99 protein-coding genes, 5 pseudogenes and 1 riboswitch (2 of these 105 cut by a window edge) are annotated in these 115343 nt (G+C 35.9%); of the genes and pseudogenes, 85 read left to right on the top strand and 19 right to left on the bottom strand.

Annotation, left to right across the window (positions count from 1 at the left end; genetic code table 11):
* From ACQV2S_RS01050 to ACQV2S_RS01035, 4 genes and pseudogenes are all read left to right on the top strand, one after another.
* A protein-coding gene (locus ACQV2S_RS01050) for a cupin domain-containing protein (protein WP_428884853.1) crosses the window boundary here: on the top strand, window positions 1-109 show its end. The gene continues 371 nt to the left of window position 1, outside the view; 109 of the gene's 480 nt are visible here — the last part of the coding sequence; its start codon lies beyond the left edge, outside the window; it ends in the stop codon at window positions 107-109.
* Between the two features lie 408 nt (window positions 110-517).
* A complete protein-coding gene (locus ACQV2S_RS01045; RefSeq protein WP_428874236.1) occupies window positions 518-898 on the top strand; it encodes a helix-turn-helix domain-containing protein in 381 nt (126 codons plus the stop codon).
* A gap of 260 nt (window positions 899-1158) precedes the next feature.
* Window positions 1159-1305 (top strand): annotated as a pseudogene (locus ACQV2S_RS01040) (transposase); the annotation flags it as partial.
* Window positions 1306-1688: 383 nt separating this feature from the next.
* Window positions 1689-1898, top strand: a complete 210-nt coding sequence (locus ACQV2S_RS01035; RefSeq protein WP_428874235.1) for a hypothetical protein — start codon at window positions 1689-1691, stop codon at window positions 1896-1898.
* An 848-nt stretch (window positions 1899-2746) separates the two neighbouring features.
* On the opposite strand, the gene ACQV2S_RS01030 is transcribed toward ACQV2S_RS01035, so the two are convergent.
* The 3 genes from ACQV2S_RS01030 to ACQV2S_RS01020 all read right to left on the bottom strand — a co-directional run bounded on the left by ACQV2S_RS01030 (window position 2747) and on the right by ACQV2S_RS01020 (window position 6561).
* On the bottom strand, window positions 2747-3976 hold the full coding sequence (locus ACQV2S_RS01030; RefSeq protein WP_428884852.1) for an MFS transporter: 1230 nt from the start codon (window positions 3974-3976) through the stop codon (window positions 2747-2749).
* Window positions 3977-4013: 37 nt separating this feature from the next.
* On the bottom strand, window positions 4014-6374 hold the full coding sequence (locus tag ACQV2S_RS01025; protein WP_428874233.1) for a ThiF family adenylyltransferase: 2361 nt from the start codon (window positions 6372-6374) through the stop codon (window positions 4014-4016).
* Window positions 6375-6438: 64 nt separating this feature from the next.
* Window positions 6439-6561, bottom strand: a complete 123-nt coding sequence (locus tag ACQV2S_RS01020) for a hypothetical protein (RefSeq protein WP_428874231.1) — start codon at window positions 6559-6561, stop codon at window positions 6439-6441.
* Window positions 6562-7748: 1187 nt separating this feature from the next.
* Between ACQV2S_RS01020 and ACQV2S_RS01015 the strand changes: the two genes are divergently transcribed.
* From ACQV2S_RS01015 to ACQV2S_RS00930, 18 genes and pseudogenes are all read left to right on the top strand, one after another.
* Window positions 7749-9080: a sodium-dependent transporter gene (locus ACQV2S_RS01015; protein WP_428874580.1), complete on the top strand. Its 1332-nt coding sequence runs from the start codon at window positions 7749-7751 to the stop codon at window positions 9078-9080.
* A 478-nt stretch (window positions 9081-9558) separates the two neighbouring features.
* On the top strand, window positions 9559-9882 hold the full coding sequence (locus ACQV2S_RS01010; RefSeq protein WP_428874579.1) for a hypothetical protein: 324 nt from the start codon (window positions 9559-9561) through the stop codon (window positions 9880-9882).
* Between the two features lie 289 nt (window positions 9883-10171).
* Window positions 10172-10696, top strand: coding sequence for a helix-turn-helix domain-containing protein (locus ACQV2S_RS01005; protein ID WP_428874578.1), 525 nt, complete (start codon window positions 10172-10174; stop codon window positions 10694-10696).
* 409 nt (window positions 10697-11105) lie between these two features.
* A complete protein-coding gene (locus ACQV2S_RS01000; protein WP_428874577.1) occupies window positions 11106-11378 on the top strand; it encodes a CD3324 family protein in 273 nt (90 codons plus the stop codon).
* Between the two features lie 150 nt (window positions 11379-11528).
* The gene (locus tag ACQV2S_RS00995) at window positions 11529-13124 is read left to right on the top strand and encodes an ATP-binding cassette domain-containing protein (RefSeq protein ID WP_428874562.1); all 1596 of its coding nucleotides are present in this window, start codon (window positions 11529-11531) and stop codon (window positions 13122-13124) included.
* 66 nt (window positions 13125-13190) lie between these two features.
* Window positions 13191-13355, top strand: a pseudogene (locus tag ACQV2S_RS00990) (N-6 DNA methylase); the annotation flags it as partial.
* 32 nt (window positions 13356-13387) lie between these two features.
* On the top strand, window positions 13388-13504 hold the full coding sequence (locus tag ACQV2S_RS00985; protein ID WP_428874563.1) for a hypothetical protein: 117 nt from the start codon (window positions 13388-13390) through the stop codon (window positions 13502-13504).
* A gap of 139 nt (window positions 13505-13643) precedes the next feature.
* A pseudogene (locus ACQV2S_RS00980) lies at window positions 13644-14261 on the top strand (DNA-binding protein).
* Window positions 14262-14420: 159 nt separating this feature from the next.
* A complete protein-coding gene (locus tag ACQV2S_RS00975; RefSeq protein WP_428884851.1) occupies window positions 14421-14648 on the top strand; it encodes a helix-turn-helix domain-containing protein in 228 nt (75 codons plus the stop codon).
* Window positions 14649-14667: 19 nt separating this feature from the next.
* Entirely contained in the window at window positions 14668-17907 is a 3240-nt protein-coding gene (locus ACQV2S_RS00970) for a helicase-related protein (protein ID WP_428884850.1), read from the top strand.
* A gap of 4 nt (window positions 17908-17911) precedes the next feature.
* A complete protein-coding gene (locus ACQV2S_RS00965) occupies window positions 17912-18523 on the top strand; it encodes a DUF4391 domain-containing protein (protein WP_428884849.1) in 612 nt (203 codons plus the stop codon).
* Window positions 18524-18898 (top strand): hypothetical protein, encoded by a 375-nt coding sequence (locus ACQV2S_RS00960; RefSeq protein ID WP_428884848.1) that lies wholly within the window; start codon window positions 18524-18526, stop codon window positions 18896-18898. It begins immediately after the preceding gene.
* A 12-nt stretch (window positions 18899-18910) separates the two neighbouring features.
* Window positions 18911-20671 (top strand): site-specific DNA-methyltransferase, encoded by a 1761-nt coding sequence (locus ACQV2S_RS00955; protein WP_428884847.1) that lies wholly within the window; start codon window positions 18911-18913, stop codon window positions 20669-20671.
* 1 nt (window position 20672) lies between these two features.
* Entirely contained in the window at window positions 20673-23819 is a 3147-nt protein-coding gene (locus ACQV2S_RS00950; protein ID WP_428884846.1) for a type III restriction-modification system endonuclease, read from the top strand.
* 103 nt (window positions 23820-23922) lie between these two features.
* Window positions 23923-24564 carry a hypothetical protein gene (locus ACQV2S_RS00945; RefSeq protein WP_428884907.1) on the top strand — a complete coding sequence of 214 codons (642 nt, stop codon included), beginning with the start codon at window positions 23923-23925 and terminating at the stop codon, window positions 24562-24564.
* Between the two features lie 12 nt (window positions 24565-24576).
* A complete protein-coding gene (locus tag ACQV2S_RS00940; protein WP_428884845.1) occupies window positions 24577-25215 on the top strand; it encodes a nucleotidyltransferase domain-containing protein in 639 nt (212 codons plus the stop codon).
* A gap of 29 nt (window positions 25216-25244) precedes the next feature.
* Entirely contained in the window at window positions 25245-25496 is a 252-nt protein-coding gene (locus ACQV2S_RS00935) for a hypothetical protein (RefSeq protein WP_428884844.1), read from the top strand.
* A 9-nt stretch (window positions 25497-25505) separates the two neighbouring features.
* Complete coding sequence (locus ACQV2S_RS00930) at window positions 25506-26033, top strand: nucleotide-binding domain-containing protein (protein ID WP_428884843.1); 528 nt, start codon at window positions 25506-25508, stop codon at window positions 26031-26033.
* Window positions 26034-26453: 420 nt separating this feature from the next.
* Here ACQV2S_RS00930 and ACQV2S_RS00925 read toward each other — a convergent pair whose 3' ends face one another.
* On the bottom strand, window positions 26454-26846 hold the full coding sequence (locus tag ACQV2S_RS00925) for a hypothetical protein (RefSeq protein ID WP_428884842.1): 393 nt from the start codon (window positions 26844-26846) through the stop codon (window positions 26454-26456).
* Window positions 26847-26956: 110 nt separating this feature from the next.
* Between ACQV2S_RS00925 and ACQV2S_RS00920 the strand changes: the two are divergent.
* A pseudogene (locus tag ACQV2S_RS00920) lies at window positions 26957-28003 on the top strand (IS3 family transposase); the annotation flags it as partial.
* A gap of 674 nt (window positions 28004-28677) precedes the next feature.
* On the opposite strand, the gene ACQV2S_RS00915 reads toward ACQV2S_RS00920, so the two are convergent.
* The 3 genes from ACQV2S_RS00915 to ACQV2S_RS00905 all read right to left on the bottom strand — a co-directional run bounded on the left by ACQV2S_RS00915 (window position 28678) and on the right by ACQV2S_RS00905 (window position 30935).
* Window positions 28678-28866 (bottom strand): hypothetical protein, encoded by a 189-nt coding sequence (locus ACQV2S_RS00915; RefSeq protein ID WP_428874381.1) that lies wholly within the window; start codon window positions 28864-28866, stop codon window positions 28678-28680.
* Between the two features lie 20 nt (window positions 28867-28886).
* Entirely contained in the window at window positions 28887-29450 is a 564-nt protein-coding gene (locus ACQV2S_RS00910) for a hypothetical protein (RefSeq protein ID WP_428884841.1), read from the bottom strand.
* Between the two features lie 1209 nt (window positions 29451-30659).
* Complete coding sequence (locus tag ACQV2S_RS00905) at window positions 30660-30935, bottom strand: hypothetical protein (RefSeq protein ID WP_428884839.1); 276 nt, start codon at window positions 30933-30935, stop codon at window positions 30660-30662.
* Between the two features lie 426 nt (window positions 30936-31361).
* Here ACQV2S_RS00905 and ACQV2S_RS00900 point away from each other — a divergent pair, with 426 nt between their 5' ends.
* From ACQV2S_RS00900 to ACQV2S_RS00880, 5 genes are all read left to right on the top strand, one after another.
* Entirely contained in the window at window positions 31362-32408 is a 1047-nt protein-coding gene (locus tag ACQV2S_RS00900; RefSeq protein WP_428884838.1) for an extracellular solute-binding protein, read from the top strand.
* Window positions 32409-32484: 76 nt separating this feature from the next.
* Window positions 32485-33507 carry an ABC transporter ATP-binding protein gene (locus ACQV2S_RS00895; RefSeq protein ID WP_428884837.1) on the top strand — a complete coding sequence of 341 codons (1023 nt, stop codon included), beginning with the start codon at window positions 32485-32487 and terminating at the stop codon, window positions 33505-33507.
* Window positions 33507-35222: an ABC transporter permease gene (locus ACQV2S_RS00890; RefSeq protein WP_428884836.1), complete on the top strand. Its 1716-nt coding sequence runs from the start codon at window positions 33507-33509 to the stop codon at window positions 35220-35222. Before ACQV2S_RS00895 ends, ACQV2S_RS00890 begins: the two co-directional genes overlap by 1 nt.
* Window positions 35223-35476: 254 nt before the next feature.
* Window positions 35477-35707 (top strand): PF20097 family protein, encoded by a 231-nt coding sequence (locus ACQV2S_RS00885; RefSeq protein ID WP_428874374.1) that lies wholly within the window; start codon window positions 35477-35479, stop codon window positions 35705-35707.
* Window positions 35708-36136: 429 nt separating this feature from the next.
* Window positions 36137-36598, top strand: a complete 462-nt coding sequence (locus tag ACQV2S_RS00880; protein WP_428874373.1) for a Dps family protein — start codon at window positions 36137-36139, stop codon at window positions 36596-36598.
* Window positions 36599-36774: 176 nt separating this feature from the next.
* On the opposite strand, the gene ACQV2S_RS00875 is transcribed toward ACQV2S_RS00880, so the two are convergent.
* Complete coding sequence (locus tag ACQV2S_RS00875; protein WP_428874372.1) at window positions 36775-37395, bottom strand: nitroreductase family protein; 621 nt, start codon at window positions 37393-37395, stop codon at window positions 36775-36777.
* A gap of 371 nt (window positions 37396-37766) precedes the next feature.
* Between ACQV2S_RS00875 and ACQV2S_RS00870 the strand changes: the two genes are divergently transcribed.
* The 11 genes from ACQV2S_RS00870 (at window position 37767) to ACQV2S_RS00820 (ending at window position 49121) form a co-directional block, all read left to right on the top strand.
* Window positions 37767-38501: a MurR/RpiR family transcriptional regulator gene (locus tag ACQV2S_RS00870; RefSeq protein ID WP_428874160.1), complete on the top strand. Its 735-nt coding sequence runs from the start codon at window positions 37767-37769 to the stop codon at window positions 38499-38501.
* 203 nt (window positions 38502-38704) lie between these two features.
* Entirely contained in the window at window positions 38705-40360 is a 1656-nt protein-coding gene (locus tag ACQV2S_RS00865; RefSeq protein ID WP_428884835.1) for a PTS transporter subunit EIIC, read from the top strand.
* Window positions 40347-41669: a 6-phospho-alpha-glucosidase gene (locus tag ACQV2S_RS00860; RefSeq protein ID WP_428874158.1), complete on the top strand. Its 1323-nt coding sequence runs from the start codon at window positions 40347-40349 to the stop codon at window positions 41667-41669. Before ACQV2S_RS00865 ends, ACQV2S_RS00860 begins: the two co-directional genes overlap by 14 nt.
* Window positions 41670-41730: 61 nt before the next feature.
* Window positions 41731-42873 (top strand): glycerate kinase family protein, encoded by a 1143-nt coding sequence (locus ACQV2S_RS00855; RefSeq protein WP_428884834.1) that lies wholly within the window; start codon window positions 41731-41733, stop codon window positions 42871-42873.
* A 697-nt stretch (window positions 42874-43570) separates the two neighbouring features.
* Window positions 43571-43816 (top strand): hypothetical protein, encoded by a 246-nt coding sequence (locus ACQV2S_RS00850; protein WP_428874155.1) that lies wholly within the window; start codon window positions 43571-43573, stop codon window positions 43814-43816.
* A gap of 324 nt (window positions 43817-44140) precedes the next feature.
* The gene (locus ACQV2S_RS00845; protein WP_428884833.1) at window positions 44141-45073 is read left to right on the top strand and encodes an NADP-dependent oxidoreductase; all 933 of its coding nucleotides are present in this window, start codon (window positions 44141-44143) and stop codon (window positions 45071-45073) included.
* 305 nt (window positions 45074-45378) lie between these two features.
* A complete protein-coding gene (locus ACQV2S_RS00840; protein ID WP_428874153.1) occupies window positions 45379-46101 on the top strand; it encodes a DUF5058 family protein in 723 nt (240 codons plus the stop codon).
* A 10-nt stretch (window positions 46102-46111) separates the two neighbouring features.
* Window positions 46112-46828 (top strand): hypothetical protein, encoded by a 717-nt coding sequence (locus tag ACQV2S_RS00835; protein ID WP_428874151.1) that lies wholly within the window; start codon window positions 46112-46114, stop codon window positions 46826-46828.
* 52 nt (window positions 46829-46880) lie between these two features.
* Complete coding sequence (locus tag ACQV2S_RS00830; protein ID WP_428874150.1) at window positions 46881-48047, top strand: amidohydrolase; 1167 nt, start codon at window positions 46881-46883, stop codon at window positions 48045-48047.
* A gap of 198 nt (window positions 48048-48245) precedes the next feature.
* On the top strand, window positions 48246-48446 hold the full coding sequence (locus ACQV2S_RS00825; protein WP_428876328.1) for a hypothetical protein: 201 nt from the start codon (window positions 48246-48248) through the stop codon (window positions 48444-48446).
* A gap of 342 nt (window positions 48447-48788) precedes the next feature.
* The gene (locus tag ACQV2S_RS00820; RefSeq protein ID WP_428874148.1) at window positions 48789-49121 is read left to right on the top strand and encodes a hypothetical protein; all 333 of its coding nucleotides are present in this window, start codon (window positions 48789-48791) and stop codon (window positions 49119-49121) included.
* Between the two features lie 420 nt (window positions 49122-49541).
* On the opposite strand, the gene ACQV2S_RS00815 is transcribed toward ACQV2S_RS00820, so the two are convergent.
* Genes ACQV2S_RS00815 through ACQV2S_RS00800 form a run of 4 tightly spaced genes read right to left on the bottom strand, consistent with a single transcriptional unit; the run spans window position 49542 to window position 54915 of the window.
* A complete protein-coding gene (locus tag ACQV2S_RS00815) occupies window positions 49542-51284 on the bottom strand; it encodes an ABC transporter ATP-binding protein (protein WP_428874146.1) in 1743 nt (580 codons plus the stop codon).
* Window positions 51274-53037, bottom strand: a complete 1764-nt coding sequence (locus tag ACQV2S_RS00810; protein ID WP_428881910.1) for an ABC transporter ATP-binding protein — start codon at window positions 53035-53037, stop codon at window positions 51274-51276. The genes ACQV2S_RS00815 and ACQV2S_RS00810 overlap by 11 nt, the downstream gene beginning before the upstream one ends.
* Window positions 53030-53488, bottom strand: coding sequence for a MarR family winged helix-turn-helix transcriptional regulator (locus ACQV2S_RS00805; RefSeq protein ID WP_428884832.1), 459 nt, complete (start codon window positions 53486-53488; stop codon window positions 53030-53032). The genes ACQV2S_RS00810 and ACQV2S_RS00805 overlap by 8 nt, the downstream gene beginning before the upstream one ends.
* 59 nt (window positions 53489-53547) lie before the next feature.
* Entirely contained in the window at window positions 53548-54915 is a 1368-nt protein-coding gene (locus ACQV2S_RS00800; protein ID WP_428875373.1) for a PLP-dependent aminotransferase family protein, read from the bottom strand.
* 84 nt (window positions 54916-54999) lie between these two features.
* Here ACQV2S_RS00800 and pdxS point away from each other — a divergent pair, with 84 nt between their 5' ends.
* On the top strand, window positions 55000-55860 hold the full coding sequence (pdxS, locus tag ACQV2S_RS00795) for a pyridoxal 5'-phosphate synthase lyase subunit PdxS (protein ID WP_428874142.1): 861 nt from the start codon (window positions 55000-55002) through the stop codon (window positions 55858-55860).
* 73 nt (window positions 55861-55933) lie between these two features.
* On the opposite strand, the gene ACQV2S_RS00790 is transcribed toward pdxS, so the two are convergent.
* Complete coding sequence (locus ACQV2S_RS00790) at window positions 55934-56275, bottom strand: phage holin family protein (protein WP_428874141.1); 342 nt, start codon at window positions 56273-56275, stop codon at window positions 55934-55936.
* A 122-nt stretch (window positions 56276-56397) separates the two neighbouring features.
* On the opposite strand from ACQV2S_RS00790, the gene ACQV2S_RS00785 reads away from it, so the two are divergent.
* Window positions 56398-59292, top strand: a complete 2895-nt coding sequence (locus ACQV2S_RS00785; protein WP_428884831.1) for an insulinase family protein — start codon at window positions 56398-56400, stop codon at window positions 59290-59292.
* A gap of 71 nt (window positions 59293-59363) precedes the next feature.
* On the opposite strand, the gene ACQV2S_RS00780 is transcribed toward ACQV2S_RS00785, so the two are convergent.
* A complete protein-coding gene (locus ACQV2S_RS00780) occupies window positions 59364-60317 on the bottom strand; it encodes an NAD(P)-dependent oxidoreductase (protein WP_428884830.1) in 954 nt (317 codons plus the stop codon).
* 333 nt (window positions 60318-60650) lie between these two features.
* On the opposite strand from ACQV2S_RS00780, the gene ACQV2S_RS00775 reads away from it, so the two are divergent.
* Together ACQV2S_RS00775 and ACQV2S_RS00770 are read left to right on the top strand one after the other, a co-directional pair.
* Window positions 60651-62393 carry an ABC transporter ATP-binding protein gene (locus ACQV2S_RS00775; RefSeq protein WP_428881909.1) on the top strand — a complete coding sequence of 581 codons (1743 nt, stop codon included), beginning with the start codon at window positions 60651-60653 and terminating at the stop codon, window positions 62391-62393.
* Window positions 62380-64125 carry an ABC transporter ATP-binding protein gene (locus ACQV2S_RS00770; RefSeq protein WP_428874137.1) on the top strand — a complete coding sequence of 582 codons (1746 nt, stop codon included), beginning with the start codon at window positions 62380-62382 and terminating at the stop codon, window positions 64123-64125. The genes ACQV2S_RS00775 and ACQV2S_RS00770 overlap by 14 nt, the downstream gene beginning before the upstream one ends.
* 81 nt (window positions 64126-64206) lie before the next feature.
* Here the strand turns inward: ACQV2S_RS00770 and ACQV2S_RS00765 are convergent, their stop codons facing one another.
* Window positions 64207-64890, bottom strand: a complete 684-nt coding sequence (locus ACQV2S_RS00765; RefSeq protein ID WP_428874135.1) for a histidine phosphatase family protein — start codon at window positions 64888-64890, stop codon at window positions 64207-64209.
* A 158-nt stretch (window positions 64891-65048) separates the two neighbouring features.
* On the opposite strand from ACQV2S_RS00765, the gene ACQV2S_RS00760 reads away from it, so the two are divergent.
* Complete coding sequence (locus tag ACQV2S_RS00760) at window positions 65049-65900, top strand: YihY/virulence factor BrkB family protein (RefSeq protein ID WP_428875498.1); 852 nt, start codon at window positions 65049-65051, stop codon at window positions 65898-65900.
* Window positions 65901-65963: 63 nt separating this feature from the next.
* The gene (locus ACQV2S_RS00755) at window positions 65964-67175 is read left to right on the top strand and encodes an FtsW/RodA/SpoVE family cell cycle protein (protein WP_428874133.1); all 1212 of its coding nucleotides are present in this window, start codon (window positions 65964-65966) and stop codon (window positions 67173-67175) included.
* A 50-nt stretch (window positions 67176-67225) separates the two neighbouring features.
* On the opposite strand, the gene ACQV2S_RS00750 is transcribed toward ACQV2S_RS00755, so the two are convergent.
* Window positions 67226-67957: a gamma-glutamyl-gamma-aminobutyrate hydrolase family protein gene (locus ACQV2S_RS00750; RefSeq protein ID WP_428874132.1), complete on the bottom strand. Its 732-nt coding sequence runs from the start codon at window positions 67955-67957 to the stop codon at window positions 67226-67228.
* Window positions 67958-68087: 130 nt separating this feature from the next.
* Here ACQV2S_RS00750 and holA point away from each other — a divergent pair, with 130 nt between their 5' ends.
* Window positions 68088-69107 (top strand): DNA polymerase III subunit delta, encoded by a 1020-nt coding sequence (holA, locus tag ACQV2S_RS00745; protein WP_428884829.1) that lies wholly within the window; start codon window positions 68088-68090, stop codon window positions 69105-69107.
* 15 nt (window positions 69108-69122) lie between these two features.
* On the top strand, window positions 69123-70100 hold the full coding sequence (locus ACQV2S_RS00740) for a diaminopimelate dehydrogenase (protein WP_428884828.1): 978 nt from the start codon (window positions 69123-69125) through the stop codon (window positions 70098-70100).
* Between the two features lie 163 nt (window positions 70101-70263).
* Here the strand turns inward: ACQV2S_RS00740 and rpsT are convergent, their stop codons facing one another.
* On the bottom strand, window positions 70264-70524 hold the full coding sequence (rpsT, locus tag ACQV2S_RS00735) for a 30S ribosomal protein S20 (RefSeq protein WP_428874128.1): 261 nt from the start codon (window positions 70522-70524) through the stop codon (window positions 70264-70266).
* Window positions 70525-70710: 186 nt separating this feature from the next.
* Here rpsT and uvrB point away from each other — a divergent pair, with 186 nt between their 5' ends.
* The 10 genes and pseudogenes from uvrB (at window position 70711) to ACQV2S_RS00685 (ending at window position 82341) form a co-directional block, all read left to right on the top strand.
* The gene (uvrB, locus tag ACQV2S_RS00730) at window positions 70711-72708 is read left to right on the top strand and encodes an excinuclease ABC subunit UvrB (protein WP_428884827.1); all 1998 of its coding nucleotides are present in this window, start codon (window positions 70711-70713) and stop codon (window positions 72706-72708) included.
* 61 nt (window positions 72709-72769) lie between these two features.
* Window positions 72770-72862: riboswitch (THF riboswitch) on the top strand.
* Window positions 72863-72936: 74 nt separating this feature from the next.
* Window positions 72937-73929, top strand: a complete 993-nt coding sequence (gene folP / locus ACQV2S_RS00725) for a dihydropteroate synthase (RefSeq protein ID WP_428884826.1) — start codon at window positions 72937-72939, stop codon at window positions 73927-73929.
* 8 nt (window positions 73930-73937) lie between these two features.
* Window positions 73938-74288 (top strand): dihydroneopterin aldolase, encoded by a 351-nt coding sequence (gene folB / locus ACQV2S_RS00720; RefSeq protein WP_428874125.1) that lies wholly within the window; start codon window positions 73938-73940, stop codon window positions 74286-74288.
* A 3-nt stretch (window positions 74289-74291) separates the two neighbouring features.
* Window positions 74292-75363 (top strand): annotated as a pseudogene (gene folE / locus ACQV2S_RS00715) (GTP cyclohydrolase I FolE).
* Complete coding sequence (locus ACQV2S_RS00710) at window positions 75360-76634, top strand: bifunctional folylpolyglutamate synthase/dihydrofolate synthase (protein ID WP_428874124.1); 1275 nt, start codon at window positions 75360-75362, stop codon at window positions 76632-76634. Before folE ends, ACQV2S_RS00710 begins: the two are co-directional and overlap by 4 nt.
* Entirely contained in the window at window positions 76621-77154 is a 534-nt protein-coding gene (locus ACQV2S_RS00705) for an NUDIX hydrolase (protein WP_428874123.1), read from the top strand. The genes ACQV2S_RS00710 and ACQV2S_RS00705 overlap by 14 nt, the downstream gene beginning before the upstream one ends.
* 131 nt (window positions 77155-77285) lie before the next feature.
* The gene (gene rpsO / locus ACQV2S_RS00700) at window positions 77286-77555 is read left to right on the top strand and encodes a 30S ribosomal protein S15 (RefSeq protein WP_428874122.1); all 270 of its coding nucleotides are present in this window, start codon (window positions 77286-77288) and stop codon (window positions 77553-77555) included.
* Between the two features lie 161 nt (window positions 77556-77716).
* Entirely contained in the window at window positions 77717-79822 is a 2106-nt protein-coding gene (gene pnp, locus ACQV2S_RS00695; RefSeq protein WP_428874121.1) for a polyribonucleotide nucleotidyltransferase, read from the top strand.
* 228 nt (window positions 79823-80050) lie between these two features.
* Complete coding sequence (locus ACQV2S_RS00690; RefSeq protein ID WP_428873766.1) at window positions 80051-81739, top strand: ribonuclease J; 1689 nt, start codon at window positions 80051-80053, stop codon at window positions 81737-81739.
* 2 nt (window positions 81740-81741) lie between these two features.
* The gene (locus tag ACQV2S_RS00685) at window positions 81742-82341 is read left to right on the top strand and encodes an energy-coupled thiamine transporter ThiT (protein WP_428884825.1); all 600 of its coding nucleotides are present in this window, start codon (window positions 81742-81744) and stop codon (window positions 82339-82341) included.
* 95 nt (window positions 82342-82436) lie between these two features.
* On the opposite strand, the gene ACQV2S_RS00680 is transcribed toward ACQV2S_RS00685, so the two are convergent.
* Window positions 82437-82787, bottom strand: coding sequence for a hypothetical protein (locus ACQV2S_RS00680; protein WP_428873764.1), 351 nt, complete (start codon window positions 82785-82787; stop codon window positions 82437-82439).
* A gap of 190 nt (window positions 82788-82977) precedes the next feature.
* On the opposite strand from ACQV2S_RS00680, the gene gmk reads away from it, so the two are divergent.
* From gmk to ACQV2S_RS00625, 11 genes are all read left to right on the top strand, one after another.
* A complete protein-coding gene (gene gmk / locus ACQV2S_RS00675) occupies window positions 82978-83619 on the top strand; it encodes a guanylate kinase (RefSeq protein WP_428873763.1) in 642 nt (213 codons plus the stop codon).
* Window positions 83616-83810, top strand: coding sequence for a DNA-directed RNA polymerase subunit omega (rpoZ, locus tag ACQV2S_RS00670; protein ID WP_428884824.1), 195 nt, complete (start codon window positions 83616-83618; stop codon window positions 83808-83810). The genes gmk and rpoZ overlap by 4 nt, the downstream gene beginning before the upstream one ends.
* 75 nt (window positions 83811-83885) lie before the next feature.
* Window positions 83886-86300, top strand: a complete 2415-nt coding sequence (priA, locus tag ACQV2S_RS00665) for a primosomal protein N' (RefSeq protein WP_428873761.1) — start codon at window positions 83886-83888, stop codon at window positions 86298-86300.
* A 14-nt stretch (window positions 86301-86314) separates the two neighbouring features.
* Window positions 86315-87295, top strand: coding sequence for a methionyl-tRNA formyltransferase (gene fmt, locus ACQV2S_RS00660; RefSeq protein ID WP_428873760.1), 981 nt, complete (start codon window positions 86315-86317; stop codon window positions 87293-87295).
* A 6-nt stretch (window positions 87296-87301) separates the two neighbouring features.
* Window positions 87302-88663, top strand: a complete 1362-nt coding sequence (gene rsmB / locus ACQV2S_RS00655) for a 16S rRNA (cytosine(967)-C(5))-methyltransferase RsmB (RefSeq protein WP_428884823.1) — start codon at window positions 87302-87304, stop codon at window positions 88661-88663.
* 8 nt (window positions 88664-88671) lie between these two features.
* Window positions 88672-89448: a Stp1/IreP family PP2C-type Ser/Thr phosphatase gene (locus ACQV2S_RS00650; protein WP_428873758.1), complete on the top strand. Its 777-nt coding sequence runs from the start codon at window positions 88672-88674 to the stop codon at window positions 89446-89448.
* Window positions 89432-91411 carry a Stk1 family PASTA domain-containing Ser/Thr kinase gene (gene pknB, locus ACQV2S_RS00645; protein WP_428873757.1) on the top strand — a complete coding sequence of 660 codons (1980 nt, stop codon included), beginning with the start codon at window positions 89432-89434 and terminating at the stop codon, window positions 91409-91411. The genes ACQV2S_RS00650 and pknB overlap by 17 nt, the downstream gene beginning before the upstream one ends.
* A gap of 78 nt (window positions 91412-91489) precedes the next feature.
* Window positions 91490-92410 carry a ribosome small subunit-dependent GTPase A gene (gene rsgA / locus ACQV2S_RS00640; protein ID WP_428876399.1) on the top strand — a complete coding sequence of 307 codons (921 nt, stop codon included), beginning with the start codon at window positions 91490-91492 and terminating at the stop codon, window positions 92408-92410.
* Window positions 92411-92422: 12 nt separating this feature from the next.
* Window positions 92423-93067 carry a ribulose-phosphate 3-epimerase gene (gene rpe / locus ACQV2S_RS00635; RefSeq protein ID WP_428884822.1) on the top strand — a complete coding sequence of 215 codons (645 nt, stop codon included), beginning with the start codon at window positions 92423-92425 and terminating at the stop codon, window positions 93065-93067.
* An 11-nt stretch (window positions 93068-93078) separates the two neighbouring features.
* On the top strand, window positions 93079-93741 hold the full coding sequence (locus tag ACQV2S_RS00630) for a thiamine diphosphokinase (protein ID WP_428876397.1): 663 nt from the start codon (window positions 93079-93081) through the stop codon (window positions 93739-93741).
* 131 nt (window positions 93742-93872) lie between these two features.
* Complete coding sequence (locus ACQV2S_RS00625; RefSeq protein ID WP_428884821.1) at window positions 93873-94373, top strand: hypothetical protein; 501 nt, start codon at window positions 93873-93875, stop codon at window positions 94371-94373.
* A 67-nt stretch (window positions 94374-94440) separates the two neighbouring features.
* On the opposite strand, the gene rpmB is transcribed toward ACQV2S_RS00625, so the two are convergent.
* Window positions 94441-94629 (bottom strand): 50S ribosomal protein L28, encoded by a 189-nt coding sequence (gene rpmB, locus ACQV2S_RS00620; RefSeq protein ID WP_258436016.1) that lies wholly within the window; start codon window positions 94627-94629, stop codon window positions 94441-94443.
* Between the two features lie 202 nt (window positions 94630-94831).
* Here rpmB and ACQV2S_RS00615 point away from each other — a divergent pair, with 202 nt between their 5' ends.
* The 17 genes from ACQV2S_RS00615 to ACQV2S_RS00535 all read left to right on the top strand — a co-directional run.
* Window positions 94832-95188, top strand: coding sequence for an Asp23/Gls24 family envelope stress response protein (locus tag ACQV2S_RS00615; RefSeq protein ID WP_428873752.1), 357 nt, complete (start codon window positions 94832-94834; stop codon window positions 95186-95188).
* Between the two features lie 20 nt (window positions 95189-95208).
* Entirely contained in the window at window positions 95209-96876 is a 1668-nt protein-coding gene (locus ACQV2S_RS00610) for a DAK2 domain-containing protein (protein WP_428873751.1), read from the top strand.
* Between the two features lie 75 nt (window positions 96877-96951).
* On the top strand, window positions 96952-98988 hold the full coding sequence (recG, locus tag ACQV2S_RS00605; RefSeq protein ID WP_428884820.1) for an ATP-dependent DNA helicase RecG: 2037 nt from the start codon (window positions 96952-96954) through the stop codon (window positions 98986-98988).
* 14 nt (window positions 98989-99002) lie between these two features.
* Window positions 99003-100028, top strand: a complete 1026-nt coding sequence (gene plsX, locus ACQV2S_RS00600) for a phosphate acyltransferase PlsX (protein WP_428873768.1) — start codon at window positions 99003-99005, stop codon at window positions 100026-100028.
* Between the two features lie 58 nt (window positions 100029-100086).
* A complete protein-coding gene (acpP, locus tag ACQV2S_RS00595; protein WP_428874816.1) occupies window positions 100087-100329 on the top strand; it encodes an acyl carrier protein in 243 nt (80 codons plus the stop codon).
* A gap of 35 nt (window positions 100330-100364) precedes the next feature.
* Window positions 100365-101375, top strand: a complete 1011-nt coding sequence (locus ACQV2S_RS00590) for an ABC transporter ATP-binding protein (protein WP_428873748.1) — start codon at window positions 100365-100367, stop codon at window positions 101373-101375.
* Complete coding sequence (locus ACQV2S_RS00585; RefSeq protein ID WP_428873747.1) at window positions 101375-102337, top strand: ATP-binding cassette domain-containing protein; 963 nt, start codon at window positions 101375-101377, stop codon at window positions 102335-102337. Before ACQV2S_RS00590 ends, ACQV2S_RS00585 begins: the two co-directional genes overlap by 1 nt.
* On the top strand, window positions 102338-103300 hold the full coding sequence (gene opp4B, locus ACQV2S_RS00580; protein ID WP_428873745.1) for an oligopeptide ABC transporter permease: 963 nt from the start codon (window positions 102338-102340) through the stop codon (window positions 103298-103300).
* Between the two features lie 11 nt (window positions 103301-103311).
* Window positions 103312-104235 carry an ABC transporter permease gene (locus ACQV2S_RS00575; protein ID WP_428873744.1) on the top strand — a complete coding sequence of 308 codons (924 nt, stop codon included), beginning with the start codon at window positions 103312-103314 and terminating at the stop codon, window positions 104233-104235.
* 381 nt (window positions 104236-104616) lie between these two features.
* Window positions 104617-106401: an oligopeptide ABC transporter substrate-binding protein gene (locus ACQV2S_RS00570; protein ID WP_428874813.1), complete on the top strand. Its 1785-nt coding sequence runs from the start codon at window positions 104617-104619 to the stop codon at window positions 106399-106401.
* Between the two features lie 147 nt (window positions 106402-106548).
* On the top strand, window positions 106549-107244 hold the full coding sequence (gene rnc / locus ACQV2S_RS00565; protein WP_428876370.1) for a ribonuclease III: 696 nt from the start codon (window positions 106549-106551) through the stop codon (window positions 107242-107244).
* 4 nt (window positions 107245-107248) lie between these two features.
* Window positions 107249-110815: a chromosome segregation protein SMC gene (smc, locus tag ACQV2S_RS00560; RefSeq protein WP_428884819.1), complete on the top strand. Its 3567-nt coding sequence runs from the start codon at window positions 107249-107251 to the stop codon at window positions 110813-110815.
* A 5-nt stretch (window positions 110816-110820) separates the two neighbouring features.
* Window positions 110821-111630 carry a Cof-type HAD-IIB family hydrolase gene (locus ACQV2S_RS00555; RefSeq protein WP_428884817.1) on the top strand — a complete coding sequence of 270 codons (810 nt, stop codon included), beginning with the start codon at window positions 110821-110823 and terminating at the stop codon, window positions 111628-111630.
* A gap of 15 nt (window positions 111631-111645) precedes the next feature.
* Complete coding sequence (gene ftsY, locus ACQV2S_RS00550; protein WP_428881882.1) at window positions 111646-112671, top strand: signal recognition particle-docking protein FtsY; 1026 nt, start codon at window positions 111646-111648, stop codon at window positions 112669-112671.
* 81 nt (window positions 112672-112752) lie between these two features.
* Window positions 112753-113754, top strand: coding sequence for a helix-turn-helix domain-containing protein (locus ACQV2S_RS00545; RefSeq protein WP_428876367.1), 1002 nt, complete (start codon window positions 112753-112755; stop codon window positions 113752-113754).
* 3 nt (window positions 113755-113757) lie between these two features.
* Window positions 113758-114339, top strand: a complete 582-nt coding sequence (pgsA, locus tag ACQV2S_RS00540) for a CDP-diacylglycerol--glycerol-3-phosphate 3-phosphatidyltransferase (RefSeq protein WP_428876366.1) — start codon at window positions 113758-113760, stop codon at window positions 114337-114339.
* A gap of 95 nt (window positions 114340-114434) precedes the next feature.
* On the top strand, window positions 114435-115343 hold the 5' portion of the coding sequence (locus ACQV2S_RS00535) for a competence/damage-inducible protein A (RefSeq protein ID WP_428874805.1). The gene runs 369 nt beyond the window's last position; only the first 909 of its 1278 coding nucleotides appear in the window; it begins with the start codon at window positions 114435-114437; the stop codon falls past the right edge of the window.

The raw sequence follows: 115343 nt of genomic DNA, 5'->3' as shown, positions 1-115343 counted from the left end.
TATGGTTTCACCAGGATTTGAGTTTGAGGATTTTGAGTTGTTTCGTTACCATGAACTGATCGAACAGTACCCAGAGTATGAAGAAATGATCCAATTATTGAGTAAATAATGAAAGGGGGAGAAACTTAGCGTTTCTTCCCCTTTTTTAATACCATTCTTTTTTATTTGAATTAGCTTTTTGAAATAAAAATTAGGCTTTCTATCTTTTGAGTACTTTCAAAAATTAGAGTTACATGACGGATTCTTGGTATCATTTCACGGGTGGTAGTTTTATGTATAGAATAATTTTCGTATAATTATTTTTAAGAAAAGAGGAAAGGAGTTCGTATTTTATCACAGGCTCCTTCTTAGCTAAAAACAACTTCCAAGAAATGCTGATATACTGAAGAGTTATACTATATCTTAATAAGTATAAGGACTTGTTACTCAAAGTAACACTAAAGTTCTTGATAGTATATTTGATAATGCGAGTTTTTATGATTGACTATAACTATAAAAGATCAATAGGAGTGATAAGATGCAACTAGGCGATAAAATAAAAGAATTACGAAGAAAAAAAGAATACAGTCAGGAGGAATTGGCTGAAAAAATAAATGTTTCACGTTCAGCAGTAGCTAAGTGGGAAAGTAATAATGGCATACCGGATATTACAAATCTTAAAAAGCTTTCTGAACTTTTTGCAATGAGTGTGGATACATTAATAGACTATACAAACGAATTAGAAGATATTTCCCTTGATCAAAATAAACCAGAGCTTGATTCTTCTTATATAGGTGGTTTTTATGATATTGATTTAGTGGGTTGGAATGATGGTGTATTTAACGCTTATATTTTAAATGAAGATGAAAACTTTATTTTTTATTTGCTTAAAGACAAAACATTAAAACACACGGTCTAATAGGCAAGAAACATATAGTGGATATTAGCCAAACTTCAAAACAGTTTGAGCTAGAAAAGGAAGATCTCATTCAAAAGAGATTAGGAGATTTTTATAGAAAGCCCGTTTCAATTAAAGTCACCATGAAACGTAGTTTACTAGGTTTTGTTGATTTTAGAAATGAGGATTTTCTTAAAACCTCTATTGAGTCATCTGATCAAAAGAAGATCGTTCTAGAATTTGGAAGAGAAATATTGTTATCTGATATTTGTAAGATTGAAGAACGATTGAATCAAGAAGTACGTCGTAGAAAGAAAGTGGTACGAATCTTTCCAAATGTCGACTCAGCTAATCGATTAATTGGCTCTGTATTAATGCACATCCACGAAGAATGGATTACTTCTTCAAGGGCTTATATGAGGCTTTAATGGTGATGAACATTGTACTAAGTTATTTTACACAATATTATGGACTTGACTTTTGAAAAAAATTTATTAATTCCATTAAATCAAAAAAACCAAACGAATAAAGTTAAATTACTAAGAGAACGATGTTTTGATAGCTCTAACTTTTTAAGAGAAAACCTAAAAATTATTTTTTTCTTAAAGTAAGGTGAAATCTATACTCAACTGGGCTTAATAAATTATATATAATGTTAGTAATGTTCTTAGTTTAAAGAGTTTGGCTAATAGAGGGGTATGATTAATTTATTGTCTCGCAATACCATGAGTATCTCCTTTCTTATCTACCCTATACGAAAGAGGTGGAGATTGGTATAGTAGAGACATTAAATAGGAGAGGAGATGAAAGAGTGAAAAATAGAAAAATTGAACTCTTTTTCAATCATGGTTCTAGTTTAACAGTCATGATGGAACTCGAATCAAGATCTGATGATGAACGTGCTCTTCGAAAAATAATGAAACTTATTATTTCTAAACAACCAGATATTATAAAAGATATCAATGGTAATCAAATTGTTGTTGATTTTTCAAAAGTTAATTATGCAAGATTCGTAAAGTAAACCCATAGGTAAACAATATTGAAATTTGAAGGCCTCATAACGGGGGCCTTTTAATTATTTAAAGAATCAAAGATATATCCACATGAATTAAACACTATTTATCTAAAAAAATTGCATAGGACAATTTTTTAATATCTTATCACTCTATACAGAGGCTTTGAGCTGCAGCTATGCGATTGAAGAAAATAACAATGAGTCTGAAGTGTCTAAGTCAGAGGGTAAGTATACGTCTGAAGGATGGTCCTTCATATCATCCAAGAGAGAGTTAATTCGATACTTGCATAATCTTTAGAGAACTTACTTAGTTTAAGTAATCCATGTATAACAAAGAAAATCCGAAATAATAATGTCGAATAAAATAGTATATAAATTACGATTATTAGTAGAACATCGGATTGATTTCAAATAAAATTAATTCGAAAAATTAGAAAGTGGAAAGGGGAATCATACTTCGAAAGAATACGAGAGTAAGAATGAGTATCCCCTAAAAAATTCAATTCTTATTACAGAATTTACTATTTTAAAAGTTTGTTAATTAGAGTAAAAATTATCAAATTCATTATTTTTAATTTTTCCTTAGTAAGACTACATTGGACAAAGAGATTTATTGTTTAAATTCAACTTAATTGCTTTAAAAGATATTATCTAAATAGTAAATCAGTCAAGCTACTGACTCAGCTCTTGATTGAATTAAATTTATAAATAACATTCATAGTTGATCTTTCACAATAAGTTGCAATCCAAATAGTGGGCGTCGCTCAAATAATACTTAAACGAACCTTCTCTTATAACAGTATTGAAATGATGATTACTATTCTGTAAGTGATTAAAGATTAATTATTCTTTAATTAATCATTCATGCTTATAGTTAGCTTTCTCAATTTTTTTTCTGATATTTTAATAAAAATAATTAAAATTAATCCAGAAAAGATAAATATTGTATATATATTAAAGTTGTCGAATAATAGTCCATATATACCCGCCCCTAAAGGAATACTCGACTCTATCATGACATCTAGCAAACTAAATAAGCGCCCCTGAATTTTTTGAGGAACTGTTTTTTGAAAATATCCTAATAAGGGTATTTTTCCTATTGATATACTGAAACCAGCGATAGTAATAAGAATGAAGGATATAATTGATAATGCCCAAAAATGGTTTGAAAAAATAAGTATGGTAAATCCTAGTAGAATAACAGATAGAGCTAATAGGAACCACGATTTTATAATTGGGTTATAGAAGGGTTTTTTAAAATTTAATTTAGGATAAATGATAGCTCCCAGCATCATTCCAACTGGTAATGTTATTTGAAAGATACCGATAAATATTGTTTTACTCTCAAAGTAAGACAATATTAAGTAGGGTAGGCCTATTGAAAGTGATCCTAAAAGTAAATTGATGCTTAACATACTTAAACTTAGTATTAGAATAAGTTTATTTTTCCAAGCATACTTTAGTACGTAGTTTAAACTATAATCGCTATCACGATCATCATAGTTTTCTTCAATTAAGGAATCATGCAGCGGTAAATTAAGTATTAGTAATACGGCAAATAGCTCAAAAAATATTTCTAAAAATATGAAGCTATCTATTTTTAGGAAAATAAAGATAGAGGATGCAATAAACGGTGCTATTAAGGCACAGATCCCATTTATTGATTCAACAATTGAATTGAATTCATCTAACTCTTCTTCCTTATTTACAATATTGACAGCACTTGTCATTAAAGTAGTGGTAAAAATTGAATCACTCACTTGAAGGATTATTGAAAGAGCGATCACCCAATATAAATTAATTTTGTCGCTAAATCCTGTTCCGAAAATAAAAAGTATTAATCCTACTATACTCAGAAATTGAGCAACGATCATCATGTTTTTTTTAGGGAAGCGATCAATATATTTACCAGATATTAAAGATGTTAAAATACTAAATATAGCACTAACCATAACTACTAATCCAAAGTCAGTTGCGCTTTTATTTTGCTGCAGTATCTTTAAGGATAGTATAAAAGATAAAGTTCCACTACCTAATTGGGTTAGTGTGAGTAGTATCGTTAGTTTAAATCTATTTTTTTTCAATATAGTACCTTCCGATCATTTATTAATATATACATTATTAAAAACTAATTTTCATTAAATCTATAATACTTTCAATTGAAAAAACATTTTCTATCCAATCATTGCTAATGATTACCCCATTAACTATATCTTTAAAAATTTTTTCTCCATACTTAATGGATACAATGGATACAATTAAATCACTGATTATAAATTCTATTGGTAAATACAAACTGTAATTAGCTAAATAGTTATAAACAAAATATTCTCTATTTTTCATTTCTACATACTCTGGATCCAAATTATCCAAAGAATCAAATACTTGTTTATATATATCAGTTGTTAGAGGTTTTTTTGAATTAGTTTCACAATCTAATCTTTCTTTAAATATGGCTAAATCTAAAATGTATAGTAAATCCCTTTCAAATTTATATCTAATTACTTCTTGCAATTTATTTAATTCAGTTGGGAATTTATCAATATTTTTAATTTTTAAAATATTAATAAATATAGATTCTGCTAAAATTTCATTTTTAATTATAGAAAGTTCTTCATAAAAATAAGATGTTTTCATTTCATCATTAGAAAAAAAATGTCCAATTTCATGAAGTAGTCTTATAACTGATTCATATGTCCCGTCAAATGTAGAATAAACTAGAGTTTTCTTTGTGTTTGTTAAATAAATACATTTTCCAACACTACCATCAGCATAATTATCAACTATAATGTCATTATTTTTATACGCATTAAGAAATTTGTCACCCAAATCATTTCTAATAGAATTTAATAAGAGATAAATAAAATCGATAGCCTTGTTCTTGCTACCAAAGTAATAACTATCTTGTCTCCTGAAATCAAAAAAATCTTTTTCTTTAATATTATTTTTATTTACTCTCTTATTATTTAATACTTGTGATTTTAGTAAAAAATACTCATCTTTAGATATATTTTTTATTTCTTTCTTCAGTTTGATAAATATTTTTTCGGATATACCTTGTATAAGATAGAAATCATTAGAAATTTTACTATCTCTTGTGTTATACACTTGAAAAAACTTATCTTTATTTTCTGAGATAAAGTTATGAATATTATGCTGAATTTTTTTTATTGAATATACACTTACTAAATCAATATCACTAAGTAAATTGTCGGAAATAGAACAATCAGATAATTGATACATATGATTTGTTATTGATTGGAAAACATCCATTTTTTTCATAAAATTCTTTGATGTATTTGAAACATTTAAAGTGTTTGAAATATTCTTATTAATATCAAATTCAAATTTTTGAGTATATTGAATTAATTCAACAAATTTAAGAAATTGAATCACATCATATTTCTTATATCCAATATTTTCATTTAGTTTAATTTTTTTTAGAGACAATTCTATTTCATTTTGAGATATTAAGTCATTTATTTTTTTTTCTAATAGTTCTAAAAAATTTTGATACTCTGACTTTATATATCTTCCATAATCTGTTAAAACATTATTTTTTTTATCAAAGCACAAAAATTTATTATCATTATCGTTATATATAATTCTGTTTAATATTTGATTAGTAATTAATCCAGAAATAATCTGTGAATCTACAATTACCCCTTTATTTAAAGAAAAAACTTTTCTTTTTTCAGATTCATAAGAATTTTCTAAAAAATAATTTTTAACTTTATTGAATTCACTTGCTATGTCCCAAACAAATAATAAATTTTGATAATAACCTGTTGTTATATAATTAATATTCATATTTTTAGAAAAATCTATCAAGTCCAATTGAAGATTTGTGCTTTTTTCATCAAAGCAATCTATAATAATATCAAACTTTTCTTCCATAAATAAATTTGATAAATTTCTAATATTTTCTATTTTACAATTCATATATTTAATTTTGGCTGTTTGTGAAATTTTTTCAAGATGATTTTTTAAAACTACACCTTTTAATTTTCCTTTATCTAATCCAGTATAAACAATTTGGGAGTCTAGGGAATGGAGCGTTATTACGTCGTCATCAATTAATATAATATTCTTAAAACCCATTTTAACTAAAGAAACTGCAACATTAGTCCCAATAGTTCCGCATCCTATAATAAGTATTCTTTTTCGGTTTACAAGATGTTTGATATCTAAGGTACTTGAATATGTTTCATAAAAGAACTCATTCCGTTTAGTCAGATTTTTTTTATCATTTATAATGATATTAGATTTAATTAACTCTTTTAAATAGTTTTCTATTCTTTCATTAGGTATATTTTTAATTATTGGAAGATCATTTTTATCACGTGGAAATTCAAACCATTTTAATATTTGAATTATTATGTCATTATTTTGAGAGTTAATAGATTTTTCAAAACCATCAAAATATGTAATTTCTTTATCATCTGTAATAGTTAAGTTTATATATTTATTTGTGCAATACAAACTATTTCCCCCCTAAAAAATAGACTAAAGAATCTTTCTTTAGTCTATTTCAAAATCTATATTTCTAACATTTTTTATAACAGATGCACCATGATGGTGTACTAGAATTTTGTTCAATCTTTTCAATCAAAATTTGTTCTTTTTCTGAATCTAATTGAATTTGTTCTTTTGAATTACTTTCATTCATCACAATTCTCCTTCCTTTTTTTGATTGTATGCTTAACTTATAAAATAACATAACAAGAAACTAACAAAATAAGAAAACGCATACAATCTATACGTTCATAATAATGTTCCCAAAGTCATTTGTCAAGTTTTTATTTAATTTTTATTTATTATGTGATTTACTCACTTAATAATATAGAATTCGCTGTCTTTACGTATTAGAACATATAGTCAAACTTGCGAATACATCTGGTCTTAAGGTTGGTTATGTGATAGCTAAACAATAATATACACAACTATCTCCGCAGATTCTGAAAACTTGTTTAAATTCTCTTGATGAAAGGTGTATTCTTAAAAATATGGTCTGAATTAAATGCTATTATAATTTCTATTGGGATGTATTCTTTAATAAAGGTATTTAAAGAAGCTGAAAAGCTCCCCTATTACCACTGAGATATATTTTCATAATTTTTTTTCAGCTATTTATTAAAGAATTTAGCATTTACTAAAGGAGCTCCGCAAGGGTAAAGATATTAGAATCTTTAGTTTATCAATATTTGAACTATTAATTGACCATAACGCTTCCTGTATTTCTGTTTCTATAACTCTAATTTAATACTTTTATTTTAATTAACATTAATTATAACTCAAATTCATTAAAGACATATTTAAAAGGGTTTCTAATTGAAAATGATATCAAGGTTCGTGCTTTTAAGTGCATTAAATCTTTTAAAATTTTTAAAAGAAAAAAATGTCATTTTTCTTCCTACGATAGAATACTTCAAGAAATAAAACTACCTAGAACTTTACATGACTAATTACATTTTCACCTAAGATATCACTTGGATAAAAAATACTCATTTGACTTTCTATCAAGCCTATTAGATAATTAGTTAAATAAAAAAAGAGAAAGGAAATCACACAAATGAAATTCAACATTCATTCATGGCAGGCTTGGCATAGTTGAGTGGTCTAACTTCTGAAGTAAGAAGGCTAGGCTCACTTTATTTTTCATGTATAAATGGAGCCTATGCCAGTGTGATTTTTAATAGATAGTTGTTTAAAAGACACTGCATAGATCAATTTAAAATTGATGACGCAGTGTCTTTTTGTGTCTTTATATTGATATGAGCTCCATTTCCGCTGAAAAATAGGGTTAAAGGATTAGCTAGTAGCATTTCTAAACAAAGGAAACGAGGAGTGAAAAAATTGAAAGACAAAAAAATAATAGGAGAAAGAGATGGTTTTCAAAGTAGGCTAGGTTTTATTCTAGCATCAGTGGGTTCAGCGGTAGGGATGGGAAATATATGGTTATTCCCTTATCGTGTCGGTCAATTTGGAGGAGCGGCTTTTTTAATCCCCTATATTCTTTTTGTGATTATCATTGGTTTTACGGGAGTAATTGGTGAGATCGCGTTGGGAAGAGCGATGAAAGCAGGTCCTCTGGCTGCCTTTAAGAAGGCAATGGCTAAAAGAGGCAAGCCGTATGGCGAATGGCTTGGCTTAATTCCCACCATCGGGTCTTTAGGGATCGCGATTGGCTACTCGGTTGTCATTGGCTGGATTTTAAGGTTCACCTTTGGGGCAATCTCAGGTTCGATGATTCAAGCGGCAGATAGTTCAGCTTATTTTGAAAAGATTGCTGGAAATTTTGGAAGTATTGGCTGGCATCTAGCTGCACTCATCCTAACTTTTGGGATTATGCGAGTGGGCATTTCAAAGGGGATTGAAAGAATAAATAAAGTGCTCATGCCCGGATTTTTTATAATGTTCCTGCTTTTAAGTATTCGCGTGATCTTCTTACCGGGAGCAAGTCTAGGGTATGCCTATTTGTTTCAACCTGAATGGGAAGCGCTAAAAAATCCACAAACATGGGTCTATGCATTAGGCCAAGCTTTCTTCTCCTTGTCCTTAGCTGGTTCGGGAACATTGGTGTATGGGAGTTATTTAAGTGAAAAGGAAGATGTGGTTACTTCTGCGACCTATATTGCAGTAAGTGATTTAATAGCAGCTATATTGGCTGCTCTCGTTGTTATTCCATCTGTGTTTGCTTTTAATATGGACCCAACCGCGGGCCCTCCTTTGATCTTTATCACCATGCCAGCGATTTTTAAACAAATGCCAGCCGGTAACTTATTTGCCATTCTTTTCTTTATTGCAGTACTGTTTGCAGGGATTAGCTCCTTGATCAATTTATTTGAAGCTCCAATCGAAGCGCTTCAAGAAAAGTTCCATTTTTCAAGAGCAAAAGCGGTAGGAATCGTAGCGAGTATAGCGATAGCCATCGGAATATTTGTTGAAAATGGCGCTATTTTAGAAAGTTGGATGGATATTGTGAGTATCTATGTGATTCCATTAGGCGCTTTGTTGGCTGGAATTATGTTTTATTGGGTATGTGGACCGGACTTTGCTAGAAAGCAAGTACAATTGGGCTACAATAAGACTCTGGGGCCATGGTTTGAGCCAATGGGCAGATATGTCTTTGTAGGGTTGACGATTTTGATATATATTATGGGAATATTTTATGGTGGGATCGGTTAAATCGTTTAGTGCATTCAGATGGTTGCTAATATGGATAATCCTATAATTTAAAAAAAGACATAGAAGCATTAAATTTAAGCTAAACGACTATCCTTAGTCTAAGATTATTAATGTTGAGCTAACAGAGTTGAGTCAATCTCTTAGTCATTTTAAGTTCAAACAAATAATCACTGTCAAAGTTTTGGGTAGCATTAAATTGTTTTGTATAAAGAAATATCAATGGATTATTTGGTATTTTGTTGAAGTAGAATAGGTGAAATAATTGCAGAATAATCAAATAGTGTTCTATTTATGAGCTGATGGCTAGGAGTCTTGTTATAATGATGATAATAGCCAATAATTAGGAGAGTGACCAGTTTTCAAGCATTTTATTTTAAAATTAAACGATTGGTTGGTGGGCTGTTAGAGTGAATATTGAATAAGATTGCTCTAATAAAGTAAAGAAGTTAAAAAATGTGAATTTGTGAAGGAGTTGGAAATGGAAAAAGTTAGAAAAATGCTGGTATATTTGATCGTAATAGCTTTTGCCTTTTATCTATTGCCATTTTTCATTAAAAATACAGGAAGTGGGATGTTGGTTTTACTATTGGCTGTCCCAATGACATGTTTTATATCATCGCTAATCTATGGAATGAAGCACTCATTTAACTGGATTTTTCCAATGCTTGTTGTCTTGCTATTTATTCCTACCCTATTTATTTTTTATAATGAGAGTGCAAGTATTTATTCTTTAATCTATGGCGTTATTTCAGTGCTTGGAAGTTTTTTGGGAAGTTTACTTTATAAGAAAAAGAAGGTTTAAAAGGAAATTCCAGTCTGTAGTTGTTAACATCCTTTTAAATCAAGCGAAAATAAATAGCTAGAATTATTAGAGTTGCTAGAAGATTTTTTCTATCAGTCTCGTATCATAATTATGACAATGACAAAAGTGACGATGAATAATAGTTTTTATAAATACTGTTGGAGAAACAAAAGGGGTCTAATTATGTAGACATTTGATGTCTGATCGTTTAGAAATGGTATTTACTCACTTTGTGTCGTTTATTTTAATTGTCAAAGCAGATATTATATCATTAAGAGGAGGAAAATATATGGACCAAAAAAAGATAGGCTGTTTTCTAAAGAAATTGAGAAATGAAAAACAACTTACTCAAGAACAGCTTGCTAATAGATTGTATGTATCCCAGAGAACTATTTCTCGATGGGAGACAGGCAGCAACATTCCGGATATTAGCATGTTACTATTCTTAGCTGATTTCTATGATGTAGATCTCAGAGAGATTATTGATGGAGAAAGGAAAAATGAGAATATGAATGAAGAAACAAAAGAAACTCTATTGAAAGTAGTTGAATATACTGAAAAGGAAAAAGATGCTAAAAAGAATAAGTTGAATAGAAACTTTATTATTGGAGGAGTATGTCTTTTATTAGTTATCCTTAATCACCAATTTGGAGTATTGTCAATAATTTTTAATCATCCTATAGATGATTTTGTAGCAGGGGTAATGACAAGTATAGGGATATTTTTTGAGATTGCGGGCCTTTATGATAATAATCATGAGATTAGCTTAAGACGAAAAAAACATGAATTATTCGTGAACCATATGAAGAAATAAAATTATGTTAAATATTTAAATTAAAATTCTTTAGAATAATTAATTCAGTTTAAAGTAATAACAATCTGCTTGATAAATGGTAGAGTTGTATATAGATGTATTGATGTTTCTGAACGATTTTACAAGCGGGTCTCGTGTTATAATTATGATAACTGCAAATAGTAACGATAGTGACTGGGTTTCAAGCCCTATACTAGAGAAACAATGAAAGATTAGTATATAATTATAGCTAGCAATAAGATAATTAAAAATTCTAGATGATTTATTTTACAAATCTAGTTAAAAACAATAGAGTATCAGAGGAGGAAGATATGAGAAGACAAGTATTAGTCGCATAGTATTGACTGTTAAATATTATGCGACCCTAAATAATAGTCAATGCTTTCAATAAAAGGGTTATGGAGGCATTATGGACTACACAAAAGCAGATGAAGTTTTTCCTAAAGAGCTCTTTCTTAAAATACAAGAATATGCTGAAGGAAAATTAATTTATATTCCTAAAAAGAAAGAATCAAGAGCACAATGGGGAAGTAAAAATAAAACAAGAAAAAAGATAGATCGTAGAAATTATAATATTTATCTTGACTATAAAAATGGAGAAAATGTAGATGCACTGGCAGAAAAGTACTACTTGTCAGCTAAAAGTATTTGGAGAATAATTCGTCAAGAAAGAAGCAAATGATTTTAGGCCACTAGATTCTAGTGGCTTAATTTTTTTTAAAATGAATCTCGAGATTGTTTGAAAAGGTTTTAAATCATAAACTTTATATAGTGAAATACGTGTTATTTAAGATAAGCTAGAGAAGCGATCAAGAATTTTTAAGGAGATAATATGAACCCAGAATTCCACTCATTGATAATAAGATTAAAACCTAAAAATTTTATAAACATACTCATACTGTCAGTAGTTATGGCTTTATTATCTTTGGCACCTATCAAGTTAGTAGAACATATGATTGATTCAATTAATACTGACTTAAAACAGGTTATTTTATCTGGCGTTATCTTGCTAGTAGTCTTTTTTTTATCAGCAATTATTGAAGCTTATAAGAATGTTTATGCGGAAGGATTAAGCTTAAATTTTAGTAATCAACTTCGAAAAGACATCTTAAAACGATTTTTGAATTTAAGCTTCCAACAGCAAAAGACTTACAGAACAGAAACACAAAGTGCTTCAATTTTAGAAGATGTAAAAATTGTATCCGATTCATCTATAAAACCACTTAGTGATTTGATAGGATCAATTAGTTCATTTGTTATAAGTGTTATTTTAGTATTTTCAATTAGCCCGTATATTATGTTAGTCTTACTGTTAGTGGGACTTATTTCTATATACGTAAATAATTGGTTTATGAAGAGATATGAACAGCTAATAGATGAATCAAGGATATCATCTGATCGAATCTGGAAATTATTTAATGATATAAATTTATATTTTGAAGAAATTCTAACTAATAATAGAGTGCAAAGATTTGAAAAACTTACAGAAGAAGAAAGTGATTTATTCAAGAAACATCATTTTGAAGAAACTCGATTTACACAAAAAATTTATGTTGTTGATAAGATAATTTTTATGAGTACAATAGGGATACTTTATATTATTACTTCTATTTTAGTTTATTTTAACCAAATGACTATAGGTGGTATGGTAGCAATTATGATGTATAACTCAATATTAATTGATCCTCTAATTGATTTTTCAAAAGCAATTAAAGAATGGAGGCGTGTTATAGTCTCTCTAAAGAGGTTGGATAAAATTCCAAAGAACGAAGTTTACTCTAATAGAAAAGAACTTACATTTAAAAATAAAATTACTTTTCAAAAGGTATCCTTTTTAGATAATGAGAAGAAAATACTTGATAATATCAGTTTTGAAATTAAGAGAGGGGATAAAGTAGCTATTATAGGTAAGAGTGGATCAGGAAAGTCTACTATTTTAAGAATGATATTAGGTTTGATTCAACCTACCAAAGGAGAGGTTCTTTTTGATGGTAATTCTGTGACCAATGAATTGGATGTTACAAATAATTTTTCCGTATTAACTCAAGAGTGTATAATAGTACCGGATTCATTACTAGCAAATTTAGAGTTGTATGTTGACAAAGTAGAGACTGATGACCTTGGTCGATTAATAAATCAATTAGAATTGAATAAGGTCTTATCAATAGAAAATCTGGAAGACCCAGTTACTTTTAGTTCGGGAGGAGAAAATAAAAGAATTGGCTTGCTTAGAACCTTTTTGAGAAAAGCACCAATATATATATTTGATGAACTCAGTAATTCTTTAGATGATGAGAATTTAGAAAAAACCCTACATTATATAAAAAACAATCTATCAGATAAAACAATAATCATGGTAGATCATCGTTTCAAAGATAAAACATTTTTTGATAAGATAATTTACCTAGAAGATGGACAAATAATATAGTGGAAATAAAGAATTTATAATGACCAATAAATCACCAGCTCAATCCTGTTATTAGCCATACAAAGGTTGATACTTAGTTGTGACTGTTTGTCTCGTTCTGGCTCTTTACTGTTAACTGTTGCTAAGCATTTAGATGCGCATCAACAGAAAAATTTAGCTTACTATGAGCAAAAAAAGAACACCACTAGTTATAACTTGACCCGTATGAATTTACTCTTACAAGGAATTCATCCAGAAAAGATACTATTAAAAATGGAGATACATTGGCTGAAGAGTGGCCCGAGGACCCCGAACGACTCAATGAAGGAGTTCAGTTTGATGCTGTTGTTATGAATCCACCCTATTCTGTAAAGGGGTGGAATCGTTTTACTTACCAGTGAGTGACCCACGGTTTGAAGTCGCCCGCAAGTAAAGGAGACTTTGTCTTCTTACTCCAAAGAGTCTTTCATTGGGACAAGAAGAAAGGATGGTCATTGTCTTGTCCACGGTGTCTTATTCCATATAGGAACAAAAGGTGAAATCTGTCAGCGCTTAGTTGAGAAAAATTATATCGATACGGTGATTAGTGAGAATTACTCAGATTTTATAAAAGCAATTATCAGTTATAAGAAAGGAATAAATGATGAGAAAGCACTCGAGTCTATTTATCAAAATTACACGGAAAATGATACATAAGGGCTTTTAAATGATGAATTTGACTATGTGATTTGATAATCTAAAAGAGCAAGAAATGATTCTGGAGAAAGCAGGGGTTCAAGAAGAAAGAGATTACTTAATAAACATCGTAGATAATATCGTTCAGGATGTTGAAAAGGTAAATCTGACAAATAACCAAGGAGAAGCATTTAGTGTAGTGAACTTTACAGTTGTTTCTAATGACGATTCTGGGGATAAAAATTTTCATAAATGCTCTACATACTGAGATAAAGTACCTGAAGAATTTCAAAAAGAGGATTTTTTTAAACTGTTGGACCAGTAAGGTTAAGCATAGACGAGAATGGTAAAGAGCATATTAACGTCTGTATTCTCGATTCTAAGCTCATTAAAGCTAAAGAGAGAGAAAAGACAAAGATTAAGGAAAAGAAAGAGTCTGTTTTAGGGGCGATTAAGAAGCATAAAGAGACTTCACCCAATTAGGAAAGCGTGCTGAGGACGTAAAGAAACTATTAAATGAATTAAATGAAAGATAAAATCTGACGGTGTGGTCTTTGGACTGTACCGTTTTTTTATGTAAAAAGAATTTATGATATAATCACATTAATAAACTTTAAGTTTGAGAATATAGGAGATAAATAAATGAAAATTAATTATAACGGTCTATGGAAAATACTAATAGATAAAAACATGAATAAAAAAGATCTCACTGAGCGAGTCGGTTTGGCTCCAGCGACAGTTTCTAAAATGGGAAAAGGTGAGTTTGTATCGATGGAAGTTTTGTACAGGATTGCAAAAGAGTTGGAGGTTGATTTTGGTGATATGGTTTCCATTGGTAAAGGGACAGGAAATGAAGAAAAGATAAATTAATTTTAAAGAGGTAATCAGGTTGGAACTAATAGATAATATAAACAAAACACTAAAAGATGATTTATCGATTGAAATAAACAAAGGAAGCAAAGTATCCATTGCAGCAGCTAGTTTCTCAATCTATGCTTACGATCAATTAAAGAAGGAATTAGGGAACGTTGAAGAATTAAGATTTGTTTTTACGTCCCCAGCTTTTATCAAAGAAGAAGCAAAAAAAGAGAAAAGAGAATTCTACATCCCTAGACGAGAACGAGAAAAGAACCTCTACGGATCTGAATTTGAAGTAAAACTTAGAAATGAAATGACTCAAAAAGCAATTGCAAAAGAGTGTACTGACTGGATAAGAGAAAAAGCGACATTTAAGTCCAATGTGACCAGTGAAAATATGATGGGCTTTATAAATGTAGACGACACAAACTATATGCCCATTAATAGCTTTACGACAGTTGATTTGGGGATAGAAAGAGGAAATAACGCTTACTATATGGTTCAGAAATCCTCTAAGCCTATGAGTGAAGCTTACCTTAGACTTTTTGACGAAATTTGGAATGATAAAACAAAACTACAAGATATTACTGACAAAGTAATTGAGAGTATAAAAACTGTTTACAATGAAAATTCTCCAGATTATTTATATTTTGTAACCTTGTACAATATTTTCAATGAGTTTTTGGAAGATGTCTCTGAAGATGAACTTCCAAACGAATCAACAGGTTTTAAAGAAAGTAAAATTTGGCAAATGCTTTATAACTTTCAAGAAGATGCAACCTTGGCGATTATTAATAAACTTGAGAAATATAATGGCTGTATTCTTGCTGACTCTGTAGGTTTAGGTAAAACGTTTACAGCCTTAGCTGTTATTAAATACTATGAGAATCGAAATAAGTCAGTCTTAGTATTATGTCCTAAAAAGCTTGCAAATAACTGGAATACATACAAGGCAAACTACATTAATAATCCTATTGCACAAGATAGAATGAATTATGATGTTCTTTTTCATACAGACTTGAGCAGAGAGAAAGGACAATCAAATGGCCTAGACCTCGATAGAATTAATTGGGGAAATTATGACTTGGTTGTGATTGATGAGTCCCATAATTTTAGAAATGGTGGAAAGATTTCAGGAGATGAAGATAAAGAAAATAGATACTTACGATTATTAAACAAGGTAATTAGGAAAGGTGTAAAAACCAAAGTCTTAATGCTGTCAGCAACACCTGTAAATAATAGATTTTTAGACTTAAAAAACCAGCTTGCTTTAGCCTATGAAGGACAAAGTGAACTCTTAGATGGTAAATTAAAAACAAATAAAAGCATTGACGATATCTTTAAGCAAGCACAGACAGCCTTTAATAGCTGGAGTAAGCTCGACCTAGAAGAAAGAACGACTAGCAGTTTATTAAGAATGCTAGATTATGATTTTTTTGAAATGCTAGATAGTGTGACTATTGCTAGATCAAGAAAACACATTCAAAAATATTATGATACTACAGCAATTGGTACATTTCCTAAGAGAAATGTTCCTATTTCAAAACGACCAGGCCTCACAGACTTGAATAAGGCTGTTACCTATAATGAGATTTTTGAGCAATTAAATCTCTTGCAGCTTTGCATTTATACACCTACAGACTATGTATTACCAAGTAAGCTTGGAAAGTATGTAGATATGTATGATTCGAAACAAGTAAAAGGTGGATTGACCCAGTCAGGTAGAGAAAAAGGCATTAAGAGACTAATGTCCATAAATTTGATGAAGCGAATGGAAAGCTCAGTTCATTCATTTAAGTTAACCTTAGATAGAATAAACTCCTTAATCACAAATACAATAGAAGAAATAGAGAAATATGAGGAGAATCAAAAAATAAATACTATGGTTTTGGATGACTATTCTATTATTGATTTTGACGGAGATGACCTAGAAGATGATGTTTTTGTTATCGGTCAAAAAGTTCAAATTGAAATTGGAGATATGGACTATAAGACTTGGAAACGAGAGCTTAAGGAAGATCGAGACATTCTTGAACTAATAATAGCCTTGGTTGAGGACATTACACCCGAACATGATAAAAAACTAAAAACTTTGTTCGACTTGATCGATGACAAGCAAAAAAATCCTATTAATTCTGGTAACAAAAAGATCTTAATTTTCACAGCCTTTGCAGATACAGCAAACTACTTATATGAAAATGTAAGTAAGTACGTAAAGGAAAACTACAATTTAGACTCGGCCATTGTAAGCGGATCTACTAATGGAAAAACAACAATCAAAGGAATTGGAACAGATTTAAATACAGTTCTTACTTTGTTTTCACCAATCGCTAAAGATAAAGATTTATTGATGCCGAATATGGATGAAGAAATAGATATTCTCATTGCCACAGATGTCATCTCTGAAGGTCAAAACTTGCAGGACTGCGATTATTTGATTAACTATGATATCCATTGGAACCCTGTACGTATTATTCAAAGGTTTGGACGTATTGACCGGATAGGAAGTAAAAATGAAAACATTCAGCTAGTTAACTTCTGGCCTGATATCACCTTAGATGAATATATCAATTTAAAACCTCGAGTAGAAACTAGAATGAAAATAGTCGATATGACAGCAACTGGAGATGAAAATGTCCTGTCGCCAGAAGAAAAAGGCGACCTTGAATATCGTAAAAATCAACTTGAAAGACTTCAAAATGAAGTTGTTGATATAGAAGATATGAACACTGGAATCTCAATAATGGACTTAGGACTAAATGAATTTAGGCTTGATATGCTTGATTATGTAAAGAAACATCCAGACTTAGAACGAGCTCCAAAGGGAATGAATGCCATTGTTGAGTCAAGAAACGATTTACCAGCAGGTGTTATCTTTGTTTTAAGAAACATTCAAGAAAGTGTCAATATTAATAGTCAAAACAGGCTACATCCCTTCTATATGGTTTATTTATCAGAAGAAGGTGAAGTTATCAACGACCACTTAGAACCTAAAGACTTATTAGATCACTTTAGACTTCTTACTAAGGGTAAGACTGAGCCAGACCAAGAACTCTATATGGCTTTTAATAGAGAAACAAAAGATGGCAGGGACATGAGTCAATACTCCGAACTTTTAGAGGAAGCCATACGATCTATTATTGATGTGAAAAATGAAAGTGAAATTGACAGCTTTCTAAGCGGTAAGGAAATGAGTTTCTTATCTGAATCAATTGAAGGACTAGATGATTTTGAATTAATTAGCTTTCTAGTGATTAAGGATACGGAGTAAAGATATGTTCAACTTACCTAAAAAGACTCAGATAAAGAAAAATATTTATAAAAAGCTCATTTATGAAAAATTCCCTAAGGAATTATCTGGAAATAAAAAAGAAATTTTTGACAAAGAAATAAAAAAGATTACTCTCATAAACGAAATATCAGAGCAATCGATAAATGTTAGGCCAACAGATGATGTTTCAGCAATTTTTGTAGTATTGATAGAACTAAAAACAAAGGATTTCACCAATGCCAATATAAGTCTAGTTTCAAGACTTTTTGGTCAGAAAATCTTAGTGGCTTTGAAATATGAGGATGAGTATAAGTTATCGATATATGAAACAAAACTACTCTTAGGAGAATGGAAAAATGAGGACGAGATTAAGCTGAAATTACAAGGCTTAGATTTGTCTCTCATTTGGGAAAATCTAGTAACACAAGTTGCTGATATCGAAATTGAAGAAGGAAACAGTTTAGAAGAACAAATTAGTTTAGAGGCGAAAAAAGAGAAGCTAATAAAACTAATTGAAAAGACCGAAAAACAAGCTAGAAAAGAATCACAAGCAAAGAAAAAGTTTGAGCTTTACAAACAATTAAAAAAATATAAAAGAGAGTTAGAGGAGATGTAGATGAGAAAAAGTGAATTTAAGGAAGAACTATTTAAAATACTAGATAGTGAAATTGAAGAATTGACCTACGAAGAAAAGATTGATTATATTTGTAATCTACTAATAAAATTTGAAATACAAAACGATAATTTAAGAAAAACACCAAATAAAGGCAAAAGCTGGACAGATGAAGAGTTGAAAATAATTTTATTGGATGCCCCAACGCGAAAAAATTGTTTGAAATATGCAAGAATCTTTAAAAGAGGTTATGGCAGCATAGAGCAAATATATCGATGGTCAACAACTGCAACTAAAGATATGACAGAAGAAAGAAAAGAAGATAGTTTTATAAAACAAATAAAAAGGGTTTCTAAAGAAATAGGTCTAAGAGGGTAGGAGGATTTACAGATGGAAAAATTAGAGATGCAGACAAACAATTTGGTGAATGAAAATTTTGAGAAGCTAAAAGCTTTGTTTCCAAACGCAATTACTGAAACGATTGATGATGAAGGAAAACTAGTAAGGGCGATCGATAAAGATATTCTTATGCAAGAAATCTCTACAGAGGTTGTAGAGGGAAGAGAAGAAAGATATCAATTTACCTGGCCAGATAAAAGACAAGCGATACTAACCGCTAATCAACCTATTTCAAAAACACTTCGCCCTTGTAGAGAGGAAAGTGTCAATTTTGATGAAACAGAAAATCTCTATATTGAAGGAGATAACCTCGAAGTCTTAAAGCTTCTTCAAGAAACCTATCTAGGAAAAATAAAGATGATATTTATTGATCCTCCATATAATACAGGAAGTGACTTTGTTTATAATGACAATTTTTCAATGGACAAGGATGAGTATTTAGAAGACAGTGGCCAATATGATGAGGAAGGAAATAGGTTAGAGAAAAATTTGGAATCAAATGGACGTTTCCATACTGATTGGCTAAATATGATGTATCCAAGATTGAAACTAGCTAAAAATCTATTATCTGAGAATGGTATGATTTTTGTATCAATAGATTTCAATGAATCAGCGACTTTAAAAATGATGATGGATGAAATTTTTGGAGAGGACAATTTCCAACGTGAGATTATTTGGAGAATAGGATGGTTATCAGGCTATAAAACCACTGCAGCAAATTTTATCAGAAATCATGACACCATTTTATTTTATTCAAAGAATGCTAGTGAAATGAAATTCATTAAAACATACATCAACAACGAAGATTTCAAGCCACTTGTAAAAAAAGATAAAAATTTAACATCGAAGTTTAATGAATTGAATCTTGATAAAGATCAGCAGAACGATTTAATTCAGTTTATTAACCATGATAGTCGTCCTGAAAGATATGCGATAGAAGATACTTGGAATTCTAATGAATATGATGATTTAAATAGTATAGCAATTGTTTCGTATTCAGGTGAGAAAATTTCGAAAATATTAGATATCAATCAAGACTTTAAAGGTCAAAAATCTGTAGCTATGCTAAAAAGACTTCTCGTATCTTCAACGGAAAAAGATGATATTATCTTAGATTTCTTTTCAGGTACCGCTTCAACAGCACATGCAACAATGCAATTAAATTCTGAAGATGGTGATAACAGAAAATATATTATGGTGCAAATTCCAGAAGAAATTGAAGAAAGTTCCGAAGCTTATGAAGCGGGATATAAAACAATTTGTGATATTGGTAAAGAACGCATTAGAAGAGTAGGAAAAAAAATATTTGCTGAAAATCATAAAGGTTCTGACAAGACTTTTTTAGACATAGGTTTTCGTGTATTAAAAACTGATTCGTCAAATATGAAAGATGTTTATTATGCTCCGGCTCAAACAGAACAAAGTCTACTTGATATATTGTCTGACAACATTAAAGAAGATAGAAGTCCAGAAGATCTATTGTTCCAAGTGATGCTAGATTTAGGTATTTCTTTATCAAGTAATATTAAAAGAGAACTTGTTGATGATAAAGAGATTTTCATTGTTGAAGATGGATTCTTAATTGCATGTTTCGATAAAGATATAACTGAAGATATTGTAAAGTCTATTGCGAAAGAGGAGCCATATTATGCTGTATTCAGGGATTCTTCTATGGCAAACGACAGTGTCGCTAATAATTATGAGCAAATCTTTGAGAACATGAGTCCACAAACTGTAAGGAAGGTAGTTTAATATGAAGTTTAATTTTAAAATACAGTCCTATCAGACGGACGCTGTAAATAGTGTAGTCAATAGTTTTATTGGCCAGAAGTTCTCAGAAGAACTGTCATATAGAAGAGATCTTGGAAATTTAAAAGAGAAACAAAACTTTACCCAAATATATGTAGACTTTGAAGACAGTGATACAGAATTCAAGTATAAGGATGACTTTGATGAAACAGGATTTAGGAATGAGAAAATCTCTTTAACATCTCAAGAGCTGTTAAGCAACATTAGAAAAGTCCAACAGAATAATAATGTCTTAATTTCGAATTCTCTTGTTGATGATTTAGGAGCTTGTTCACTAGACATTGAAATGGAGACAGGAACAGGTAAAACATATGTCTATATAAAGACTATGTTCGAGCTTAATCGAAAGTATGGCTGGTCAAAATTTATTGTTGTAGTGCCTTCTATTGCAATCCGTGAGGGTGTAAAGAAGTCTTTTGAGGTGACTCAAGACCATTTTATGGAAGAATATCAAAAGAAAGTAAGATTCTTTGTTTACAATAGTAAAAACTTAAATCAACTGGACTCTTACTCAAGCAATTCAGGGATTAACTGTATGATTATCAATATGCAGGCTTTCAATACATCTTTAAAAGAAGGTGGCCGTAGCAAGGAATCAAGGATTATATATAGTAAACGTGATGAGTTTGGTTCTAGGAGACCTATCGACGTTATTAAGGCTAATAATCCAATCTTGATTTTAGATGAACCACAAAAGATGGGCGGAAAGGCAACACAGACTGCCCTTAAAAAATTTAACCCTCTGTTTACCTTAAATTATTCAGCAACCCATGCAAAACAGAACAATCTTGTTTATGCACTTGATGCTGTAGATGCTTACAATCAAAAATTAGTTAAAAAAATCGAAGTGAAGGGGTTTGAAGTAAAGAACTTTAGAGGTACAGATAAATTTCTCTATTTAGAAAATATTATTCTGTCTCCAAAAGACCCACCTAGAGCCAAAATTGAATTTGAAATAGCTTATAAGAAATCAATCAATAGAGAGTCTAGAATACTATCTGTTGATGATAATTTATATGAGCTATCAAACGAGATGGAACAATATAAGGGGTATCGAATCTCTGAGATAGATCCAATCCGGGGATCAGTTAGCTTTGTGAATGGTAAGACCATAAAAAAGGGTGATGTGGTTGGTGATGTTTCTGAGAAAGATATGAGACGTATCCAAATTAGGGAAACAATAAAGTCTCATTTTGAAAAAGAAGAAGAACTTTTTAATAGGGGAATTAAAACACTATCCTTGTTCTTTATCGATGAAGTAGCTAAATATCGTCAATATGATGAAAATGATGAAGATGTGTTAGGCGAGTATGGTGAAATTTTCGAAAGAGAATACACTGATTTATTAAACGAACAAATTACCTTGTTTGACACACCTTATCAAAAGTATTTGAAAGAGATAAGCGTAGAGGAGACACATAAGGGCTACTTCTCAATTGATAAAAAGGGAAAATCTGTCAATAGTAAGGTTAAAAGAGGATCGGATATTTCTGATGATATTTCTGCTTATGATTTAATTCTTAAAAACAAGGAAAGACTGTTGAGTTTCGATGAACCTACTAGGTTTATTTTCTCTCACTCAGCACTTAGGGAAGGCTGGGACAATCCGAATGTGTTTCAGATATGTACTTTAAAACATGGTGCAAGTACGACGATGAAACGTCAGGAAGTAGGACGTGGACTTCGTATTTGTGTTGATAAATCAGGCGATAGAATGGATGAAGAGCGACTAGGTTCTTCTCTGGTTCATAAGGTAAACAAACTTACGGTAATTGCTAGTGAATCATATAGGGACTTTGTTACCGATTTGCAAAAAGAAATTAAAGAGAACCTATATGATAGACCAAGAAAAGCTTCGATCGATTACTTCGAAGGAAAAAATGTCATATTAGATGGAAATAGTCATACTTTAACCGTTCAAGAAGCCAGCGTGATTTATCAATATCTTGTGAAGAACGACTATGTCAGTATGGATGGAAATGATTCTATTTCGGATCAATACCACATTGATTTAGAGAATCATAATCTTGCAGAGTTACCAGAAACTTTAGTAGGTATGCAAGAAAGCGTTCATAAACTGATCCAAAGCGTATTTAACGATTCAATCTTGGACGAAATGATTGACGATGGTCATGAGACAAAAGTTGTTAATAATGACTTCAATGACAATTTCTATAAAAAAGAATTCCAAACTTTGTGGTCATATATTAATCATAAGTACTCATATACTGTGTCTTTTAACAGCGAAGAATTGATTAATAAATCCATCAAAGCTATTGATGAGGATTTATTTGTTTCAAAACTTCAATATACTATATCAAAATCTGAACAAAGAGAATATTTGACAGCCGATTATGTAAAAGAAGGAGAATCATTTGAATCAGCTAAGTCAAAAACAGTTACTCTAGATCATTTTGAGACAAATCAAATAAAATATGATTTAGTTGGGAAAATCTCAGAAGCAACTGTATTAACAAGAAAAACAGTGGTAGAGATTTTGAAGGGCATTAGAGCAGATAAGTTTGCTATGTACCAAAATAATCCTGAAGAGTTTATAAGTAAAGTCTCAAGACTGATTAAAGAACAGAAAGCGACTGTGGTCGTTGAACATATTTCTTATGATGAATTGGATGGTAAATATGACTCCTCAATCTTTACCACAGAGAAAAATACTTCTATTGAAAAGGCTTTTAAAGCTAAAAAGCATATTCAACCGTATGTTTTTACAGATGGTTTGGCAGAAAAGTCTGTTGAAAGACGATTTGCTGAAGATTTAGATGGGGCAGAGGAAGTCGCTGTTTATGCAAAACTACCAAGAGGATTTTCTATTCCAACACCTGTTGGCAATTATAGCCCAGACTGGGCAATTGCTTTTAATGCAGGAACAGTAAAACACATCTTCTTTATTGCTGAAACTAAAGGAACAATGGAGAGTCTTCAGTTGCGTCCAATAGAAAAAGCAAAAATATCATGTGCTAAAAAATTGTTCAATGAGATTTCTACTGAAAACGTTGTCTACCATGATGTTGATAGCTATCAAAGTTTATTAAACATTATGCCTTCAATAGATAAGAAAGTTGAAAAAATATAAGATTTTAGAAGATAGAGTTTGGAGGAAAAGAATATAGAATTGTTAAAAAACATATGGAGTGAAACAGTTATTAGCCTGTTTGTTACAGTTATTTCTTTTGTAGCTGGGAACATATGGGCGAATAAAAAAAAGAGTAAAGATTTTTACTCAATCTTTACTTAGAAAAAATAAAACTATAAGGATTAGTTGTGCCTATCTATTTAGAATAAAGTTTGAAAATAAATATCTATTAATTAAAGGAAATCAAATAGATCAGTATCAACCTGTTGGAGGAGTGAACAAATATTATGAGTCATTTCAACCTCTAAAAAATACCATGGAGATTACTGACGAAAAAGAAGTTAATTTTTATGAGGATAGAGATTTAAGAATATATACCAAAGGCAAGTATATTCCAGGTTATCTGAATTGGTTTGCTTCAAAAAAGAATCATGAAGTGACAGTTCATAGAGAATTTCTCGAAGAACTGGGATCTTTTAACGAGTTTAATGGTGAATTGTTAAGTAAAACAAGAATTGAATTCATAAAACAAATTGAGGAACCAATTACCTATTCGAAGCATTTTAAATGTGATGAAATTAAAATATTCGAAATTTTCGAGTTAGGTATTCCTATGAAACAACTGGAAGAAATTAGTAATAGAAAAAATATTGTTTTAGTTGGCGAAGAAGAAATAGAAAGAGAGTGCACTAATTTGGATGGAAAGTCTAGGAAAATTGCTGTGACAGCTAAGTATGTATTGTAAGGAGAGACGTATTTGAAGAAAATTATTATACAAAATGACCTAAAAGAAATAATCAAAGATATAGATGTCTCCGATGCAAATTATGTGAAAGCAGAACAGAGATATAAATCCATATCCAATTTTATTGAATCTTCAAACATGTCTGTATTTAATCTAGATATTTATTTACAAGGATCTTTTAAATTAGGCACAGCTGTAAAACCATTAACCGAAGACGGCTCATATGACATTGATATTGTGTGTAATTTTACAAAATTACGTCGTACTAATCAGTCACAATTTAGCTTAAAGTATGATATGGGAGAAGTGGTTAAGGATTATGTTAAAAGTAAAAACATGTCAGATTTAGCAAAAGAATCAAAAAGGTGCTGGACTATTAATTTTGTTGATGAAGATAACTTTCACATTGATATCCTACCATCTGTTCCGATGAATGATAAAGATGATGGTTTTATTGCAATTACAGATAGAGAAAATCCTAAATATTTAGAAATTAGTAATAGTTGGGAAGTAAGCAATCCAAAGGGATATTCCGCTTGGTTTTTAGAAAACGCTAAATTTCAAACATATAAATTTTTGGAATCAAAGAGATTTTATGCACAAGTTGAAGAAATTCCAGATTATAAAGTAAGAACGCCATTACAAAAATAGTACAGATCTTTAAACGACATGCAGAAATTATGTTTGAAGAAAACATTGAGTATAAGCCAAGTTCAGTAATTATTACTACTTTAGCAACCAAGCAATATAAAGAAGTTAGTTTATTTTACGATAACTTATTAGATTTAATGACATACATAGCTAGCAACCTTGAAAAAGGTATTGATTATATAGATGATAGGCCTTGTATTCTTAATCCTGTAAGTCAAGAGGAAATTTTATCTGGTAAATGGGACAAGAATAAACTTTATTTTAAAGAATTTAAAAAATAGGTTTTTCAATTGCAGGTAGATCTGAATATTGAAAACACTCAATATAGTGATGAAAAGCGAATATCCTATTTAAAAAGAAGTTTATTTAAGTCAAAGGAAAAAAACTTGCCAGTAGTAAAAATGAAGGATATTAGTCACCATGAAAAGATGAAGTGGCCGTTTATTAACCGGGAAGAGGTTAAAATAATTGCTAGCTATAAGTTTAAAGGATTTAGATATAAAATAATTAGAAGTGGTGCAGGATTAAATAAAAATGGAAATATTAAATTTGAAGTTAAGGCAAATAATTTAAGAAGATATGACATCTATTGGCAAGTTACAAATACGGGTAAAGAGGCTATAAATGCGAACTGTTTAAGGGGAGATTTTTACGAATCAGAGATAGTGGAAGGTAAGAGAATTAGAAAAGAATCGACTTCCTATACTGGGCATCATTATGTAGAAGCATTTCTTGTAAAAGACGATATTTGTTATGGTAAGAGTGATCCATTTGAAGTTAATATAGTCAGCGGATTCACTATAGATTTTTGGAAGTAGATTCATTTCTAATTCTTTATCCATATATTTTTCATATTTTTTTATATTGAACTAACTCAGAAAGTAAATCGTTTGACTCAGAATACTCTTGCATAAGGGTATTCTTTTTTTCTTGTAATTCATCAAGTTCGGTTAATATTTCTTTTGATTTTCGTATAGTATCATAGGATTTCATGATAGCTTTTGAAGCCATTGTGAAGAGTTTCAATTCGGCAAAATATTCAATTGAAAACTTCTTATCATCAGAATTAGCTTAATGGTATTTGTAATGTTCTCTATACTTTCGAACTGTTTCAATCTGCTCCATTGTTTCTGAGAGCTTATCTATTTTGAACTCAATGGCTTTATATTTCGTGAATACTTTACCTTTCATCGGCACTGCTTTGTATATAATTATCTACCTCTTTTTTGAATGAATGCCTATATAACGAATAGCGATAACAAAATCAGCTGTTGTTTTAAGCTTGTATTTCTTAGTTCAAAAATCATAGCTCTTACTAAATTTAATCTTTTCATTATTTTCAATATCGATACCCTTACCAACTCTTTTCTTAACTTTTGAGTGGTTAATTTGATAATTCCAGTTAGTCTTTCTTTCAATCTATCTTCCGTATAATCCTCACCAAGGGTCTTAAATCTTAGCTTATCTTTATGCTTGAAGGCAATATATTTTCCATTTTTAATTTCATAGTCAAGTTCTGTCATTTGATTAAGAAAGTCGTCCCAATCCTTGGCATTTTTGATGGTTCGGTCAAACTCAAATTGTAGCTTTGATTTCCAAGATTTCCCCTTATTAGTCATCTCATTTTTCATACCAGGACTTCCCTCTAGTTTTAAATTTTCTTTTGAATCGTCGACACTTAATTGGACAACTTCCCTGATGGAATATATTGTTAAATTATGAAAGTTGGCGATTTTATATTATGGCTAGAACAAGAAGAACATATACTCCTGAATTTAAACTTCAAATGGTACGCTTATTTGAAAATGGAAAATCTAAATCTGATAGTGTTAGAAAATACGATTTAACACCTTCGGCGTTAGATAAATGGATAAAGAATCATCAAAATAGTGGTTCATTTAATACTGTTGATAATTTAACTGATAACAAAAATAGTTACGAAAATCACGTAAAGAAAATCAACAATTAAAGATGGAAAACGATATTTTAAAGCAAGCAGCACTGATCATGGAACAAAAATAGAAGTCATTCAATAGAATGCACATCAATATTCAGTATCAGCAATATGTAAAGTCCTAAAAATACCAAGAAGCACTAATTATGATTCAATAAAAAGAACTCCAAACAAATTTAAAAGTAATAATTTAGAATTAGAAAAAAACTATTATTAATACGTTCAAATTCAAATAGAAAAAGCTTTGTTGCAAGACGAATTAAAAAAGAATTAAATAAATTAGGAATCACTGCATCTAGGCGAAAAATAGGCCGTATTATGAAAAACATAACCTGATATCTGTATATACAAAAGCTAAATATAAAAATCATCAGAAAGAAACCAATGAAAAACGTATTAGAAATCACTTAAAACTCTCTTTTACAAGGCAAAAGCAATCAGAAGTTTTAGTAAGTAATTTAACATATGTAAAAGTCGCAGGAACATGGAATTACATATGTTTATTTATCGATCTCTTCAATAGAGAGATCGTTGGTTACAGTGCAGGTAAAAATAAGGATGCAAATTTAGTGGCGAAAGCAATTAGTAAAATTAATCATAATCTAGAACATATTGAACTATTTCATACAGATAGACGCAAAGAATTTGATAACAAACTGATAGATAAAGTATTAAAAACTTTTTGAAATCGAGCATTCTTTAAGTACAAAAGGTTGTCTTTTAGATAAGGCAGTTGCAGAGTCAACGATGAAAGCGATAAAAACTGAATTTGTAAAACAAATGAACTTTGAAAGCTTGGATCAGTAAGAAATAGAATTATTTAATTATGTAAATTAGGACAACAATTTTAGACTACATTCTTTAGTATAGTATTTAAAACCAGTGGCGTTCAAAGAGAAATATATATGAAAAGTATCTAAAAAACTGTTGACATTCCAAATTAGAGAAAGAAAGATATGAAAGAGCATTGAGAGACAGTTAATTTAAACAATCACTAGAATATAAAATATTAAAAAGCACAAGAAGAAGCGAAAAAGAAAAATCAACACAACTAAAATACAAATTGTAAACATTTCACCTACTATAAATACAAAAAGACTCCTCACAATGAGGAGCCTTCTTATTGTAAATTAATCAGTTAACATTAGATTAACATGAAATTGGAATTGTACATATCTAGGACTCCAAGCAATATACCTTTTCTCTCCAGTCCATACCAGCCAACCCTCATATCGATGACTATTTTGATAAAGAACATGCCAATATTTAGGGAGTCTTGGTCCTGAAGCAACATGTTTTACTGATTTCCAAACATATTTATGGATATATTTATCAGGTGTTAGAGTAACACTTCCCGCAGAGCGAGTTTCAATATCAGAGTCCAATACTTCATTATTAAAATTAGGAGTTACATCATCTAATTCTGAAGAAGCATATACTACAGAATTATTAAATAATGAACATAATAAAATACTTGAAAGAACTAATAAAAAATTTTTCTCATAATATCACTTTTCATCTTTGTTTTTCTCCTGACTCCATACAAAAAACTGAGCTCCTACCATAATACCTAAATAAGTAGGTATTGCCCCCACTATTTCACCTTTGAAAAAATAAATTACACATAGAGCTAAAAGATACCCCCCAGACATATATAAAAGAGATTTTAAATAAGGCTTAATATTATATCCTTTCATAATGATATCCACCTTTCATTTTACTGATGGTACCAATACTGATAGGCATAATCTCTAATAACAAAAACTTTACCATGTTTAATATTATCAAACTCGAATATGTCTGATACTATATCAGCAATATATCCTCCTGCTGCTCCTCCAGTAAGTGATCCAAATAATCCTCCCAAAATAGTCGATGTTCCAAAAGCCCCAACAGCTCTCATTCTATTCAGTGTTTTAGAAGATAAATATACATCATAACTTCCATTTCCATGTTTAACAACTCTTGTCAGATTCGTTTCCAACCTATATGGAGTCATCGAAACAGAACTTTCATCAGAGGATTCTTCTATTAAATCAAACCCATTTTTTTTAAATAATTTAACAACATTATCATCTGAAATAGTAGCGATTGTTGTATCACCATCTTTATATACCTCAACAAATTCCGAATAGTCTATATTGCCACTTTCTTTAACAGACGATACCTGTTCTTGAACACGTTCATTCGCAAGAACATTTAAAGTAGTAAACCCAGTAGAAATTACAGGAGCCATTATTAAAATAGACGCACCAACAATTAAACTTTTCTTTAAATTCATAATGTTTTCTCCTTTCATAACATTCATACCCTCTATCTATATATTAACCCTAACATAATAAAAAAACGTTTTCAAAGAAAAAGATAGACTACTTACTAAAAATATAAAAGAAAAAAATGAACAATTAAATAGGGTTAAAACTAATTTAAAAAAAATTGAAAAAGACCCCAAAAGTCGCAAGATCGTTACACGAGCACAAGAAGAAATATGAAAAGAATTAAACCACACAAAACAAAAAAGAAACAGTAATCAATAAAACGCTAGACACATTTATTTAAAAATTGATCAAAAACTATTAAAAGATGTGCATATAAACTTATAAAAAAACCTTTAAAAAATAAGGATGTGCAAACTTATATAAGTTTGTACATCTTTATTTTTCGATTTCACTTATACTATCTAACCATTTAGGTAACATTATTTTCCCTCGTTTAATCTAACAAATTCATTTATCAGAAGTAACATAAATTAATAGAGGAACCTATTTAATCGAATATACATCCAGTAGTTTCTGTTTTAGGTTTCCTTTTTCACTGGAAGAGTCGTAATAAAAAACATTGAATTTATTCTCATTTTCCTTTAAAGAAAAGTCAAATCTTTCTACAAAAAGGACAACTGCTTTTCCCAAAGAAAATAAGTGTGGGTTTCTTAAAATCATTTTTCTAAAAGCTGACTAGACGTGATTTCCATATAACCATCAACAATTTTATTATATTCAAATTCATAAACTTGTACGTTATTAGTTGTAGGTTTTATAAATTCATTATATATATTTTTATTTAACGGGAATATATTAAATAGTTGTGCAACAACAACAATTCTCATTAAATTACTCATCATCTTCATTATCTATACTCTCATTTTTAGTAAAGATATCTACTAATGAAAATGGTAATATCAAAAAAAGACTTACAAAAGCTATAGCCTCAAAAACTCATTGAAATCTATTAATCTTTACATAAAAAAAGTATAACAAGCTGATTTAAAACTACGTAAAAATTTTCCCCAAAACTATTATCAAATTTTTGTCATAATATTCTACTATTATAGATGAGATTAACTTAAACAAGTTAAAGTAGCTGATTCATAAGTAGTTACTAAGAGAGCCCATGTAGGGGGATTCGAAAAAAATCCTACAGTAGCTATACCTATTGCAACCAATCAAATCATTTCTTGCCTGGTAGCAGGTATACTCATGCTCGGTTCAAATTACTTTTTATAAATTGCAGTCCCCCTCATATTCATACAAATTTCTTTTTTACTAACATCCCTAGTCCTAAAAGTAGTAATATTCGAACTTGAAACTTTCGGAAAAGCTACTTCAGAAGACAAAGAGTTTATTCCTGAAAGAGACACTTCGTTAGGAGCAGAGCTAGCTTCAGCTTGTTCAACAGGAATCGTTTCTATTGCATTAACAACTATTAAGGGTGAAAAACTACCACTCAAAATCAAGAAAATCATACCACTACAACAAAACTTTCTCATACAAACATATCCTTTTCTTTTAATTTACTATAATTAAAAAAATATTATAGTTTCAGGCAGAAAGAAATAAAAAATATTTAAAATAGACAATAAAACAAAAACTCTAATACACCGTTGATAAGCCCCCCTTAAGTAGACACTAAAAAAAGCAAACTTCTTAAGGGGGAGCATATCGGGGAACACATCAAGTATGCGCTAGTCTTTTTTATTTATTAGAAAATTCTATAAATAGTTGCCTAAAAACGTAAATATCTTTAATTATATGGATCCATCAACGTTAGTAAGTATTTAAATTTATAATAAATGCTTGAATCTGCTTTTAAAATGAGAGTAACTATGTCACAACGATTGACTTTAATAGAGTGCGTTGGTAATCTTAGTTTGAAAAAAATTAATGAGGGGGCTTAATCAATGAATAAAAAATTTTTGATAGCGTCAATGGCCGTTTTGTCTGCATCCGTTTTTACAAGCTCTGGACTTGCTAAAGTAATGGCACAAGACGAAAAGCGTACAGTAACGATTTATTCCAATACTTATTATGACGATGCGCGTACGGCTCGGCTTGTCGAATTAGCTGAAGCTGAAGGCTTTCACTTGGAAATGGTAACCGCTCCAGGGGGAGATACATACAACCGGGTACTGGCAGAGGCAAACGATCCACAAGCGGATGTGATTATTGGGATGGATGAAGCCAACTGGTTAAATGTACAAGAGCAAGTTGATTTACATGCTTTTGAACCAGTTTGGGCCGAAAACGTACCCGAAGAAATTATCATCGGCAAGGGTGAATTTTATCCTTTTGCTGAAGCGTATATTTTTGGGATGTACAACCCTGAATTTATAAACCAAGAGGATGCTGTAAAAACATTGGAAGCGTTAGGCCAAGAAGAGGCGTTGAAGAATAAGTACCGTATTCCGTCGGATTTAGCGGGTTCAACCAACCAAAAAATTATTCTTTCCATGCTAATGCAATACCGCGACGATGAAGGAGAACTTGGAATTTCTGAAGAGGGGTGGCAAAAGGTTGCCGCTTATATCAATAATGGCTACCAAGCACGTGAAGGGGAAGACCAATGGGTGCTTTTCCAAGAAGGCACAACCCCTTATAACTACTATCATATTTCAGGGACTGCGCTTGCCTTAGAAGAGTATGACGGCTTAGCATTAGAGCCAATTGTACCTACATACGGTATTTTTTCCATGACTGAACAAATTGGGATTTTAGATAAAGGAGAAGAGCACGATTATTCAGCCGCTGAAGATTTCGTAAACTGGTATGGCTCTGATGAAGTGCAAAAAGTTTTTGCTGAAGAATTTGGCTTCTTACCGGTGTCAGAGGGTGGCCAAGAAGTACTTTCCGAACCGCTAAAAGCATTATTAGATAAAATGGTCCGTATGGATGTTGACTGGGATTTCTACCGACAGAATGTAGATAGTTGGGTAGAAAAATTAGAACTCGAATATATGCCATAAGATCATTCACGCTAAGTCCTCATCCTCATTTCGAGGCTGAGGCTTTTTGGTATTTATTCAATAAAGGAGTGAGCTTATGCTTAAATTAGAATCAATTGAAATTCGTTATGGAGAGTTTGCCGCGGTTAAGGGTGTTAATTTATCAATAAATAAAGGAGAATTTTTTACTTTATTGGGTCCTTCCGGTTGTGGAAAAACAACCACCCTTCGCGCCATTGCAGGTTTAACTTTACCGAGTCATGGTAAAATTTTATTAAACGAGCAGGACATAACCTATCAACCAGCTGAAAAAAGAAATATCGGCATGGTGTTTCAATCCTACGCTTTGTTTCCGACAATGACCGTCTTTGATAACATTGCTTACGGTTTAAAAGTGGCGAAGGTGAACCGTGAAGAAATTGAACAAAGAGTAACCGAACAAGCGCAATTAGTCGAACTCGACACCACCCTTTTAACCAAAAATGTTTCCCAGTTATCAGGTGGACAGCAACAGCGTGTGGCAATAGCAAGAACGTTAGTTACTGAACCGGATTTAATTTTATTTGATGAACCCTTATCCAATTTGGATGCAAAATTACGCGAACAATTGAGAGGGGAGCTGAAAGCGATCCAAGCGCGTACAAATCTCACAGCTGTTTATGTTACACACGATCAACGCGAAGCCTTAGAATTATCAGACCGAATAGCTGTTTTTAATAAGGGAGAAATTCAGCAAGTGGGAACGCCAAGTGAAATTTATAATCGGTCAGAAACAGAATTTGTCTGTAATTTTGTCGGAGATGTCAATTTTCTTTCAGAAAATTTAGTAGAATGGCTGAACCGTCAAAGCGATTTCAAATTCGATCGATCGAAGCGTCATTATATTCGTCCAGAGAACTTGCATGTGAACAGATATCCTTCTGACAATTTAAGTTTTACGACGACCCTTACGAATAAAATCTTTCAAGGAGATGTTATTCTATACGAAGTTGAAGCGGGACCGTCAACACTTCGTTTTATGACGCTCAACCAAACATTGAACACCTTTCAGCCTGGCAATTCTGTGACCCTATCTTTAGATACAGCAAGCATTTTATCCTATGAAAAAGGTGAGAGCTAATGCCAAAAATATCTAATAAAAAGGTGACTCATTTATTCTTCTATACTTTTATCATTTGGCTAGTTATTACCTTTATTATCTATCCGATTAGTGTTGTTTTCACCAATAGTTTACTAGTGGGTGGCAACCTTGATTTTTCTTCAATTGAGAAAGTGTTAACGTCCAAACGCGCCATGCAATCGATAAAAAATTCCTTTGTTTTAGCTGTTTCTTTGGCTGTATCAGTGAATTTCTTAGGCGTGTTTTTAGTTCTAGTCACGGATTATTTTGAGATAAGCGGGGCAAGATTCTTGAAGATGGGCTACATGACCACCCTGTTAATGGGTGGAATTGTCATGAACTTTGGCTATCTACTTGTTTATGGAAAGAATGGGTTTTTGACCAAGTTATTAATGGAGGTCTTGCTCAATTTAGATCCTTATTGGTTTGAAGGATTTGGAGCTGTTTTCTTTGTAATGACTTTCGGCACCACTCATATTTATATGCTTTTCTTATCGTCTGCTATCCGATCGGTTGATTTTAACTTGATTGAAGCAGCCAAGTTGATGGGATCAAGCCCTAGTTATATTTTGAAAACGGTTGTTTTACCAACACTTAAGCCGGTAATTATAACGCTGACTATTATGACCTTCCAAACAGGCTTGGCAGCTTTTTCGGCGCCAGTTATGGTAGGAGGGAAGACGTTTCAGACGATTAGTCCATTAATTTTAACCTTTGCTAATCGGCCTGCTTCTAGGGACTTAGCGTCCATTCTATCGATCTTTCTAGGCTTCACCCAAATTTTTTTATTATATAGTATGACTCGTAACGAACACCGCCTGCGTTACTTATCTCTGTCAAAGACGCAAGCTCGTTTGCAAAAGCAAAAAATTCAGTCGCCTATCTGGAATGCAGTAATTCATGTGCTAGCTTATCTTATATTGATAATTTATTCCTTACCGCTCGTGGCTTTAATCATCGCTTCTTTTTCAAAATCTCAAGCCCTACGATCTGCTAATCTTTCACTTGGTCAGTTAACTTTAGATAATTATGTCAAGGTTTTTTCACTGAGTGACAACCTTCAACCCATTGTGACCTCCATTTTTTATTCATTAATTGCTGCACTGGCAGCCGTTTTTCTAATGGCTATTGTTGCTCGCAAGCTTCACCGTGGGCAACTAAAATTTTTCACGCCTCTTTTAGAATACGTCTTTTATATTCCTTGGTTGATTCCAGGGATACTGTTGGTAGTGGGGTATCTGATGGCTTATGATCGGCCTTCCTTTTTATTAGGAGGACATTCAGTAATCGGATCTTGGTGGATTTTACCCATAACTTATATGGTAGTTTCCCTTCCTAATTCCTTGAGGTATTTGAAGGCAGCTTATTATGGATTGGATAATCAATTAGAAGATGCTTCGGTCCTATTAGGAGCTTCATCAGGGTACACCTTTAGAAAGATTGTGTTACCAGTTATCCTACCGACTATCCTAGCACTTATAGCCATTCATTTTAATCGTCTAGTCGATGATTTTGATCTCTCAGTCTTTTTATATCAACCCTCCCAGCCTACTTTAGGTATTGTGATCCGTCGTAATGCGAACGCAGATACTAACAGTGACGCTCAAGCAATTAATGCGGTATATTCCGTCTTTTTAATGGGGATAAAGGGACTCGCGTTGTATTTCATATATGGTCGGGGAAATCGCTTAGCTGAGGAAAGAAGAGGGAAATGACCTCTAAGGAATCGTCTGTTATTAAAATAAAAAAATTAAGTAAAATAAAAACGCCACCTTCAAAAGAAAGCCCCTTTACAAATAAAAATAACCATTCTTTCTTTGTGAAGAGAGTGGAGAAATAAACGCAGTACAAGTTATTCCATAGTGGCATAAAATGTATCACTTGAACCGTTAAAAGTAAAACGGTTATAATTTCTCTAACCGATAAGTTTGTGATAGTCGGTGCATTAAATTTTAAAGGAGATGATTGTATGAATTGTCCTCAATGTGGTAACGAAATGTTAAAAGGGAGTTTATTAGGAGATCGCTATGCGATTAAGTGGCAGCCCGACGATAAAAAATTAGTCGGTGGTATATTTGCTAGCGGAGGATTCGCTTTAAAGAGTAATGGTTCTTTCTTAAGTCGCCCTAAAGCAGAGGCTTTTGTTTGTGAAAACTGTGAATTATTAACCGTCGATCTAAAAACGCAACGTAAAAAATAATAAGCTCTTAAAATAGCTGGAAAGGCTTGAATTTTCAAGTCTTTTTTTATTAATCAGGGGAAAAATGTTTTAAGACCTCTTGTTAAATTCGCTTGCTTTCTTATTAGTTATTTTATTCGTGTACTTTCGTGAATCGATTTTTATTCATCGCTAACAGGGTTCGCGAGTGAGCAATTGTTCAATGGAACGTTTCAAGAGGTGTTTTCTTTTACTAATTTATTTGGTAGAAAGTTCTTGTTGCTGGCTAATCAGTGTCGGATAATAGCTGTTTTAATTAAAAGGATGAAGGGAAACCGAAGTGATTAATTTTTAAGTATGGTTGAAGATAAGCATAATAATTAACTATTGAGGAGGAACATGCTATGCTAAAGATATAAAGCAATGGTGAGAAAAACCTTGCTTTAAAAGCAAAAAATAGGAGGAAATCGTATGGAGAAAAAGGTGTTTGATCTATTAAATAAAGTGGTTGCTACACAAGGTGTTTTCTATACTCGGCTGCATCAATTTCATTGGTATGTAAGCGGAACACGTTTTTTCACACTGCATGAAAAGTTTGAAGAATTGTATGATCAGGTGACAGCTGATATGGATGAGGTTGCTGAACGTTTATTAGCTATTGGTGGTCAGCCATATGCCACTTTAACAGAATTTATTGAACATTCTGTTATTAAAGAAAGTACTAGTGATCAAGCATTATCACAAGATCAAATGGTAGAAGCGATTGTCAACGATTATAGAACATTAATTGCTTTGTATGATGAAGGTATTCACTTAACCGATGAAGCAGAAGACTTTCCATCAAATGATATGCTCATTGCTTTAAAATCCGAGGCTGAAAAAACAATTTGGATGTTAAATGCTTACTTAGATAAAAGTGCTAATGAAAAATAGTCATAACATCTCCCTCCGTTATAAGAGGGAGTTTTTTTGTTCAGTGAATTCTTTTTAAGAAGATTGTTTAAGTTTATTGGCGTATTTTTCTATTTAAAGCTTAATAAAAGATTTAAAAAAGAAGTATTATCCATTTGGACAATACTTCTTTTCAAATGTTAATGAAAGTGTTTTACTTATTTTTTAACGATGAATCGCTCTTCTACTGGTTGGAACTCTTTAGGGCCAGCTGGTGAACCGATTTCGCCAAATGGCATTTGAGCGACTAATTCCCAGTCTCTAGAAATGCCATAAGTTTCATAAACTTTTTCATCAATCACACCATTATAGTGTTGTAAGGAAGCACCTAAATGTTTCTCAGCAAAAGCAGTCCATACATTAAATTGATGCATAGCATTAGTATGTTGAGCCCAAGTAGGGAATCCATCAGCAAAGATAGGGAATTGTTCTTGCAAACCTTTAACGACTGTCTTATCTTCGAAGAAGAGAACGGTTCCGTATGCATTTTTGAACATATCCATTTTTTGTTGTGTTCCTGTGAAATCAGCATCTCCCATCATCTCTTTTAAAGATTCTGTAGTTAAATCCCAAAGTTGTTTGTGGTTATCGTTTAATAGTAAAACGATACGTGTACTTTGTGAGTTGAAAGCTGAAGGTGTAAATTTAATTACATCTGCAATGATACTTTCAATCTCTGAGTCACTGATTGGTGATGCAGCCTTCAAATCGTAAATTGAGCGTCTTTTCTCAATCATGTCTAAAAAGTTTTCTTTTGGTTCTTTACTAAATAATCCCATTTATTTCACTCCTAAATCTAATTTGTAATTGCTCTAATCAGATACACTCAAAGCTTAGTTTTCGTATATCTCTATTTTTAAGTATACACTATTCTTAACAAATAGCAAGTATAAGTTTCAAATTTTTTCTAAAGTTACTAAAAGTTTTGATCGATTGGAGTTATTTGTTGCTATCTAATTAAGAGATGGCAGACATCTGTCTCTTAGTTGCTTTTTAATCCTTTGCAACAAACATCTAGTTGTGACTCTTGTAAAACTGAATTAGTATGAAAGAATATAATCCTTTATAATGAAAGGGTATACATACTCAATAAGTATGCATTTAGACCACTTATAACTTGATGAGATACAAAAAAGGAGATCATAAATCTATGTACCAAGTAATCAACCAATTGCAAGAGAGGAATTTTGCTAAGAAAATAAGTCAAAGTGAAAAAGTTGTACTGGATTATTTAGAGAATCATTTTGCATCAATTCCCAATCAAACCGTGTTAAAAATTGCCCAAGAGACTTATACCTCACAAGCGACAATAAACCGAACGTGTAAGTTGTTAGGCTTTAAAGGGTTCAGTGAACTTAAATATGCGGTACAAGCAGACATCAATTTACAAAAACGTAAAGCACATTCAGGATTGACCACTACTGAAAGTGCTGTGGATCTGATTGACTTTGCAAGTTTGGCTGATTTAGCAGGGGCTATCTATACCCATCGCCACCACTTAATGCTCTTTGGTCTAGGGGCTTCCGGGGTCACCGCACGCTACATGGCAAGGCAGTTGATTTATTTAGGCATTCCGGTGGTGATTATTTCTGAAATCAAAATGTTGGAGCATTTTCACAATTATAGCCTATTAGTACTTTCATCTTCAGGTGAAACACAGCGCTGCTTGCAAGTTATTGAGAAAGCCAAAGCAAAAAAAATGACGGTCTTTGCGATAACCAAAAAGGATTCTTCAGTCATGAAGGCCAGTAAATTAAGCTTTTATCATGACGTTCAAGTGAATTTATTGGACGGTTTGTCAAGGGAACAGCAAGTGCATATGATTTTAATGGTCAATGAAACAATTAACTACCTCAAATCAAACTATTTGAAGTTAGTTAAATAAGTTCTTTAACAAAGTGGCCATTTGTGGATAATTATCCGTCCACTTGGAGCCATCCGTCTTATGTAAGCGCTATAATACAAAAGAAGTAAATTAAGAATATAAGAGAGGAGGAAGAATGAATCATTAGGTAGAAAAGAGACAGGGTTTCTACTGCAAGACACGACCGGTAACACTAGAAACTATAAAAGAGAGGATGTTGTCAATTGAAAAATTTTAGAAAGAATTTTCAAAGTTTTGGCAAATCTCTGTTATTCCCAATTAGTTTGCTTTCATTCATGGCAATCTTTCTGGGGCTATCAGCTGCTTTACAAAACGAAAATATAATCCGTTACGTGCCTTTTTTAGGGAACGAGATTTTACAAAACATTTTTGGCATGATTCGTAAGTTATCCGCGTTACCATTTGGGTACTTACCTATTTTATTCGCTATGTCGATTCCATTAGGAATGGTTAGAAGAGATAAGGAAGTAGCCGTTTATTCAGGGGCAGTAGGATATATTGCCATGCTGATTGGGATGACGTATGTATTACAACTTCAAGGCTTAACTCCGGACACAACGTCAATTAATTATTTAATGGAAACAGAGGGCTTGTCTCAAGTCGATGCTACTTTACAGAATTCCTTATTTACTCGTACGCTAGGCCTCTTTGTATATAATACCAATGTTATCGGTGGTATTATTGCCGGTTTAATGGGTGTCTTCTTACATAATAAATACCGTAACACTGAATTACATCAATCCCTTACTTTCTATAGTGGGAAACGTTTTGTACCAATTGTCGTAGCCATCGTGATGGCGATAGTCGGTGCCTTGTTAACCATCGTATGGCCTTTGGTAAATCAACTTATTATTGCTTTAGGTGGACTTATCAGCGAAACGGGCTCTTTGGGAATCTTTTTATATGGAATGATCGAAAAACTGATGATTCCAACGGGGTTGCACCATGTACTCAACCAGACTTTCCGTTTCACCGCCTTGGGTGGGATGGAAAATATCAACGGTGAATCACTGGTCGGAGCCCTTCAAATTTATCTCTATCAATTAGACAACGGTCTTCCTTTTTCAACGGATGCAACAGCCTTCCTCGCTCAAGGTAAGATCTTGCAGATGGTATTCGGTATGCCGGCAGCTGTTTTAGCGATGTATCATATGGCTCTACCAGAAAAAAGAGACCGTTTATTGAAATTCTTTATTCCAGGTGTCACTGCGGTGATTTTAACTGGGATTACCGAACCGATTGAATTCTCATTTATCTTTATTTCACCAATCTTGTGGGTAGTGAATTCAATATTTGCAGGAATTGCCTTCTTAATTCCAGCCTTATTAGATGTGGCTATCGGAAATGTTCAGGGGGGAATCATCGATTGGTTCGTCTTTGGGGTACTGCAAGGTGCTGAAACGAAATGGTATATTTATCTCATTGCCGGACCCATCTTCTTCGCCGTTTATTATTTCACTTTCAAATATATTATCACCCGACTTAATATCATGACCTTAGGTCGTCAAGCCAGTGATTTTGTTGAAGAAGAAGTTGACGGTAATGCGGAGGTAGATATTACGGAAGCGAATCGTTTAACCGCGCAAAATATTGTCAATGGCTTAGGAGGCGTTGATAATATTACTGATGTTGATAATTGCATCAGTCGTTTACGTGTGGAAGTCAAAGACAGTTCGTTAATTGATGAAAGTTTACTTAACCGGACCCAACCCAATGGTATTATCAAACCAGATGACCATACCATCCATGTGGTTTACGGCGGAAGAATTACACAAATGCGTAACATCGTTGACGATTACATTTATAATCGTAAAGATCAAAAAATACAAAAGGAGACCGCAGAAAATGAAAAAAAATAATATAGTGGTTGTCGGTGGCGGATCTACTTGGACACCGGGTATTTTAAAAGCAATGACTAAACATCTGGATAAGTTTCCGATTAACAAATTGGTGCTTTATGATATTGATGAGAAACGGCAAGCAGTGATTGGGGAATTTGGCAAAATACTCTTTAGAGAAGAAGCACCAGAGGTAGACTTTAGCTATACGACAGATAAAAAAGAAGCGTATTCAAATGTGGATTTTGTCTTCTGTCAAATGCGGACAGGTGGCTACGATATGCGTGATCGCGATGAAAAAATTCCACTTCAACTCGGTGTCATTGGCCAAGAAACGTGTGGGCCGGGTGGATTTGCCTATGGTATGCGATCAATTAGAGATATGGAAGAAATGGTAAATGATGTGCGCCATTACAGTCCGGATGCATGGATCCTTAACTATACAAACCCAGCGGCAATTGTAGCTCTAGCATTAGATAAAATCTTCCCAGAAGAGGATAAAATTCTAAATATTTGTGATCAACCCGTCAACCTCTTACGTTCTTTCGGTAAGCTCTTAGACTACGATGCAGATAAATTTGAACCGGTTTATTTTGGTCTTAATCACTTTGGTTGGTTTACCCATCTTTACGATGAATTTGGTAAGGATCGCGCACCAGAACTAAAAGAAATGATTCTTAATGGGGGCTTTCGACCAGTGGATGCTGAACAGCGTGACCAATCATGGTTGGATACCTATGCAATGGTGGAAGATATGTTGCGAGACTTCCCAGATTATCTACCCAACACCTATTTACAATATTACCTCTATCCAGATGCTAAATTAGCTAAACTAGATCCAAATTGGACTCGTAGTGATGAGGTGCGAAATGGGCGCGAGAAAAAAGTCTTTACTGAATGTCGTCGTATTATTAAGAATGGCACAGCAAAAGATTCAGATATCGTGCATAATGATGCGCACGGAGACATGATTGTTGAAGTCGCTGCTTCGATTGCCAACAATTTAAGGAAGACTTTTGTAGTTATAGTCCGTAACGAAGGAATTGTTGCGAACTTACCGGATGATTGCATGATTGAGGTCGCTGCTTCACTAGGAGTCAATGGTCCACGACCTTACGCAGTAGGAAAAGTAGGAACATTCTATAAAGGCATGATCGAAGGGCAACACGCCTTTGAACAATTAACGGTCGAAGCCTACCTTGAAGAATCTTATGATAAGGCCTTACAAGCACTTACTTTAAATCGTACGGTTGTCGATGCCAAAAAGGCGCGTCAAGTCTTGGATGCTTTGATTGAAGCCAACAAAGAATATTGGCCGACTTTAAAATAAAGAGGGATACGACGTAAGAGTTATGCTTACGTCGTTTTTCTAAATAAGGAGAAGGTGTTTAATGAAGATATTAGCAGCAATCGATTCCTTTAAAGGATCAATGACTAGTGAACAAGCCAATTTATGCGTTAAAGATGCTTTACCTAATCATTCAGTCACCTGCTTTCCAATCGCAGACGGCGGTGAGGGAACAGTGGATGCCTTTGTATCGGTATTAAAAGGGGAATATATTACACAAACCATCAAGGGTGTTGATGGTAAGGCATTTAATGGAAAATGGGGATGGATTGAGCAGGAAAAATTAGCCATTATAGAAGTAGCACAAGGAGCAGGTATTATTCATGCCGACCTTAAAAACTTAGACCCTAGGCGCCATACTAGCTATGGGGTAGGACAACAACTGATTCAAGCACTTGATTATGGTGCCGAAACGATTATTCTTGGTTTAGGTGGTAGTGCGACCGTTGACGGAGGAATGGGCTTACTTCAAGCGCTAGGCTTAAAATTTTTTGATAGCCACCAGCAAGAGTTGCCCATTTTACCTGTAGAGTTGAATCGAGTAGCAAGTATGGATCCGTCAGGTCTAGATCGACGGATGAAGCAGGTTGATTTAATACTTGCCTCTGATGTAAATAATCCCTTAATAGGTCCTAAAGGAGCAAGCTATGTCTTTGGGCCACAAAAAGGGTTAGCTACTAAAGATCTTCCTACTTATGATGCTTCGATGAAAAATTACGCCGATCTATTGTTCGAGGCCACAAAAAAAGACTATCGACATTTAGAAGGGGCCGGAGCAGCAGGAGGGATCGGTTTTGCCTTATCGACCTTTTTTGGAGCCAAATATAGAAATGGGCTTTTCTTATTAGCTGAAAAAGGGAACCTTGACGCATTGATTAAAGAAGCCGATCTGATTATAACTGGTGAAGGTAGATTCGATGATCAGTCCCTCAGTGGCAAAGTACCTATTGGAATCAGTCGTTTGGCTAAAAAGTATCAGGTACCCGTCTTGTTATTTGCTGGACAGATTGATAGTCAACAAGTTGCCCTTCCTGAAGAGAACTTACTCGCCTTAATACCTATTGTTGATCGCCCCATGGAATTGGAGCGAGCAATGGAATTGAGTCAACAACTGTTAACCAAAGCTGTGGAGAGGACGATCAATCTGATTGAGTTCGCTCAAAAAAATAAGCTGGTTTGCTTATAAAATGAAAGGTTTTAATAGAAAAAGACTGTTAAGAAGGATGTTCTTTTAAGGTTATTTTAAAAAAGTTGAAAGCGTTCTTACAATTTTATATAGTTAATTAGCGTTAGAAATTTAGTATGATTGTGTATTGCATGCGAATATTTCAGTTAAAAATATTTTTCTGGGGGAATGGGATGCTTTCTACAAAATTGTTTGTTGTTTTCTTAATATTTCTTTTAGTTTTAATGATGGTTGCGATTTATCAATGGTATAAAGAAAAAGATCCTTACAAGAGAACAATTAATAAGCGTATCAGTATTATTTTAATAATAATTAATTTACTCGCTTTTCTTCCTTTTATTGCATATTTGTTTCATAAATTCTAAAAGGAGATCTTATTAAAAAAATAAAGGTCGTCTTATTAGGGCAATTGAATGTTAAATAATCTTAAAACAGATTTTTAATCTATGTTTGACCGTTGGGGGGCTCAAGAATTTGAGTCTTCTTAATAGGACGCAGGTATTGTCTAATATAAAGATTTCAACTCAAATCATAAGTAATAGGTTAACCAACTCCATTGTTAGTGTTCGGTCAATAATAAAGAGTGTCATTCAATATCAAGGATCAGTTAGGGCACAAAATAATTAAAATTTAAACCATTAACTATACGTTTTGTTTGCACTCTGTGATATACTATCTTAAAAAGGAGGTTGTTCAAATGATTCATTATACGTCAACAGATTTAGGGACCAATGTTTCAGAAGAAGAAGTGATTGATCAAATCAAACAAGCCACTAAACCTATTCGTTTCACCCATTGGGAAGGGATGGGTACTCCCATTCATAATCAAGAAATTTCGAAAGAAGAAGCCATTGAAATTATAAGAAATGAACACACAACGCTGATTACTGAAAATGATAAAATCATTAATGTGCAGACCTTTGAGGCATATAATAGACCCTAATTCTTCAAATCAATGCAGTCGTTAATTGGAACGATTGATGCGACGGTTTAAACAATAAAAGTCTGGTGGTTTAAAAGTTAAATAAATAGGGCTGAGGATAAGACAACTTTATCTTCAGCCCTATTTATCTTACACTAAGTTTTATATAATTCTAAGATTGTTTTCATTATTTTACACAAAATTCTGGACTGGATTAAACGCTAGATGCTCAATTTTTTATGGTCTGTAAGCATCCCTTTAGGGGGTTCAAACAGTCCTGTGCTAAACTATTACTAAAGAGAGATGGAATCTTTCCAGTACTAGAAAATAGAAGGAGTGTTTGATATGAAAGCCATTGTTATCAATCAATACGGCGATACCGATCAATTTGTAGAAGCCAATCTACCTCAACCGCAGCTTAAAGACAATCAAGTTTTAATTGAATTGCATGCCACATCCATCAACCGCTTTGATACCAAGGTGCGAAGAGGTGAGATGGCTGAAGTAATTTCTTTTGACTTTCCCATTATTTTGGGACTGGATGCTGCCGGAGTAGTGGTGGAGGTAGGTAAAGATGTTACTCAATTCAAAGTGGGGGATGAAGTCTTTGCCAATTCCTCTTTAAAAAGTGGAACCTACACTGAGTATGTGGCGGTTAAGGAGAGTTTAGTTGCCCATAAGCCGAAAAATATAACATTTAAAGAAGCGGCCGCTGTTCCAATGGTGGGTCTAACTGCTTGGCAAGCCATGGTGGAGTTTGGTCGAGTTAAAGAAGGTGACCACGTGCTGATTCATGCCGGTTCGGGTGGTGTAGGCAGCTTTGCTATTCAAATCGCTAAAAGTTTTGGTGCATATGTTTATTCAACAGCCAGTGGTAAGAATGAAGACATGCTTAAAAAGCTGGGCGTTGATAGCTTCATTAATTATAAAACCACTGATTTTGCTGAGGTGGCTAAAGACTTAGACTTAGTCTTAGATACCTTGGGTGGCGAAACACTAGCTAAAAGTTTGGCTCTCGTAAAGGACGGCGGACGAATTGTTTCTACCGTGGGTCAAGCCGACCAGGAAAAAGCTAAAGCAAGAAACATTACGGTTGAAGCTCTTGCGGCCAAATCGAATGGAAACCACTTAGCCAAACTAGCTGAGTTAATTGAAAAGGGCCAAGTTAAACCTTATATCGGGCATGAATTCCCATTGACGGCTCATGGCTTAAGTGAGGCTCATAAAATCAGTGAAAGCCACCATGCTAAGGGTAAAATAGTGATTGTCATCAAATAAGGCCAATAGCTTTCTTCAAATGGGAGAAGTACAGCTGACGTAGGCATCTCACTGCTTTTTGAGCAATGCTGATGGCAAATAAATATTTTATGAGCGTTGAAATAAAAAATAGCAATTTTGATTCAAAACACCTTAGCAAACTATCAAAAACAAACGCTATCAATCAGAGTTTTGTTGATTCTGCACAACTATCCGGACTTCGTTTCATGTAATTTATTGTTGTTTTATAAAAGTGTAAATGTTATACTTTATTTACTTTATAAAGCGCTTTAAAGTTAAAATTTTATTAGAAACGGAGAATACACATGAATGAAACAATGCAAATTGCCAATAGTTTGGTGATGTGGATTTTAGCGATTATTATTGTATCAACTGTAATCATTCAATCCTTTATTTTTTATCGTCTTGCAAAGAATCACGTTAAAAACACTAATTTATTAAGTAATGAAGAGGTAAAGAAATCATTTAAAATTGGAATTATAGGAACGATTGGTCCAGCTTTTGCTGTTTTTGCGGTAGCCATCGCCTTAATTTCTCGGATTGGAGGACCAATTACCTTCGCAAGAATAGGAATTATCGGATCGGCTGCTTTTGAAATTATTTCAGCTCAGATAGGTAGTGGGGGAACTGCTGGTACAGCAGAGTTTATGCCTAAGATGTTATCTGCTGCTGCTTGGGTTATGACTTTAGGAGGAGCAGGATGGCTGGTTGTGGTCTTCTTTGCTACTAAAAGAATAGATGGTATCCAAGAAAAAATGAAAAAAGCCAACCCTTTAACCATCGCTTACATGTCTGTCTTTGCACCTTTTATTATCTTTTTCACCCTAGGTTATAAAGAAGTCATCAATAAGGGAATTTTACAAGAAAACTCTTCGATTGCTCCTATGGCGGCATTAATTGCCGGAGGTTTAGCCACTGTTGCTATTAATAAAATCGTTGAAAAAGATCGTTCTAAAAAGTGGTTGAAGGAATGGTCTATGGGTTTTTCAGTTATTGCTGCAATGATTGTTGGAAGCATATTAAGTTAAGGAGAGAAAAATGGAAAATAATAAAAATTTATCAAGTAATTTTCAAAAGTCTATACATTTTTGGGGAAGGGTAACAATCGCAATTGCATTAATTTCAACTTTAATGATTCCCTCCTACTTAACCTTTGTATTAGGTCATTATCCTGACATTGCAGATATCATTTCTGGATTAATTTCGATTGTTGGGTTCGTGGGAGTTATTTGGTTCGTAGAGCCGATATCCTATTTCCCCACTCTTGGTCCAGCGGGTACTTATATGTCATTTTTATCTGGTAATATTGGGAATATGCGTATGCCAGTCATCGCTGCTACACAAGACGCTCTTGATTTAAAACCAGGATCTGAACAGGCTGAAGTAGCTGGGATATTTGCTATTATTTCTTCAACACTTACAAATCTTTTCATCTTGGGCATTGTCATGGTAGCTGGTCAAACGATTATCAATAGCTTACCACCTACCATCTTAGCTTCTTTTGATTTTGCCTTACCAGGAGTATTAGGAGCAATGATGATAACGTTAGGTTCCAAGGTTAAGAAAAATAATTTAATGGTTTTAGTCTTAATTGCTGTAGCAACTATGATTTTCATTAAATTCTCACCAAATTTTTTACCAGAAAGTATATATAAATTAATTTCATCAGCTGATGTAGGTATAGTCGCTTTATTAGGAATTGCTTATTCCTTGTATAGGGCCAAAAATGATGTAGAGTCAAACAATAAGGAATAAAAGATTTTAATTGACATTTTAATAATTAGTTAGATTTTAAGGAGGATAAATAATGAACTTTATTGAGAAAGCCAAAGAATTAGAAACTCAAATAATCGAAACGAGAAGATACTTACATCAGTATCCAGAATTAAGTGAACATGAGTTTGAGACTCAAAAGTATCTTATGAAGCGTTTGGAGGAGTTAGGGATACCTTATGAAAAGGTTGGTATAACTTCTTTGGTTGCCCATATTAAAGGTGGGAAGCCCGGTAAGACGGTTGCATTGCGTTCGGATATTGATGCCTTGCCTATTCTAGAACAATCGGGAGCTGAATACTCTTCTAAAGAAGATGGAAAAATGCACGCTTGTGGGCATGACGGTCATATGTCGATGCTATTAGGTGCTGCAAAAATGTTGACAGATATTAAAGAAGAATTACCAGGAGAAGTTCGCTTATTATTTCAAGAAGCGGAAGAAACCTTTACAGGAGCAAGAAGGGTTGTAGCTGATGGAGGAATGGAGGGTGTCGATGCGGTCTTTGGAATGCATGGTATGCCTATCGAAGTAGGAACATATGACATAACATCTGGTTATCGGATGGCAGGGTGCGATACAATCTACGTGAGCTTTGAAGGGGTTTCTGGACATGGATCCATGCCTCATAAAGCAAAAGATACGATTTTACCTGCTGCAGAGTTTGTGACTCAACTCAATGCAATGATCACTAAATTTGTGAATTCACAGTCTCCGATTGTGCTAACGGTAGGTAAATTTAACGGAGGAACTAAAGCAAACGTTATTTCTAAATATACTAAACTAGATATCTCTATGCGTTATTTACATGAAGAGACAAGAAAAATTATTCATAATAAGATTAAAGATTTGGCTGCTGGCTTAGAAAAAATCTATGATATTTCAATCAATGTTGAAATTGAAGAAAGTACAATTAGTTTGTATAATGATGAAAGAATCACTGAAATTGCTGCTAAAGCAGCTGAAAAAGTTTTTGGACCTGGAAAGAACGTTCACGGCCCAATCATGATGGGATCAGAAGACATGCCATATTATTTCCAAGAAGCACCTGGGGCTTATGCAATGATGGGTTATAGCAATGAAGAGAAAGATACAATTTATTTCCCTCACCATGAAAAATTCAATATTGATGAAGACTATTTGAAGTTTGGTGCAGCCCTACATGCGCAATTCGCATGGGATTTCTTACATATAAGCGAATAATCTTTTGACTACTACTGAAAGTATGTTTTTAATTTAAGGATACTTATCTTTTTTGGCTCTATGTCAAATAGGGTGGATGGAAGAAAAAACACTTCCTTCCATCCTATTTATTATAGAGCCTCTTTTTTCTAATAAGCCTAATGGTTAGTAGACTTACTGACGATTAGGTTTTTTATTAATTAATTAGGCTATACACATATGTTACAAAACAATGATTATAAGCTAACAGATTTTGATTATAAGGGACTTCCAATTGATACTGAATATAAGCGCATAATTGATAAACGCAATGACTATCATCAAATAATTAACTCTCTTCACTTGATAGATGCTTCTCGAACCGGCTTTCTTCAACCTAATGATAAAGAGCTAGCTGAAGCTTATTGTAATTCGGTATAATTACAGGTGGAGCTGACTTGTTCGCATATAAAATTTATGTTCCACAAGTTTACGTGCGATAGAAAGATTTTGTTGAACAGATAATAAAGCGTGAAGAAAAATGTTACACTTCTCTTCTAAAATTACGCTGCTTCAAATTTTTTGATTGTTTTATTAAAGGAGCTATTTCTATGAGAAACACTCAAACTTCAAAAAATTAAGCCGGCTGTTGGAAATGCTTTTAGGGCTAGTTATTCTTTTAAGCATTTGTTCTTCATTTCTTTGTCTATATTTACGAACATGATAACTATACAAGATAGGACTATTAATTAGAAAACACAGGCATTTTCTTCGCTAGAAAAGTTGGAAACCACGCTAATCACTAGCGCAGAGAGCGAACAACATCTAAGTAATTTGCTGAAGGAGCAGACGGCCTTACTCGTTTTAAGAGATAATTATGAAGGTTTTCTAAGGGTTGATTTTGAGGAAGGAGATAAAACTTTTACTATTACTCCTACAGATGAAGATTTCAAAGCTTCAATTAATTTATTAGGGGCAGGCCATCCAGAAGTTTTGCCAGCATGGCAGAAGATGAAGAAAGAACTAAAAGCTGCTTATAATGAAATTGCCAAAGGGTTGGAAGGCGATTACCGCTTCAACTTGGTAAATCCAGCTGCTGCAGACGAACAGGTCTGATCAATTTTAATTGTGTATGATATAGCCGATGAGACATACGAGTAGATAAACTTAAAAGATAAGTAACTTATGCCTTCAATTATTGAAGTTTTTTTAAATTCTTAAAATAACTATCAATAAAAAGCGAATTTGATTGGGGTCTTGCTAAAACACAGACAAGATACAATAAGAGGGAATTTCTTAATAAAGATTATAAAAATATTGTGGAGCAGGATGGTTTTGGATCCTTCTTCAAAGCATCCTGACCATCATGCAGTTGGAATCTAGCTTTCTATCGACTTCAGCTTATCAGCTGCTGTAGGGGCTGTCTTGAACTATCATTGTCACTATCAATACTATCACTTTGAATTTAGACGACAAGTGAGCCAATAGCTAAAAAGCTCGCCTGCTAGGGCGAGCTTTTGTGTGAGTAAACTTAGATTAGGCAGCTTCAAACTGACTATTATAGAGGTCGGCGTAGAATCCTTGTGCTTGAATTAATTGGTCATGGTTACCTTGTTCTATGATATTACCATCTTTTAGGACTAAGATTAAATCAGCATTACGAATAGTTGATAAGCGGTGGGCAATGATAAAGGAAGTTCGACCCTCAGTTAATTTATCCATGGCTTCTTGGATAAGCACTTCTGTTCGTGTATCTACTGAAGATGTTGCCTCATCTAGAATTAATAATGGCGCGTCCTTAATGAGCGCACGGGCAATGGTTAGTAATTGTTTTTGCCCAACTGATAGGGTAACTTTTTCATCTAAGATAGTGTCATAAGTATGGGGGAGGGTATTAATAAAATGGTCAATGCCGACAGCTTGACAAGCCGCAATCATTTCAGCTTCTCCCACATCTTTTTTATTAAAGAGTAAGTTTTCACGAATGCTTCCTTCAAATAGCCAAGTATCTTGTAAAACCATAGAGAAGTAATCATGAATTTCACTACGTTTCATTTTTTGGATATTTTTACCGTCTAGACGAATCTCACCCCTATCAATTTCATAAAAGCGCATTAATAAGTTCACAATTGTGGTTTTCCCCGCACCGGTTGGCCCAACAATGGCAATCTTTTTGCCTGGCTTGGCATAGGCAGAGAAGTCGTGAATAATCATTTCTTCAGGATCGTAGCCAAAATGAACATGGTCGAATTCAATTAAACCCTTAACGTCTTCTAATTGACGCGTCTTATGGTTTTCATCTTCTAATTCTGCTTCATTAAGAAAATCAAACACACGAGCCATAGCAGCGCGAGCCTGAGCTAAAGCTTGGCTGGATTGAGCCAACTGTTGAATCGGCCGAGAGAACATCCGAATATACATCATAAAGGCGACAATGACTCCAATCGTTATCTGACCTTCGATTACTAAGGCTGCACCGAAGATACACACCAATACATAACCAAAGTTACCAATAAAAATCATTAAAGGCATGGCAATACCTGAGAGAAATTGGGCTTTCCAAATGCTGCTTTCTAAATCTTCATTAATCGTCCGAAAGGTTTCCTTGGCGAATTCGATGGCATTATATGAACGTACAATAGCATGGCCAGTATACATTTCTTCTATATGGCCGTTAATGTCGGCTAAGTGGTTTTGTTGTTGCTTAAAAAAGCTTCTGGATTTTATCATTAGAAAAATAGTGATTCCAAAACCAACTACAACGGTTGCGATAGAAACAAAGGTCAAAGTAACATCTGTGCGAAACATCATAATAAGTGTTCCGATTAACATAGTGGTAGCAGAAACAAGGGTAGACATACTTTGGTTGAGTGTTTGTCCTAAAGTGTCTAAGTCATTGGTCACTCGTGACAGGGTATCGCCTTGCGAATGTTGGTCAAAATAATTAAGAGGCATGCGGTTGACCTTGTGACCAATCCCTTCACGCAAATTTTGCGTTAAACGTTGTGAGATAGTTGCCATGATAAAGGAAGCACCGTAGTTGGCAACAGCCCCCAAAGCAAACAACATAGCTAAATAAGTGGCTTGTTGACTGATCTTTTCTAAATTCATTTCATTCATCATGCCTTGAGCAATTAAGTCGGTAATTTGGCGAATTCGATCCGGTCCGATTACTGAAATATAAGAACCAGCTATTGAGAAAAGAAGAGCCAATGCAAAGATTAGACGGAAGCCCTTGCTATAGGTTCTTAAAGTAACAGTTTTATCTTTATTTTCCATTGTCAAGTTCCTCCTTGTTTAATTGTGAATAAGCGATTTCTTGATAGATTTTGTTGGATGTTAATAATTCTTGGTGGGTTCCTTTACCAACAATTCGTCCCTTTTCTATGACCATAATCAAATCAGCATCCATGATGGTTGAAATTCTTTGACCGACAATGACTTTAGTCATTTCTTTGGTTTTTTCAGCTAGAATGTGGCGCAATTTACGATCGGTTTGATAGTCAAGGGCTGAGAAGGAATCATCAAAGATAAGAATTTGCGGTTTTCGACCGATAGCTCGGGCGATGGCTAAACGTTGCTTTTGCCCACCTGAGAAGTTGGTACCGTCTTGAGCCACATAACTTTGTAATTGTTCTTCTTTTTCAGTGACGAAATCTTTTGCTTGGGCGATATCGATGGCCTCCCATATTTCGGCTTCACTGAGTGGGCTTTGGCTGGAATCGCCAAAAGCAATATTAGATTCAATGCTTCCTGAAAATAAGACAGACCTTTGGGGGACATAGCCAATAATTTCGTTTAGGCGTTCACGAGGATAGTCTTTGATCGAATTGCCATTAATCAAAATTTCTCCTTCAGTGGTATCGAATAAACGTGGAATCAAGTTGATCAAGGTGGATTTACCAGATCCAGTTGACCCGATAAAGGCGAGGGTTTGACCAGCTTTTGCTTCAAAGGATATATCCTCCAGTACAGGCTTAGAAGCACCTGGATAAGTAAAGCTAACATCTTGGAATACCAGCGACCCTTTATCTTTTTCTTGTGGGGCATTTTCTGGATAGATGAGACTCGATTTAGTATCTAGTACTTCACCGACTCTTTTAGCAGAAACCATGGTACGAGGCGTTATAATGAAGATCATAGTCATCATCATAAAACCAATCACTACTTGCATGGCATAAGATGAAAAGACAATCATATCTGAAAAAAGAACGATTTTTTCTTGAAAGGCAGCAGCTGCAATCAAATAGGCGCCTACCCAATAAACTCCTAAAGTCAAACCGTTAGAAACAAGCATCATTAGAGGGTTCATAAAACTCATTGTTCGGTAAATGACTAAGTTTAAACCGGTTAGTTCTTGGTTAGCGTCTGAGAATTTTTCGGTTTGATAGTCTTCCGCATTATAAGCACGAATTACGCGCATACCGGATAGGGTTTCTCGCATGATACGGTTCAAGCGGTCGGTTAAGCTTTGGACTAACTTTTGTCTAGGTAAAACGATGGATAAGAGGATAATAATGGTTGTTAACATTAAGCCAACAGCAGTAAAGGTTACCCACATCCATTCCACATTTTTTGTAGAAATTTTACCAACAGCTAAAATAGCCATCATCGGTCCTCTAACAATAATTTGTAGGCCCATAGCCAAGAAGACTTGAATTTGAACGATGTCATTGGTTGTTCGCGTTAATAAGCTAGGAATGGAGAAATCTTGTAATTCTTTTGTTGAGTAATCCATAACAGAATCAAAAACGTCACGTCTCAATCCCGAGGCAAAACTAGCTGCCACTCGTGCTGATAGGAAGACAACTATCAGCGATAAGACGAGACCAATAATCGATAGACCAACCATCTTAGATCCTGGATGATAGAGATCTGAAACAGCTACTCCCGGATTTTGCAGTCTTTGTGTAATTTCTGACATATAGCCAGGTACTTGCAATTCAATCCAAACGCTAGCAATGATTAAGATAATAGCAGTTATCATCGTGGCAACTTGTTTAGCGGTTAGTCTTTTAAATATTTTAAGCATGAGTATTCTCCTTTTGATCCAATAATTTATTGGCCCTTATAATATTTTGGTCTATTCGTAGAAAAATTTTATGCAAGCAATTAATTTCTTCTTGTGAGATTCCATTCAGAAGGGTTTGTTTGATCATGATAATAAACGCTTCAATTTTACTCGATTTTTCAAGACCTAATTTTGTTAATTGTATGACTTTATGACGTTTATCTTCTGCATAGGGAAAAGTTTCAATAAAACCATTACGTTTCATCCGTTGAATTAAATGGCTGGCCACAGATTTAGAAATGTTTAAGTGGTCTTCAATATCCTTTTGAAAAACGTCTGAGTCTTGATGGCAGTATAGGTACATAATAGTGTGTCCTTGTGGACCGTCTAAATGTTGTATATCATAATCATTTGCATAACGCATTTTAAGTTGTTCGGCCTGGTGGATTGTATGTTTTAAATGATAGAGCATGGAAGTCTCCTTTCATATTAGTTACCATGAGAACTATTTTAAAGCAATCCTTTCCAATGTCAATCATTATGATCTGAAAGCTCTCTCTTTTTAAGATTTAATATTTCCTCCAAAAGCTTCATTCCGGCTTCTAATTCATTAAAATCAGCTCTAGCATATCCAACTACTAAACTAGCGGGTCTTCTTTTTTTATTTAATTCATAGTCTGCTAAAGGGGATAGAGCCATGCTGCTTTTTTTTGCTATCTCAACAATTTTACTTTCACTAAGAGTAGTAGCGTGAATTTCCAATAATAGGTGGAGCCCCGCGTTTGTACCAACAATTTTGAGATTATCGAAGTTTTTAGCCCATTCTTCTAATAATTGTCTTTTCTTAGCATATTTTCGTCGCATGCGGTTAACATGACGCGTAAAATGTCCACCAGCCATGAATTGTGCTAAGACATTTTGGGTCAATCGTGGAACGGGACAAGAAAAATAATAAGGGTATTCTTTAAATTTTTGTAAGAGCGAGTCTGGTAAAAGTATAAAAGATATTCTTAAAGCGGGACTAATTAATGATGAAAAAGACTGTAAGTAGATAACATGGTCATGTGAGTCGATCGCCTTTAAAGGGGGAATAGGCTTACCTTGATAGCGAAATTCACCATTATATTCATCTTCAATTATCCATTTATCGTCTTGATTGGCCCACTCTAATAGTTCTTGTTTGCGTCCGATTGTCATAATCGAGCCCGTCGGAAACTGGTAAGAGGGGGTAACATAGAGTAAGTCCATTTCTTTTTTATCAGTGGGACTAGGATTTGCACCTTCTTGATCTAATTCAATCGGTATCTGTTCAATTTGATTGGCTTTTAAAAAATCACCCCAGCGATGAAAACCAGGATCTTCAACACCGATTTTAGCCTTACCAATCAATTTAACTAAGAGTAAAAGTAAGTTTTCAGTTGAGGAGCCAATAATAATGTGACTAGGAGAAGCCTTAATTCCTTTGGCATTCCATAAGTAGGTAGCAATCGTTTCACGTAAATGATGTTCACCGAGTTTAGAGCCTTTTTCAGTCAAATATCTTGCATCTTGATTGAGACACTCCATAGTAATTTTTTTCCAAGTGGCTACTGGAAATTCAGGATCCACTCCCTTGTAACGCCAATCAATAGCTGGCTGGCTTTCTGCTTCTATTTCACTTAGCTGCCATTGATTGGGTTCTTTTAAACTTAACTTTTGGCTGAGAACGAAATATCCCTTTCGCTGAATAGCTTCAATATAGCCTTCTGCGGCTAACTGATCCAAACTAGCTGTTATAGTATTAAGGCTGACCCCACGGTCTTTAGCCATTTGTCTTTTACTAGCTAGCTTTTCACCGGGATTTAATTGACCTTGTAGGATTCTTTGTTTGATTTCATTATATAATTGTAAGTATAACAATCTGGTACCCTCACATTCTTTTGTTTTGGTACTTTATATAGTACCAAAATCTTTTATCATATAGCTATAGAAGGGAATGATTTTATGTCTAAAGAAATTATTGATCCAAAAACTTTTGTCGGTGGCGTGATTATGGATGTTATGAATCCAGAGCAAGCTAAAATTGCTGAAGCGGCGGGTGCAGTGGCTGTTATGGCTCTAGAACGTATTCCAGCAGATATTCGTCAAGCAGGTGGCGTTAGCCGGATGTCCGATCCAGCCTTAATCAAGTCGATTCAAGAAGCTGTTTCTATCCCGGTTATGGCTAAAGTGCGTATTGGTCATTTTGTCGAAGCGCAAATCTTACAAGCTATTGACGTTGATTTTATTGATGAATCTGAAGTTTTATCACCAGCTGATAATGACCATCATATAAATAAGACAAATTTCCAAATACCTTTTGTATGTGGAGCTAGAAATATTGGCGAAGCTCTCCGTCGTATTCAAGAAGGAGCTTCCATGATTCGGACCAAAGGAGAAGCGGGAACAGGAGATGTGGTTCAAGCTGTGACCCATATGCGGTCGATCCAAGCGGGCATTAAACGTATTCAAGCCATGGATGAAGATGAACTATATGTCGAAGCCCGTGACTTAAAGGTACCTTATGATTTACTTAAAAAAGTGCATGAAACGGGTGAATTACCAGTAGTTAACTTTTCTGCTGGTGGGGTAGCGACTCCTGCCGATGCAGCTTTAATGATGCAATTAGGTGCTCAAGGGGTCTTTGTTGGGTCTGGTATTTTCAAATCAGGTAACCCTGAAAAAAGAGCCAAAGCAATTGTTCGAGCTGTTGAAAATTATCAAGATCCTAAAGTCATCGCCGAAGTGTCAGAAGATTTGGGTGAAGCCATGGTCGGCTTGAACCCAGATGAAGTCGAAGTGATTATGGCTAATCGCGGTAACTAATCGAAAAGATACATACTTCAAAAAAGACAAGGTCTGCCATGGCAAACCTTGTCTTTTTGTTTTTAAAATGGAACTAGATTCTATTGTGTTTTATATCTTCGTTCTGATTGAAAGTAGAGAAGAGGCTAATAACGATTGACAGTAAAGCTGCGTACCAGAAGTTTTCAACTTGAATACCATCCAACATACTGTCTACTAATTGAATCATAAAAGCATTAATAGCAAGGTTGAAGAAACCAAAGGTCAGTAAATTAATGGCACAGCCTGCAAACTTTAATAAACGTCCTAGAGTTCCACTTACTAATCCCAATAAAATAGAAAAAATAATGACAGACAATAAACTAGTGACAACAATCCCAGGGATTATGTAACTTAAAACAAGAACCACTAAAGTTGTTGTTAAAATATTTTTCATTCAATCACTCCTTTTATAATATTATAGCAGAAATTATCGCTTCGAAATACTTCTAAATTCTTTTAAAGGGCTTACAATTATGCCATAATGAGAAAGTAAACAATTAATTAGGAGGTCATATAATGACATTTAACAAAATAGAAAGTCAAAACATTCCAGATATTCACTCGGTGGGACATTTATATGTCCATGAAGAAACGGGGGCTCAAGTTCTATATCTCGAAAATGAAGATAAGAATAAATCTTTCACCATTGGCTTTAAAACACCGCCATATAGTGACAATGGAATTACGCATATTATCGAACATTCAGTTCTCAATGGGTCTAAAAAATATCCGTCTAAAGAACCTTTCGTAGAGATTATCAAAGGATCGATGAATACCTTTGTAAACGCTATGACTTTTGCCGATAAAACCATTTATCCTGTCGCTTCAACGAATGACCAAGACTTTAGCAACTTGATGAGCGTTTATTTAGATGCCGTTTTCGAACCGAATTTCCGTCAAAATCCTCAAATTTTAGCGCAAGAGGGTTGGCATTATCATTTAGAAAAGGCTGAGGATGAGCTGATTTATAAAGGGGTCGTCTATAATGAAATGAAAGGGGCAATGGCTTCACCGGATGATCAAATGTATCATGCCATGAGTCAATCCTTATATCCAGACTCTATTTATCAATATGAATCAGGTGGTCTACCATCAGCTATTACAGATTTAACCCAAAAAGAATTTGTGGACTACCATCAAGAATATTACCATCCAAGCAATTCATTAACCGTTCTTTATGGTGACCTAGATATCAACCATGCTTTTGAGAGGTTAGAAGAATACTTTTCAGGAAAAGGCAAAACACCAGCTGTAGATTTAAAATTTAATATCCAAGAGTCAAGTCAAAAAGAAATTAATAAACACTATTCGATCACTGAAGGAGATGACCCAGCTGACAAAGACTATCTATGTTTAGCTTGGCATGTTTCGACTGCTGACAGATTACTAGAAGCCATGGCCTTTGAAATTTTGGAAGAAATTTTATTCGGTAATAACCAGTCTCCTTTGAAGAAAGCACTCCTTGATGCGGAAATAGGTGGCGACATCAGTGGAGGTCATGATTTACCTGGTTATACTGAAGTTTTTATGATTCTAGCTAAGTACTCGTCTGCTAATAAGATGGAGGACTTTAAAAAGGTTGTTAAAGAAACCTTAGCTAAATTGGTTGATGAAGGAATTGATCCAGCAATTATTCAAGCTTCCATTAATAAAATTAGCTTCCGTTTGAAAGAAAGAGTCATTTCAGAATCACGTCCTCGCGGCCTTTTTTATACCTTATCGGCTTACCAAACCTGGTTGTACGACTTTTCACCTTTTGACATTCTTTCCTTCTCTGAGAGGTTAACAGAATTGCGAAAGCTTGCCAAAGAGGGCTACTTTGAAAAATTAATTGAAGAAAAATTGTTAAACAATAACCACCGTGTGGCAATCACGCTTGAGGCAAGTCCAGGACTAAGTGATCAAAAAGAAGCCAAGCAAGATCAAGAACTACAAGCATACAAGTCTCAACTCTCTCAACAAGAGGTAGAAGATTTGGTAGCTTCCACTCAAGCCTTAATTGAACGTCAAGTATCGGTCGATAAACCAGAAGATTTAGCTAAAATCCCTATGTTAACTAAGGAAGACTTAACAACAGAAACAGAAGAATTACCTTTGACAATTAATCCGCTTGAAAAGAGTCAAGGTAAGTTTTATCATGCAGACCAATTCACCTCAGGCATTGATTACTTATCGCTTTATTGGGATATTCGTGATCTTGAAGTCGAAGAATACTCACGCCTTTCATTATTAGCCAAGTTGATGTCAGGCCTTGCTACAAAAAACTATTCTTCTGATCAATTACAACGGCAAATGGATACCCACACCGGTGGCATCTTAGCCTCAGTAGATATCGTTCCCAAATTAGACGGTAGTATTCAAACCTATTTTGCCTTAAATGGGAAAGCACTGGAAGCTTCATCCGATCATTTGATCGACTTAATGCAAGAAATTATGACTTCGACCTTGATTGAAGATCAGCAAGAAATCTTACGCATCATCCAAGAATTAATTGCCGGTTTTGAAAACCGTATAAACTTTGGGGCTCATGTTTTAGCCCTTAAACGCGCACTGAGCCAGTATAAGCCAGCTCTTAAATTAGAACAAATGACTTCAGGCATTGATTTCTTTAATTATTTAAAAGAATGCCGTGACTTACTCAAAGAAGGAAAAGGCGATCGATTATTAGACCAATTAAAGACTAGCTATCAAAAAATTCTTAACTTTAACCGTCTAAACATTTTATATACCGGTAATCAAGAGCGAGCAAGTTTGGTTAAAAATAAGGTGCTTAAAGCGTTTAATCAGCTTCCATCAAAAGATTTAGGGCCTTTGCAAACTTATCCAAGTGGCAAGAAACAAAATGAAGCCTTTGTCACCGCTCAAGATGTCAACTATGTTGGTCTTGCGGCTGATGCTAGTGACCACCTACAGTATTCAGGTGCTTCTAAGGTCCTGAGCAATGAATTGAATTTAGGCTATCTTTGGAATACCATTCGTGTACAAGGTGGAGCCTACGGTTCTGGTTATGGTCATGATCGGTTAGGTTCTTTATATATGATGTCCTATCGTGATCCTAATATCCGCCAATCAGTAGAAAGTTATTTAGCGATTCCTGCTTATGTGCGCCAATTAGAGCTTTCAGAAAGCGAGCTACTTAAGAATATCATTGGCAGTCTTTCACCATTAGAACGTCCTAAATCAGCACACGAAAAAGGAGTAGAAGCCTTCACCTTGCATTTAACTGGCTTAGATTATCGAATGATTAGTCAGTTAAAAGAAGAGATGATTGCAGTAACGAATGAGCAACTAAATGATTTAGCAGATGGATTAGAAAACGCACTTCAAGATTACACTCTAGCAGTTATTGGTAATAAGGCGAAAATTGAAAAAGATAAAGACTTATTCGATGTAATCTATGAATTATACTAAGCTATTTAACTGGTTCAAATTGAAAGAGAAAAAGCATCCTATTTTTTTAGGGTGCTTTTTTATAAGGAGTATTAAACTAAGTTTTGTGGTTGATTTTCAAGATAACGATAGATGTTTTCAAAAGCGATTTGAGCTCTTAAATCCATCGCTTCATGGGTAAAGTAACCAACATGAGGAGACAGTAGGATGTTTGGTGCGGTTAGCAGCGGGTGGTCTTCACGAAGAGGTGCCTCGCTATCAAAGACATCAATTCCGGCTCCAGCAATGTCTCCATCCTTTAAGGCTTGGGCTAGGGCATCACTATCAATGATTGGACCGCGAGCGCAATTAATCAAAACGGCTGATTTTTTCATAGCTTGTAATTGATCTTTTCCAAAGAATTGCTGGGTTTCGCGGTTAAGTGGAAGGTGGATAGTGATGATATCACTCTTAGCTAGTAATTCTTCTAAGGAGGAGTAATCCATTCCCATATTGATTAATTCCTGATCACGACTGCGATTGAACCCCATTAAGTTAGCGCCAAAGGCCTTGAATAATTTAGCCGTTTCTTTACCAATTTTTCCAGTTCCAATAATTCCTACCGTCTTGCCTTTAATTTCAGAGCCTTGCCGAATACCAGGAAAGTCTTCGGTCATTCTTACTTCTTGGTCGCTAGCCTTGAGTTGACGAAATAAATTAAGCGTCATCCCTAGGACTAATTCAGCGACGGCTGTATTGGCATAGCCAGCGGCATTCGAAACTAAAATGTCGCGATCTTTGGCTTTGATTAAAGGAATATGGTCGACGCCAGTAAAAGCCACATTGATATATTTCACCTGATCTAGCTGGTCTAAAACTTCTTCAGGCAAAGGATTGTTAGCTAAGGTAAGAATATCTGCCCCTTGACTGCGTTCAATCAATTCTTCTGGATGGGTCGTTTTTTCAGGGTAATATTTAAATTCATGGCCTGCTTCTATTAAAGGTTTTGCCAGTTCTTCAATCCGTTCTTGGGGGACTTTTAAGTTTTCTAGAACAACAATTTTCATAAAAAAACCTCCTAATTAAATAGTAACTTTAATTATACGATACGCTATTGACAATTAATTGCAAATAAAATGAAATCAGTGTTTACAGATTATATGAAAAGGTATACAATAGATTCATTAAATTTAGAAAGGAGTTAAAACAATGAACACTATGAACTTATTTGTCTTTCATTTAATTATCACAAAAACTCCTTTCATAATAAATAGGAAGACTCACTAGCTAATTGATCTAGGAGTCTGTCATTATGCAAAAAGACACCTATTTAAGGAGCACCTTAAATAGGTGTCTTTTATGCTTACTTATTATGAAAGGATCTAGGAAGAAGGAGAGAGATGTTAGCAGCATTATATCAATTTATTAAGGAACATAAAATGGCTTATTTCATTGGCGGCCTACTAGCCATTTTATCAGGCTTATTAGCTATCGTTCCCAATTATATTATTCAATTATTCATTGATGCCATTGTCAAAAAATCTTTAGATTCAAAGACTTTAATTTTTTATTTAGCCGTTTTCTCAGTAGCGGCTGTATCAAATTATATCGTAGAGGCTTCTTGGTTGGTGATTCTTTTTGGTCGTTCATCACTTTTCACCAAGCAAGTCCGTCAAAAATTATTTCGCCGACTCACTTATTTAAAATTACCTTTTTATGAAAATTACCGCTCGGGTGATTTAATGACGCGGATGACTTCAGATATAGATCGTTTGGGGGAAACATTAGCTTATGGTTTTCTAATTATCATTTCAGATGGATCTTGGCTGATTTCAATTCTTTTAGTCATGTTTATTACTATTTCCTGGAAATTGACCTTAATATCAATTATTCCTTTAATTCTTTTTGGGGTGATCATTCATTTCCTAGGACAAGAAGCCGATAAACGCTATGAAGCCAGCCGCGATGCGGTAGCTAAATTGTCTAACGAAGTGCTTGAAACAGTTGATGGGGTACGCGTAATCCGTGCCTATGGAAAGAAAGACTTAGAGCAGGTGCGTTTTCAAGAAAGAACCAAAGATGTTGTCAAACAAACCAATGTGATGAACTTCTTATTTGGTTTTTTTGGACCTTCTGCTCGTATCTTTTCTGGCCTTTCCACAGGGATTGGTCTGGCCTTAGGGGCATACTACGTCAACCAAGGCCAATTATCAATTGGTCAATTGATTACTTTCCAAATTTATCTCGGTATGTTTAATGAAGTGATTTGGGGGATGTCTGATTTGATTGCGATCTATCAACAGGGACAAGTTTCACACCGTAAGATTCAAGAAATCGAAGAGGCTGATGATCTCTTTGGCAAAGAAGGCGACCGATCGATTAGTCAGATTGAACAAATTGATTTCAAAGATTTTCAGTTTGCCTATCCTGATGATCAAGAGCCAGTTATTCAAGCCATCAATTTTTCTTTAAAGGCGGGTCAAACTTTAGGAATTGTTGGCAAAACCGGTTCAGGTAAGTCGACCTTAGTGCGACAACTCTTACGCCAGTATCCTGTTGAAGATCCTGAATCCTTAAAGATTAACGGCCATCCGATTGCTGATTATCATTTTGAACAATTAGCTAGTTTGATTGGTTATGTTCCTCAAGACCATGTGCTTTTCTCTCGCTCAGTCAAAGATAATATTCTTTTTGGAAAGTCTGATGCGACAGAAGCGGAGCTGAACGAGGCCATTGAAGCAGCTGATTTTACTAAGGATATGGCCCATATGAATAAGGGCTTAGAAACCTTAATCGGTGAAAAAGGGGTAGCCATTTCAGGTGGACAAAAACAAAGAATTGCGATTGCCCGTGCTTTAATTCGTAAGCCGGAGCTTTTAATTATGGATGACTCCTTGTCTGCAGTAGATGCTAAAACCGAAACGGCTATCATTAAAAATATTCAAGCAGCACGTCAAGATAAAACCAATATTATCATTACCCATCGTCTTTCAGCTGTTTCGCATGCAGACTTAGTTTTAGTCTTAGAAGATGGGCGCATCATTGAAAGAGGAAAACCTGAAGAACTATTAAAAACTAAAGGTTGGTATTACCAACAGTATCGTAATCAACTAATGGAGGAGGGCGAAAATGGAAACTTTTAAACGTTTATTATCCTATTTGAAGTATGCTAAATGGAAATTTTTATTAGGTGTTTTCTTCCTAATTGCTTCGGTCGGCCTTTCTGTTTATGCTCCTTTATTAGCTAAAGATTTAATTGATTATGCAGCTAATCAAGTCAGTAATAATCAAATCATTGAACAAGGCAAGGTAATTAGCTTCTTCATTCGCTATGTCTTGATTTTGGTTTCTTCGGCAGTCCTTTCTTACTCTGCATATATTTTAATGGCTTTTGTGGCCAATCAGTTGAGTAAAAAGGTGAGGGATCAAGCCCATCAGCATATGCAAACCCTACCGGTTTCATACTTTGATGATAAACCGGCTGGAAAAATTGCGGCTCGAATTGTCAATGACACGGAAGTTTTGCGTCAGTCCTTTTATCAAAACTTTTGTAACCGTATGTTGATTAACTTAATGACGGTCATTGGTATTTATGCCGCCTTACTCTACGTCAATTTAAAAATTGGTTTAGCCTTTCTTTTATTCATCCCACTTTTTATCGTTTGGCAAGTTATTTATATGCGTAAAATTGCGCCAGTCAATACTAAATGGCGTGAAAGTATCTCTGAATTAAACAGCAAAACGGCTGAGATTATTCAAGGGGTAACAATTGTTCAAGCCTTTGGACAAGAAGAAATGCTCAATGATGAATTTGAAGCAACCAATGAAGAATGGTATCAATCAAGACTCCAATCCCAAAAGATTGATTCTAGACTCTCTTGGTCCTTGGCTGATTTATTAAAAAATATGGGTATTTTATTGGTAGTGACCTATTTAGGAACTCAATACTTAGAGGGCATCTTAGGTATTTCTGTCGGTAAATTATATGTGTTAATTAATTATGTATCGCGCCTTTTTGATCCGATTACACAAATTGTGCGTTTAATGACTATGTTGCAACAATCTTTAGTTTCAGGCTCTAGGGTCTTTTCCTTGATGGATCACCCCAGTGAAAAAGATCAAGCAGCAGTCTTTGAAATGGGTGAGGGGCGTGTTAGCTTTCAAAATGTGAACTTTGCCTATAAAGGCGATCAAAAAGTCTTAAAAAATATTAATTTTGAAGTTGAGCCTGGTCAGACAATTGGTTTAGTCGGTCATACCGGTTCAGGAAAATCTTCGATAATTAATTTAATTTTCCGTTTCTATGATCCACAAGATGGAACGATTTTGATTGACGGCCAGGATATTCAAGACTTTTCGCGTGAGAGTGTTCGAGCCGATATGGGCATCGTCCTACAAGAGCCCTACCTTTTCTCAGGAACCATTGCTAGTAATATCTCTATGAATGATCCGGAGATCAGCCAAGAAAAGATCATGCAGGCTATCGAACAAGTTGGGGCCAAAGAAATGATGGCTAAATTAGAAAAGGGGATCGATGAAGTAGTGGTTGAAAAAGGTCAATCCCTTTCTTCAGGGGAACGGCAGTTAATTTCCTTTGCGCGTACCCTGGCTGCTGATCCTAAGATTTTAATTTTAGACGAAGCAACTTCACATATTGACACTGAGACTGAAACGATCATTCAAGCAGCCATGAAAGTGCTACAAAAAGGTCGGACAACTTTTATCATTGCGCACCGCCTATCGACTATTCAGCATGCCGATCAAATTATTTTGATGGATAATGGCGAAATCAAAGAAAAAGGTAACCATCATGAATTGATGGCTTTAAATGGACAGTATGCCGAAATGTATCGGATGCAGGCTAAGGTTTCCTAGTTTCTAAATTCTCAAGCAAAAAACACCGGGTAAATGCCCCGGTGTTTTTATTGCTTAGGATTAATTTATAAAATGGCTGACTTATTTATCGTAGATAAAATGCTCAGTTTGATTAAAGGCGTTTAAACGAAATTGTCCGTCACGATATTCAACAATGGATAGGGAACAATTAGATAGGGGTTGTCCACTCTCGAAATCTGCTACTAAACCGTGAATTAGATTGCTAATGGCCATGCCATGGCTCATAATCAATATTTTTTGATTAGTTCCCGCATGCTTATTTAATAGAATTAAAAGTCCTGATTCAATCCGATCCCAAAATTCAACATAATTTTCAGCCCAATGTTCAGGGTCTAAATGTTTTACTAGCTTTAGAAATTTAGGCATTTCAATTGGTTTATCCATTTTTTTTACGTCAATACCACCGGCCAATAAATGCTCATCCACTGCATCATACAGATTGGAAGCAGGTTGACCTTCAAATGAACCAAAGAAGACTTCCCGTAATTCCTTCATTAATTGGATTTCGTAGTGGTCTTTGTGATGGTTTTCATCCAGAACATAGCGGAGAGTTTCTTGCGTTCTGTGTAAATCGCTGGAATAAACCGCATCAAAATGGATATCTGCAATGCCACGACCAGAAGCTCTTGCTTGCTCAATTCCTTTAGCAGTTAGGGGGGCATCGGACCAACCTTGCACTTGACCATTGTGATTAAATATCGTTTCACCGTGCCGCATAAAGTAAAAAGTAACACCGTTAGACATAAATTCCCTCCGTTCTTTATTCTCTTTAATTATAACCTTATTGCCAATTATTGTCTAAGCAATCCGATTGAATTTATCGATTTTGCTTAGACATTCAAGTGCAATTACTCAATGATTATGGTAATCTATAGAAGTTATAAGAAGGGAGAGTAGCCTAAATGGGGTTGTTAAATACCAAGTCTAAAGACCAAATCAAAAGCTTAGTTGTCAAAATAAAAAAGCAGCTTGATGGGCTTTCTTTTGGCTCATACGCGGCGGAAGTTTCTTACTTTATTCTCTTAGCCGTTGTTCCTATTCTCTTAGCCTTTTCCAACTTGATTGTGCTCTTACCTTATTCTTATGAAGAAGTCATTGTCTTTTTGAGAACTTCTTTGCCTGGACAAGTGGCTAAGTCCTTAATCCCAATGATTCAACAGTACTATCAAACAGCTTCTACTAGCTGGGTGCCAATTGGTTTAGTCTTAGCTTTATGGCCTGCTTCCAATGTGTTTAATGCCTTGCAAAGAGTGCTCAATCAAATATATAGGGTAAAGAGTAAGAGACACTTTTTGATTCAACGCTTATTTGCCTATCTTTTTACCTTAGTCAGCGTCTTAGTTATTTTAGTTTCAACCTTTATTTTTACTTTCGGTGAGTATTTACTGACTTGGATTGACCAGTATTTAAGAAGTGATTTGAGCTTTTTGTTTACTTGGTTAAGAGGGGGAAGTTGGGGGTCTTTATTTTTCCTCTTTATTTTTCTAGTGATTGTTTATACCTATTTACCGCATCATCAATTAAAATATACTAAAGCTATTCCAGGATCCTTATTCTCTGTATTAACGTTTACTCTTTTAGGTAAATTATTTGGGACCATTATTCAATTTAATCAATCACTTAATAGTAACACTGCCTTGGGTGCAATTTTAGTCATCATGTTTTGGATTTATCTAAATTGTCTCATATTTTTTATCGGCGCTTTTATAAATGTTCTAACTTTAGATTTTAAAGCAGTTAATAAGAGACTTTAATGAAATGATTCGATCTATCAAATCCATCGATTAAGTCTTATCCTTAAGGAGGAAGAAATATTAATGCAAATAAATAGAAGAATTGCTAGTTATCAAGAAAATCGAATTGATTATGGCATTGTTTTAACTGTTTTGTTGTTATGTTTAGTGGGCTTAGCCGTTGTATATGCAACTACCGCAATGATTTCCAACCAAGGAATCGGGCCGACCTTACAACAAGCCTTGTGGTACGCCTTAGGTTCTCTGGTCGTTATTATCGTTATGCAGTTTGATAGTGAACAGTATTGGAAATTATCCATTTACTTTTACGGTATTGGTCTGTTTTTACTGGTGCTCGTCCTTTTTTTCCATGATCGCCAAACAGCAATCATGACGGGAGCTAAATCCTGGTTCAAATTAGGTTCTTTATCTTTTCAACCTTCAGAGTTGATGAAACCAGCCTTGATAGTTTATCTGTCACGATTGGTAACCGAACACAATAATCAAAATACTAATCGAACGATTCAAAGCGACTTTATCTTGATTGGTAAACTCTTATTGGCTTCCGCACCTGTATTAATATTAGTGCAAATGCAAAATGACTTGGGAACTAACTTGGTCATGCTGTCTATTATCGCTGGATTGATTCTTTTATCCGGTGTTTCATGGAAAATTTTATTTCCAGCTTTTTCAGTTGTTTTCATTGTTGGTGGGGGATTAATCTTACTGGCCGTCTTATTCCCAGATGCCTTACTGAAAATCGGCTTCCAACCTTATCAGTTAGGCCGGATCACTACTTGGTTAGAACCCTTCTCAGACACCAGAGGTGAATCTTACCAACTGGTTCAATCGATCTTAGCGATTGGATCTGGTCAACTCTATGGTAAGGGCTTTGGCATTTCCGAAGTGCCAGTTCCGGTTCGTGAATCAGACTTTATTTTTACGACTATTGGTGAAAATTTTGGTTTTTTTGGTGCGGCGATTATTCTGGTGATTTATTTTGTTTTGATTTATCAAATGGTTCAAACTTGTTTTGAGACTCAAAATGAGTATTATACTTATATTTCTGCAGGAGTTATTACCATGATTCTTTTCCACGTTCTAGAGAATGTGGGCATGACTATCGGTTTACTGCCAATTACGGGAGTACCATTACCCTTTATCTCTCAAGGGGGATCGGCCATACTGTCCAATATGGTCGGAGTGGGTCTGATACTCTCTATGCGTTACCATCACCGATCCTATATGTTCTCAGAAGCTGACCCTTATATGTACGGTGATCGTAAGCAATACTAAAACAAAAACGAATCCTATGCAGGATTCGTTTTTGTTTGATTAATTAAAAATTACTGCTTATTTTTAGCCCGTTCTACCAAATCTTTAAAGATAGCTCGACTGCTTTCTTGATGTTTGTAAGTGAGTTCAGGGTGCCATTGGACAGCTAAAATATCCACATTTGGATCAGTGGATTCAATGGCTTCAACCAGATGGTCACCTGACCAGGCAATGGCTTTTAAGTCTTTACCCAGCTCTTTAATGGCTTGATGGTGAAGACTGTTGACGTAATCACCAGTTCCCATCCAATTACTTAAACGTGAATTGGGATCAATTTTAACCCGGTGGGTCATACGGTTTAATTCTGATTTTTGCACGTGTTGAATAGCCCATTCTGGATACAAGCTGAGGTCTTGATAGAGGTTCCCACCTTGAAGAACATTAATTAATTGCATACCACGACAGATACCAAGGATTGGCTTGCCAGCTTGCATAAAATGTTTAATTAATTTTAATTCATGGTGGTCACGGTCGATATTTAAAGATCCTAATTTTAAATGAGGTTCTTCTTGATAAAAACGTGGATCCACATCTTGTCCACCAGTTAGGATCAGACCGTCTATACGGTCAATAATGGCTTCAATTGGATATTGGTTATTGATGGGTAGAACGAGTGGAATCCCTCCCGCTTCAATAATAGCTTCTACAAAAAAGTGAGGGGTGTAAGTAGCATCGAAGGCTGCATATCGAGGGTCGTTTTGAATGGGTGTAATACTACCAGTAATTGCGATGATTGGTTGCATAATAAATTCCTTTCTGCGACTATAATGATATTCCTATTATACAAGAAAGTGCCTGCAAGTTAAAAGGCTTTATAGCATACAAAGCATAAAATATTTGGTACACTAATGAGAGAGGATGAGGAGGGGCATTATGGACTTTCAAAAGGCAAAACAGGCTTTAGTTCAGGGTAAGATTGATAATGTTTACTGTCTTCAAGGCAGTGAAGTCTATCTTCAACAAAATTTTCGACAAGCTCTGGCTCAAAAAATTGAACATTTGGCCGGCGAACTAGACCTTTCTAGCTTTGACGCTAATGAAGTATCCATTGACACTGTTTTAGATGAAGCAGAAAGTTATTCGTTTTTTGTCGACCAACGCCTTATTATAGTGGACCAAGTAGATTTTCTAATCAGCCAAGCTCAACAAAAAATGACTGATGGTCAAACAAAGCGCTTGTTGGATTATTTGAAGGATCCTAATCCCGCTACTTGTATTCTTTTTATCGTCCCTCATGATCAAGTGGATAAAAGGCGAAAATTAACTAAGGCATTCCTGAAAGAGACGACTTATATTAATATTTCTCCTCTAGGAGAAGCGGCTGTTCAGTCCTTTATTCAAAGTTATATTCAAAGTGCTGATTTTGAGATGACTACAGAAGCTCAAAAGGCTTTGTTACAACGTGTAGATTATCAATTGAGTCAAGCAGTGGCCGAATTGGAGAAGTTGAAACAATTTGCTCAAAGTGGTCAAAAGGTTACCCTGGAAGTGGTAAATTCTTTAGTCACACGCAGCCTAGCTTCAGATGTCTTTGAATTGACCAATGCTATACTAGCCCGCAAGCTTGATCGCTCGATTCAAATTTATCAAGACTTAATATTAATGAAGCACGATCCCATTCAACTACATGCCTTAATCGTTTCGCAGTTTCGCTTATTTTTACAAGTTAAACTCTTACAAATGCAAGGAATAAAGCAAGATGAAATAGCTCAAACACTCTCTGTCCATCCTTATCGAGTGAAATTAGCCCTTCAAGCCAGTCGACCCATGCAAATAGGAGAACTTAGTCAGCTTTATTTACAACTCATTCAAGCTGATTACCAAATGAAAACCGGTTTAGGCAATAAGGATACGTCTTTCTATCTGATCCTGACCAAAATCATGCAACTTTAATTAAAGGAGGTTCCTATGCAAAAAATTCGCTTAGCCATCGCAGGTTTCGATCAAGTGGGTCAAGCTATTATGGAAGTTATGGATCAACACCAAGACTTAATTATCCAACATATCTTTAGCCGGCAAAGTAAGCAGGACTTCCCACAAGCCTTGCAGTCTTTGCCTATTCATCCCATGGAACAAGCACTTCACTTTAAAGAGTCTATTGATGTCTTGCTAGTCTGTAGGGGTTCTACTGAGGACAATCCTGATAATCTAACGGAATATGCGGCTCATTTTAATTTAGTGGATACATATAATTTTTATGCTAAGCCAGCTCTTTTATTAAAATCGATCGATTCTATCAGTCAGGTTCACCATAAATTAGCCGTGATAGGTGTAGGGTGGAATCCTGGTATTTATACAATCAATCAATTATTGGCAGAAGCTGTGATGCCTCAAGCAACTAATTATCGTTTTATCGAAAATGAATGGAGTCAAAAAATGAGTGAAACACTGGCTGGCATAGAAGGAGTAGCCCAAGCAAGTGTATATATCAAAGCCTCTCCTCAAAGTATACAAGCCATTTTAAAAGGGGAAGGTGCTGATTTGCGTTTTTCTGACTATCAAGAAAGAGTGGCTTACCTAGTTTTGGAAGAGGGAGTGAATCCTGACAGGATTCATGATCAAGTACAGGCCTTACCTAATTATCTTTCTCAAGTTGAAAGGAATATAAATTTTGTTTCGAGTGATCAGATGACCAAGCTTTCAAAGGAAGCCAAAGCGGGTCGGCTGATTCGGACCCTTTCAGACAATCAAGAGCTTACTACTTATGATTTGAGCTTAAGTTTTAATCACCCTCGATTTAATCAAGCCCATTTACTGCTGGCCTATGCCAGAGCGGTTTACCGTTTAGCTAGTGAAGGAAAATCAGGAGCCTTAACACAATTAGATGTTCCAGTGTCTTATTTAAGCAAGCACAGTCGACAAGAACTACTTAATCAGTATCTATAAAATGAAGTTCAACATAAAAAGCATCCTTCTTAAAACCTTTCGATTAGGGTCTGTAACAAGATTTATCGGCTTGTTGTTAGGCCCCTAATCAAGCAAGGATTAACGAGGATGCTTGGTCTGATTAATCAGTAAAACAAAAAAGCTCCCAATGGAAGCTCAATTATTATTTAGCAGATGCAATTAATTTAGCTAAACGAGATTTATCACGTGCTGCTTTGTTGTGATGAATTAAGCCTTTAGTTGCGGCAGAGTCAATAGCTTTAACTGCGGCTTGGTATAATGCTTGAACATCACCTTCGCCCGTTTCAACTGCTACGCGAACTTTTTTCATTGCAGTTCTTAAAGCAGAAACTTGAGTGCGTTTACGGCTAGAAACTTTTTCAGTTTGACGTGTACGTTTTTTTGCTGATGCTGTATTGGCCATGAATGGTCACCTCTTTTCAATAAATCTAGTCTAAGTCTGAAAACTTAGTCAACAAGAAATATTATACAGAAGACAATGTCAACTTGCAATAAAAATAAGTCAGATTATTTAATAAGCATTGAACTTGTGAGACAAGCAAAAGTTGTGTAATTTATTAAGAGCAAAAGCATAAATGGAGGCGAGTTTTTGAAGAGTAATAAATTTAGGGTGGTATCACCTTATGAACCAGCTGGTGACCAACCCCAGGCAATTAAAGAGTTAGCGGCTGGTTTAAGAGCAGGAAAAAAAGAGCAGATTTTACTTGGGGCTACTGGTACGGGTAAAACATATACAGTGGCTAAGGTAATTGAAGAAGTCAATAAACCAACATTGGTCCTAGCTCATAATAAAACACTAGCCGGTCAATTATATTCCGAATTATTAGAATTTTTCCCTGATAATGCGGTCGAATATTTTGTCTCCTACTATGATTATTATCAGCCAGAAGCCTATGTGCCATCTTCTGATACCTATATCGAAAAGGAATCCAGTGTCAATGACGAAATTGATAAGTTGCGTCATTCAGCTTCTTCTTCTTTATTAGAAAGAGACGATGTGATAGTAGTCGCCTCAGTGTCGTGTATTTATGGTTTGGTTGATCCGGACATGTATCGTGAGCATGTACTTTCTTTACGTCAAGGTCAAGAAATTGCCCGTGACCAAGTGATGGCTCGTTTAGTCGACATGCAATTTGTTCGCAATGATATTGATTTTCAACGTGGAACCTTTAGAGCCCGTGGCGATGTCCTAGAAATCTTTTTAGCTTCAAGAGATAAAGAAGTCATTCGGATTGAGTTTTTCGGTGATGAAATCGACCGTATCCGTGAAGTAGATGTTTTAACAGGTGAAATCAAAAAGGATGTCGAACACTATCCCATTTATCCGGCTACCCACTTCGTAGCTAATCAAAAACAAACGCAAAGAGCAGTTGAAAGTATTCGTCAAGAATTAGAGGAAAGATTAGAAGTCTTACGCTCTGAGAATAAACTATTAGAAGCTCAGCGACTAGAGCAAAGAACTAACTATGATATTGAAATGTTATTGGAAATGGGCTATTGTTCAGGCATTGAAAACTATTCGCGCCATCTGGATGGGCGTGCACCAGGAGAGCCACCTTATACGCTATTAGATTTCTTTCCTGATGATTTTCTAATCGTTGCTGACGAATCCCACATTACCATGCCGCAGATTCGTGGGATGTATAATGGTGACCGGGCGCGTAAGGAGCAGTTGGTTGAATACGGCTTTCGTCTACCTTCAGCTGTGGATAATCGTCCACTTAAACTCAATGAGTTTGAAGACCATATTAATCAGATTATTTATATCTCAGCCACACCAGGCCCTTATGAATTAGAACATACCAACCATGAATATATCGAACAAATTATTCGTCCAACAGGTCTTTTGGATCCTGTTATAGAGGTTCGACCGATTAAGGGACAAATTGATGATTTAGTTTCCGAAATTAGTTTAAGAGTGGAAAGAAATGAACGTGTCTTTGTAACGACTTTAACCAAAAAAATGTCTGAAGACTTAACCGATTATCTAAGGGAATTGGATATTAAGGTCAAATATCTGCATTCAGATATTGTGACTTTGGAGCGAACGGAAATCATCCGTGATCTCAGATTAGGTGTTTTTGACGTCTTAATCGGGATTAACTTATTAAGAGAGGGACTAGATGTCCCTGAGGTATCACTGGTGACGATTTTAGATGCGGACAAGGAAGGCTTTTTAAGGTCAGAACGTGCCTTGGTACAAACTATTGGTCGAGCCGCTCGAAACCAAAACGGTCGCGTAATTATGTATGCAGATCGCATCACTAATTCTATGCAAAAAGCGATTGATGAGACAGAAAGACGACGCCAAATTCAAACAGCTTATAATAAAGAGCATGGCATCACACCGACGACTATCAAAAAAGATATTCGCGACTTAATTCGTATCACTCACGATGTGGAAGCAGAAGATCGTCAAGAAAATGTCTTACTAGATTTCAAACAACTATCTCGGATGCAAAGAGAGGAAGAGCTGGAGCGTTTAACCATGTTGATGAAAGCTTATGCTAAAGAAATGAATTTTGAAAAAGCAGCCGAGACGCGTGATTTAATGATGGAGTTGAAAGCGCATTTCAAGATAAAATAAGTAATAAAAATCTAACATTGTAATTTTTAATGTATTCCCTTACAATATAAGGGAATTCAAAAACAGAGTAGGTTATTTACGTAAAGTGCTTCTAGATGGGATGTCGCTAGAAGACGAAGTGATTCTCACGCGATAGATAATCGCCTCCGCTGTTTTCATCTTGTGGAGGGCACTCTTTTGAAGAGTGCTCTTTTTTGAGTCAAACTATCTAAGTGGGGAGAGTAAAACATGCAAGCAAATCCAAAAAAACAGCCAGTCTTTCGCTTTAACCATCGTGAGATTAAGCATGGCGACCCGACCATTCTCTGTGGAATCGTCAATGTGACCCCAGATTCTTTTTCAGATGGAGGAAAATGGTTTGGTCTAGAAGTGGCCTGTAAGCGAGCGATGGAATTGATTAAGCAAGGTTGTCAAATGATTGATATCGGAGGAGAATCTACCCGTCCGGGGTCGACTTATGTGGCCGTAGAAGAAGAAATCCAACGTGTCGTCCCAGTTATCAAGGCCCTAAGAGCGCAATCTGATGTAATAATCTCAGTTGATACTTGGAAAGCTGAGGTTGCTCAAGCAGCGCTTGCAGCCGGAGCCGATATTATCAACGATATTACTGGACTTTTAGGTGACCCGCGCATGGCCTCAGTGATTGCACCAACTCAAGCTGGTGTCATTGTGATGGCTAATCCAGTAATTGTCCGTCCAGACCATCCTTCCGCCAAGGTCTTTCCGCAGTTTGGAGCAGAAGGCGTCTTTAGCAAAGCAGAATTGGACGCTTTTGCCAAAATGGACGCTGTTGAATTGATGGATAAGTATTTTGATAAGTCTTTAAAGTATGCGGCTGAAGCGGGTATCAAAAAAGACCGCATCGCACTTGACCCAGGAATCGGCTTTGGTTTAACTAAACGTGAGAACTACCAATTAATCCATCAAGCCAATCGGATTCACCAAAAAGGCTTTACCTGCTTCTTAGGGGTTTCTCGTAAACGCTTTATTCAAAACACCCTGCAAGAAGCTGGCTTTAATGTAGATGTTGAAACCGAAGAAGGATTCAAACAAAGAGACGAAGGCTCTGCTGCCTTATCCGCTATCGCTGCTTTTATGGGTATCGAAATGCTTAGGGTTCATGTGGGAAGCTCTCACCGGATTGCTTCGTTAATTGGTAACCACTTGCGCTTATCTGATAGCTTAGAGGATACAAATTTTGCTGCTTATCCACTTAAATAGGAGGAGTTATGTTTAAGATAAAATTAAATAACATGCGTTTTTATTCGCATATTGGCTATTTTCCTGAAGAGAAGAAATTAGGTCAAAATATCGCTGTTGATCTGACGGTGACCATGAAGGCCAGTCTCACGCGAGATGATTTAAATGAAACAGTCTCTTATGCGCATTTTTATGATCTAGTTGCTGAATATATAAAAAAAACACGGGTCGACTTGATTGAAACAGTTGCTTTTGACCTTTTAGATTTAATAAAACAATCCAATCCACAACTAATTAGTCAGGTCAAAGTCAATGTTCGCAAATTACAATTACCCATCGATGGTATTTTAGATTCTGCCGAAATTGAATTGGAGGGATAGAGGATGGCAACTGTTTATCTGAGTGTCGGATCTAACTTAGGAGATCGGATGGCTAATCTGCGAAAGGGGCAAGAGCTGTTAGCGACTCATCCACAAATTGAAGTCTTAAAAGCCTCGGCCTATTATCAGACTTCTCCAGTAGGAGGAGTCGTGCAAGATGACTTCATTAATCAAGCTCTCGCCATTGAAACAGACTTAGATCCTTATGACTTATTGGACTACCTTCATGAAATAGAAGCCAAGTTACTAAGAAAGCGATTGATCGTTTGGGGACCTAGAACTTTAGATATGGATATCTTATATTTTGGCCATCTAGAAAGTGAAGACCCTCAGCTAACTTTACCGCATCCCGAAATAATGAACCGTTTGTTTGTGTTAATTCCTTTAAAAGAAATTATTGACACCAATTTTTATGCTTATTGTCAAATTAATCAAGCCATTGAACATTTAGAAAAGACACAAGACCAAAGAATAGAAAGAGTGGTAGAAAATGAAAGAAATTAATTTGAATCGTATAGAAGAATTAGTTCGTGAGCTTTTAATCGAAATCGGAGAAGACCCAGATCGTGAGGGGCTCATTGAAACACCTAAACGTGTTGCCAAGTCGCTAAAGGAAATTACAGCTTCTACTCGCTTAGAAGAATTTACGGAAGGAAAAATGTTCCCAACCGATGCCAGTCCTAATCAACAAATGGTGGCAGTCAATAATATCCCTTTTTATTCTATGTGTGAACATCATATGTTACCCTTCTTTGGGAATGTTCATGTAGGCTATCTTCCACAAGATGGACAAATTATTGGCCTGTCAAAAATACCAAGATTGGTAAACTATGCTGCAAGAAAGTTAAATGTGCAAGAAAATATTACGCGTGAAGTCGCTGAGGTTTTGATGGAGATTACCCATGCTAAGGGAGTAGCTGTGGTGGTTGATGCCCGTCATATGTGTGTGGAAATGCGCGGGGTCCAAAAAGTCAACTCCATTACCCGTACCAATTATTATTTAGGCGCCTTTAATGAAGATGTTCAGTTGCGGAATGAATTTCTGCAGTCTTTACCTAAGGTGAACGCCTTATGATTAACAGTTTGACCGATGATTTACCAACTATTCTTTATGGTGAAGGAGACCGTCTAAGTGTTTTAAAAGCCATGTTGAAACAATTGGGCCAACCGGACCAAACCGTTAAAATCATCCATATTGCGGGAACTAATGGTAAGGGGTCAACTGCTAATATGATTTCTCATTTATTACTTGCTCATGGATATCGCACAGGACTATTTACCAGTCCTCATTTATATTCAGAATGTGAAAGTATTAAAGTCAATGACCAAATGATTAGTCAGTCAGATTTTAGCTGTATCATGGCGGAAGTTCACCGAGCGGCGATTGTGTTAGGCTTAGACCCACAAAAAGATTTGTCACAATTTGAGACCACCTTTTTGATTGGGATCCTTTATTATGCCCATTTAGCCTGTGATTATCTAGTTTTAGAATGTGGTGTAGGTGGGGGCCTTGATGCGACCAATGCAATTAGCCACTCTGAATATGCCATCTTTACTAAAATTGGTATGGATCATTTAAATTTACTGGGGGATTCTTTGCAAGCTATCGTAGAGACTAAAGCTGGTATTATCCGTTCAAATCAACAAGTCATTGTGGCGCCGAACCAAAAGAACGGAGTGGTTGAGCGTCTTAAACAAATAAGCTCGGAGCAAAAAAGTTCTTTCCATGATAGCTCTGACCAAAAGATTGTTTACAAGCGTCCACATTATTTTCAAGTGGAACTAAATCAAAAAAGTTTTGAACTCTACTTGCCCTTATTAGGGACTTTCCAAAATGAAAATTTAAAGACCGTCTTTAAATGGTATCAAGTATGGTTGGAAAGTGAACAACCTTCTCCTATAGAGACTGACATGACAAAAGCTTTTAAAGACTTAAGAATGGTAGGACGTTTTGAAAAAGTGCAAAGCACTCCCGACATTATCCTAGATGCTGCTCATAATTTAGATGCCATTCAAGAATTAATCTCTAGCATCCAATCATTATATGCTGGTCAAAAGTTGAGCATTTTGTGTGGTTTTCTCAAAGACAAAGATGTACCGGCTATTCTAGATGAATTATTAAAATTAACTGCTGATTTTTATGTGACCCAGCCCGATTTTCCAGATCGAGCGATGGATACCAAAGAGCTAGCAAAACTTTTTGAACAAAAAGGAAGCTCAGTGATTTCTTATCCGGATAGTCGTGCAGGCTTAAAACAACTGATGGAAGACCAAGACGATCCTATTATGGTTGTGGGATCTTTCCATCTGATAAAAAAAGTGAGGGATTTGTTTGCAACAAATTAATGCAGCAGAGCTTTTGAATAATGCGCAAGAATTGATTAAAGTCTCACCCTTCTTTAATCAGAAGAAGTTTTTAAGGCTCCAAGAAATAATGGATCAATATCCTGCAAGCAATCTCTTGGACCGCAAAAGTCCATTGCACTTATCAGCTTCAGCCTTGGTTTTTCAAGATCAGTCTTTAGTTTTTATTCATCATCCTTATTTACATAAAACTTTATTACCCGCAGGACACGTGGAAATAGGGGAGACCCCTCAAACAACAGCCTTGCGTGAGCTATACGAAGAAACGGGTTTAAAATTCACCTCCCTTACTCAGTCCGAATTAGTAGACCTTAATCTATTTGCCATCCCCGCTAACCCACAAAAAGGCGAAGGGGCTCATTATCATCTAGATTTTAGGTACTACTTCCAAGGGACCACTAAACAAAGCGCTCAATCAGAATTGGCTGTTCACTTATTAGCAGAAGATCAAGCTCCAGACGAATTTCAGCCCTATTTCCAATTAATTAAGAAAACCCCTTGATTATGAGACTGCTTTAAACTATAATTAATCATTGTTCTGTATGAAAATTCAGAACAATGCCCTCGCTCGGTTTAGCGCATCACCAACGCTTTACTTAGCTAGTGGAAATAAATTAGAAAGAGGTGAATAATATGGCATTAACACAAGAACGTAAAACTGAAATCATGAAAGAATACGCACGTCACGAAGGTGATACCGGTTCTGTTGAGGTTCAAGTTGCTGTCTTAACAGAAGACATCAACAATTTAAACGACCATATTAAAACACATAAGAAAGATTTTCACTCTTATCGTGGATTAATGAAGAAAATTGGTCACCGTCGTAACCTTCTTGCTTACCTACGTAACAAGGACGTTACTCGTTACCGTGATTTAATTAAAAGATTAGGATTACGTCGTTAATCCTGCGACTAAAGGATGGCAATTAGCCATCCTTTTTGTTATATTACTAGTAGATTTGTTCGGAGTTTCACACTATACAAAAATGAGTCGTTTAAACTTTAAACGGTTGATTTTTGTTTAGTGCTACTCCGAATGATTAAAAATTTAAAAGGAGTTATGTTATGACAACTAAACAAGTATTTGAAACAAATTGGGGAGGCCGTCCCTTAATTGTTGAAGTAGGACAAATGGCTAAACAAGCCAATGGAGCAGTTTTAGTACGTTATGGCGATACAGTCGTTTTGACTGCTGCTGTCGCTTCCAAATCCCCTTCACCGATGAATTTCTTCCCCTTAACGGTTCACTACATTGAAAAAATGTATGCGGTTGGTAAGGTGCCAGGTGGTTTCTTAAAACGTGAGGGTAGACCTTCTGATAACGCGACCCTGACTGCCCGCTTAATTGACCGTCCAATCCGCCCAATGTTTCCTGAAGGCGTGCGGAATGAAATTCAAATTACTAATACAGTCCTTTCAGTTCAACAAGATTGCTCACCAGAGATGGCAGCTATGTTTGGTTCTTCGCTAGCATTGGCTATTTCAGATATACCATTTGATGGACCGATTGCCGGAGTGGATGTGGGACGTGTCGATGGTGAATTTGTTATCAACCCTACACCCGACCAAAAAGAAGTTTCTGAGATTGATTTAACCGTAGCAGGGACTGCGACCGCGATCAACATGGTAGAATCTTCTGCTAAGGAAGCATCAGAAGAGGATATGCTGGAAGCCTTATTGTTTGGACACGCTAATATTCAAGAATTAGTGGCCTTTCAAAAAGAGATTGTCCAAGCAGTTGGAAAAGAAAAATTTGAATTTGAATTAGTTCAAATCGATCAAGAAATCACTGAGCAAGTCAAGAGCTTATACAATGAAAAAATGGTTACAGCTGTTAAAACACAGGAAAAACAAGCCCGCGATGAAGCGGTTAATCAATTGAGTGAAGAAGCTGAAGTTTTCTTTAGTGAAAAGTATGCCGAAGCAGAAGATTTAGAAGAGAAACTGAAAGATGTTTCTTCGGCTATGCAGGACTTAGAAAAAGAAGTCGTTCGTCGGTTGATTACCCATGACCGTATTCGTCCAGATGGTCGTCAAATAGATGAAATTCGTCCTTTGGAATCTTTGGCTGGCATTTTACCACGTACCCATGGTTCAGGACTCTTCACCCGTGGACAAACGCAAGCTTTATCAGTAGCTACCTTGGCTCCTTTATCCGAACATCAAATTATTGATGGTCTTGGATTAGAAGAAGGCAAACGCTTCATGCATCATTATAACTTCCCTAACTTCTCAGTAGGAGAAACCGGACGAGTGGGTTCACCAGGTCGTCGTGAAATTGGTCACGGTGCGCTAGGTGAGAAAGCTTTAACCCAAGTGATTCCTTCAGAAGAAGAATTTCCATACGTTATTCGTTTAGTGGCTGAAGTATTAGAATCCAACGGTTCTTCTTCACAAGCATCCATTTGTGCCGGTACGCTGGCATTAATGGATGCCGGTGTTCCGATTAAAGCACCGGTGGCAGGAATTGCTATGGGCTTAGTGATGGACGGTGATAACTACACTGTCCTAACCGATATCCAAGGCTTAGAAGACCACTTAGGCGATATGGACTTTAAAGTGGCGGGGACTGCCGAAGGCATTACGGCCTTACAAATGGATATTAAGATAAAAGGAATTACTAAGGCCATTTTAGAAGAAGCTTTAGCCCAAGCTAAAAAAGCCCGTCTCGAAATCCTAGATAATATCACTCGTGAATTAGCTCAACCACGACCAGAATTAAGTCCTTATGCACCGAAGATTGAAATGGTTCAAATTGATCCTGAAAAAATTAAGGTGGTTATTGGTAAGGGTGGTGACACCATTAACTCCATTATTGACCAAACTGGCGTTAAGATGGATATTTCTCAAGAAGGACAAGTTAGCATTGCTTCTTCAGATTTAGCTATGATTAAAAAGGCAAAAGAGATTGTGCTTAGCTTAGTTGAAGATGTGGAAGTCAATAAAATATACGAAGGTAAAGTTATTAGAATTGAGAAGTATGGTTGCTTTGTGGAAGTCCTACCTGGTAAATCAGGTTTGCTTCACATCTCTCAAATTGATCATCGTCGCATTGAAAAGGTCGAAGATGTCTTTGATATTGGGGATACTGTAACAGTCAAAGTAACCAGTATCGATGAAAAAGGTCGGATTGATTTATCACGTAAAGTGTTAATGCAAAAGCCAGAATAATTATTAACGATAAATTTAATAAGTCTTAGCCCCCTCCTATAAATGAAGGGGGCTTATTCTAATTCATTAGTCTTTAATCAGTAGTCGTTGAGGTGGAAAGAGGCTCAAATTTTAATTTAAGGTGGTCTATGTTATAATAACTGAGATAAGCCAGAATTTGACCCCTTAACGGAGATCAAGCTGCTAAGCGTTTAATAAAATATGAAAAAATAATAATAGAGGTGTATTATGAGTGAGATTAAAGTTATTCCCTTAGGTGGTGTTCGCGAAGAAGGCAAGAATATGTATTTGGTCGAAGTCGATCAAGCCATATTTGTGCTAGATTGTGGGCTATTGTATCCACAAGATGATTTATTAGGAATTGATATGGTGATTCCAGACTTCACCTATTTAGAAGAAAATGCTGAGCGTGTAGTGGGGATTTTCTTGTCACATGGGCATGCCGATGCAGTAGGTGCCTTACCTTATTTATTAGATAAGATTGATGCCCCGGTTTTTGGAACCCAGTTAACGATTGAATTGGCTTCTATTTCTGCTCGTAGACAAGGACACGATGACCGCCTTGAAAATTTCCATGTGATTGATTCAGAAACTGAAATTGAATTTGGTGATGTCAATGTTTCTTTCTTCCCTACCACTCACACCATTCCAGATTCAGTCGGAATCGTGATAGATACTAAAGATGGGGCGATTGTCTTCACAGGCGATTTCCGCTTTGATCCTTCAGCTTCTCAAGCTTACCGCACTGATTTTGGTCGGTTGACAGACTTAGGTAAGAAAAAGGTTCTTGCCTTATTGAGTGACTCTGCTGAGGCAGAATCACCAGTGGAAAATGTGAATGATCGTGTTATTACAGAAGAAATAACAGAAGTCTTCCGCAATGCGCGAGGAAGAGTGATAGTAGGGACGATTGGCTCGAACATTATGCGTATTCAGCAAGTCTTAGAAGCAGCTCACCATTCAAGACGAACCATTTTCTTCCCAACCAAAGACCTTTACGAAATTGTCGATGTCGCTTTAAAGTTAGATAAAATTTCTATTCCAAGTCGTGATGTCTTTGGTAATTTTAAAAATATCGATAAATATCAAGAGGATCAAATTGTTATTCTGGCTACTGGCGATGTGGGCGAACCGATTCAAACTATCCAAGCCATGGCTCAAGGTAAGCATAAAACAGTCACCATAAAGGAAGATGATACGGTTTATATTGCAACCACTCCATCTGTTTCAATGGAAAAGAGTGTGACTCGTACCAAAGATATGATTTATAGAGCCGGTGCTCGGGTTATGAGTGTGACAGACCACTTTAAGACATCGGGTCATGCTACACCCAATGATTTAAAATTAATGTTAAACTTTATTCAACCGGACTTTTTACTTCCAGTCAGTGGGGAATACCGTATGTTAAGAGCCCACGGTGATCTAGCCTTGCAAGTGGGAATGTCTGAAGATCAAATTATTATCCCATCTATTGGAGATGTATTAAGCTTTGAAAACGGAAAAGTTATCCAAGCAGGTCAGGTGACAGCAGGGGATGTCTTAGTCGATGGAAGTGGCGTAGGCGATATTGGGAATGTGGTTTTAAGAGACCGTCGTATTTTAAGTGAAGACGGAATTTTCGTTGTAGTCGCGACTATTTCACGTCGTTTGAAGAAAATTCTAGTTGGCCCACAAATTACCTCGCGTGGTTTCGTCTTTATGAAAACTTCCATTGATTTAATTGAAGCTTGTTCAGATATTACGCTAGATGTTTTAGAAAAACACATTGTTTCAGATGATTTTGATTGGAATAATCTTAAGGGCGATCTGCGTGAAAAAATTGGTAAGTATCTATATAAGGAGACTAAACGTCGTCCGGTTATCCTACCGATTATTATGGAAGCTTCAAATTATCAAGTAAAAAAAGGTGATAAATAATTATGAATAAACGCAGTATTAGACAATTTTGGGACATGGTGATTGCTCTTGTCCTATCCCTAATCTTGTTTTTTGTGTCTGATGAAGTAGCCATTAATTTTTTGGGGCTTGAGCTAATTATTGCCTTAATTCCTTTAATGTGGTTGGCATTGCGCCATGGCGCCCCATCAGCTATTATTAGCGGACTTTTGGTAGGAATTATCCAAGGAGTGCTTAACGGGGGATTAGATGATGGGTTAGTCTTAATCGTTCAATGGATTGCTCCCATCTTAGCAGTAGGAGTAACCGGTTTATTTGCGAAATATACACAAAAGACCTTGAACAATAAACGTTACTCTTCTACTTATTTGAATATCTTCACTGGCAGTCTTTTAGCTTTAATATTATTTATTGCTATTCGCCAACTGATTGTGCCATTTGCCTTGGGTGAAGAAGTCTTATTTGAGTTCAATAATCTTAACCATTGGCTAGGTCTTTTATTATCCTGGCTGCTATCAGCAAGTGTCCTAGTGCTGCTTGCGCGATTTATGCCACAAACAATTATTCCCAAACGCAGTAAATATCTTTCACGCAAAGAAACTTCTAGTTTATTAAATGATTAACAAAATTAATTAAAGCCCCCATCTTAATGATGAGGGCTTTTAAAAAACAGCGGGGAGGATGCTGTTTTAATCAAATCTTTAATCGATTAATGGACTTAAGCAATTAAAGTTTCTGTGATGGCAGTCACATTAATAATTTGATTCAAATTTAAAAGGAAGTGATTGGCTCCTACTTGCAGGCTAACGTTGTTTTGTGAACCAATTGGAGCCAGTACATATGCTTCCATTTCGGTCATATCCATTGTTTGATCGGGTAAATAATATTCAATGAGTATGTTTAAAGGAACTTGCTTGATATAAGCTTGATGAAGGATTCTTTCAACTTGTGCAAGGGGCATCATTTCAATAGATTCTTTGATAAGTGGAGTGGGTTGAAAGAAAGGTTGAAAAAGGGATTGGCTTACACGGCCAAGCCAGTTAGTTTGTCTTTTGATGGGTAATTCCATAAAAACCTCTCCTTTAATATCGAACGTTTGTTTGTAATTATATTATACGAACAAAGGTTCTTTTTGTCAACCTTTTTACGAACAAATTTTCGCATTTCATAATGGCTGTATTTTATTTATTTTTCAGCTTATCTTTATGTAGAGAGTGAATTGTGGTACTATATAGAACATGAAGTAATGGAGGGAAGTCATGTTAAAACAAAGGGGATTATTAATCGTTTTATCAGGCCCTTCGGGTGTCGGAAAAGGAACAGTTCGCAGCGCGATTTTTGAAGATTCAAATTGTGACTATGTTTATTCTGTTTCAGCAACTACTCGAGAGCGTCGACCAGGTGAATTAGAAGGGGTAGACTACTTCTTTATGAGTAGAGAATCATTTGAGGACTTAATTTCCCAAGAAGCCTTGTTAGAGTACGCGGAATATGTTGGAAATTACTACGGGACGCCGCTAGCATCTATTGAAGAAAATTTAGCGCAAGGACGCGATGTATTTCTTGAAATTGAAGTTCAAGGTGCCCGTAAGGTGAGAGAGAAGATTCCTGAGGGAATTTTCATTTTCTTAGCGCCTCCAAGTCTGAATGAGTTGGAGTCCCGTCTAACCGATCGTGGAACGGATTCCCAAGAAGTAATCGCTCGCCGTATGAATAAAGCTAAAGAGGAAATTGAATTAATGCGTCACTATGATTACGTGGTAGTTAATGATGAAATTTCTGAGGCGGTCGATGAAATTAATGCTATAATTAAAAGTGAACATCTAAGGGTTGAAAGAGTCATGCATTCGATCCAGGCAGATATTAATGCATATTTTGAAGAGGAGGCTAAGCAATCATGATGCTATATCCATCAATTGACGAATTATTGAAAAAAGAACCATCTAAGTATTCTTTAATAACTTTGGCAAGTAAACGTGCTAAACAAATGGAAGATTATAAAATTATGCAATTACAAGATTATCAATCAGATAAACCTGTAGGCAAGGCTTTAGAAGAAGTTGTTGCAGGCGTATTATCCATTAAAAAATAAGAGGGCGAATAAGAAGGCTACTATGCAGATCATTTTTAATGATTTCATAGTAGCTTTTTAATAGGAGGTGAGCGAATGATCGCTGAAGTTATCATTGATATACCTACTGCACAAGTCAATCATAGCTTTGATTACAAAGTAAGTGCTGAAATGCAAGCTTTAATAAAGGTTGGTATGCGAGTGGAAGTTCCTTTTGGATATCGTAACCTAATGGCTTTTGTTGTTCATTTAAAAGATAATAGTGACTATCAAGGGGAATTAAAGGCGATTAGACGCTTGATTGATTACGAATCTTTTTTGAGTCAGGAACTAGTTGAACTTTCTCAAGTGCTTGCCGACCAACTTTATGCTTTTAGGATTTCAGTCCTACAAGCCATGTTGCCAAGTATTTTACGAGTCAAGTATCAAACGGTTGTTACAGTTAAACAGTCTGAAAAATTAGCTGAAGTGCTCGATTGTTCACCTGCAAAGTTAAATCAGCTTGGTGTCACGCGCCAATGGTTGGAAGAAAGGTTGACAGCTAGTCAAATTCGTTCATTATTAGATGAAGAAATTATTCAATTATCTTATCAGTTAATTGATAAAAAAACGCATAAGACCCTTAAGTATATCTTGCCTAATCGTTCACAGGCAGAATACCAAGACTTACTCGATCATTTAGATAAACGCAGTCATAAACAAGGTCAAGTTTTATCAGTCCTCATCGACCATCAATGGACTCAAGCCATAGAGTTCGATCAATTAGCAAAGCTGGCTCAAGTTTCTAAGGCCACCCTTAATACCATGATTAAAAAGGGGTGGTTGACGCTGGAAGAAAGGGAAGTTTATCGGCCTGCTTATCAAGTAGATCAAGCACCTCCTTCCTCAGCCAAAGCCTTATTAGCACAGCAACAAACAGCATTTGAGACTATAAAAAATCACATGACAGCTGAAGAAGCCCAAACCTTTTTATTGCAAGGAGTCACCGGATCAGGTAAAACCGAAGTCTATTTACAATTAATAGCTGAAGCCCTTAAAGCTGGTAAATCAGCGATTCTATTAGTGCCAGAGATTGCCTTAACACCACAAATGGTAGACCAGGTGATTGGTCGCTTTGGCAAAGGCGTTGCCGTTTTGCATTCAGCTTTATCATTGACCGAAAAATATGATGAATGGCGCAGAATCATTCGGCAAGAAGCGAAAGTGGTCGTCGGAGCGCGTTCTTCTATTTTTGCTCCGTTAAAAAATATCGGCATCATTATTATTGATGAAGAACATGAAACAACCTATAAACAAGGAGACAATCCACGTTATCATGCAAGAGAAGTTGCTAAATGGCGATCAAAATACCATCAGTGTCCCTTAGTTTTAGGTTCAGCCACACCTTCTTTAGAATCACGTGCTCGGGCTGAAGTTGGTAAGTATCAATTATTAAGAATGGACCAACGTGTTAATCAACAACCCTTACCACCCGTAACCATAGTGGATATGACTCAGCATTTATTGGATCAAGAAACACTGGAACTTTCTCAACTTTTAGAAGATAAAATTGCCGAAAAATTAGCGTCTAAAGAACAGGTTGTTTTGCTTTTAAATCGCAGAGGCTATGCCTCTTATGTCTTATGCCGTGAATGTGGTCATGTCATTCAATGCCCACATTGTGACATCTCTTTAACTTACCATAAGACTGGAGAAAAGCTTAAATGTCATTATTGTGATTACCAAGTAGGACTGCCAACCAATTGTCCTCAGTGTGGTTCTAAGCATTTGAGAAAACAAGGCATTGGCACTCAAAAAGTAGCCGAAAGTTTAAAGCAACGCTTTCCTCAAACACCCATTATCCGTATGGATAATGACACCACTCGACGCAAGGGCGCTCACAAAAAATTATTAAAAGCATTTGCCAGTCAAGCAGGTTCAATCCTTTTAGGAACACAGATGATTGCTAAAGGTCTCGACTATGAACAGGTAACCCTGGTTGGTGTTATTAATGCAGACACTGGTTTGAACTTACCAGACTTTAGAGCTGCTGAAAAAACCTTTCAGTTGCTGACTCAAGTAGCCGGAAGAACAGGGCGAGGCAAGCTAAAAGGCGAAGTGGTCATTCAAACCTATAATCCTAACCATTATGTGATTCAGCTAGCCAAAAAACATGATTATGACAATTTTTTTTATTACGAAATGCGAAGACGCCATATGAGCCATTATCCTCCTTATTTTTATACAACATTAATTAAGGTGTCTTCTAAAAACCGAGGCAAGGCTCAAAAAATGATCTATCAACTCAAGGATCAATTGATGGACAAAGTGAATACCCAATTAATGATATTAGGTCCCTCAACAGGAGGAATTGAAAGAATCAATGATTATTATCAATTCCATTTGCTCTTAAAATATAAAGAAGTAGACTTAGTTAAAGATCAGCTACAAACTATTCTTCTTGCTAGTCAAGAAAGCCAGGCCAAGGGAGTCTTTGTTCAAATAGACCATGAACCCCAGTATTTTATTTAGAAAGAGGTTATTGAATGAAAAAAATAATTTTTATGGGAACCCCTCCTTTTGCGGCAACCATTCTGAAAGGATTAATTCAACAAGTAGAGTATGAAGTGATTGCAGTAGTGACTCAACCAGATCGTCCAGTTGGTCGAAAACGTATTCTAACACTACCTCCAGTTAAAAAAACAGCTTTAGAAGCTAATATTCCAGTCTTTCAACCGGAAAAGTTAGCCGATTCAAAGGACTATCAGACTCTATTGAATACAGAAGCCGATTTAATCATAACGGCTGCTTACGGACAGAAAATACCACTTGCTTTATTAGAAGCACCCAGTCAAGGGTCTATTAATGTTCATGCTTCACTCTTACCTAAATATCGTGGAGGGGCTCCAATTCATTATGCAATTTGGCGGGGTGAAGAAGAGACGGGTGTAACAATTATGAAAATGACTGAAGAAATGGATGCTGGGGATATTCTCATTCAAACAGTTTTACCGATTTCTGAGAAGGATGATGTGGGCATACTGTTTGAAAAACTGGCTGTCGTTGGTAAAGAATTATTATTGAATTTCTTGCCGAAATTTTTTAATGGGGAGTATGAAGCGACTCCACAAGAATATAGCCAAGTACTATATTCTCCAACCATCAAAAAGCATGAAGAGCAGTTAAATTGGTTGCAAAGTGCGCGTGTCATTGACCGTCATATACGCGCCTTTAGACCTTTTCCAACAACCTATACCCTACTAGATGGTCAAAGAGTAAAAATCTGGCAAGCTCAACCCTTAAAAGAACTGGATGATAATATTGAAAGAATATTAACAGAAGAAATTCCGGGCCAAATTGTTGCTGCTGATGAAGAACACTTCTATGTTCGATGTGGTCAAGATTCCTACTTAGCAGTTAGTGAATACCAACCCGCTGGAAAAAAAAGGATGATGGTTAAAGAATACTTAAAAGGGACACCGGCAGAAAGTTTAATTGGTAAGATATTCGACAGTGAAAAGGACTAATAAATAATGAAAATTAAACAAAGAAGCCAAACAAAATTGAAAAACAATCTCCGCTGGGACATGCTGAGATTGTTAGATCAAATTGATAACCAAGACCAATATTCTAATATCGTGATAGATAATTATCTGGCTTCAAGTAATCGAAGCAGTCAAGATAAAAATTTAGTGGTTAAGGTGGTTTACGGTAGTGTCCAACGTCGCTTGACCTTGGATTTCTATTTACAGGATTTAGTAAAAGGTAAAATAGAAGATTGGGTACGCAGCCTATTGCGATTATCTATCTATCAAGCTGTTTATTTAGACCGCGTGCCTCAGCACGCTATTGTAAATGAAGCAGTCGAGATAGCCAAAGTAAACGGCCACCAAGGCATTGGAAAATTAGTTAATGCTATTTTACGTAACTTTTTCCGCCAAGAGCTTCAGTCATTGACGGTAATCACAGAACCCTTGGAGAGACTATCGATTGAGCATTCCGTTCCGCTTTGGTTGGTCAAATACTTTGACCAGCACTTACCAGAACATCAGCTCAAAGCATTTCTTTCTAGTTTGAATCAAGTTCCTAATTTGAGTGCTAGAATCAATGGTCCAACAGCCAAACGATCACATATCATGGACCAATTAAAAGAGCAAGGGTTGGCGGTTACTAGCAGTCAAGTTTCTCCTTTTGGTTTTCGAATCACAGCAGGGGATGTCTTTAATAGTCAAGCTTATCAGGAAGGTTTGTTTACCATTCAGGATGAATCATCCATGCTGGTTGCCCCTTTAGGTAAATTGACAGGTTCTGAAAATGTTTTGGATGCATGTGCAGCTCCAGGAGGAAAAGCTAGCCATATTGCTTCACTTCTAACTGATGGACACTTAACAGCTTTAGATATTTCTAAGCATAAGTTAAGTATCTTAAAAGATCATGCCGAGCGGTTAGGCTTAAGTCATAAGATAGATTCAATAGTAACCGATGCCTTGGACTTCCAACCACTTTCTCAAACTGCTTTTGATGTGATATACTTAGATGCACCCTGTTCGGGTATCGGTTTGATGCGTCGTAAACCTGAAATCAAATATCAGAAGTCGCCTGTCGCTATTCAAGAACTGGTTAAATTACAAAAGCAATTATTTAATCATATGCTTTCTTTGCTCAAGCCAGGTGGTCGCTTAGTCTATTCTACTTGCACCCTGACTTATGAGGAAAATGAACAATTAATTGAAGAAATCTTAAAGGAAAATAGTGAGTGGCAAGTGGAGTCCATCCTAGCTGAAGAAGTTTTAACAGATAATGTAATAACTTCCCAAGGCTTTCTTCGCATTTGGCCCCAACAGCATGGAACAGATGGCTTTTTTATCAGTCGTTTTCTTAAAAAAATAGATTGAGGTGAGTTATGAAAATCACTATACATTCAAACATAGGGAGAAAGAGAAGTTCTAACCAAGATTATGCGGATTATTTTTATTCTCAAAACCAACAAATCCTTTTTATTCTATGTGATGGCGTGGGAGGCAACTTGGCAGGAGATATTGCTAGTCAACAAACGACAGAGTTTGTTGGTCGGGCATTCGAAACAATTGATTACCCTATGACCATCACCCAAGCGCATGCTTGGATGACCCAAATGACCAATCAAGTGAATACTTTCATTTTGAATCAAGCAGACCTTAATCCAGATTATGAAGGAATGGGAACGACAATTGTACTTGCAACAATTGTCGAGCAGACCATTCTTATTTGTCATGTCGGTGATTCGCGGGCTTATGCATACGGAGCGGGCCAATTAAAGCAATTAACCGAAGACCATTCTTTAGTCAATGAGTTAATTCGTACAGGTGAAATAACAGTAGAAGAGAGTATTGATCACCCACGTCGTAATGTGGTCACCCAATCCATTGGAACACCAATGGTTTTAGAACCAGCTTTTTCAGAGATTTCTCTTGATAAAGTGGAACTTCTCTTGCTTTGCTCGGATGGTTTAAACGGCATGCTTAAAAATGAAGAAATTGAACAAATAATTAATAATCAAACAGATTTAGACCGCTTAGGTGATGAACTAGTCGCAGCGGCTAATAATGCTGGGGGTCTCGATAATATTACTATTATTCTAGCCAGCGATTTTAATTTGGAGGACGAAGGAGGTGACATTATTCATGGAAATAGGGGATAAACTATCCGATCGTTATGTCCTAACTTCTGTCATTGGTCAAGGCGGCATGGCAAATGTCTTTTTAGCTCATGATTTAATTTTGGATCGAGACGTAGCTGTGAAGGTGTTACGCTATGACTTCCAGGATAATCAAGATGCGATTCGTCGTTTCCAAAGAGAAGCCATTTCAGCCAGTCAACTGCTACATCCCAATATTGTAGAAGTTTATGATGTCGATGAACATGAAAAACAGCAATATATTGTGATGGAATATGTAAAAGGTCAAGACCTTAAAACTTTTATCAAAAAGAATGCACCTGTCCCGCTAGAACTAGTTGTTTCCATTATGGGACAAATTGTAGCGGCTATCGATGTGGCCCACAAAAATCGTATTATTCACCGCGATATAAAACCACAAAACATTTTAATTACTGCAAATAATGTGGTTAAGATTACGGACTTTGGTATTGCTGTGGCTTTATCAGATACTTCGATTACTCAAACCAACACCTTGCTAGGCTCAGTTCATTACCTATCGCCCGAGCAAGCCAAGGGCAATAGTGCAACCACTAAATCAGATATTTATGCCATGGGTGTAGTTTTATATGAGCTAATCACGGGTTCTGTCCCACATGATGGTGAATCCGCAGTTTCGATTGCACTTAAACATTTTCAAGAACCCTTTCCAACTATTCGAGAGCGCTTAGAATATGTTCCTCAAAGCTTAGAGAATGTCGTCTTAAAAGCGACGGCTAAGCAAGCGAAGGATCGTTATCGTACGGCTCAAGAGATGTTTAACGACTTATCTTCTTCTCTTAGTGTCGGACGTATTGATGAAAAACCCTTTATTCCTAGCAGTCAGTTGGATGAATCAGAACAATTTAAATCCATTCAGCCCATTCCAGCCGCTGATCGTGTGTTGACGGAAACAATCGAAGGGCCTGAGCCTTTAAATGAAGAGGAGTTTCCAACTTTTGATTTACCAGATAAAAAGACTAGCCATTTAGGGTCCAAGATTTTTAAAATTCTCTTCTTTGCTACGATATTGTCCTTACTATCTTTAGCTGTCTTTTTCGCCTATCGCTTATTCGTTGCCAGTGTAATCGTTCCTGAATTGGCTGGCCTAGACCAAAAACAAGCCATTGAATTACTAGAAGAGAATGATTTAATGCTAGGCGAAAGTACTGTTGTTTGGGATGATCTTATTCCGCGCGGCCAAATTATTGAAAGTGATCCCCAATCAGGGGACCGCATAAATCGTGGCTCTAAAGTTAATTTAACCTTCTCTGACGGCAAGCCGAGAGTCAAAATCGGTGATTACCTCAATCAAAACTATGAGCCGGTCCGTCGTAAACTAATTGATGCAGGTTTTATAGTTGACTTAAGGTATTTAGCAGCTAGTCAGTCAGAAGCAGGTAAAATTTTAGAACAGAGTATTGCACCGGGTACGGAAGTCGTTCCTGGTGAAAGTTCAATTATTTTAGTAATCGGATCCTATTCTGAGCAAACGACCATGCAAGATTTTACTAATTTATCAATTGATATGGTCTATAAGTTTGCAGACACTTATGGTCTCTATGTAGAAGAAGCTTATCAATATCATGATTATCTACCTGAAGGGATTGTCATTGATCAAGACCCACTTTCAGGCTCACCCATTGCTCAAGGAGACACCATTAAGGTGACGGTTTCTCAAGGTGAAGAAAAAGCAGAAGTGTCGACTGCCACAGAAACGGTATACCTTGATTATGTCCCTAAGTATGCTGAAAATGACTACGAACAAAGCAAGCCATTACCGAATAAAATCCAAGTTTTTATAGGAGATGACCGTAATAATATCACTCAAGTTGCGCGTGAAATTGAAATCACCGAATCGCGTGAAATTCAAATCGTCCTCTATATTCCCGAAGGAGGATCCGGACAGTACCGTGTCTTAAGAGACGGCGAAATTGTCGCACAGTCCTCAGCCGTTTATCCTAATTAAGAATTTGAAGAGTTAAGAGCAGCATTACTGACTCTTAACTTTTTTTCTGAATAAATACTGACCAAAGGAGGAAATTATTTGAAACAGCTTATTACCTCACATGAAGGGATCATCTATCAAGCAGTTAGTGGCTTCTATTATGTATGGTCGCAAGGAGAATCTTTTGTAACAAAAGCAAGAGGTAACTTTCGTCACTTGAAGACCAATCCCTTAGTGGGAGATCGCGTACGATTTGTCATGGATCAACAAGATGAAAGTCAAGTGGGCAGATTAGAAGAGATCTTCGAACGAGATAACTTTTTGATTCGACCGGCTGTTGCTAATGTCGACTATGCTCTCATTGTCATGTCCTTAGTTGAACCTGAGTTTTCCTATAATTTATTAGATTATTTCCTTGTTTCGATGGAGTCTCATCGCATCCAACCCATTATTATCTTGAGTAAATATGACCTTTTAATCGAGCATCAGGGACGGGATGCAGCCAATGACTTAGTAGCAGAAATCAGAGCAATCTATGAAGTAATTGGTTATGATGTTTTTCTCTTTGACCAATCCAATGAAAAGATGCAAGCTATTCAAACCATTTTCCAACAAGGAATATATGTAATGACCGGTCAATCGGGAGTGGGAAAATCGACCCTTTTAAACAAACTGCTACCTCAAGCTGAAATTAAGACCAACCAGATATCCAGCCATTTAAACCGCGGTAAGCATACCACTCGAGAAGTTACTCTTTATCGTTTTGGTCAAGGACTCTTAGCCGATACACCCGGTTTTTCAGCTATTGATTTCGACCATTTAGAAAAAGAAGAACTGGCCGCTTGTTTCCCAGAAATTCACCAAGCAGGTGCAAAGTGTCGGTTTAGATCTTGTATCCATAAGAACGAACCTAATTGCCATGTGAAAGAGTTGGTGGCAAGTGGCATAATAAGTAACAGCCGTTATCAAAATTATTTGCAGATTTTAGAAAAAATTGAAAACAAAAAAATTTATTATTAAAGGAGAATAGTCATGAAAATTGCACCTTCAATGTTGAGCGCTGATTTTAATCACTTGTTAGAAGATATCCAGACCATCGAAAAGGGTGGAGCAGATTATCTACATATTGATATTATGGATGGCAGCTTTGTACCGAATATTTCATTTGGTCCCATGATTTTTAAAGGATTAAGATCTCATAGCCATATGGTTTTTGATTGTCACATGATGGTGGATCAACCGGAGCGGTATTTGGAAATGGTTGCTGATGCGGGAGCGGATATTATCACCGTACATGTGGAAGCGACCCAACATATTCATTCAGTCTTACAAAAGATAAAAGCCTTAGGAAAAAAAGCGGGAGTGGCTATTAATCCAGGAACTCCAGTCGAAGCGGTTTATCCTTTATTGGAATTAGCGGATTTAGTCTTGGTGATGACTGTTAATCCAGGCTTTGGTGGTCAGGCTTTTATTGAATCAACCATGAAGAAGGTAGAAAAACTAGCCAAATTACGTCAAGAAAATGATCATTATCACTATGAGATTGAAGTAGACGGTGGGGTCAATGATCAAACAGCTAAAAGTTGTATAGCAGCTGGTGCAGATGTTTTAGTAGCTGGTTCCTACATCTTTAAGCAAATGGATCTGGCTGCAGCTATCGCTTCCTTAAGACCCTAAGGCCAATTAGTATGGTGGATAAGATTATTATCTGTGCTGGGGCTCCTAATCCAGCCCTCAGCCATTTGTCTGAGGTGACAGATCAGACTTATCTCATTGGAGTTGACGAAGGGGCCCTCCAATTGGTGAAGGCAGGCTATCGATTGAACGTTGCAATTGGAGACTTTGACTCGGTCACTCCCACCCAATTTAGTAAGATTGAAGCGGCTAGTCAGGAGGTTTTAAAATATCCAGCTGCCAAAGATGATACCGATATGGAGTTGGGCCTTGAATTCGCTCTTAAACAAGACAGTCGATGTCCGGTGGAAGTATATGGCGCAATAGGTAATGGAGAGGGACGTTTAGATCATTTAATTGCTAACCTTTGGCTCGTCTTTCAAGAACGCTATTTTGCAATTATCCCCCGTTTAAGCTTTATTGAAAAAGATCAAGTGGTGCGATTTTTTAAACCAGGCAATTATTTTCTACAAGACTTGAACAATTGCCGCTACTTATCCATTATTTCAATGACGGCTGTTAAGCAGCTGCAGATTAAGCAGGCCAAATATGAACTAGGTTTAACAGATTATGCTTTTCCTCGAGCCTTGGTGTCTAATGAGTATGTCGATCAGCACAAAGTAAATCTTTCTTTTACTGAAGGTCTCTTGATGGTTATTTGGGAAAAAGGAAAATAAAGGCTTGAGTTTAAAAATAGAAGATAGGAATATAAAATTGAAGCACTTTCATTATTGTGTTAAAATTTGCTTAATAAATAATATTCGAAGTTTATTTAATCAAGTTTTTATTAGGAAAGGAAGTTGATGGGATGAAAAAGCTTTTTGCTTTAATAATGATTATGATACTCATGCTACCGCCAGCTATATTTGCTCAAGAGGAGATAGTTGATTTTGAGGGACGCTATTTGACTGAAGAAAACTCAAATATTATGGGGTTCGAAATAGAAGAAGACTTATTGAAAGTAATTTTAGGCCGGTCTTACTTTGGACAAGCAGCTTTGGAAGGTGATTATTCGGACGCATTACTACAATTATATACCGAGAGCATTAATCAGGATGGGCGTTTAATGATGGTAAAAACAGATGAAGCAGCAGAATCTTTAAAAAATCAACAATATATTAACCTGCGCTTTTCTGATGAAGTTCCTATGGCAGTTGAAATTATCGTACATAATCCAACCTACAGAATAAAAGATCAAAAACTAACCATTTCTTTTGCGGATAAAGAACTTTTCAGCTTTGAACTAAATGAAGAATCTAATTTGGTGGATGAAGAGGGCAATCAATTTATGCTAAAAGAAAAAGATTAAACAAAACAAAAAAGCCTCCTAGCGCTTCATCTTGATGATGATTGGCTAGGAGGTTTTAATGTATTGATTAAGCACGTTCAACTTTACCTGATTTTAATGCTCGCGCTGAAACCCAAACTTTTTGAGGTTTGCCATCGATCATAACACGTACTTTTTGTAAGTTAGCGCCAAAACGACGTTTTGATTTATTCATTGCATGAGAGCGATTGTTACCAGATACAGCTTTACGCCCTGTGAAATAACATTCTTTAGCCATGGTTCTGCCTCCTTTTCCTTGTAACAATTTAAAAGTTACATTTCATACCAAATTAATTTACCATAATTTGACTTTTGAAGCAAGTGAATTATGATGAAATTAACTACTAATCTTAAATATCTCGTTACTAAAACTATTAAAATAGGTGCTAAGCTAAAAAATTTATGCTAAACTATGGTGGACAACAAAAAGGAGGTACTTTATGGCTATTAATATCCAAACTCCAAATGGAGAGATATCCTTAGAAAATGAAGTGATTGCAACCATTGTCGGTGCAGCAGTTACTGACAACTACGGTGTTGTAGGAATGGTAAGTAAACATTTCTTCCGTGATAATTTAACAGACATTCTTAAGAAAGAAAACTATTCACGTGGTGTTTTAATTTCTCAAGAAGGAGACAATATTTCAGTAGATGTCTATATTGTCGTTTCTTACGGGACAAAAATCTCTGTGATTTGTCAAAATATTCAACAAGCTGTTAAATACAATGTCGAGCAACTCTTGGGCTTTGAATTGGACTTTGTTCATGTCCATGTCCAGGGTGTGACTATCGACTAGGATCGTTTAGGAGGTAAAGTGTGGAACTGAAAACAATCAAAGCATCTGACTTTAAACAGATGTTTATAGCAGGTGCCGAGCGCCTGGCTGAAAATGTTGACTTAGTGAATTCGTTAAATGTCTTTCCCGTGCCTGATGGAGATACAGGAACTAATATGAATATGACTTTCCAATCAGGTGTTGAGAATATGCGTAATTCTACTAGTCATCATGTTGGAGAATTAGCAAATGCCGTGGCCAAAGGACTGTTAATGGGGGCTCGAGGAAATTCAGGCGTTATCTTGTCACAAGTTTTCCGTGGCTTCTCAATGGCAATTAAAGATTGTGAAGAATTAAATGCCAAAGACTTTGCTAAGGCTTTTATTGGTGGTGTGGAATCAGCTTATAAGGCAGTGATGAAGCCAGTTGAAGGAACCATTTTAACTGTTGCTAGAGAATCTGCTGTAAAAGGTGAACAAGAAGCTAAGCAAACAGAAGACATCATACAAGTGATGCGCACGATCGTAGCAGAGGCAAAAGAATCATTGGATCGAACACCTGAATTACTACCAGTTTTAAAACAGGTGGGTGTAGTCGATTCGGGTGGTAAGGGGCTTTTATGTATCTATGAAGGCTTCCTTGCCAATCTTTCAGGGGAAGTCATTATCGATGAAGTTGAAGACCAATCTAATGACCATGCCCACGCAATCTTCGAAGAAATGAATGAACACCCAATGTCTATGGATGAGATTACCTATGGTTTCTGTACCGAAATTATGGTAAGAATTGGACAAGGACAGACTGTTAAGAAAGCTTTTGATTATGAAGAGTTTAGACAAACGCTTGATAAAAAAGGTGATTCTTTGCTGGTTGTTGCCGATGATGAAATTGTTAAGGTCCACATCCATACGGAAGATCCAGGCGAGATTATGCAATTGGGTCAAGAATTTGGTGAGTTAATTAAAATTAAAGTCGATAATATGCGTGAGCAAGTTAGAGACTTAGAAGACAAAGAGACTACGCTGCGTCAACAAGCTGTCCCTCAAACTCAAGAAGATTACGCAGTGATTGCTGTAGCTTCAGGTAAAGGCTTGACAGAGCTCTTCCATTCTATTGGAGTAAAGGAAGTCCTTTCTGGAGGTCAGACAATGAATCCTTCTACCGAAGACTTCATTAAAGCAATCGAGCGAGTTAACGCCAAAAATATTATCTTGTTACCGAATAATAAGAATATTATTATGGCGGCTCAACAAGCGGCTGAAGTCAGTGAAGTACCAACGGTAGTTGTGGGCACAAAGTCAATCACCCAAGGAATCTCAGCCATGTTGATGTATGATCCTTCAGTTGCCATTGAAGAGAACAGACTAGCTATGGAAGAGTATGCGCTAAGCGTTGCTTCTGGACAAATTACTCATGCTATTCGAGATACAGAAATTAATGGCCTATCCATTAAAGAAAACGATTTTATGGGTATTTTAGATGGCGATATAATCTTAACCCACACTGATTTAAAAGAAACTCTGATCCAATTGGTTAATCGAATGGTGGATGAATCAAGTGAGTTAGTAACGGTTATTATTGGCGAAGAGGGTGATCATTCATTAGCCCAAGAAGTTGCTGACCATTTTGAACAAACTAACTCTGAGATTGAATTTGAACTTATTCAAGGAGACCAACCAGTCTACAATTATTTTGTAACGGTGGATTAGATTGTTAGAAAATAGCTGATCACCACTTAGTTTCTAGGTGGTGATTTATTTTTTTGCTCAAAGAGGAGGAAGAAGATGGGAAAGTCTTGGTTAGATCCTATCGATCAGCTCAAAGGTGTTGGCCCCAAGACCAGTCTTTTATTTAAACAATTAGGAATTGAAACAGTAAAGGATTTAATGTTTCATTTTCCATTTCGTTTTGAGGATATCCAAGCACGCCAGTTAGAAACTATTCTTGACCAGGAAAAAGTTGTCTTGATGGGAAAAGTTGTTAGTCCAGCTGTGGTCAACTATTTTGGTAGAAAGAAAAGTCGCTTAAGTTTTAAATTGGCTGTAGATGGCCATCAAGTGATAACCGTCTCTTTTTTTAACCAGCCCTACTTAAAGAAACAAATTGAATTAGGTCAAACGCGAGCTATCTATGGTAAATGGCAAGAAAGTAACCAGTCGCTAATGGCCATGAAATTAATTAATCCGTCAGCAGGTGAGGACTATGCACCCATTTACCATACTAGCAAGGGACTGAGTCAGGGCCAGATTGTCAAAGCCATCAAGCAAGCCTTTGTTGATTATCAAGAAAGTATTGAAGAAATCATTCCGACTTATTTAAATCAACAATTTAACTTAATAAATCTGAAGGAAGCACTTTGGGCCATGCATTTTCCTAAGCAAGATAATGCGAAAAGACAGGCCCAGCGAAAGATCATCTTCCAGGAGTTCTTTCTTTACCAATGGCGCTTACAAAGCGCCAAATTTAACCGCTTAAAAACTAAGGGTATCCAAATCCACTATCAAGTTGAAGAATTACGACAAATTATCCAAAGCATCCCTTTTGAATTAACGGATTCACAAAAAAAAGCGGTTAATGAAATTTGCCGCGATCTTTTATCACCTTATCCAATGAACCGTTTATTGCAAGGAGATGTAGGTAGCGGTAAGACCTTAGTTGCCTTCTTGACCATGATTGCTAGTGTGCAAGCAGGTTATCAAACAGCCTTGATGGTTCCAACAGAAATATTAGCTCAGCAGCATTATCAATCTTTTAATCAATATTTTGAAAAGAGTGGTTTTCATGCAGAAATATTAACTTCTGAGAGGCAAGTTTCAGAAAAAAAAGCTGTTTTACAAGGTCTAAAAACAGGACGCATCCGATTGATTATCGGTACCCATGCTTTAATTCAAGAGGGAGTAGATTTTAAATCACTCGGCTATATCGTTATAGATGAGCAACACCGCTTTGGTGTTGGCCAAAGACAGAACTTATTAGAAAAAGGTCTGGCTGGTCAAGAAGCCAATGTCCTGCAAATGACAGCAACTCCCATACCCAGAAGTTTGGCTCAGACCCTTTATGCCGACCTTTGCGTCTCAACCATGGAAGGTCTACCGCGTGGAAGGGTTGAAATTAAGACACAAGCCGTTAGTGATAAGCACATTGCCACAGTCTATGACCGTATGCAAAAAGAATTAGATAAGGGTCATCAAATCTATTATGTATTGCCTTTAATTGAAGCCAGTGAATTTATGGAACAAGTTGAAAATGTACAAGAGACTTGTCAACGTTTAAGAGAAATATTTCCACGAGTTACAATCGATAGTTTGCATGGTCAATTGAGTAAAGAAGAACAAAAAGAAGTGATGAAAGCTTTTAAGGCTCAAGCAATTCAAATTTTAGTAGCAACCACTATGGTTGAAGTCGGTGTGGATGTACCGAATGCAACGGTCATGGTCATTCAATCAGCCGAACGTTTTGGTTTAGCCCAGCTCCATCAGTTAAGAGGGCGGGTAGGGCGAAGCCCATTACCCTCTTACTGCTTTTTAATTGCCAACCCAACGACCCAACAAGGAAAAGAACGTCTGATTAAGATGGTCGAAAGTCAAGATGGCTTTGAACTATCAAAAGCGGATATGGAAATTCGTGGCATGGGAGATGTCCTAGGACGAAATCAAAGTGGAATTGCCCAATTTACATATGGACATCCCTTACAAGACGAAGCCATTATGACAGCGGCTTATCAAGCAGTCGACCATTTAATGAGACAACCAGATATAGTGACTGAGAAAGAAACAAAAACAATTGAAAAGTATACCCAATTAATTAAATTAGAAATTTAGGAGTGGAATTTATGATTAAAATAGCGATTGATGCAATGGGTGGCGACAATGCACCACAAGCCGTATTTGACGGAGTTCTAAGAGCCTTAGATGCTTATAAGGACATCGAAATTCATCTTTATGGCGACGAGAAAGCCCTTAAAAATCTTCCAGATATGTTTGATGACCGTTTAATCCGAATACCGACTACTGAGGTTATCAAAGGAGAAGATGAACCGGTAAAAGCTGTTCGTCGCAAGAAAGATGCTTCAATGGTGGTTGCTGCCAAGGCGGTAAGAGAAGGTAAAGCAGATGTACTGCTTTCGGCTGGGAATACAGGCGCCTTATTAACAACCGGCTTATTGGTGGTTGGTAGAATTAAAGGTGTCGATCGACCGGGATTGATGCCGGTCATCCCAACCATTAATGAGAAATCTCCTCATTTAATTTTAATGGATGCCGGAGCCAATGCGGAATCAAAAGCAGAGCACCTCTTACAATATGCTCAACTAGCTAGCTATTATGCTGAGAGTGTTTTAAAAATAGAGCAAGCAAGAGTAGGGCTTGTTAATAATGGAACAGAGGCTGGTAAGGGAGATGAATTACGTAAACAAGCTTACCAACTCCTCAATCAAGCGAGTGGTTTAAATTTTGTAGGCAATATTGAAGCCAAAGATCTTTTAAATGGGCAGGTAGATATTGCGGTGACAGATGGCTTTACCGGTAATGCTATCCTAAAAACATTGGAAGGAAGCCTAAAATCCATCTTCAAATTACTCAAACGAACTCTAAGTGAGAGTAGTATCACCAATAAAATTGGTGGCCTTCTCATTAAACCCTCATTAAAAAAGATGGCTGAAAATTTTGATGATAGCAAGCAAGGAGGAGCAGTCCTTTTAGGGGTTAAAAAGCCAGTAATTAAAGCGCATGGATCAGCAGATGACATCGCCATTTATCATGCTATTCGACAAGCTCGTGAAATCGTTTTATCAGGTTTTTCCGAAGAAATAAGCACTTTTTTTGAAAATAGTGACAAAAATGATAGACAGATTAGAAAATAATCGTTATTATAATATAACCGGCATTGTGGTATAACTTTTTAATTAAGGAGTGGAAAATTTGAAGACAGAAACATTTGAAAAAGTTAAAACTTTATTAGTAGAGCATTTTGATCTTACTGAAGATCAAGTAACTGAAAATCTAACCTTTGAAGACCTAGGCGCCGATTCTTTAGATATGGTGGAATTCGTGATGGGGATTGAGGAAGAATTTGATATAGAATTCGAAGATGAAAAAATTGAAAAGCTCTCAGATATTAAGGACGCCGTTTCTTATATCGACCAATTACGATCAGAAAAATAAATGGATGTCATAGTCATTGATAAAGGAGGCCTCAAATGGAATCAAAAGAGATATTATTAGAAGTTAAAGATTTGCACACTGGTTTTCGCATTAAAGACCAGTATTTCGATGCTGTCGATGGGGTTTCTTTTACCCTAGCGCGTAATGAAAAGTTAGCCATTGTTGGGGAGTCAGGCTGTGGAAAATCAACCCTGGCCACTTCAATCATAGGCTTACACAATCGCATGAATACAAAAATTACCGGGGAAATTAATTACAAGGGTGATAATCTCGTTAATTATGATGAATCAGATTATGACAAAATTCGCGGGAATGATATTGGCATGATCTTCCAAGACCCTTTAGCGTCATTAAACCCTTTAATGACAGTAGGTGAGCAGATTGAAGAAGCTTTGTATTATCATACTAAGTTAGATGGACAACAACGAACTCAGCGCGTACTTGAATTACTCGACCAAGTAGGTATTGAAAACCCTCAAAGAATGGCCAAGCAATATCCACATGAATTATCAGGTGGAATGCGTCAGAGAGTAATTATTGCCATTGCATTATCTTGTAAACCACCAATAATTATTGCAGATGAGCCGACAACTGCTTTAGATGTAACTATTCAAGCACAAATTTTGGATCTTTTGAATGAAATTCAAGAGGAAACCGAATCAGGAATTATTTTGATTACTCACGATTTAGGAGTAGTTGCAGAGACGGCTGATCGAGTAGCAGTTATGTATGCAGGACAATTTGTTGAAGTTGCAAGTGTCGAAGAACTCTTCAATGATCCGAGACATCCTTATACCCGCTCACTCTTAAAGTCCATTCCGCAATCCAATGATTTAGTTGATGAAAAGGGCGATCTACATGTAATACATGGGGTTGTACCTCCATTAAACCGTTTAGAACGCAAAGGTTGTCGTTTTGCTCCTCGCATTCCTTGGATTCCTGAAGAACATCATGAAGAGCATCCAGTTCTCCATGAAGTAAAACCAGAACATTGGGTACGTTGTACTTGTCATGAACACTTTTATTTCACTGAGGAGGTGGACTAATGTCAGAATTTCTTACAATTGAAAACTTAAAGGTTCACTATCCAATTCGATCCGGTTTCTTTAACCGTATCACTGACCATGTCTACGCAGTGGATGGTGTGGACTTAAGTTTTGAGGCAGGAAAAACTTATGGCCTGGTGGGTGAATCAGGCTCAGGTAAATCAACTATTGGGAAAGCTATTATCGGTTTAGAAAAATTGACCGAGGGTAAAATTATCTATGAAGGGGAAGACGTTTCGAATGCTGCATCCAGTCGCAGGTCAAATTATCGGCGCAATGTTCAGATGATCTTCCAAGATTCATATTCTTCTTTTAATCCGAAGAAGAGGATTTTAGATATTATGGCGGAGCCCTTGCGTAATTTCACCCATTTAACGATTGAAGAAGAAAAGAGAAAAGCAAGTGAACTCTTAGAAATAGTCGGTTTGACTTCAGAAGCTTTAGTCAAGTATCCGCATGAATTTTCAGGAGGACAAAGACAAAGAATCGGGGTAGCTAGAGCTGTTGCGCTGAACCCTAAATTAGTCATTGCTGACGAACCAGTTTCAGCTTTAGACTTATCGGTTCAAGCTCAAGTCTTAAACTTTATGAAACGTATTCAAGAAGAATTTAATGTTTCTTACTTGTTTATTTCGCATGATTTAGGCGTGGTGAAACACATGTCTGACGAATTGGCCATTATGTATCGTGGAAGATTTACTGAATATGGCTCTAATTATGAAATTTATAAAAATCCTCAACACATATATACTAAAAGGCTTTTATCAGCTATACCGCATGTTGATCCAAACAATCGAAGAGAGCACCATATAGAGCGTCTCCGAGTGGAGAAAGAATATCATGAAAATGCCAGTCAATATTTTGAGGAAAGTGGACGGGTCTATGATCTGAAGAAGATTAATGATCACCACCAAGTGGCTTTAAAAGAAGTCGGCTTTGCTCAAAGAGAGGAAGTGAAATAAATGTGGAAGACGATTTTAAGAAGGGTCATTTTAATGATTCCTCAAATTTTTCTTTTAAGTATCATTGTCTTTGTTTTGGCTGCTTTGATGCCAGGGGATGCGTTGACGGGTTTACAAGATCCAAATGTGGACCCTGCTCAAATAGCAGCCATGCGGGAGCAACTAGGACTAGATAAACCGTGGCCAGAGCGTTATGTTGATTGGATTACTGGTATCTTTCAAGGTGATTGGGGACGGTCTTGGCATCACCGTCAACCGACTCTAAAGATTATTGGTCAAAGAGTTTGGCCCACCTTACAATTATCTTTATTAACAGTGATCATTTCGTACGGAATCGCTTTACCATTAGGTCTGTTTTCTGGTCGTTATCAAAATTCCGTTTTTGATAAAACCGTTAACTTATACACCTTTGTAACTTATGCTATTCCATCTTTCGTATTGGGTTTATTTATGATTTGGTTATTTGGTTATATTCTTGGCTGGTTCCCTACAACTGGAACAGTAGACCCGGGTCTTGAGCCTGGAACGCTTGATTTTGCTTTGTCAAGATTTAAACACATTATTTTACCAGCTATTACAATGGCACTTTTATCAACAACCTCTACTATTCAATACTTAAGAACAGGAGTCATTGATGCTAAAACGGAAGATTATGTTCGCACAGCTAAGGCTAAAGGCGTTCCAGAAAATGTTGTTTATCGCAAGCACATCTTCCGGAATTCAATCCTACCAATTGCTGCCTTTTTAGGCTTTACCATCACTGGTTTGTTAGGCGGATCTGTCTTCACTGAGACAGTCTTTAATTATCCAGGAATGGGAAAATTATTTGTCGAATCAATCGCTTTACGTGATTTTTCTGTAATGATAGCTATTACATTGATCTACGGATTTACAACCCTTTTAGGTTCGTTATTATCAGACATCATTATGGTTTTTGTTGACCCTAGAATTCGAATTAAATAGGAGGTGGAATAATGGCTGAAAATAATACACAGGTAACAGTAAATGAAGAACTATTGCAAGACCAAGTTTCCACTCCACCGATGGGTTGGGAAGTTATTCGTCGAGAGTTTGCACGTGATAAAATTGCTGTTTTATCATTAATTCTTTTATTAATTATTGTCGTAGCGGCGGTCTTATCAGCATTCTTTATTGATTCCGATGCTGCAGGCATAGTTAATATTTTTGACCGCTTTACACCGCCAGGAGAAAAAGGCTATCTTTTAGGTACCGATGAGGGTGGAAAAGGCATTTTTGAACAGCTTTTACTAGGAACAAAAAATTCCTTAATTATCGCTTGGGCTGTCACTATATTAACAGCAGGTTTTGGGACGATTATTGGTTTGATTGCCGGTTATTATGGGGGTCGAGTGGATGATTTCATTATGCGTGTGGTAGACTTTTTAATCGTTTTACCGAGAATCATGATTATTATTGCGGTCGTAACAATCGTTAAACGCTTCGACCCTTGGACTTTGATTTGGATTATATCTTTATTTGGTTGGATGGGGCAGACCCGTTTGATTCGAACGGCTTCTTTATCAGAAGCATCCAAGGATTATATCAAGGCATCAAAAACCATGGGGACTAGAGATTGGAAAATTATGCTCGGCTCCTTATTACCGAATCTTTCTTCGCTAATGATCACCAACTTAACCCTATCCTTTGCCGGTAATATCGGTTTAGAAACAGGACTTTCTTTCTTGGGCTTTGGTTTGCCTGTTGGAACACCTTCTTTAGGAACGCTAATTGGTTACGCTAGAACACCAGATATTATTGAAAATAAATGGTGGGTTTGGTTGCCAGCTGCCTTGTTAGTATTGATCATGATGTTATCAATTAACTATATCGGACAAGCTTTCCAACGTGTAGCAGATTCAAAACAAAGAAGAGGATAAAAATTTTAAGAGCTTTACCCTTTATTTACTTTAGCGTTAAGCGATGAGTAAGAAGTGGGGCTCTTTTTTTATGAGAAAATTTTAATCTTACAGAAAAGTTTTCGTTTTGAAATTTTATTATATCTTGTAAGTGCTAAATAAAAATCAAAAGATTTTTCTGCTAGAAATTACTAGTTGAGTCATAAGCTTTAAAATAATGAAAAGACATTTTCATGAAAAACCTTTAAGACAAGTGAGCTTTGGAAACTTTTCATAAATAAACCCCTAATAAAGCTTGTTTTTATTAGAAAAAGATAAAAATATTAAAAAAAATTAGAAAAGACTTGATTTAATCATATAATTTCTATATGATAGGATTATCACATTTAGAGGAGGCTTAGTATGAGAAAATCATTAGAAAAACATCTTATACAGTTTATGACAACAATGACAATCGGTTCCTTGGTATTGAGTTCCCTACCTATGGTCCAAGCTGAGGAAGCAGATGGAGAAGGAGCCCCCGCACCGGACATTTCGACTTCTGTAGAGCATGAAGGTGAAGTCATGGAGGGTGGAACACTTAAGGTAGCCTTTGTTTCCGATACCGCATTTGCAGGTGTCTTCAATAATATGTTTTACACAGGAAACCCAGATGCAACCGTAATTGCTTACTTTAACCCTGGCCTATACGGCTACGACAATAACTTCAAGATCGATGATTCCGGTTTTGCCAAAGTGGAAATGGATGTTGAAAATAAACAAGTAACTATCACAATCCCAGAAGGAGTTAAGTGGGATGATGGCGAACCGATTACGATAGATGACGTTATTTTTCCTTACTATGTAGTAGGACACCCTGATTATACCGGCATTCGTTATGGTAGCGATTTTGAGAATGTGGTAGGAATGGACGAGTATCATAACGGCGAAGCCGAGGAAATTTCTGGGTTGGAACGTGTCGATGATTATACCCTAACCGTTACTTATAAGGCTTTTCCGAACTCAATGGTTCAAGCTGGTGGAGGAATTTCTTCTTATATCGAACCTGAGCATGTCTTTGAAGGTATCGAAGTAGCTGATATGGAAGACTCTGCACCTGTACGTGAGAAACCAGTAGGCTTTGGACCTTTTAAGGTGGAATCAATGACACCAGGTGAAGCAGTCACTTATACTGTAAATGAAAATTATTATAAGGGGCGTCCTAAATTAGATGGAATGACGATGAATGTCATCAACCCTAATTCAATTGTTGCTGAATTAAAGGCTGGTAATTTTGATATTGCAACCTTACCAACTGATAAGTATGATACTTATAAAGATGCAACGAACTTTACTACCATTGGTTATGAGCAGAATGCTTATACATACATTGGCTTCAAGATGGGTAAATGGAATGAAGAAGAAGGTAAAAACGAATTTGATCCTGAATTAGTTACATCCAATAAAGCTCTTCGTCAAGCGATGGCTTATGCCATGGATAATGATTCAGTCGGCCGTGAATTCTATCAAGGATTGCGTCGTGCTGCAGACTCAATGATTACACCAAACTTTGTAGAATACTTAAATCCTGACGTTAAGGCCTATGAATACAATCCAGAAAAAGCTAAGGAAATTTTAGCAGAAGCTGGCTTTAAGGATGTGGATGGTGATGGTCTAGTGGAAGATCCTAATGGCGAGAAATTCACCTTGAACTTCGCTTCAATGTCAGGTGGTGAAACAGCTGCTCCATTGGCTCAGTACTATGTACAAGCATGGAACGCAGTCGGTATTCCTGTAGAGCTATTAGATGGACAATTACTAGAGTTTAATTCTTTCTATGAACGTATTAAGAAGGATGATCCAGAAATACATATTTTCCAAGCTGCTTTTGGTACTGGTGGCGATCCAAATCCAAATGGATTATTTGGTGAACGAGCACAATTTAACTACAGTCGCTATGTGAATGAAGAACATAACCAATTATTAGCGGATATTGAATCAGACGAATCGTTTGATGATGACTACCGTCAAAAAGCCTTCTACGCTTGGCAAGAATTTATGCATGAAGAGCTTCCTGTTATTCCAACGCTTTGGAGATATGAATTAACAGCCGTTAATAAGCGTGTGACGAATTGGGATGTTGAAATTGGAGCAAATCTTGATTGGACACAAGTAGGCTTAACTGCTGAAAGTCCAATTGCTGAATAATTTAAAATTTTAAAAGATGAAGATCAAGCATAGCTTTGCTTGATCTTTTTATTTATATACGGTATTTCATTTTTGTATTGCTGAATGACTTTGTGTAATCAAGGGATTTTTGGTAAAATCAGTGTATATTTGATAGGAGTCGAAGCCATGCATCAGTTAATAGAACACATCGAAAAAGAATTAAAAATTAAAGTTACTAACCAGAAGATTATTCAGCAAGCTTTCTACCATCGGTCATATATTAATGAGCAAGGTGAGAACTTAATTCAGTCCAATGAACGATTAGAATTTTTAGGCGATGCTGTGCTTGAGATTCTGGTTAGTCAATTTTTATATGGACAATACCCCCATAAGCCTGAAGGAGATCTTTCACGCATGCGAGCTCAGCTCGTCAGGGAACCAAGCTTGGCTTATTTAGCTAGACAAGTAGACTTTCCTCAATTTATCCAATTAGGTAAGGGGGAAAGATTGTCGGGAGGTAAAGAAAGAGATTCCATTTTAGCAGATACATTTGAAGCCTTTTTGGGGGCAGTTTATTTGGATACTGGTATGGATATGGTTGAAAACTTTCTGAGTAGAGTCCTCTTTGATCACCATCAAGAAATTTTGACACTAACCGTGCAAGATTATAAGACCAAGTTCCAAGAAATGGTTCAAGTCAAGGGAACAGTTAAGATTGAATACCGTCTCCTAGCAACCCAAGGACCTTCTCATGCACAAACCTTTACCATTGGGCTGTATTTAGAAAACGACTTAATAGCTAAGGCCAGTGGCAAAAGTAAAAAAGAAGCAGAAATGAAGGCCGCTAAAAAAGCCATTCACCATCTTCAAAAAGGAGTGTAGCTGTTTGTATTTAGAAAGAATCGAAATGACTGGTTTCAAATCTTTTGCTGATAAAACAGTCATTAATTTTGATCAGGGCATGACAGCAATAGTCGGTCCCAACGGTTCAGGTAAATCGAATTTATCTGAAGCCATTCGTTGGGTCTTAGGAGAACAATCGGCTAAATCCTTGCGTGGTAACAAGATGGAAGATGTTATCTTTAATGGTTCACTCGATCGAAAGCCAGTCAATATTGCTAAAGTATCCTTGGTTTTAAATAATGAGGATCGTTATATTGATATGGACCCCAAAACGATTACGATAACGCGTCAATATAACCGTAATGGTGAGAGTTATTTTTTTATCAATCAAAAAAATGTTCGCTTAAAAGATATCACTGATTTGCTGTTGGATACAGGCTTAGGTAAAAATTCTTTTGCCATGATTTCCCAAGGTAAAGTCGAGTCCATCTTTTTAAGTAAACCAGAAGAAAGACGAGGAATTTTTGAAGAAGCAGCTGGTGTACAAAAATATCAATACCGCAAACAAGAAGCTCAAAGAAAATTGCTGCGGTCACAAGACCATTTGAACCGTGTCAGGGATATTTTACATGAATTAAAAAATCAACTGCAGCCACTTAAAGAACAAAGAGAAAAGGCTTTGACCTACCAAGAGAAAGCGGCCCAATTGAAAGAAGAAGAAATATCCTTATATACCTTTCAAATACAAGACTTTAAAGCTAAATGGCAACAAGCCAAGGACCACTACCAACAAATAAAAGCTGAATTAGACCGAGTTAAGAATGATCAAAAAACTTTTTCGCAATCAATCGATGATAAACAGAACCAATTAGACTTGATAAATCAAAGCATTGATCAAGAAGAGATGGAAAGTCGAAAACTTATCCAATTGATTGAGAGATTAAAGGGCCAAATTGAAGTGTTTCAGCAAAAAATGCTTTATGCCAATCAATCCAGTCAAGAAAGAAAACTAAATCAAGATCGCTACCAAAATCAATGGGTTGACCACCAAAAACAACAAGAGGCCCTTAATCAAAATTTAAACTCATTAGAAGAAGGTATTCGAAAAGCAAAAGAAGAAGTAAAAGCATATAATCAACAACTTAATGACTTTCAAGCGCTAAAGAATGAAGAGTTAGATCAGTTAAGGGGAGAATTGATTGACTATTATCGTCAAGAGTCGGCTATAAAGAATCGCTTGCAACAATTTGATAAATTTAGCCAACAATTCGATCAACGCAAGGAAAGCTATCAAGACCAAATCAAGGAAAATCAAATTCAAATCCAAGCTCTTGAAGACCAAGAAGTTAGCTATCACGATCAAATAAAACAAGTGAAAGCAGACTTAGAAAGCCTTCAAACTGAAGGGGAAAAGGCCCACCAAGCATTGGATCAAGCCCAAGCCAATCGTGATCAATTAAGGAAAGTAATCTACCAAGCAGACCACCAAATCCAAATGCTCCACTCCAAGTATCAAAGCTTGCTACAAATGCAAGTGGAATATGCCGGCTATTACCAAGGAGTCCGAGTCGTGATGAACCACCGTGATCAACTACAAGGAATCATTGGAACGGTAGCCGAATTAATCGAAGTTGAAAAAAACGATCAAGTTGCTATCGACATTGCTTTAGGAGCTGGTTTGCAAAATATTGTTGTAGAAAATGACCAAGCTGCTAAGCAAGCTATATCACTTTTAAAAAACAAAAGAGCCGGACGAGCCACCTTTTTACCAAGAAGTAATATGAAAGCTCGGACCCTAAAGGCCCATCACCAAGAGCTACTCCAACAAAACCAAGGAGTGGTGGGGATTGCTAGTGAACGAGTTTCTTATAAAGCAGAAAATCAGCGAGTGATTCAGCAGTTATTAGGGTCTACAGTGATTGTTGATACACTTGAAAATGCCCAGTCACTTGCTAAGGCTAGCCATCAACAGTTAAAAATCGTAACACTTGAAGGCGACTTGATCCTTCCTGGAGGCTCTGTTACAGGGGGAAAAAATAAGCATAAGTCACAATCTGTAATGGGGCGCTCTCAAGAGATTGCAAGCCTTGAAAAAGAGTTGAAAGAACTAAAAAAGAGTCAAAAAGAACAAGTGGCAACTTTTGAAAGGTGTGATCAGAAGGTTTCGCAATTTCAAACGGCTTATCAAAAAGCTTTATCAGATTACCAACAACTTAGTCAAGACCACCAAAAATTGCTGAATTTAATTGAAAATATACAGTCACAGCGAGATCAAAAAAATAAACATCTATTGATTTTAACCGATGAATTCAAGCAAATGACTCAAGATTTTGAGGCTTCTCACCAAGATTTTCAAGCAGCTGAGCAAGACTTACAAGCTCTAAAGGCTAAAATTGAAGAAGTCCATCAAACCATTCAATCCATGCAATTGTCTCAATCGGAAAAACAAATGAAGATTGGACAACTTCAAGCCGACTTGAATGAAAGCAAAACCAATTTAGCGCTTTTGGAAATGGAAACCAAACAAAAAAGAGAAAGCCTGCAAAATGAAATTAAGCAAGCACAAAATTTAGAAGAATTAATTGCTTCCAGTCAACAGTTAGAAGAAAGTGACTGGAATGAAGTTCAAAACTTAGAAAATTCAATCAGTCAATTTAAAGTGGATTTAAGCCAAGCAGAAGGCGATTTAGACCAAGTCAACGCTGATTTAAGCGTTCTACGCCAAGACCGCCAGAGTTTAAATGAAAGTTTAAGGAGTCATCAGCAGGCCTTAAAAAATAGCGAAGATCAACTTCAATATCAATACCAAGCAGAGGCCAAATGCCAAGCTAAGATTGAAAGATATGAAGATCAGATGGATCAAGATTTACTCTATCTTAATGAAACCTACGCCTTGTCGTTCGAAGCAGCTACTCAATTAGCCCAGCCTGTAGAATCTGTTGCTCAGGTAAAAGAAGTGGTTAAAAAGTTGCGTAAGGAAATTGATCAATTAGGACCTATCAACTTAGCAGCAATTCAAGACTATCAAGAAGTGGATGAACGTTATCAATTGTTATTTGAGCAAGAAAATGACCTGTTAACAGCTATGGAGCAGCTAAATAATACCATTGATGAAATGGATTCAGAAGTGGGTAGTCGCTTTAAAGAAGCCTTTCAAGCTATTAACCATCAATTTCAAAAGACCTTCACTCGTTTATTTGCTGGCGGTAAGGCTAAGTTAGAATTAACCGACCCGACCGATTTATTAACTACCGGTGTCGATATTATTGCTCAACCACCCGGTAAGCGTAAGCAAAACTTAGCCCTCTTATCAGGAGGCGAAAGAGCTTTAACGGCCATTGCTTTATTATTTGCTATTTTGGAAACAAAGACCGTTCCATTTGTGGTTCTAGACGAAGTGGAGGCAGCTTTAGATGATGCCAATGTTTACCGTTATGGGGAATACATTCAAAACTTTACCCAAGAAACGCAATTTATTGTCATTACCCACCGCAAAGGGACCATGGAATATGCCGATATTCTATATGGAGTGACTATGGAACAAACCGGTATTTCTAAACTAGCAGCGGTGAAAATGAATGATTTTGTAGCATTAGACCATCAGGAGTAGATAAAATGATTCAATTACTAGCCATCGATTTAGATGGAACCTTATTAAATAGTTCCAAAGAAGTTACAGCTAAAAACCTTGAAGCACTTGATTACGCTCAAGAGCGAGGCGTTAAAGTCGTAATATGTACAGGTAGACCTTATTCAACCATGCATCATTTAATCGATCAAATCGGCTTAAAACGTGAGGATGATTATTTAATTCTATATAACGGTGCCTTTGTTCAAAGAATTAGTGATGGGCAAGTCTTAATACAAGAAGAGCTAAGCAGCCAAGATCTTCACTCATGGTATCGAGAGTTAACAACTTTAAATTTACCTTTAAACGTTCTAGACCAGGATTTAGTTTATGAACCCTTAACTTACCCAAAAGGTTATGAAAGTTTTTATGTGGGCAATGTTTCTACAGCCCCCCATACCAAAATTGATTTTAATGTTTTTGATGAAGCCCATCGTTTTATGAAATTTGTGGTCACGATTGATGAAGCCCATTTATCGCGGCAAATTCCACTGTTAAATAAAGAACTTGTCAGTCAATATACCCTATCAAGATCCCATCCTTTCCAATTAGAAATTATGAAAGCGGGAGTCAATAAAGGAAATGCTTTAAAAAAGTTGTCTGATCAGTTAAATATTCAACCTTCTGCTATAATGGCAATAGGAGATCAGATGAATGATGAGCGCATGATTGAATTTGCTGGTCTTGGAGTGGTGATGGGAAACGGCGCAGAGACTTTAAAGCAGAGGGCTGATTTCATTACTTTATCCAATGATCAAGAAGGTGTCGCTCATGCAATTTATCAATTTATTCAATAGAATGGAGGAAGTCATATGGGATTGTTTGATCGCATCAAACGTGCTTTCACAGGTGAAGATAAGGTTGTAAAAGAAGAGGTTTTAGACCAAGAAGAACAGATTGTCTTTGAGAAGTATGATAAAGGGATGGAAAAAACACGTAAATCCTTTTCTGACCGCATCACGGATTTATTTACTTCTTGGCGCGAATTAGATGATGAATTCTACGATGATCTAGAAGAAATCTTAATTTCAGCCGATGTTGGCTTCAAAATGACTCTAGCTTTAACGGATGCTATTCGTGATGCAGTAGAAGCTGAAAATGTTCATAAAGCTCAAGATGTTAAGCGTGTTATGTTAGAACAAATGGTGGCAATTTATGAAAAAGACCAACCAGTCAATCCTGATTTAATTGAAAATCCAAACGGGCCAACCGTAGTCTTATTTGTGGGGGTCAACGGGGTAGGCAAGACGACTTCTGTCGGTAAAATTGCTTATAATTTAAAACAATCCGGACATAAGGTTTTAATGGCTGCTGCCGATACTTTTAGAGCAGGTGCAGTTGAGCAACTAAATGTTTGGGGAGAGCGCTTAGGAATACCAGTAGTGACCGGAGCGGACCAAGGAGACCCTGCTTCTGTAGTTTTCGACGCTGTGAAAAAAGCCAATGCGGAAGAGTACGATTACCTTTTAGTTGATACAGCAGGGCGTTTACAAACTAAAGCAAATCTCATGGCTGAATTAGCTAAAATGAAACGGATTATCGAAAGAGAAAATCCGAATGGCGTACAAGAAGTTCTCTTGGTTTTAGATGCAACAACCGGACAAAACGCCTTAATTCAAGCGAAACAATTTAATGAAGCAACCGAGATCAGTGGACTAGTCTTAACAAAATTAGATGGGACAGCTAAGGGGGGCGTCATTCTTTCTATTCGCCATGAATTAGATATTCCAGTTAAATATATTGGTTTGGGTGAACAAGCGAGTGACCTACAAGCTTTTGACGCTGAGAAATATATGTATACGCTTATTCGTGACTTACTTGAGAAAGAAGCCAACTAAACTTAATTAGGGACTTTTATCTGACCCAAGGCTTTTAACTGTGCTATAATGTGAATGATAGAGATAGAAGGGGTCATAATTATGAGTGAATTAGGAACAAGATTACGTGAAGCACGCGTAAATAAAGGGTATACACTTAATACCCTGCAACAAATGACTAAAATTCAAAAAAAATATTTACAAGCGATCGAAGAAGGCCAACTGGAAGAACTACCGGGAAACTTCTATGCCCGAGCCTTTGTGAAACAGTATGCCGATATGGTAGGTTTAGATGGAGATACTCTTTTAAAGGAATATGCTAGTGAGTTGGAAGTGCAAAACAATGAAAGCAGTCCGATAAGAGAAGAAGAGGCTGAAATGCCAAGTCGGTTACGTAGCCGTCATTTAAATGATGAATCGAATCGGATGGAGAAAATCCTCTCTTATATTCCCATGGCTATTCTATCAGCAATTATTATCTGTATTATCGGTATCTTAATTTATACCATTCGTCAGATTTCAACGGAAGATAATCAAGTCGCTCAAACCAATAATAATGCTGATGTCTTAGAAATTGTTAAGCCGTCGGCTAATCCAGTCGATGGATCGACAAAAGAGCCAGAGGTGACTGAAAAAGCTAATAACAAAAAAGACTTAGCGGAAAACCAGCTTTTAGTTGGAAAAGAAGTAATTACTGAAATCTCTCAAGCTGGCGAGATTAAAACCTACCAATTAGAAGGTCCAATTGAAAATTATCAATTTGGTGCCAAAGGAAATGCCTTTGTTTGGGTCGGTATTTATGAAGAAGGAAGTATGGTAGTTGACCAAACGATTTCTAAAGATGAAGTTTTAGAACATCAAGCCAATGATACAACCAAGACTGTGCGGATGGAATTAGGTTATCCAGAAGGGGCTCAATTTATAGTCAACGGTAAAACAGTTGAGCCTGATCCGAGTGTTCCTGGCGTTATTATCTTTAAAGTTAAAGATGAAACTGCCTCTTCAACTGAAGAGCTAGCCATTGATGAGCTGGGAGAAAAGAATGAAGAAACTTCTTATGAAGGTCCAGCGGTATTAGACCCCAATTATTCATCAGGAGAGTAAATTATGAACATTGCTAATCGTTTAACTGTTTTTAGAATATTCTTAATCCCTATCTTTGTTTGTCTTTTAACTTTACCTTTGGATTGGGGCAATCTAACACTGTTAGGAACGACTCTTGCTACCCCTTACTTTATTGGGGGGCTCGTATTTGCCATAGCATCCTTTACGGACTATTTGGATGGTTACTTAGCGCGAAAATTACATTTAGTCACTTCCTTTGGTGTCTTTGCGGATCCAATGGCAGACAAGCTGTTAGTCATTGCAGCACTTATCCTGTTGGTTGAACACCAATTCATCCCAGCTTGGATCGTTATTATTATTATTAGTCGTGAGTTATTAGTGACCGGTTTAAGAGTTCTACTCGCTCAATCTAATGGTAAAGTAATGGCAGCGGCCTGGCCTGGAAAAGTTAAAACCTTCAGTCAAATGTTTGCCATTTTGTTCTTTCTTTGGAAGAATGCTGGCTTTACATGGTTGCCTTTCTCATTGGCACATTTTTTAATGGGAGTTGCTTTATTCTTTACTGTATATTCAGGTGTAGAATATTTTTATAAAGCGAGACATCTTTTTACCGATATTAAGTAGATTATTTTCATTAAAAGTCATCGTTTTGATGGCTTTTTTTTAAAGAAAACACCTTTTTTAATTTTAATAGGTATATATAAAATGGAGGGCCTGCAATGAAGTTAGAAATTATCACAGTGGGGACCGAATTGGTTCAAGGACAGACCATTAATACCAACGCAGCACTACTAGCTCAAGCATTTGCTTCAATAGGTATTTTGTCTTTCAACCAACAAGTGGTAGACGACAATCCAACGCGACTTGAAGAAGCAATTAGAATCGCTGCGACTAGAGCAGAACTAATTGTTTTAGCTGGTGGGATAGGGCCGACCCATGATGATTTAACCAAAGAAAGTTTAGCCCACTTTCTTGGTCAAGAATTAATTGTTGATTTTCAACAATGGCAATACATTCAAGATTATTTTAAAAAACAAAATCGTCAACTTTCACCCTTAGAGTATAAACAAGCTTTAACCTTTAAAGAGGGGTATTGTTTTCATACAGAAGATGGCTTAGCCTGTGGCAGCTTATATTTTGCTGCTGATGCTAATCAATATTACCTATGTTTACCAGGCCCACCTAGTGAGTTAAAGGCCATGCTTGAAAAAGAAGTTTTACCTTATTTTAAAGAAAAAATTGACCAGACCATAGCAATTAAATCCATCTATTTAAATTTTTATGGGATTGGCGAGTCGCAAGTGGCCCATATATTAGATCCAATTATTAAAAAAACAAAAGAGCTGGAAATCGCGATTTATGCTAAGCCTAGACATATTCGCCTAGTCTTGAATCAAAAGCAAGAAAAAACAGCTGACAATAACCAATTATTAGATAAAACAGCCCAGCAAATAATCGCTAAATTAAAAGACTATTACATAGGTGAAGGAAGAGAACATACTATAGAAGCTTATTTGATTGATCGATTGAAGCAGCTGAATCTCACTCTTTCTGGTGCTGAGAGTTTAACAGGAGGTAAAATGCTCAGTCGCCTCACTCAGATTCCAGGTGCTTCAACAGTCATAAAG

This window comes from Facklamia sp. P13064 (genome assembly GCF_050409425.1).
GTDB lineage: Bacteria > Bacillota > Bacilli > Lactobacillales > Aerococcaceae > Facklamia.
This window is presented reverse-complemented; position numbering and strand designations above follow the sequence as displayed.

Bases quoted from the DNA above. Each gene is read 5' to 3' on its own strand.
- ACQV2S_RS01045 (WP_428874236.1), top strand. From the start codon at position 518: ATGCAACTAGGCGATAAAATAAAAGAATTACGAAGAAAAAAAGAATAC.
- ACQV2S_RS01020 (WP_428874231.1), bottom strand. From the start codon at position 6,561: ATGAATGAAAGTAATTCAAAAGAACAAATTCAATTAGATTCAGAAAAA.
- ACQV2S_RS01010 (WP_428874579.1), top strand. From the start codon at position 9,559: ATGGAAAAAGTTAGAAAAATGCTGGTATATTTGATCGTAATAGCTTTT.
- ACQV2S_RS01005 (WP_428874578.1), top strand. From the start codon at position 10,172: ATGGACCAAAAAAAGATAGGCTGTTTTCTAAAGAAATTGAGAAATGAA.
- ACQV2S_RS01000 (WP_428874577.1), top strand. From the start codon at position 11,106: ATGGACTACACAAAAGCAGATGAAGTTTTTCCTAAAGAGCTCTTTCTT.
- ACQV2S_RS00995 (WP_428874562.1), top strand. From the start codon at position 11,529: ATGAACCCAGAATTCCACTCATTGATAATAAGATTAAAACCTAAAAAT.
- ACQV2S_RS00975 (WP_428884851.1), top strand. From the start codon at position 14,421: ATGAAAATTAATTATAACGGTCTATGGAAAATACTAATAGATAAAAAC.
- ACQV2S_RS00965 (WP_428884849.1), top strand. From the start codon at position 17,912: ATGTTCAACTTACCTAAAAAGACTCAGATAAAGAAAAATATTTATAAA.
- ACQV2S_RS00960 (WP_428884848.1), top strand. From the start codon at position 18,524: ATGAGAAAAAGTGAATTTAAGGAAGAACTATTTAAAATACTAGATAGT.
- ACQV2S_RS00955 (WP_428884847.1), top strand. From the start codon at position 18,911: ATGGAAAAATTAGAGATGCAGACAAACAATTTGGTGAATGAAAATTTT.
- ACQV2S_RS00950 (WP_428884846.1), top strand. From the start codon at position 20,673: ATGAAGTTTAATTTTAAAATACAGTCCTATCAGACGGACGCTGTAAAT.
- ACQV2S_RS00935 (WP_428884844.1), top strand. From the start codon at position 25,245: ATGTTTGAAGAAAACATTGAGTATAAGCCAAGTTCAGTAATTATTACT.
- ACQV2S_RS00925 (WP_428884842.1), bottom strand. From the start codon at position 26,846: ATGAAAAATGAGATGACTAATAAGGGGAAATCTTGGAAATCAAAGCTA.
- ACQV2S_RS00915 (WP_428874381.1), bottom strand. From the start codon at position 28,866: ATGAAAGGATATAATATTAAGCCTTATTTAAAATCTCTTTTATATATG.
- ACQV2S_RS00910 (WP_428884841.1), bottom strand. From the start codon at position 29,450: ATGAATTTAAAGAAAAGTTTAATTGTTGGTGCGTCTATTTTAATAATG.
- ACQV2S_RS00905 (WP_428884839.1), bottom strand. From the start codon at position 30,935: ATGAGAAAGTTTTGTTGTAGTGGTATGATTTTCTTGATTTTGAGTGGT.
- ACQV2S_RS00895 (WP_428884837.1), top strand. From the start codon at position 32,485: ATGCTTAAATTAGAATCAATTGAAATTCGTTATGGAGAGTTTGCCGCG.
- ACQV2S_RS00890 (WP_428884836.1), top strand. From the start codon at position 33,507: ATGCCAAAAATATCTAATAAAAAGGTGACTCATTTATTCTTCTATACT.
- ACQV2S_RS00885 (WP_428874374.1), top strand. From the start codon at position 35,477: ATGAATTGTCCTCAATGTGGTAACGAAATGTTAAAAGGGAGTTTATTA.
- ACQV2S_RS00880 (WP_428874373.1), top strand. From the start codon at position 36,137: ATGGAGAAAAAGGTGTTTGATCTATTAAATAAAGTGGTTGCTACACAA.
- ACQV2S_RS00875 (WP_428874372.1), bottom strand. From the start codon at position 37,395: ATGGGATTATTTAGTAAAGAACCAAAAGAAAACTTTTTAGACATGATT.
- ACQV2S_RS00870 (WP_428874160.1), top strand. From the start codon at position 37,767: ATGTACCAAGTAATCAACCAATTGCAAGAGAGGAATTTTGCTAAGAAA.
- ACQV2S_RS00860 (WP_428874158.1), top strand. From the start codon at position 40,347: ATGAAAAAAAATAATATAGTGGTTGTCGGTGGCGGATCTACTTGGACA.
- ACQV2S_RS00855 (WP_428884834.1), top strand. From the start codon at position 41,731: ATGAAGATATTAGCAGCAATCGATTCCTTTAAAGGATCAATGACTAGT.
- ACQV2S_RS00850 (WP_428874155.1), top strand. From the start codon at position 43,571: ATGATTCATTATACGTCAACAGATTTAGGGACCAATGTTTCAGAAGAA.
- ACQV2S_RS00845 (WP_428884833.1), top strand. From the start codon at position 44,141: ATGAAAGCCATTGTTATCAATCAATACGGCGATACCGATCAATTTGTA.
- ACQV2S_RS00840 (WP_428874153.1), top strand. From the start codon at position 45,379: ATGAATGAAACAATGCAAATTGCCAATAGTTTGGTGATGTGGATTTTA.
- ACQV2S_RS00835 (WP_428874151.1), top strand. From the start codon at position 46,112: ATGGAAAATAATAAAAATTTATCAAGTAATTTTCAAAAGTCTATACAT.
- ACQV2S_RS00830 (WP_428874150.1), top strand. From the start codon at position 46,881: ATGAACTTTATTGAGAAAGCCAAAGAATTAGAAACTCAAATAATCGAA.
- ACQV2S_RS00825 (WP_428876328.1), top strand. From the start codon at position 48,246: ATGTTACAAAACAATGATTATAAGCTAACAGATTTTGATTATAAGGGA.
- ACQV2S_RS00815 (WP_428874146.1), bottom strand. From the start codon at position 51,284: ATGGAAAATAAAGATAAAACTGTTACTTTAAGAACCTATAGCAAGGGC.
- ACQV2S_RS00810 (WP_428881910.1), bottom strand. From the start codon at position 53,037: ATGCTTAAAATATTTAAAAGACTAACCGCTAAACAAGTTGCCACGATG.
- ACQV2S_RS00805 (WP_428884832.1), bottom strand. From the start codon at position 53,488: ATGCTCTATCATTTAAAACATACAATCCACCAGGCCGAACAACTTAAA.
- pdxS (WP_428874142.1), top strand. From the start codon at position 55,000: ATGTCTAAAGAAATTATTGATCCAAAAACTTTTGTCGGTGGCGTGATT.
- ACQV2S_RS00790 (WP_428874141.1), bottom strand. From the start codon at position 56,275: ATGAAAAATATTTTAACAACAACTTTAGTGGTTCTTGTTTTAAGTTAC.
- ACQV2S_RS00785 (WP_428884831.1), top strand. From the start codon at position 56,398: ATGACATTTAACAAAATAGAAAGTCAAAACATTCCAGATATTCACTCG.
- ACQV2S_RS00780 (WP_428884830.1), bottom strand. From the start codon at position 60,317: ATGAAAATTGTTGTTCTAGAAAACTTAAAAGTCCCCCAAGAACGGATT.
- ACQV2S_RS00775 (WP_428881909.1), top strand. From the start codon at position 60,651: ATGTTAGCAGCATTATATCAATTTATTAAGGAACATAAAATGGCTTAT.
- ACQV2S_RS00770 (WP_428874137.1), top strand. From the start codon at position 62,380: ATGGAAACTTTTAAACGTTTATTATCCTATTTGAAGTATGCTAAATGG.
- ACQV2S_RS00765 (WP_428874135.1), bottom strand. From the start codon at position 64,890: ATGTCTAACGGTGTTACTTTTTACTTTATGCGGCACGGTGAAACGATA.
- ACQV2S_RS00760 (WP_428875498.1), top strand. From the start codon at position 65,049: ATGGGGTTGTTAAATACCAAGTCTAAAGACCAAATCAAAAGCTTAGTT.
- ACQV2S_RS00755 (WP_428874133.1), top strand. From the start codon at position 65,964: ATGCAAATAAATAGAAGAATTGCTAGTTATCAAGAAAATCGAATTGAT.
- ACQV2S_RS00750 (WP_428874132.1), bottom strand. From the start codon at position 67,957: ATGCAACCAATCATCGCAATTACTGGTAGTATTACACCCATTCAAAAC.
- holA (WP_428884829.1), top strand. From the start codon at position 68,088: ATGGACTTTCAAAAGGCAAAACAGGCTTTAGTTCAGGGTAAGATTGAT.
- ACQV2S_RS00740 (WP_428884828.1), top strand. From the start codon at position 69,123: ATGCAAAAAATTCGCTTAGCCATCGCAGGTTTCGATCAAGTGGGTCAA.
- rpsT (WP_428874128.1), bottom strand. From the start codon at position 70,524: ATGGCCAATACAGCATCAGCAAAAAAACGTACACGTCAAACTGAAAAA.
- folP (WP_428884826.1), top strand. From the start codon at position 72,937: ATGCAAGCAAATCCAAAAAAACAGCCAGTCTTTCGCTTTAACCATCGT.
- folB (WP_428874125.1), top strand. From the start codon at position 73,938: ATGTTTAAGATAAAATTAAATAACATGCGTTTTTATTCGCATATTGGC.
- ACQV2S_RS00710 (WP_428874124.1), top strand. From the start codon at position 75,360: ATGATTAACAGTTTGACCGATGATTTACCAACTATTCTTTATGGTGAA.
- rpsO (WP_428874122.1), top strand. From the start codon at position 77,286: ATGGCATTAACACAAGAACGTAAAACTGAAATCATGAAAGAATACGCA.
- pnp (WP_428874121.1), top strand. From the start codon at position 77,717: ATGACAACTAAACAAGTATTTGAAACAAATTGGGGAGGCCGTCCCTTA.
- ACQV2S_RS00690 (WP_428873766.1), top strand. From the start codon at position 80,051: ATGAGTGAGATTAAAGTTATTCCCTTAGGTGGTGTTCGCGAAGAAGGC.
- ACQV2S_RS00685 (WP_428884825.1), top strand. From the start codon at position 81,742: ATGAATAAACGCAGTATTAGACAATTTTGGGACATGGTGATTGCTCTT.
- ACQV2S_RS00680 (WP_428873764.1), bottom strand. From the start codon at position 82,787: ATGGAATTACCCATCAAAAGACAAACTAACTGGCTTGGCCGTGTAAGC.
- gmk (WP_428873763.1), top strand. From the start codon at position 82,978: ATGTTAAAACAAAGGGGATTATTAATCGTTTTATCAGGCCCTTCGGGT.
- rpoZ (WP_428884824.1), top strand. From the start codon at position 83,616: ATGATGCTATATCCATCAATTGACGAATTATTGAAAAAAGAACCATCT.
- priA (WP_428873761.1), top strand. From the start codon at position 83,886: ATGATCGCTGAAGTTATCATTGATATACCTACTGCACAAGTCAATCAT.
- fmt (WP_428873760.1), top strand. From the start codon at position 86,315: ATGAAAAAAATAATTTTTATGGGAACCCCTCCTTTTGCGGCAACCATT.
- rsmB (WP_428884823.1), top strand. From the start codon at position 87,302: ATGAAAATTAAACAAAGAAGCCAAACAAAATTGAAAAACAATCTCCGC.
- ACQV2S_RS00650 (WP_428873758.1), top strand. From the start codon at position 88,672: ATGAAAATCACTATACATTCAAACATAGGGAGAAAGAGAAGTTCTAAC.
- pknB (WP_428873757.1), top strand. From the start codon at position 89,432: ATGGAAATAGGGGATAAACTATCCGATCGTTATGTCCTAACTTCTGTC.
- rpe (WP_428884822.1), top strand. From the start codon at position 92,423: ATGAAAATTGCACCTTCAATGTTGAGCGCTGATTTTAATCACTTGTTA.
- ACQV2S_RS00630 (WP_428876397.1), top strand. From the start codon at position 93,079: ATGGTGGATAAGATTATTATCTGTGCTGGGGCTCCTAATCCAGCCCTC.
- ACQV2S_RS00625 (WP_428884821.1), top strand. From the start codon at position 93,873: ATGAAAAAGCTTTTTGCTTTAATAATGATTATGATACTCATGCTACCG.
- rpmB (WP_258436016.1), bottom strand. From the start codon at position 94,629: ATGGCTAAAGAATGTTATTTCACAGGGCGTAAAGCTGTATCTGGTAAC.
- ACQV2S_RS00615 (WP_428873752.1), top strand. From the start codon at position 94,832: ATGGCTATTAATATCCAAACTCCAAATGGAGAGATATCCTTAGAAAAT.
- recG (WP_428884820.1), top strand. From the start codon at position 96,952: ATGGGAAAGTCTTGGTTAGATCCTATCGATCAGCTCAAAGGTGTTGGC.
- ACQV2S_RS00590 (WP_428873748.1), top strand. From the start codon at position 100,365: ATGGAATCAAAAGAGATATTATTAGAAGTTAAAGATTTGCACACTGGT.
- ACQV2S_RS00585 (WP_428873747.1), top strand. From the start codon at position 101,375: ATGTCAGAATTTCTTACAATTGAAAACTTAAAGGTTCACTATCCAATT.
- opp4B (WP_428873745.1), top strand. From the start codon at position 102,338: ATGTGGAAGACGATTTTAAGAAGGGTCATTTTAATGATTCCTCAAATT.
- ACQV2S_RS00575 (WP_428873744.1), top strand. From the start codon at position 103,312: ATGGCTGAAAATAATACACAGGTAACAGTAAATGAAGAACTATTGCAA.
- ACQV2S_RS00570 (WP_428874813.1), top strand. From the start codon at position 104,617: ATGAGAAAATCATTAGAAAAACATCTTATACAGTTTATGACAACAATG.
- rnc (WP_428876370.1), top strand. From the start codon at position 106,549: ATGCATCAGTTAATAGAACACATCGAAAAAGAATTAAAAATTAAAGTT.
- ACQV2S_RS00555 (WP_428884817.1), top strand. From the start codon at position 110,821: ATGATTCAATTACTAGCCATCGATTTAGATGGAACCTTATTAAATAGT.
- ftsY (WP_428881882.1), top strand. From the start codon at position 111,646: ATGGGATTGTTTGATCGCATCAAACGTGCTTTCACAGGTGAAGATAAG.
- ACQV2S_RS00545 (WP_428876367.1), top strand. From the start codon at position 112,753: ATGAGTGAATTAGGAACAAGATTACGTGAAGCACGCGTAAATAAAGGG.
- pgsA (WP_428876366.1), top strand. From the start codon at position 113,758: ATGAACATTGCTAATCGTTTAACTGTTTTTAGAATATTCTTAATCCCT.